The organism is Pseudoalteromonas sp. CO342X (assembly GCF_004208915.1).
Lineage (GTDB): Bacteria > Pseudomonadota > Gammaproteobacteria > Enterobacterales > Alteromonadaceae > Pseudoalteromonas > Pseudoalteromonas maricaloris.
Genome location: NZ_SGPH01000023.1, coordinates 1 through 115343 on the forward strand (window position 1 = coordinate 1; position 115343 = coordinate 115343).

Sequence of the window (115343 nt, forward strand, 5' to 3'; positions counted from 1 at the left end):
GCATTATAGGGCGATCCGATTTTAGTGCAACCCTTTTTTTAAAGAAAATTGCGAAAAAACGTTTGTTCGAGCAAAAAACACACAAAACCACTTAAAAACCACATTAATGAAATATTTTCTTCATAAAACTGTCACCAGTTTTCGCGAAAGGATCATAAGTATTGATCAAATTTGGGAGGATGCAAGATACAGTTGAAGAAATTTTCACCTGTATCTTGGTATTCAACTATCTATTCTTTTAGTAAAGAAGACTATATAGCTTTCGTCGATATGCTGAAGCAACACTATCGCCATCAGGAAGCGAAGCGATAATATCTAAAAAGCCCTTTTTGGCTTCACCGTAGTTCATATCTTTCTTAAGCACCATAAGTAGACTTGCCAATGCTTCTTCTTTTTTACCCACATCTAACTGAGCTTGAGCTAGCTGACAACGTAAGTCTAATGAATCAGGCTCAGCTTCCACCGCTTGCTCTAGACGCTTTACCTCTGGTGAATCTTGTGCAGCCGCAGCTTGCGCCAATTTAGCGACTAAATTGTGGTAATACGGGTCTCGCTGTTCTTCATTTATAGAATCTAATAACGCTTGAGCTTCATCAAATTTTTGAATTTGCATACAGATATCCGCAAACACCAACTTAACCCGAGTGTTACTACTGTCAATGTCGTATGCCTTCTTCGCATAACCAAAAGCATTATTTAGGTCGCCGCTTGCGAGGAATTGCTTCGCTTGATCAAGTAAAATAACTTCAGGTGATGGCAAATGCTCAGACAAAGCTTCTTTAATTTCTTCTTCTGTTTTTGCCCCTGCCAGCATATCTACTGGCGCACCACCTTTTAAAATCACAATCGTTGGCAAAGCTTGTAAACTAATTTGCTGAGCGAGTTGAGATGCAAGAGCTTGTTGGACATCACAATCAATAACGCCTACGGTTATATGCTCACTATAAGCTGCCGCTATCCTCTCCAATATTTGGTCTTGCTGAACACATTCAGGATTTTGATTGCTATAAAAGGTCAGCAATAACACTTTCTCTGGATTTGGATCGGTTATTACTTGCTGAATGTTTTCAGGGGTTAGTTGGATTTTATTGCTCATCTTCTATTTTCTGTCTGAGTAATTAATATGGTTGATATAGTGACACTATCTGAATTTACAACCAAGCCAAGAAAACAATTATGCAGAGCTTGGCTTTCTCTTTCGGGTAAATTTCCCCTTTCTTGCCCCACGTTTTTTAAATGCAGGTACAGGAACACCTTTCAGTGCATTCGTATTGATAGACTGAGCGCTGTCAATAAATCCACCTAACTCATCACAAAGCGGTTGCATAAATTGATTATACGACGTTTCCTTATTGGCGATCTTTCCGAGCAATGACTCCCAGAGCGCAGTTCTGTCTGGTAATGAAAGTGACTCAGGTAGGGTTTGAATAAATGCTTTTCCCAGCGCCGTAGAATATATCGTCTTTCCTTCTCGTCTAAGAAACTGCCGTCTAAACAAAAGCTCAATAATTCCAGCCCGCGTCGCCTCAGTGCCAAGCCCGTCAGTGTCTTTCAATACCTTTTTGATAGATTGATCGGAAACAAACCGTGCAATACCTGTCATCGCACCTAATAAGGTGGCTTCAGTGTAATGCTTTGGCGGCTGAGTTTGTTTTTCTTTAACTTCACCTTTCTCGCATAAAAGCTGCTCTCCTACCTGTAACTCCGGCAATAGGCTTTCTTTTTCTATCTCATGGCCTTTAAACAGTATCTTGAACCCTTGATCTGTTATTTGCTTCGCTTGTGCTTTGAATTGACCACCACTAATCTCCAACTCCACTTTAGTTTCGTTGTAGCGGTAGGGGTGAAAGAATTGTGCAAGGTATTGTACAGAGATAAGTTGATAGACCTGCAACTCTCTATGCCCAAGCTGAGCACTGCGGAGCTTTTTAGTGGTTGGAATGATAGCGTGATGCGCTTCTACCTTTTTATCATTCCAACACGCTCCTTTTAGATTCATGTCAGCTAACTTAATAAACTTACTTTCTATTCCCTGATTGTGCTCGGCAGCCGCAATGACTTGCTCTCTTTCAACAAAATGTTCTTGTGGTAGATAACGGTTATCTGATCTAGGGTAAGTGATCAATTTATGTTTCTCATAAAGTGCCTGACAAATATCCAACACTTGCTGAGCCGATAAACCGTAGCGCTTATTTGCGTCAATCTGCAAAGAAGAAAGGTTATAGGGTAACGGCGGGTTTATCTTTTTTGGTTTTGTTTCAACCTTATTTATTGTTGCTTGCTTTTGACTGATCCGATCCGCAACGTTTTCGGCTAAGGCCTTAACCAGAACACGCCCATCTTCGTCCATATAGGGCTTACATGCTTCACTTGGTACCCACTTAGCTTCAAAAACACCCCAATTTGGTTTATTGATGTGTGCAATCACCTCATAAAATGGTTTAGATACAAAGTTCTCTATTTCTAGATCTCTTCTAACAACCAAACCAAGTACCGGAGTTTGCACTCTGCCAACCGACAAAACAGTATTCACTCCCGCTTTTTGCCCGGCCAACGTAAATGCTCTGGTTAAATTCATCCCAAATAGCCAATCCGCTCTAGCTCTTGCAAGTGCAGATACACTTAAAGGAACAAATTCTTGATTAGAACGTGTCGAAGCCAATGCCTTTTTCACAGCTTGTGGGTTTAAATCACTGATCAACAAGCGTCGGATCGTTGCTCTTTTCCGTTCAGGCAAGTTTACAAATTGAAATACTTCGTCCACGAGCAATTGCCCTTCTCGATCAGGATCTCCAGCATGGTAGATTTCATCGGCTTTTGTGAGTAACTTTTTTAAAGTGCTAAGCTGCTTTTTTGTTTTTGGCTTTGCTTTGAACTGCCATTGAGTCGGCACGATTGGTAGATCATGAAACTGCCATTTTTTGTATTTGACGTCGTAGTCTTCAGGTTCTGCTTGTTCCAACAGGTGACCTATACACCAAGAAACCACATCACCATTCGCGACTTCTATATAACCATCTTGTTTTTTATGTGGTTTTGGTAAGACATCGGCGATTGCTCGGCCTAAAGAGGGTTTTTCTGCGATATAGAGTTTCATGATTAGCTTAACTGTATATAGATACAGTTATCATAGTGAATTTTGACGAAAAACACCATAGCTGCAAAGAGACTGTCTCCAGTCTCTTTGCAAACCAACAAACTTACGTTCTTAATAAATTAAGTTGCTTGTGTTTTTGTTCGACTATCAGCGTCATTGAACTGGCTGCTTGCTCTACTTCATCTGCGAACTTCGAAAGCTCAGCAGCGGCATCTGAAATGCCCGTCGTATTCGTATTAATTTCTTCGGTAACCATACTTTGCTCTTCCGCAGCCGTAGCAATTTGTGTTACTTCGTTAGAAATGCTTGTCAGCTCAGCAACTAGCGTACTCATTAACCTAGCCGATTCTTGGCAATAACTCACTGCGTCTTCACCTAGCTGCACAGAACTCTCAATGATCCGGCCTGAGTTCGCGACTTCACTCTGTAGGTTATCTATTAGTTTACTAATGTCGTCCGTCGATGCTTGTGTTTTTGACGCCAAAGCTCGAACTTCATCTGCAACAACCGCAAAACCACGCCCTTGCTCCCCTGCCCTTGCCGCTTCAATTGCCGCGTTTAAGGCCAGTAAATTAGTTTGCTCTGCAATAGCTCTGATCACTTCTAGTATTTTAGAAATATCATCACTGCGCTCAGATACCTTCACGACCGCTTGTTTTGCATCAATGACTTGATCCGCCATTGATTGCACCGTTTCGGTCGTTTTAATGATGCTTTGTTCGCTTTGCTGAACTTGATCTGCGGCCTGATTCGTACTTGCAGCCGCTTTTTCCGATGCCCGAGCCACCTCTGAAGCAGTTGCACTGAGTTCGTTAATTGCAGTAACTACGCTATCTATTTCTAAGTGCTGATTAGCGACTTTGTTTTTGATGTTTATCGCGGCTTCTGTTGTTCGATGCGACTGCTCGTAGGAAGATTCAGCAAGACCTTTGAGGTCATCAATCATCTTTCGTAGTTTATCAGTAAAGCGGTTAAAGCCATGTGCCAAGGCAATCAACTCAGCATGATGACTCACTTCTAGTTCATGCGTTAAATCGCCTTCGCTAGAAGCTAAGTTCTCTACCCGCTCCTGAATATGCGTAAGCGGACCAATAATTGTGTTCACTAATACCACCGCAATGGCAATGCCAATAACAGCAATAACGATACCGATAATGAGCATCCAGCGACCAACGGAGTTTGTCGACTCCTCCAGCTGGCTTTGCAGCGTTGTAGCAGAACTCAGTGCAATTGCCTTAGGCAGTTCGATTACCAGAGACCAAGTGGTGTTTGGCAACGCAATGTTGATAGGTACTGCTACGACTAAATCTTCACCAAGCTCTTTAATCCCTGAACCTGTGTGCAGCGATTTTAACACCTCAGCCCTATCTGACTTTGTCGACTCAGCAAGTGGGCGGGCTAAATTTTTGTAGTGACTAGAACCCACAACAAGACCCAGCTCACTTAACAAGGTTACCTTAGCGGCTCCTGAGTAAAGCGAGTTTGAGAGCTCGTCGACCATAGTTTGAAAAATCGGCAAATTTACATCTACGCCCACTAAGCCTCTAAATTGACGATTGACCACGACTGGCGTGGTCAATGAGGTCATCAGCATTTTGTTGCCCGGAGAAATTTCATATAAATAGGGCTCCATGATACACGGCGCTACTTTATCTTTTGCGCACAGATACCACTCGGCTTCTCGTAGGCCAAACTCATTGATTGCATCGGCATATTTTTCTTCTGCCGACTCAACTTTTTGTTGCATCGGACCATTGGCTTCTTGAGTAAAGTAGAGCTCTAAGGTACCAGCACCCGGCACAGAGTGACTCGAACCACCTTGATTACTGGCATCATTGCCATCGTAACCATTCGGTTCAAACTGTGCATACATAGAAGACACAAAGCGATTTTGCTTTAGCGCACCATTGACAATTTCTTGCACTTGTTCACGGCTCAGAGGATCCTGCTCGGCGGTATGAGATAGTACACCCGCCAAAGTATAAGGAACACGATAGGCTTCATTGATAAAGCCAGCCACACGTTGCCCATATTGATTGCCTTTAGCGATAAGACCTTGGGATATTTCATCATAAATCGCTTGTTGGACCCCTTCACTTTGCTTGGTATTTTCTGCTGCAAGGTGAAACCACATTGTTGTCACTAATATAACAACCAAACTCGTTACTAATGCTGTTACAAAGAATAAGAGTTTGTTTTTAATCGAAGCTTGTTTCATAACATTCCCAGTTTTTAGACTTAGTATGCAAACAAATTGCACTGCACGTTCATCATCAACTTGATAAAACGAGTGACCCCTATTTTTATCGGCGACTATGAAGTCTTTTTTAACTGTAGCAAAAAATTTAATAACGTACTGAAATTTATGATGCTTGAGTGGGATTATTTAGGGAATAAATTATAAAGTGATGGGTAAAAAAAATAGCGCCGAAGCACTATTTTTTTATCTTGTCTTTGCCTGTCGTCTTTTCATTACTCGGCAAGCGGTGATGTATTGCTGACTTAATCAGCATATATCCAGAAATAGGGGCTGTGAGCAGCAAAAATATTGAAATCAAGATTTCCTTTACACTCACACCATCAGTCGTGGTACTAAAATACACCATTGCCGAGGTCAATAAGCACGCCATTCCAAGCGTTGTGGCCTTTGTAGGACCGTGGAGACGCATAAAAAAGTCAGGCATTTTCACAAGACCAATAGAGCCTATCAATACAAACGCACCACCTAACAGTAATAAAATGGAAATTATCCATTCCGACATATCGCTCTCCTATTCTATGATGTCGCCGCGTAGCAAATACTTACATACCGCAACCGTACTTACAAAACCAAGCATTGCTATTAGTAATGCGGCTTCAAAGTACAATGCAGTCCCCATACTCATTCCATAAAGAATAATAAGCGCAATGGTATTTATATACATGGTATCGAGCGCTAAAATTCTATCTGGAATTGAAGGTCCAACAACCAAACGCCAAAGATTTAGCAAAAGTGATACACCTATCATCGCAAAGACGATCAGAATTACAGTTTCTAGCATTCAAAAATCTCCTTCAATGGCGCTTCATAACGAGATTTAATAGTATCAATCAACGCCTGCTCATCCGTAAGATCTAACACGTGGATCAATAAGTATTTACGTTCTGGTTTTTCGCCACTTTTTACAGACTCAGGCCAAGGGTATACCTCAGCACTGACGGTGCCAGGAGTTAAAGATACCGTGCTGGCTAAAATAGTGATTGGCATAGCTTGATCTATATCGAGCGGCACCAACACGAAACCGGGGCGTAATTTCTTCGTTGGTCCTAAGATCTTTATCGCAACCTCAACGTTGGCGGTAATGATATCGTAAAGCACCAACAACAAATGAGTAAACGCACGCCATGGCTTAATGATCAATGGCTGCTTAGTTCTAAACCGATAGGTAATCAGCGGGATCACAATCGCTAGAATAGTCGCGAGAATAATATGCCCAGCTGACACACTATTATTCAGCAATAACCATACGGTAAATAGCAGTAAGCTGCGAAATGGAGTTGGTAGCCATTTAAATCTTGCTTCTAAACGCATCTATTTCGCTCCTTTTAACACAGCATTCGTCATGCTAGAAAAGTCGTGCAAAGAGTCGGCTGCCGACAATGCGTAATCAGTCAATGGACCGGCAAAAATCACCATTAACGGCGCACAAGTTATCAAAGTAAGAATTGCGATAATTTGGGCAGGATGCGCTTTTTCTGCCGATTGTGTATCGACTTTACCCGTATGATGCCAAAACACAGTGCTACCTGCTTTTGAGACACTGACTAATACCGCCAAGCTTACTAATAAATACACCGCCCAAAACCAGTATGTGTGGCTCGACTCGATGGTCGACTTTAAGATCCATACTTTGCCAATAAAGCCTGATAACGGCGGCATACCAATCACAGTGATTGCCGCAATCGCAAACATGATGCCAAGTAACATAGGTTGAACTACTGGGCGACCCGCGGTGATCCTGTCAGCAACTTTACCCCTTTGTTTCCCCACTAAGTCAGCGAGTAAGAACAAAGCAGCAGACACTAACGTCGAGTGCACTAAGTAGTAAATGGCTGCAGCGCTGCTATTTACCGTTTGTACGGCGACTAATGCCACTAAGGTACCAACTGACACCACCACTAAATTTGCAGACAGCTTACGCAAATCTTGACTAGCAAGTACACCGATCCCACCCATGACGATAGTCGCCAGAGCGAGCCACCATAGCCACTCTTGTGCCATATGACTTAATTCACCAGCTTGATCGCCAAAAATCAGTGTATACACACGCATCATGGAATACACACCCACTTTAGTCATGATTGCGAATAAAGCAGCTACTACAGGTAACGCGGTTGCATAGGTGTTTGGCAGCCATAGATGAAGCGGTAACAAGGCGCCTTTTAGCGCAAATACAACCAATAATAACAAGCCGCCAATCTTAGCAAGATAAACATCATCTCCTTGTAAGAAGGTGATCTTATATGCCATATCCGCCATGTTCAGAGTACCAAGTACACCGTACAAGATACCTAATGCAATCAAAAATACCGAAGAACCCACAAGATTTAGGATCACGTATTGCAATGAAGCACGGGTATTATGCTTGTCACCACCATGCATTAACAACGCATAAGACGCTATCAACAAAATCTCAAAGAATACAAATAAGTTGAAGGCGTCACCAGTTAAGAAGGCGCCGTTTACCCCCATCACCAAAAAGTGCAGTAACGGATGGAAGAAACTTCCTCTTTCGTCATCTCCAGCACAGCTATACAGCGAACACACAAAACACAACAACGCGGTTAAGCTGACTAACAGAGTAGAAAGTTGATCAGCAACTAACACAATACCAAATGGCGCTTGCCAGTTACCAATCGCATAAACCTGAATGCCAGACTGCTGAACATGTAGTAAAAGTGAGGCACAAACTGCAAACGTAATTAGCGACATAAGTACTGAAACTTTACGCCTAATCGCTAAGTTTTTACCACACGGTGGCATCAGCAGGATCACCCCTGCCAACATAGGTAATAAAATAGGTAAAGAAGTCAAATGTTGGATCATGCTTTACCCTTTTTGTCAGGAACAATGCCATTTACATGGTCATTACCCAAATCAGAACGACCGCGAATAGCTAAGATCACGACAAATGCCGTCATCGCGAACCCGATAACAATTGCCGTCAATACCAAAGCTTGAGGCAGTGGATCTGCATACTCACTGCTATAACCAAGCACTGCTGCTTTGTTTAAGGTCAATCTACCCGATGCGAACAAAAACAAGTTGACCGCATAAGACAACATAGTTAAACCAAGAACAACAGGGAATGTTCTTGCTCGTAGAATCAAAAATACGCCACAGGCTACTAGCAAGCCCACGCACGATGCATAAAGCAATTCCATTAAATATTCACCTCTTCTTTGGGCGCATTTGCCGTTACTTTACCTAGGCTCGCCAAAATCATCAGCGTTGCACCTACCACGGTGATATAAACACCAAGGTCGAATGCGATGGCACTTGCCAACTCAGTTTTACCTACCAATGGGATATCAAAATAATCAAACCATGAGGTTAAGAATGGTTTGCCAAAGAACCAACTTCCCACACCGGTTGCTAGAGAAATAGCGATACCCGTTGCGATAATCTTGCGGTAATTGACATCAAAGCGCTCTGCAATCCAATTCGAGCCATGAGCAATATATTGTAAAATAAAGGCTATCGCCGTGATTAGGCCCGCGATAAATCCACCACCCGGTAGATTGTGGCCGCGCAAGAAAATATAAACCGAAACCAGCAATGCCAAAGGCAATAAGCTTTGTGAAATACTTGCCAGCAGTAACGGATATCTCTCTTTTGCCCAAGGTCTGCCTTCACTGTCACTACCTGGCATAAATAGTGGTAAGTTGATCAGCAACTTATAAATCCCCAGCGCCGCAATTCCCAGCACGGTAATTTCACCTAGCGTATCAAAACCACGGAAATCCACTAAGATAACGTTAACGACATTCGTCCCACCACCGCCAACTTTGGCGTTTGCAATAAAGAACTCAGAAATACTATCCAATGGCCTTGTGATCAAGGCGTAACTGATACTTCCGATGATCACACCAATTGCTGAAGCAATACCCATATCACGTAGTACGCGAATAGAACTAGACTCCTTCGGCGTTCTTTGCGGTAAGAAGAATAACGCAAGCATCAACAGAATAATGGTTACTACTTCTACCGTTAACTGAGTAAGCGCCAGATCTGGTGCTGAGAAGCGCGTAAAGGCAACCGACACCATGAGACCAACAACCGAAATCATCAGCAGTGCAACCATACGAGTACGATGCCAGATAACCGTGCCAATCGCTCCAATCATTAATAAACCAGCACCAATACCGTTATGTACGTCAATTGGCGTCGGCTCTAAATTACCCACTAACTGTGACATTTCAAACAATGGCCAGCCTGCACTCACCAGCACAACGATAAACATCAACATCAGATAACGCTGTAACGAGCCATTTTCTATTGCGTTTACGCGCGCGCGACTCCAAGACACTATGTTGTACATAGTGCGTTCAAACGTTTTCTTAGCGTTCATTGGCGGTAATGAAGCTTGGAATTGGAATAGGTATTTGCGCTGAGTATAAATTAATAAACCACCACATACCGCAAGGCCACTCATAAGCAGTGGTAAGTTAAAGCCATGCCAAATAGCAACCTCAAAGGTTGGCGCAGCCTCTCCTAATACCGCACTTGATGCTGTTTTTAACATGCCATCAACGATAAAGTTAGGGAACATGCCGACTATCAAACATAAAGCGACCAAGATTTCGATTGGAAAACGCATATAGCGTGGCGCTTCATGTGGCTCCTTGGGTAAATCAATTGGATCTCCGTTGAAGAATACGTCATGAATAAATCGCGCCGAATACGCAACAGAGAATGCACCGGCGATTGTCGCCAAAATTGGAATCAACCACGACATAGAGCCCAGAAGTTGCTGGTGTAGCGTCTCGGCAAAGAACATTTCTTTAGACAAGAAACCATTAAGTAGCGGCACCCCAGCCATCGCAGAAGCGGCAACCATCGCAAGCGTTGCGGTATAGGGCATAAAACGCCACATACCGTTAAGTTTACGCATATCACGAGTGCCCGTTTCATGGTCGATGATCCCCGTCGCCATGAATAAAGAGGCCTTAAACGTTGCGTGGTTAATAATATGGAAAACCGCCGCAACAGTCGCAAGCTCAGTATCCAGACCAAGTAATAAAGTAATAAGGCCTAGATGACTGATCGTTGAAAACGCCAGCAGACCTTTTAGATCATGTTTAAATAACGCGATATAGGCGCCAACGAGCAGCGTCGCTAAGCCAGTTAGGCCAACGAGAATAAACCACAGCTCTGTACCCGCCAGCGCAGGATAAAAGCGCGCCAGTAAGAATATTCCAGCTTTCACCATAGTCGCAGAGTGTAAGTACGCACTTACAGGCGTTGGTGCAGCCATCGCGTGCGGTAACCAGAAATGGAATGGAAATTGCGCGGACTTGGTAAATGCGCCCAGTAGCACAAGGATTAACGCCACTTCATATAATGCATGGGATTGAATAAGCTCACGACTCGATAAAATCACATCAAGATTATAACTGCCTACAATATCTCCTATCAACATCAAGCCAGCGAGCAGTGCTAAGCCGCCACCGCCAGTGATAGCAAGTGCCATTTTCGCCCCTTTGCGGGCCTCTGACTTATGCCACCAATAGCTAATAAGTAAAAATGAACTAATACTGGTAAGCTCCCAGAATAACCACAGCTGTAATACGTTATTAGACATAACAATACCAAGCATAGCGGTCATAAAGAGCATTAAGTAAGCATAAAGTTTAGGCATGGAATCATTGCTGCTAAGGTAGTATCTGGCATAGAAGATAACCAGCATACCAATGCCCAAGATCATGAAAACGAACAGCAACGCAAGACCATCCAGTCTAAACGCGATGTTAATATCTAGAAGCGGGACCCATTCAAATGTGTACCGAATAGTCTCTCCTGCGAAAACGGCAGGGGCGAGATCAACAGCAAGTAAAATTGCCACTGCTGGCGCTACTAAGGTTATAGCAGTCGACTGATTACGAGAAAGCTTTCCCGTAAATGCAGAGATAAAACTGCCAATTAAGGATAGCAAGGGTATCCAAAATAAAGTCATAGATGAAACCTTTTATTTGCGTCGTTATGGCTCGTTTAGATTAATGTGACAATCCCCCTTCCAAGTTGGAGCGATCGGTACACATTAACCACACGTACATGAACCCTGTTATACTTGATTAGTGTTTGAGTTGTCTAGAGTTTCACTTTCTAGCTGGTGCTATTTTAGCCAACCTTAACAAACTATTCAGAATAAGTTCAAAACTATTCAGCCGAATTAACTGCTATTTTATCTTCTAAACGTCTTGAATTCAGTACTGCTAACCACCTTTTACGGTAATTTTCATCTAACTTAATTGATTGATATTCCAGCAAAGAGTGACTATTCGAGGGTTTATATGAGGAAAGTTTACCTAACTCGCAAGTGCGACTCGGTACCCAATTGCTCGGTGCTTGGTCACCAACGTAAAGATTTGGTGCCTTTTGCCCTGAAGTCGCACAAAGCCATTTTGCTTTTTGGGCTGGTATTGGGTATTCATCTTCAAAGCCGCTAAAGTGCATAAGCTCATGTATCAGCGTATTGTAGGTGCTGGTGGCGGTTAAAGTCATGTGCTTGCCACTGACATTAGCAAGTCCTTCCGTTGCCATTAACACCAGATGATCGTATTCCGACAAGCCCTGCTCGTGTCGTAAGTCACACATTGCAAATCCCCTTCGCCTCTTACAACTGAGCTTATTCGCCGCATATATCGGTTTAGATAAACAATATACGCCTTTGGCTGGCTCTGGTTGTTGCTCATAAGCATGTTTAAGCACTTGTAAACGCTGCAAACCATCTAAATCACTGGCGATTAATGCAAGATTAAACTGACAAGACGCACTTGAATGCTGACGCTCTGAGAGAGTGTGAAACTGTCTTAAGTAGGGGTTATTCAAAAATGTCGTGACAGACTTTCCTTGCCACACCGCGAGCAACGAAGTGAGTTCTGGGTTTAACGCGTAACGCTTTGAAAGCGCATAAAGCAAGTGATATCGGCCAAGTGATATTAACTGCTCGGACACTTGCTGACGCTGCTGACGATTTAAACGGGACCAAGTATCGAGTAAAAGCAGCTTAGTGCTATTTTTCTCTTGAGCACTCAAATCGCGCAGTAACCGTTCAAACTCCCAACTTGGTTGCTTTAGGTCTGCAATAACTCGTACTAATTGTGTACTTGCTTGGGAGGGTGACATCTCAAGCACCGGTGCAATGGCAAAATAGCTATTTGGATTGGCGACGACAAGTGCTGATTTTTGCGCGATAGAGAGGTGTGCATAATTAGGGCTGCTTGAAAACAGCAGCCCTATAAGCACGAAAATAAAAAGGTGTTTAACTCGCGTCTTGTTCGTCATTCAACTGGGCAAGTAAATCAAGCTCAAGACGGGCGTATTTATGTTCTACAAACTCATATACATTCGTTGCCAGCGCGAGCTTAAAATAGCTAATCGCAGAGGCTAAATCCCCTTGGGTCTGATATCGCTTAGCCAGATAAAAATAGGCTTCACAGAGACGCTGCGCATACTCTTCTTGGGTGCTCACGCCCTCAGAGATCTGCGCAAGAAATGCTTCTTCAGATAAAGTACCCAAATACAGTGCAACTAACTGAGACGACCACTCGTCAGGGTCTAATGCTTGGCTATTTGCTGCCAATGTCTGCTTAGCAAGTGCATCGTCTACTTGCTGCTGAGCAATATACAGCCACATAGCACGATACGCATCTTTTGGAGCACGCGCCAAAAAGGCTTCAAAATCTTTTACTGCTAAATCAGCTCTTTCACCGTAATACAATGCGATACCACGATTTAAATAGGCATATTCATGTTGCTCGTCAAGCTCTAGCACAGCATCAAACATTTCATATGCGCGGCCATAGTTTTGCTCTAACGTTTGATGAATACCAAGAAAGTTATACACTTCCGCGAGATCTGGTTTAATTTTTACGGCACGATTGAAGTCAATACGAGCAAGCGTTTGTAAGCCAATGCTATCGTACAGCATACCGCGATTGTATAGCAGCTGCGCGCGTTGCTCATTTACCATATCCGGCTGCAAGAGTAACTCGTTAAATCGAGCAATGGCAATCTCATTACGGAAATTGGCTTGAAGTGGTACTGCAAGCGGAACATTTACAATGTTTTTAGTGGCCTCTGGCTGCGTGCTTTTACATCCTACCAGCCCCATTAGCACTAATGGCACAACTATTTTCGCTAACTTCATTTCCTTCCTCATTAAATGGCATTTGCCCGTTTAGAGTCTTTGCACAGATATACCAACAATCTGATTATGTAACCTGAGGTTTGGATAAGGAATGTTCCAACTCATTGTTGCTAAAGCACAACTTAGTTTTCTCCTTGTCTAGCCAGAGAGTTTTAGGGAAAACAAGGCGAATTTACGCACCAATAGCTGGCTATTGGAAGTGAATTCAACGCAGTTAGCGCTAAAACTTTCTGCTAGAAAGGCATTAATTATCCGCAGCTCAGGTTATGTACTATAACTTTGCCTAGTTCTCTATTGACCAGATAAACTCAGTTTTGTTTCATCATTTTGAGTCAAACAGCATTAAAGCATAAAAAAAGGGGCTATTCAGCCCCTTTACACTTCTATTCTATGCAAAGCATTGCAAAGATTACTCAGCGCCTTCTTCTTTAGGCTGCTCAGCTTTTTTCTCTTGTGCTTCTTTGATACTTAAGCGAACACGGCCTTGGCGGTCAACTTCAAGTACTTTAACTTTCACTTCTTGACCAACAGTTAAGTGATCTGAAACGTTATTTACGCGCTCTTCACTGATTTGTGAGATGTGCACTAGACCATCTTTACCAGGAAGTACGTTTACAAACGCACCGAAGTCTACGATACGGATAACTTTACCAGTGTAAAGCGTACCAACTTCAAGCTCTGCTGTAAGCGCTTCGATACGTGAAATAGCAGCTTGTGCGCTATTACCATTCGTTGCAGCGATCTTGATAGTACCGTCGTCTTCAATTTCAATCGTTGTATCTGTTTCTTCAGTAAGCTGGCGAATTGTTGCACCACCTTTACCGATAACTTCAGCAATCTTCTTCGCAGGGATCTTCATCGTGTAGATACGTGGAGCGAACTCAGATAGCTCTTCAGAAGGTGCAGAAATCGCTTGGTCCATCACACCTAGGATGTGTAGACGCGCTGCTTTCGCTTGGCGAAGCGCGATCTGCATGATTTCTTTGGTGATACCTTCAATCTTGATATCCATTTGTAGTGCAGTTACACCGTTTGCTGTACCCGCTACTTTGAAGTCCATATCACCTAAGTGATCTTCGTCACCAAGAATGTCAGAAAGTACAACGAAATCTTCGCCTTCTTTCACTAGACCCATCGCGATACCAGCAACTGACGCTTTAACTGGAACACCAGCGTTCATTAGCGCAAGTGAAGTACCACATACTGATGCCATTGAAGATGAACCGTTTGATTCAGTGATTTCAGATACTACACGTACTGAATATGGGAATTCAGCCAGTGTTGGCATTACTGCCGCAATACCACGCTTAGCTAGGTTACCGTGGCCGATTTCACGACGCTTAGGAGACCCTACAAAACCCGTTTCACCTACACAGAATGGAGGGAAGTTATAGTGAAGCATAAAGTGATGCTTGTGAGTACCAGTTAGGTCGTCTAGCATCTGCGCGTCACGCTCAGTACCAAGGGTTGCTGTTACAAGTGCCTGAGTTTCACCACGAGTAAAGATTGCAGAACCGTGAGTACGTGGCAGTACACCCGTCATCACGTCTAGCGCACGAACCATATCTGGTTCACGACCGTCGATACGTTTTTCGCCAGCAATGATACGGCTACGTACAATTTTCTTCTCAAGTGAGCTGAATGTTTTACCTACCACTTGCTCGTCTAGTGACTCGCCTTCAGCAACTTCAGCGCCTAGCTTTTCAATGACTTCTGCTTTTGCTTCAGAAAGTGCTTCTTTACGTGCAACTTTGTCAGTAATACGGTAAGCATCACCTACTTTTTGCTCTGCAATTGCAGCGACTTTTTCAGCTAGTGTTAAATCTTTTTCAGGTGCTGTCCAATCCCATGCAGCTTTACCAGCTTCAGCACGGAATTCTTCGATTGCTTTGATGATAGCTTGTGATTGCTCGTGACCATATACAACAGCTCCAAGCATTTCTTCTTCAGTTAACACTTCAGCTTCTGATTCAACCATTAGTACTGCGTTTTCAGTACCCGCAACAACTAGGTCAAGCTTACTTGTCTCTAGCTCTTTTAACGTAGGGTTAAGTACGTATTGACCGTCGATGAAACCAACGCGTGCTGCACCTAGCGGGCCATTGAATGGAATGCCTGAGATAGCTAGTGCTGCTGAAGTACCAATCAAAGCAACGATATCAGGTTGGATCTCAGGGTTTACAGAAACCACTGTCGCGATAACCTGAACTTCGTTTACAAAGCCGTCTGGGAAAAGAGGACGAATTGGACGGTCGATTAGACGAGCTGTTAGTGTTTCACCGTCTGAAGGACGACCTTCACGCTTCAAGAAACCACCAGGGATACGACCCGCAGCGTACATTTTTTCTTGGTAGTTAACCGTTAGTGGGAAAAAGTCTTGGCCAGGAGCCGCTTCTCTTCTTCCTACAACAGTAACAAGTACCGAAGTATCACCAATACTAGCAAGTACTGCGCCGTCAGCTTGACGTGCGATAGCACCTGTTTCTAGAGTCACCGTGTGTTGACCTAGTTGAAATTCTTTAATAATTGCTTGCACAATATTTTCCTTACTAAATGGTTTTCAACGTCAACGGGGACCAATCACAGTCTTAAATAAACTCACCATAATTTACTTAAGCACTACAATTGGAAATCCGATTGACGCTTGTTTAAAAGTATTTTTAAACGGCTGTAAGTATACTGATAGAACAGCCACAAAAAAAGGGGCTAATTAGCCCCTTTTTTACTGTTGGATAAATTTCCAACAAGAAATCAAAAATATTAGCGACGTAGGCCAAGCTCTTTGATTAGTGCAGCATAACGGTCAACGCTCTTGCCTTTTAGGTAGTCAAGAAGGTTACGACGTTGGCTAACTTTACGTAGAAGACCACGACGTGAGTGGAAATCTTGCTTGTGGTTAGCGAAGTGACCTTGTAGCTTGTTGATGTCAGCAGTTAGAAGTGCAACTTGTACTTCTGGTGAACCCGTATCACCTTCTGCGCGTGCGAACTTTGCTACGATTTCTGCTTTTTCTTGATTGCTTAGTGACATAATAACTCCAAAATAAGTTTAGTAATGCTTCAGCCGATCACTAATTCAGCCAAAGCGGAAGCTGGCGGATTATACCAGCATAAACTTCCCTTGCATAGGAAGATTTTATTGTGATTCCGGCTGAGCGGAAGATAGCGCGCGTTTTGCTTTCAATAACCCTTGAGGATTACGCTCGCCAATCCCAACAAACTTGCCATCAGCAACCACTTTAACAATACCGTCTGGTAAATTTTCGACAACAACGGTCTGCCCATGACCAAAAGCAACACCTTGCTCAGCGCTAATATCAACAACGCTCAAGTCGACCAAAGCGGTATCCATCGGCAACAATAATTCATCGAGATAAGTCGAAGGCGCAACTTCTTCCGCTTTTGCTTTCTCAAGTAAAGCTTCTAGCTCGACTAAGGTAATCATTTTGTCGCTAGGGTAATGACCAACTTCACTACGGTGTAACATAATGACATGCGCACCACAGCCAAGCTTTTCCCCCAAATCATCGACTATCGTACGAATATAAGTGCCCTTAGACACATGCACCGTCATTTGAATTTGTTGAGTTTGCTCGTCATACTCGTCTAACGTAATACGATAAACATTAATTTTGCGGCATTTTCGCGGTACTTCGATGCCTTCACGGGCATATTTGTATAGCGGTTGGCCCTGATATTTGAGCGCCGAATACATCGAAGGGTACTGATCAGATTCCCCCAAGAAGCTGGCAATTTCTTGCTCTAGCTGCTCAAGTGTTACATTTACTGGTCGCGTTTCAACAATTTCACCATCAGAATCTGATGTCGTCGTGCGCTCACCCAGCTGCGCTCTCACCACGTAGGTTTTATCGGTATCAAGCAAAAACTGGGTAAACTTAGTCGCTTCACCAAAGCAAATTGGCAACATACCTGTTGCCAGCGGATCCAAAGCACCGGTGTGGCCCGCTTTTTGAGCGAAATAAATGCCCTTTGCTTGCTGCAGTGCTTTGTTAGAAGAAATACCTTGCGGTTTATTTAATAACAGAATGCCGTCGATCGCACGGCCTTTGGTGCGACGCGCCATTACTCTTCCTCTTGGTCTTTATCTCCAGACTCAGGACCACGCTTTGCGTTGTCTTCTCTGATCACAGAGTCAACCAAGTTAGAAATACGCATACCTTCCATTAGGGAGTTATCAATAACAAATTTAAGCTCAGGCATGATACGCGCACGGATACGCTTGCCAAGAAGCGAGCGAATATAACCGGTTGCTTCATTCAGAATAGCCGCACTTTGCTTAGTTTTGTCTTCATCACTGGTATTCAGCACTGTAATGAATACTTTTGCATAAGAAAGATCACGTGATACCTCAACAGCTGACACTGTTACCATACCCAATCTTGGATCTTTAATTTCGCGCTGTAGGATCACCGCAATTTCTTTTTGAATTTGCTGTGCTACGCGATCTGTACGAGAAAATTCTCTCATTTTCACCACTTAAAATTTCAAAATCTATGAGATCACAAATGGGGGCTAGTGCCCCCATCTCAAGTATTTTAATAACTTACAATTAAAGCGTACGCTCTACCTGTACAGTTTCAAATACTTCGATTTGGTCACCGACTTTAACGTCGTTGTAGTTCTTAACGCCGATACCACATTCCATACCGTTACGAACTTCAGCAACGTCATCTTTAAAGCGACGAAGTGACTCAAGTTCACCTTCGTAGATAACCACGTTATCACGAAGTACACGGATTGGCGCGCTACGTTTAACCACACCTTCAGTTACCATACAACCTGCAACAGCGCCGATCTTAGGCGACTTGAACACGTCACGAACTTCAGCAAGACCAATGATCTCTTGCTTAAATTCTGGTGCAAGCATACCTGTCATTGCTTGTTTCACTTCTTCGATTAGGTCGTAGATAACGCTGTAGTAGCGTAAGTCTAGGTTCTCAGCTTCAATAACTTTACGAGCAGAAGCATCCGCACGTACGTTAAAGCCAACGATGATAGCGTTAGAAGCCGCTGCAAGCGTTGCATCCGTTTCAGTGATACCACCAACACCTGAACCTACTATCTTCACTTTTACTTCATCTGTAGATAGTTTAGTCAATGAATCAGCGATTGCTTCGATAGAACCTTGAACGTCTGCTTTTAGAACGATGTTCACTTCAGATACGTCGCCTTCAGTCATGTTAGAGAACATGTTCTCAAGCTTCGCTTTCTGCTGACGAGCAAGCTTCACTTCGCGGAACTTACCTTGACGGTATAGTGCCACTTCACGTGCTTTACGCTCATCACGAACTACTGTCGCTTCGTCACCAGCTGCTGGTACGCCAGAAAGACCTAAGATCTCTACTGGAATTGAAGGACCTGCGGTTTTGATGTCTTTACCGTTTTCGTCTTTCATCGCACGAACACGGCCATATTCAAGACCACAAAGTACGATATCACCTTGGTTTAAGGTACCTGATTGAACAAGTACAGAAGCAATCGGACCGCGACCTTTATCAAGGCGAGATTCGATTACCACACCTGATGCCATACCTTCTTCAGAAGCTCGTAGCTCTAATAGCTCAGACTGCATTAGGATTGCTTCTAGTAGCTCATCAATACCAAGACCAGTCTTAGCTGAAATATGAACAAACTGCGTTTCACCGCCCCAGTCCTCTGGGATTACGTCTAGTTGAGCAAGCTCATTCTTAACGCGGTCAGGGTCAATGCCCTCTTTATCCATTTTGTTCACAGCAACGATAAGTGGTACTTCTGCCGCTTTCGCGTGTTGTACCGCTTCTTTCGTCTGAGGCATTACACCATCGTCCGCTGCAACAACAAGTACAACGATATCGGTTGCTTTCGCACCACGAGCACGCATTGACGTAAACGCCGCGTGTCCAGGAGTATCTAGGAAAGTGATCATGCCACCTTCAGTCTCAACATGGTATGCACCGATATGCTGAGTAATACCGCCGGCCTCGCCGTCTGCAACTTTCGCTTTACGAATGTAGTCAAGTGTTGACGTTTTACCGTGGTCAACGTGACCCATTACTGTTACTACTGGTGCACGAGGCTCAAGAGAACCATCTTCGCTGCGGTCATTTAGTACTTTTTCTTCTAGCTCGTTTTCTTTCACTAGAATGACTTTGTGACCCATTTCTTCAGCAACTAGCTGTGCAGTTTCTTGATCGATAACTTGGTTAATCGTAACCATGTCACCCATCTTCATCATTGTCTTAACAACTTCAGCGCCTTTAACAGCCATACGAGAAGCAAGCTCTGCAACAGTGATTGTTTCACTGATACGTACTTCTTGTTTCACTTCTGCCGCTGGCTTTTGGAAACCATGCTGTAACGAAGTTGGCGCTTTTAAGCGACCTTTTTTGCCTTTCAGCTTCTTCGCATTCGCTTCTGCAGCTTCTTCTTTCGCACTTGGCTTTCTCTTCTTCTTACGACGTGCGCTTTTCTCTTCACGTGCATCAGATTCATCTTCCGCTTCACGAGCGTAAGTAGAAGTTGTTAGGTGGTGATCAGCACTTTCTTCACGACGAAGACGCTCTTCTTCTTCCGCCTTCCAACGTGCTTCATTTTCTTCAGCTAGACGACGAGCTTCTTCCGCTTGACGTTTTGCTTCTTCTTCTGCCTTTTTCAGGGCTGCCGCTTCTGCTTCTTGACGCAGACGCTCAGCTTCTTGACGTTCTTTAATTTGTTGCGCGCTATCCACTTCTTTACTCTGCTTATCTTTGGCTTGACGTTCAGCATCCGCTTGTCGCTTCGCCTCTTCTTTAGCTTTGCGCTCGGCTTCCTCATCGGCCTTGCGTTCCGCTTCTTCGCGCGCGTTGCGCTCAGCTTCAACTTTGGCCTGTTGCTCTGCTTGTTGCTGAGCCATTAACTCTGCTTCTTTGCGCGCAGCTTCCTCTGCAGCTAAGCGTTCTTGCTCTTTCTGCTGCTCGATTGCGCTCTTTTTAACGTAAGTGCGCTTCTTACGGACTTCTACAGATACAGACTTCGCTTTACCAGATGAGTTAACACTTAACGTGCTTTTACTCTTACGCTGTAGAGTCATACGCTCAGGGCCGGTTGAACCAGTGCCACCGTGTTGCTTGCTTAGGTGATCAAGCAACGTCGCCTTTTCGGATTCAGTAACTTGGTCGCCCTCGGCTTTGGTGATCCCTGCATCTTTTAACTGTTGTAGTAATTTATCAACAGTTGTACCAATACTCTCGGCTAGTTTGTTAATGCTCACTTCTGCCATACGTGATGTTACCTCCGTTAATAAATTACTCTTCGCTGAACCAGCAAATGTTACGTGCAGCCATGATTAACTCACCAGCTTGCTCTTCTGATAACTCAGAAATTTCAACTAAGTCATCAATACCTTGCTCTGCAAGGTCTTCAAGTGTAACGATACCTTTGCTAGCAAAAACAAAAGCGGTATGACGCTCAAGTCCTTCAAGTGCTAGTAGGTCTTCTGCAGGTTCTGCATTTTCTAGACTTTCTTCATCGCGAAGTGCTTTCGTAGTCAGCGCATCTTTTGCACGGTTACGTAACTCTTCAACGGTTTCTTCGTCTAGACCGTCGATTTCTAAAAATTCAGCTACTGGCACATAAGCCACTTCTTCAAGTGAAGAGAAGCCTTCGTTAATCAGTAATGTTGCAAAATCATCGTCGATGTCTAGATTTTCAGTGAATAGATTAACCAATTTATCTGATTCTTCCGAGCTCTTACGCTCCATCTCTTCCACTGTCATTACGTTTAGTTCCCAACCAGTAAGTTGGCTAGCTAAACGCACGTTTTGACCATTACGACCAATCGCTTGCGCTAGGTTGTCAGCTTCAACTGCAATTTCCATCGTGCGTGTATCTTCATCCATTACGATTGAAGCTACTTCAGCCGGTGCCATTGCGTTGATCACGAACTGTGCAGGGTTATCATCGTAAAGTACGATGTCAACACGCTCACCACCAAGCTCTGAAGACACAGCTTGTACACGTGCGCCACGCATACCAACACACGCACCTACAGGGTCAATACGCTTGTCGTTTGATTTTACAGCGATTTTAGCACGAGAACCAGGGTCACGTGCCGCGCCTCTAAGCTCAATCATTTCTTCGCCAATTTCCGGAACTTCAATACGGAATAGTTCCATCAACATTTCAGGCTTAGAACGCGTAACAAATAGCTGTGCACCACGCGCTTCAGGCTTCACTTCATAAAGTAGGCCACGTACACGGTCACCCGGACGGAAGCTTTCGCGTGGTAGCATGTCTTCACGGTAAATTACCGCTTCAGCATTGTTACCAAGGTCGATAACGATAGCGTCACGCGTTGCTTTTTTAACAACACCTGTCACTAGCTCGCCTTTTTGATCTTTATATGCATCAACAACTAATGCGCGCTCAGCTTCACGTACTTTTTGTACGATTACCTGTTTCGCCATCTGTGTGGTGATACGGTCAAATTTAATTGATTCGATCTGCTCTTCAACGTAATCACCTAATTGAATGTCAGGCTCATCAACTTGCGCCGCTTCAAACGTGATTTCCGCATATGGATTCTCTAGTGAACCGTCTTCTTGTGGTTCAACCGCTTTCCAACGACGAAAAGTATCGTACTCGCCCGTTTTACGGTCGATAGTAACGCGTACTTCGATTTCACCGCCGTGCTTCTTTTTTGTTGCTGTCGCTAGTGCGAACTCTAATGCTTCAAAAATCTTTTCTCTTGGGACCGCTTTTTCATTGGAAACAGCTTCTGCCACCAACAATATTTCTTTTGCCATAGGTAATGCCTCGCTTGCCCTTGTCCTTCGCACTCAAAGTTAGAATTTTGCGATGATATTGGCACGCTCAATGTTGCTCAACATCAAGATGAAATCCTGAGCGTCAACTTTTAACGTGATCATATCGCCATTAACTGCTACTAAGTCGCCTTTAAAATTACGGCGACCTTCTTGCGGAAGTTTAGTACGCAAACGTACTTCCTCTCCCACTGCTGCCTCATAGTGAGCTTGTTTGAATAATGGTCTGTCAACACCAGGAGAAGATACTTCCAAACTATATTCGTTCGTAATCGGGTCTTCGACATCTAAAATTGCACTAACTTGACGACTCACTTCCGCACAGTCATCTACATTAATGCCGTTTTCATGATCGATATATACACGAAGTGTAGAATGACGACCAGCTTGCACAAACTCAAGACCGAGTAATTCAAAGCCACACGCAGCAACTGCAGGCTCCAACATTTCAGTCAAATCTTGCTCGAGTTTTGACACAGAACTCCTCCATACAAACAAAAAAAGGGCCTAAAGCCCCAAATCATAGCTGCTTGATCTTGGGCTCAGAATACACCTTGCGCCAGATACAACAACGCCCCGAACCAAGCGGGGCGTCACACGAATAACAAACTGTGTGGCCAAAGGCCGTGCTTGGTTTGCGAGCTATCTCAGCCAAATTAATCATCAACTTAAACAAAAAAGCCGATGCTTAAACGCAAAACGCGCATTACAAGGAATGCGCGAAATCAAAGAACTCAATCTTTAACTTGGTTGCGGGAGCCGGATTTGAACCGACGACCTTCGGGTTATGAGCCCGACGAGCTACCAGGCTGCTCCATCCCGCGCCAACACATAAAATTGTTTTACTTCTACTTTTCAAAGAAGTGGTAACCGGATTTGAACCGACGACCTTCGGCACTTTACCAAATCAAGCGCCCGACCATCTATCGAGCAACTCCATTCTACACCGAAACATAAAATTGTTTTACTTCTACTTTTCAAAGAAGTGGCAATCGGATTTGAACCGACGACCTTCGGCACTTTACCAAATCAAGCACCCGACCATCTATCGAGCAACTCCATTCTACACCGAAACATAAAATTGTTTTACTTCTACTTTTCAAAGAAGTGACATCTCAAAAATGCCATTTGAATGGGCGATGTATTGCCCATGCTTAAAGCCAATTATACTGAAAAACGAAAGTTTCAGTCCGATTGACTAAATATGCTGCGTATTATAAAGACAGTATGCCTAGATAGCAACCTTGATTTAGAACTATCTTTTGACGTTTCAGCTCGTTGCTGAGATGTAATCAGGTATTTTACTTTTCACATACAACACCGTGACACCAAGCTCATCGGTCCAGTTTCGTCTCCTTCCATTTTTTGTAACAAAAAAGAAATATTTGATCCATAATTGGGGACAGAAAAATCACGAAAGAAAGGAAAACCAAATGAGAACGGTTATAAAATCAAGCAAATTGACAGCGCTGTCTATATTTAGCTTTGAAGCGTTTGCAGCGCAATGTGAATCAGCAGGACCACAAACACCGAGAGATATTGATAGTTTGCAGGGTCACAACAAACGGGTTTTTGCTATGGCTCCACCAAAAGAAAAACTCAACCTATGTAACATCCACTTTCATAAAAATGCGGAACATAAAGCCAAAGACTTCTCTGTCGTTTCCAATGACCCGAAGTATGGTGGATTCCAATGTAATGCAACTGCAAGCCTCACCCCTGCGGAACTTGCTCCTGTAGAAGATAAAGTATGTAACAACGTAAAGCCCGGCGATACAATTGAAGTACACTGGGTTCATAGCTCTTGTGATGTAAAACCAGGCCCGACACTCGGTGCTTGCTTAAATGACAGCTGCGCCAACCCTGATCTACGCGTCGAAACTCAGGTGTTTTTAGTGGTTAATGATGAAAATGCGCAAGACTTCACTGAGCTCGATTATCAAGGCCAAGTTGGCGGCTACCATCAAGCCGGTGCTCTACCAAGCAATACCGGCACACCAGTTGAGTTTTTAGGTTCAACCACAGGACCTAGCTATAACAACCAACAGTGCTCACCTTTACAGGTAAGCTGGAGTGTACGCCCAAGCTGTGCCAAAGTTGATATAAATAGTCTCGCGCGTTGGTGTAAAGACAATGATTTTGAAGAGGACCATGCGCATGGCATTCGTAAACTCGTGACAGATCCACAGTTACTTTCACCAATTAAGCACTAATATTTTTAAATCAATGTGGGCCGTTGCTCAATATCGGCCTACTTTAGCTAGGTCCAGCATATTGAAATTCAATTAATTATTGCAATGTAAGAAAAATCTCACAAAAAAATATTAAAAAGTCTCGCATTTAAAAAAAACAGCTATACTCAGACTTAGGCTATTTGTTTTTGAGCAAAGGATCCGCTCTTCATCAGTTTGAAGAGGCGTCTATGAGCATTACTCCCTATCAATATCAACTTTTAACTCAAACGCTTGCGAGTATTCGTCCGAATTTCCATGGCTTTTGCACTTCTTGGTACAACCAAATTCAACATTACGATTTGCGCATGCAAATTCCAACAAATGTGGGACAACTCATAATCTGGGAGCATCAAATATTTGATTTTGTGCAAAATTGTGTGATGCGTATCCCACAGCAGTCAAACTTATTACATTATCTGCAAAAAAAACGCGGTACGCTGTTATTTATGGGAACGTCAGAAAAAGATATCAGTGTCTTGTTGTTTACCTTTACAGCAACGCTAAAAAGTCATCTTGGCAGGCATTTTACCACAGCAGCAAAAAACGCTTGGAACAAAGCACTGTTACTCATCGAAAATATGCTGCGCTTTGAATTATTCAAGAAAACGAATATCGTTGGTCTACAGGAGTTCAAAAGAGCGCAGCAACAAGCAAACTAACTTGAGCAGCTAAACGAAGAGACAACGGCAGCCACTAAACATTACTCTAAGATCAAAGTCATGCAGAGCTTACAAAACCAAACTCTGCGTGACTTCTGGCCCTTAGCTATTTAGACTTTCACAAAATCTTTATATAGGAAGTGATAAAATGCTAAGAGCGATTGCCTTTGCGTCTACTATGGTCGTTTCACTTACCGCATGCGATATGCTGGAAGACTCTAAAGCCCAAATCGAGGCACAATATTTATCTGAACATCAAGAGCTACAACAAGTGGTTGAGCAGATCCGTGATAAAGGAATTGAGTCAGTACAAGCATCAGCAGAAGTTGGCAGTGTTGCAGCTTGCGTTGCAAATAATCTAGATGCCGATCCGATGGGCGCGCTTATTGCGGTTGAAGGCGCATTGCAAGACAGTGCAAATTTAAGCGACCTACTCAACTCTATTTCTCGCCTAAGCCAACAGGAAATTTCCATCGAACAATTTCCTGATTTGCTTCAGCAAGGTGCTGATACAGTTAGATATTTAAGAACTTTGCTCGAGCAGTATGATTTGGCGGAGCTAAAACAGCAAGCGAGCAACTTACTTGAGCGAGGCCAAACCAAAACACAAGACGTTGGTGCTCACTTGCGTACACTTATAGAATCTTGCCAAACTAACTGAGCAGTTTAGCTGATTGTTACGTATAGAGTCTTATTCGTTCATGACTGTTAAGAATAAACGTGAAAGTAGGACTCTATTTATTTGAAAACGACTGCCGCCTTAGTGATAATCCCGCACTTACAACGCTGGCGTCTCAAGTCGACACACTCATCTGCATTTATCTACCTACTGTAAACCTATGGACGGCTCGCAAAGCGCAGTGCTCACCTTCTTTTGCTGCCGAATGTTATCGCAATCAGACGCTCAATGCCTTACATCAATCACTAGTTTCACAACAACAGAAGCTGTATCTGTTGCGTGACACAGCTCAGCTCAAAGCACTGACTGAGATTATTCATACACAGCAGGTAACTCATATCGGTCGCACTGTTCATCCAGGATTCGATGAACAAAAGCTTTGGTTAAAATTACAAGATAATTTCCCACACATTCAATACATTAGTGCTTATTCAAACACCCTTTTTGAGCCAAACTCACTACCAATCAGCGCCAGTGAACTACCACCGAGCTTTACACCATTTCGCAAAGCTGTAGAGGAAGTTGAACCTAATTCACCTATTGCAACCGCGCAGCTTCCACCAAAACCGAATCGGATACCAGAGTTAGCTGAATTTAAAGCAAACTCTTCATACAGTATCAAAGTAGCCGCCGGTGAAGCGCAAGCTCAGCAGCAGCTACAACAATACTTCCAAACGGACGCGGCTCTCACATACAAAGAAACCCGAAACGCCTTGTTCGGTGAGCATTTTTCCACTCGGTTTAGTCCAATACTTGCCTATGGCGCTATCAGTCCTAGACAGATCAAGCAAGCACTTACTCAATTTGAGCAGCAAAGAGGCGCAAATGAATCAACCTATTGGATTTGGTTTGAACTGTTGTGGCGTGAGTACTTTCATTGGTATGCCCTCAAACATCAACACAGGCTATTTTGCTTTTCAGGCGTCAAAACCAAAACACCAAAAACCAGTTTCTATCCAGAGCGCTTTTTAAAGTGGTGCCAAGGCCGCACGCCCAGCGCACTGGTCAATGCCATTATGCATGAATTGACTAAAACCGGCTGGATTTCCAACAGAGCGAGGCAAATAGCTGCGAGCTACTGTGTTAATGAGTTACAGCTAGATTGGCGTTGTGGTGCCGCTTTTTTCGAGCAACATCTTATCGATTACGACGTCGCGGCAAATTGGGGAAATTGGCAGTATATCGCTGGTGTTGGGGCAGATCCTCGTGGCGGTCGCCATTTCAATATCACAAAGCAACAAGCACTATTCGACCCAGATGGTGAATATATAAAATTATGGCAAGGAGAAGCCACTCCACAACTCGACAGCCAAGATCATGTTGGTTGGCCTTTGGAGGATAACTAATGGCACAACAAAAATCTCAATATAAAGGCCTCAGATTAGTTCTTGGCGACCAACTCAATGCCAAACATAGTTGGTTTGCTGACGATAAAGCCGAGTATCTTTATCTGATAGCAGAACTCAAACAAGAGGCCGACTACACCAAACATCACATACAAAAAGTGTGTGCTTTCTTCAAAGCCATGGAGAATTTTGCCGTTGCGCTGGATAAAGCTGGATTCCATGTGCTACATCTCACCCTCGATGAGACGCAGGACTATTCGGATCTCCCCGCTTTAATTGCGCATTTATGTGATAAATATCAGGTGTCTAGTTTTGACTATCAAAGACCGGATGAATATCGCTTACTGAAGCAAATGATGGAATTAACACTCGACCAGTTACAGGTTCGCTGCTTTGACACTGAGCATTTTTTAGTCCCTTATGAAGAGCTGGATGACTACTTAACGCCAGGAAAACACACTACAATGGAGTTTTTCTATCGCAAGCTCAGACGCCGTTTTAATGTATTAATGGATGACAGTGAGCCGCTTGGCAAGCAATGGAATTTCGATAGTCAAAACCGTAACAAGCTCAAGCAAAAAGACATCGACGCTATCCCACAATCGCTTTGTTTTGCCAACGATGTTAGTGACATTTTAAAGCGGATTAAGCGGCATAAAGTAAAGACCATTGGCAACAGCGAAGAATCATTGCGATGGCCGACTACCCGTGCGCAAGCTCAAGATCTTTTGGCCTTTTTCTGTGAACACCTATTGCCTTCGTTCGGTCAATTTCAAGATGCAATGACCTGTAAAAGTGACGATAAATGGACACTGTATCACTCACGACTCTCTTTTGCCCTCAACGCAAAAATGCTTCACCCCAAACACGTTATCGACAGTGCTATCGCAGCATACCAAGACAACTCACAAATTGATATTGCACAGATTGAGGGGTTTGTAAGGCAAATATTAGGCTGGCGAGAGTATATCCGAGCTGTTTACTGGCTCAATATGCCAGACTACCGCCATAAAAATTACTTGCTTGCCCAGCGCAATCTACCAAGCTATTTTTGGCATGGAAAAACGAAGATGCGCTGCCTCAGTGAAGCCATCAACCAAAGCCTGGATTACGCCTACGCTCACCATATTCAACGATTAATGGTCACGGGAAATTTTTGCCTGTTGACCGGAATTCACCCAGATCAAGTAGATGAATGGTATTTAGGTATATATATCGACGCCATTGAATGGGTAGAAATGCCGAACACCAGAGGCATGACACAATTTGCTGATCACGGCATAGTAGCAACCAAACCCTACGCTGCAAGCGGTAACTACATGCAAAAAATGAGTGATTATTGTCAGCATTGTCACTACGACGTCAAGCAAAAATCTAGTGATGATGCCTGCCCACTAAACAGCCTCTATTGGCATTTTATGCACCGCCATGAGGATAAGTTTGCCAACAACCACCGGATTGGCATGATCTATCGAAATTGGCAAAAACAAGATGAGAAAACACGGCAGGAAGTGCTCACAAGGGCACAATGGTGCTTAGATAACATTGAGCAACTTTAGGCTACGCTCGGACGTAGCCTAAACATTAAAAGAGGCGCCAACGCCTTTTTTTGGTTTTTACTTTGTGAACCCAGTTCACCTCAATAGTGGTCACTGCTAGCACATCTCGAGACTGCTTTGAGATAAGCTCATAGCTCAAACTCTCATCAGAGCTAAAGTCTAACTCATATTTAAAAGTATCCGCTTTGGCCCAACACTGGAGGATCTTTTTCGACAAACTCTCTCGAATGCAATAGTCACCTTCAGTTGGTGCATTTACCGTTACTTTGACGTCAGCATAGCAAGTCCTCCCCTGGTTCAGGGCAACACACTTGCTCGGTACAGCATGAAGTATTCCCACTGAGTTAGTTTCTTCGGCGCGGAGCTGGTGGCTCCACAAGACCCCTAGAAACAACACTGTCCATGTGATTAATTTAGAATACATATTTCACCCCAGTAAAGAATACTCTGGCGTGGCGAGAGCGAACTAAGGGGCTATCTAACGTATCTTGAGAACCAACTAACCATGATGCGCCTGCGCTAAACACCCAATCTTCTGCAATTGGATAATTTAGTTGCATTTGTACGAACGCCGAGGCCGAAGCTCCGGGTTTATAGGGAGTCAAATAGTCATTGACTTCATCCTCTGAAACACCATAGAAGTAATTATGAAAATTACTAGAATAATAGTTAGCGCCAAAGTTAAGCCATAAATCCCAGTTCCTCAATTCAAAGTTACGTGTCGCTTCGAGGTGAAAAACCCAACCGTTTGTGTCACCAAAAACATCGTAGACTATTTCAGCAACGGCAAGAAATTCACCGACATGGCGATAATAGGAAAAGCCTAAAGAATTATCTTGATCGCGTTTACGAATGCCTCTTAGCTCAGGTACCACATCGTCGGTATCGTAGTAACCACGTTCAGAAAAAGGCAACATATAACTGCCATAAATGGCATCAATTCCCCATTCACCATTGTTGATAATTTGGTAACCAACATCCGAGCCACCAAAGAAATCTCCTGAGTGGGTATTCAAGTAAAAACTTTTATATTCTATTTTTGCATCGACTAGAAAAGTACCATGTTTGAATGTCGAGTCCGTGCCAATCAAAGCTGGCATTGTCATATCAACGTAAAAGGCACCAACACTCAGCTGCCAAGCAAACTCGTCATCAAGCTCGTCACTTTGTTCTTCGCAAATTCCATAAAACGGTAACAATAAACTGATTATTATAAGTAGTTTTTTCATAGTTCCATTCGTTTAGCGCAGGTGTGCCTAAATTCTCCCCGAGATCATACCTGACCCATTTGTGACCAACAAGCATCTTCTCTAATTTTTAACCCATACATAATTTAACTTTATTTTAATAAATATTTCACATAAATTATTTTAAATAGCGCACTTTGCTTTAAGCAGAAAAATTCGCGTTCACATAAATTAAAATCAATAGAGGCAATTCATGAAAAAATATTTACTCCCTTTGGCGCTAATAGTCGCTGCAGGTCAAAGCCACGCATTTAGTCAAGAAACACATAAGCGTATCGTAATCGACGCTGTGAACTACATGGCGCAAAACCCGACAACAACACAATATGCAAAGCTACAAGCCTACGCACAAGCTAACGGTATGTCTGTATCTGCGCTTGCCAACTTACTAGGCCAAGCGGCTTATGACGTCGATGATTTTGAAGATACGTTTTTTTGTGGTGCCATTACGGGTGACTGTGTACAGGCACCTCTTTGGGGTGCTGCTGAAAGCATCGTGAAATACACCAGTTACTGGCACTTCCAAAACCATACTCAAGGAGCTGATACTCACGGCAATGACTTCGGTGGTTATAACTATCAAAAGTTAACCGTGTGGGGCTCTGTTGATACGATGGCGGCGACTTGGCTAAAAGGCGATTATTTAGACGATGGTCATGGCGGCGAAACTGGATGGTTTAGTGCTGATGACACTGAATACGATAGTTATGGGATAACAGAAAAGCACTATCGTATTGATAGTCACTCAACTTACAGCATGTATGATGACTTTGAAGAAATGCCTTTTCAACCGATTGACAACTTAGGTCAGTATTGGTACCAAAGTTATGTGCAAAGCGGGAACCCACAAGTACTCGGTTTTGTATTTCACACCACGGATTTACTTCAACCACACCATACTTGGACAACATCAGATCTAAATCATGCTGGCTGGGAGTCTTGGGTGAAAGACTATTATGATCAAGAATCATTAAATGACTTTACTTTGGTCAAGCAAGCAATGAATAGTTTTAGTGCAGTTGATACTAACTCAACAGACATCCGCCCACTACTAACGCAAGGTGGCGCTTTCTCCTACTCACAAGGTGGTATCGTATTGAACTCTGAGGATCATTACGATCGCGTAAATACAGGAAAACAAGTGATCCCACATGCGATAGCTATGGTGGTTCACTTACTTAATCACGCGATGGACGTGAGATAATGCGATTTGTTTTACTTTTCTTGGTAAGCAGTTTTTGCTTACCAAGCTTTGCCTCACCAAGTATACCTAAAGCCCTGACGCCTTTGGTTCACCAACTCTACCTTGAGCAAGGCCGAACACTATCTAAAAAGCAAACTACAGCGCAGTTACTTGAAAACCAGTTCTTACTATTCCAAGCGAAGCACCTTAACCCAAGTATTTTGGAGCGCCAATCTAACGTTGGTTTCAGCACCCAATATCACGTCGATAAGTTTCTCGCAAGCTCACTCTTACATTGGTTCCCGGCACTTTCTCAGCTTGAAAAAAAACACTACCCTTTGGTATTTGATAAGGATCAGATGCTGTCTTTACTAGGACAGTACCCCGCTGATGGGCAATACCCTGCTGAGCAATTACTCAAATGGCAACAGCTGCAACTAACAAAATCAGCGCCACTGACACTTGCTCAAGTATTACATAGCCAATCAATGCAAAACCGCTTTAAACTTCACCAGGGAGAACTCGCGTTACTGCAAGCTATTGTCAATCAACATCTCAATCAACAGGCGCTATTTACCGCCGCAAAACCTTATGTTGCTAAGCAAGGCCTGACAATAGAACAGTTACGACAAGTGGTAACCGCAGAACTATTGAGGCCGAGCATGTTGGCATTTCTTGGTGTTAAGGAAGAGATGCATGGTGCAACGAGCCAGTATGTTGATACCCTAAGAAGTGAAATTCCAGAAAGTGCTATCGCGAAGTATTATGAGCGTCATAAGAAGCGGTTTAAATACATCAAGCAAGTCAGTGCGAGCGCAGCGAAATTTCCCGAACAAAAAGCCGCACAGCAATTTAATGATTATGCAAATGCACACTCATGGCAACAAGCCGTCGCTAAATATACCCCGATATTAATATGGCAGGCTCAACTCACTCCGCTGACCCGCCAAAGCACGCCGAAATGGGAAACACAGCTGGCGTTTAGTAATCAACAAGGCAAGATAACGCCTAGTATTCGCACGCCAAGTGGCGAATGGCTGGTATTGTATAGCCAGTCACCGATATATGATTATTACGATGTGAAAAGTGAAACAGTACGCTACCAAGCACTGCGGGCACTGACCCAAGAGTTTGCTCAGCACAAATTCGAGCAAGATTATATGGCTTGGAAAACGGCAAACAGCGGAGCGGTAATATGAAGTATTGGCAAGCATTGATTGTCATATTCCTTGGGGCTGTGATAGCTGGATTCACACTGCGTTTTGCCAACATAGGTTGGCAAAACCCCACATATAATCCCCCTTCACAGACAAAGCCTGAGCAGCAGAAAAGAACTGAAACGTTAATCACGCCAATCAATACTTATGCTCCTATCAAACCAAATGCCGAGACCTCACCCAAAGCCGTTAAGCCAATCACGGAGCCTGAATATCTGCCGCCAATAAACCAAGCTGAAAAGCAAATGGATGATTTTCAGGGCGATTTGTCGGATACCGAAGCTTACCAAGCGTATTTGGATCAAAAAGACGCCAAGCTAAAACAACAGTATATTGCGGCCGTCGATGGTAAAGTAGCGCAAATAGAAGCACTGCTAGCACGTGGGGTTAAAGAGGGATTACCACAACAACAGTTACAAGAGGCAAGAGACAAAATCACGGCACTTAAAGACATGCAAAGTAAACTACGTACTGAATTGAGCGAACGTGATAGCAAATAAAATTAGGCCGCGGCTCCTCTTGCGTCTCCCATGCGCTCAGTCACAGAACAAAACCATTAACGTACCTGCAGCTGAACCTTGCCGCTAGCCACATTAGGGTTTTTCATCACCGCATTGAGGACGACATCTTGTTGTCCTCCGTGATAATAGCTAATAATTTCTTCTAGCACTGTTTTGGGAGTACTTGGATTCATCGCAAGTGCTAAGTGCGTAGCAAAGTCTCGTTTTAGACTCAAATAAGTTAGCGTGTTTGGTGCCGTCGCGGGGTTTTGTGCAACCGCAAGATCTATCACATCGCCACTTTCAGGCAGATAAGAAACCAACGCTTCGAGTTGCTGAGCTGAAGTGTGGCTGTCTTTGGCTTGTTTTAACACTAAAATATGTTGATTCATGTGTAATAAGATATAAATCGCAATGCTGACAACACCTCCCCAAAGCACTAAGTGTGTATATTTGATGCTTAGAACTAAGCCATCGACATGTAAATCATGACGGACAGCATGCATTTTCAAAAAGAAATAGCTAAAAATGATACTGAATAGAAAAACCAACAAGCTATAAATTAGCATCGCGTTTACGCCAGTATCTTGCGAAAAGGGAGAAAATTGCACTTGGTGATGAAATTGCGCAGACATGTGAAACAACAAAGTATAAAACCCACCTGCGATAAGTAACGATAACCCTCCTGATTTCAATAACAATATCAGCTTATCTTTTAGTTCCATTCTTCATCTCAACGCAATATTTTTCTTCTACCATACAAGTAACTCGCTAAAAAAACTACTTAGATAAAAACTAAATACAATGATCGAGCCGTTAAACAAAGATGCAATGAGAAAGTGCTGATTCGGATAACAATATCCCGTCACTTTAAATCCAAGCGCAACAACCCCGAGTACAGCAAAGAATGGGGTAAATGTAAAAATAGCTTCTCCCACTACTAATCCAACAATAACGTCATGCAATGCGCCGCTCACGATAAAAGTAAACCAATAACCAAGTTTTTCCCCCACTTTCGCTGCACATGGACGAAATACGAAGCGCGCCAAGTAATAACTCCAGATAGGATTCCAATAAACCCAGAAGCCATCGAAAGACTGAGCGCCGAAAGCGCGCCGTAGCATATTTCCTAGTGACTGACTATGACCCAGTGGTACACCATTTCGTCTTTTTACGTATTGTCTTAGTCCTAGTTTCATTTTCTGGGGGATAACAAGTGAGGCATAACTTTACTAATAACAAATGCTTTGTATTTAGGCAAAAAAAGCCGCCTGACGGCGGCGAGTTGGAAATCAATAAATTAGATTGATATTACTTGCTTTCAAGCAAGTTGCCCGAGCCAATCTCTATTTTTCTTGGCTTCAGTGCTTCTGGGATCTCACGCTCGAGGTCAATAACCAGTAAGCCGTGCGCTAAGTCTGCGCCTAATACTTTGACGTGATCACCAAGTTGGAATTTGCGCTCGAATCCGCGTTCGGCGATCCCTTGATGAATAAATTTACGCTCGTTGGCTTCTTCAGTCGCTTGCTTTTGCCCCTTTACGGTCAACGTATTGTTTTCTGATTCCAGTGTTAGCTCTTGCTCGGTAAACCCTGCAACAGCCATGGTAATTTGGTACTTGTCTTTACCTAGCGCTTCGATGTTGTATGGTGGATAGCTAGGTTGTTTATCTGTTCTTGCAGCAGCATCCATCATAGAAGCTAAATGATCAAAGCCGATAAATGAACGATATAATGGTGATAAATCTACTGTACGCATAATTTTGTATCCTCTTAAAGCTATACATAGGTGCTCACTCTTCAAAAAGAACCAATAAGCACTTTTAAAACAAATAGTTATTTAATTTATGAGGCCCTGTCGGCGTCCTCATAAAGCTATTTATGGTCAGCAAATTTATTTTCAAGAAAATTCTTTTAAAAATTTTCAACTTTTTTAAAAAACCTATTTAAAACAGATAAGTATATTCTTTCTATGGCATGTAGATCGCTGAGGGATACATGTTCATTCACTTGATGAATTGAATCATTCTTTACCCCGCATTCGATCACTTGCGTTTTTCCGGTCGCAAAGAAGCGACCATCGGAGGTGCCGCCTGCAGTACTTAAACTCGGATATTGCCCCGTTGTTTCCTGGATTGCTTGTTCTACCAACGTTAAGAAACAGTTTTCTTGCTTCGCGCCGGTATAAAACGACTCACAAGGCCGCTCCCAACTGATCGCTAACATAGCACCGGATTTAGTCAGCGACTCTTGAATATAGTGTACAACTTCTTGGCTCTTATAGGCATGGCTGTAACGAATATTAAAGGTGATTTCACACTCTGCTGGTACTAAATTATCCACGATATTTGGTACTGTGATCCCAGTGACTTGCAGCGTGGTTTGCGATCCCGCTTCGTCTTTCCACCAAGGTAAAAGCGCGAGCTGGCTAACCAACTGACCAGCGATATGAGCTGCATTTACCGTTTGTTCTGGATAAGCCACATGCCCCGCTCTTCCTTTAACCTGAATACGCCCAGAAATCGCCCCACGACGACCATTTTTAACCGTATCTCCCACCACTTGGTGTGAAGTCGGTTCACCAACCAAACAAGCGTCTAGCTCGATGCCATTTTCAGCTAATCGCTCTGCAATCAATTTAGAACCGAACTCCGCTTCACCTTCCTCGTCAGAAGTAAGTAACCAGTAAAAGCTTCCTCGTAATTTTTCAGGATGCTGTAGTAATGTTTTGGTTGCAGCAAGCATTGCCGCAACGCCACCTTTCATATCTGCAGCACCGCGTCCATACATCACGCCATCAATAATCTGCGCACTAAATGGTGGCACAATCCAGCCTTTATTATTTGCAGGCACGACATCCACATGACCAGAAAAAGCAAAAGTTGGTCCCTGAGAGAAACGATAACTTGCAATCAAGTTTTTTACTCCCTGCACCTCAAACCGCTCAATAGTAAAGCCCAGCGCGGCGAGTTGCTCTGACATAAACGCGATAGTGCCTGCATCACAAGGCGTAACCGAAGGCGCTTGGATCAAACGCGTTAAGATCTCTGTGACGTAGGAAGTACTGAGGTTTTGATACTGTGTTGCTAGTGACATAACTAAGAATGATTTGTAGGTGAAATCTAGCAATTATTTAAAGATGAAACTTTGACCACAGCATTGCAATTTTAATGCAAATTAATGACATCGAGAAAACTTAATCTAAATCAAACTTTCAAAAATTTCTGAAATCTTACAATTTAAAAATTGATCTAGAACAGTTTTTCATTTTTTGAACCCTTTTAAGATGGCTTCATTGAAAACACACACTGTTTCACAGTTTAAAAAATGTCCTCACATAGGGTTAGGAGAAGAAAATGAAAACTTTAAGCGCTGCACTTTTATCTACTCTGCTAGTTGCTGCTCCCTTCGCACACGCAAATTTCAGTGTTAATGTTGGTGCTATTAACGTAAACCCTGACAATTCGGCTTCTGCAATTGATCAAGATAACTCTCTTGGTCTAGTTGCTGACTCAAATACTCAGCTAGGTATCACGCTTGACTACCACTACAGCGATAACATCGTATTTGAACTGGTTGCGGCAACACCATTTTCTCACACAGTTGACGGTGCTGGTGGCTTAGCAGGAGCTGAAATCGCAGACATTAAACACTTGCCACCAACACTACTTGCACAGTATCACTTCTTTGATGCAAGCGCTAAGTTTCGCCCATTTATCGGCGCGGGTCTAAACTACACAGTATTCTTCGATGAAGAGCCAAGTGCTGCACTAAAAGCAACACTAAAGACTAACGACGTAGAAGTTGATTTGGATAGCTCTTTTGGTATTGCATTACAAATCGGCTTTAACTACGACTTAAATGAAAAATGGGGCCTGCACGGCATGATCTCTAAAATTGACATCAATACCGATGCAACAGTTTACGCTAACGGTGTAAAGGCACTGACATCTGACGTTGAGCTAGACCCTGTTGTGGCCATGTTCGGTGTGAAATATAAGTTCTAATACCTAAATGGTTTAAATCACAGATTTACTGTTACTTTCTCAATCCCCAAGGCCACAGATGTGGCCTTTATAGTTTATAGATTACTGTTTTTCTTTGCCTCTAACATGGCTTTCCAATGCATAATCTCAGGAGATAAAATAGGTACTTCATCGTTAAACCCAGCTACTTCGAGCATTTCTTCGACCGTAACCACCCCACCCTTACGCTTGAATACCCCACGTACATAAGCAATTGCATGCAGTCCACGTTTAGAATGAAAGCGCTGTTCAATGTAAAAGTATTTGTGATCCCATCCCACCACCTTAGTGGTAATGGTAAATTTTTGCAGCGGCTTGATATCGCGAATATAGGTAATCGCTGTTGCGTTAACAATTGGGAACCAGCGGCGTTTCATCACAGCTGCAAATAACCCAACTCGCTCTGTCATCCAAGTACGCGCCAAATCCATAAATGCCAGGTATCGTGAATTGGTCAAGTGCATATTGATATCGCAATCGCTTGGCAGGGCGCGGTACTCAATATCTATCGGAGACAAAATGGAATCTGCCGTTTGTTTATTCTGTCTTATTCTCCAAAACAGCAGCAGTAAACGAAAATATAAATTCATAACAATGGTCTTACCAGTTAATAATTTTTCGATTCTAGCATAGCAATTCATATTCTAAAGTGATTATTTTGCTACGCTTGCGTCTATAACTGATACATTACTTTGACCCTTGGTTGCGGTAATGCTGTCAGTAAACTAGATTAATAACCTGAGCTTCAAAAAATGAACGCCTTTCTAGCATGACCAGAAATGACCATAAAATGAGCTTAAAAACAATGAGTTCGGTTACTACATACGCGAACCTCAAATTAAGTAAAATAGCCGAAGTGAAGTCAATGAAAAAATTATCCCTTGTTACCTGTTCCACCTTATTTGTCTTTTCCAGTATGTGCTACGCAGACTTTGACTTTAAAGGGGAAGGCACACTAACCTACCCAACCGGTGTAGAGAAAGCGTTTGAGTTTGGTTTTGCTTGGAATAAACAAACTGAACAGTTTCGCATCGGTGCAAATCATTATGACATGTCTGAACTACCAGAGTCTTACTCAGTTGCCATTACACTGAGTAAAGACGATACCCGCGTGTGGATCCAAGAATTCAATCAAGGTTTTATTTCTGAATTTAAGTGGCAAATTGCAGATCATCACATCTCTCTTGTGAAAAAAGAGTTTAGCGACTCTGTAAAGGGTAATTACGTCTTGACGGTAAATGGGATAGATTACTTCTTTGCGCGAGATAACGTGAGTATCACACTCTCTTTTGAAGAAGATGGCATTAAGAATATTAAGGTAGATGGCGTGACAAAAGACATGGGAACTAAATCATAAAGGCCACATTGCGTGGCCTTTCGATCATACTTTGACTGTTTTTCTATTTATCCCATACTCACGCAGCTTGTTGGCAACGGCTGTGTGGCTTAATCCCAAACGTTTAGCCAGTTGCCTTGAGCTCGGATAAGCGGGGTAAAGCTTGCGCAACAAGGTTGCTTCAAATCGCTTCACCGCTTGGTCTAACGTCCCTTCAAAATCAGACTCTAAATAACCTAAGTCATGGGTAAAGGTCGGTAAGTTTAGATGCTCAGTACGAAGTTCTTTATCATCAAGCAACGAGACCGCACGATAAATGGCGTTTTCTAGCTGCCTCACATTACCAGGCCAAGGGTAATTCTCTAAAAACTCAATACATTCTCTAGCAAGTGTTGGCGCTGGATGACCATTTTGCTGGGCATATTTTTGTACAAAATGCTCAGCCAAAGGCCCGATATCTGCTTTTCTATCTCTCAGCGGAGAAATTTCAAGTGTTAGCACGTTAATGCGATAGTAGAGGTCTTCTCTAAATACGCCCTCTTGCACCATTGCTGGCAAATCTTTTTGCGTTGCAGCTATGATGCGAACATTAACCTTAACTTCATTCTCGTCACCGACTTTGCGGAATGTACCGTCTTGTAAAAAACGCAGTAACTTAGTCTGTAACTGGGTTGACATTTCACCCACTTCGTCAAGGAATACCGTGCCACCATCAGCCTGTTCTAATACACCACGTTTTGGCGCTGCATTTTCTTCATAGCCTGCATAACCAAACAGCTCTGACTCGGCAACATCATCTGGCAGCGAAGCGCAAGAAAGCGCGATAAACGGCTTTAACGAACGGTTAGACGCATAATGACATGCTCTAGCCAATAGCTCTTTACCCGTACCAGTTTCACCTGTGATCAGAATTGGCGCTTCTAGCTGTGCCATTTTTCTGGCTTCACGCACGACTCTACGCATGGCTGTGCTGTGGTTATGAATCGTCGCAAAACTTTCTTGACCGTAACGACGAAACGCACTGACTTGCTGCCCTAATCGCGACTGCGATTTAATGTTAATCACCGCACCGGCTAATACATCGCCTTCGCTACCTTGGGGCACCGAAATTGGCAAAATATCAGCAATAAAATCTTCCCCGCCCACTTCGACACGGGTTGTCTGACCTAACACCTCTTTACCTTCTAACCAACGGGTAAAGTTAAACCCTTTCAAAAGGTTGTTAATGTTGGCACCGATCACTTCCTTTTCAACCATGTTAAGGTCGCGACAAGCTGCGTCATTGCAATGACGTACCCAGCCTTTAGCGTCGATAGAAATTACACCATCAGGCAACGCACTGAGCAAAGTATTCAGCTCATTATGTTCACGTTCTGACGGTAAAAACGCTGTAGTACGAACATCTTCAACGCCATCGATTAAGCGGATCTCAGGCATAATCTTCTGAAACTGTTCAAATTCGATGGGTGGAAAGCTCACGTACATTCGACAATTTACTGAATCGACTTCTATACCTTTCAAATCGACACGGTAACTCACCAAGATATTGAGAATTTCTTGGGCAATACCAATACGGTCAGCGCAATGTATCTCTAGACGCATTTGTTCCTCAAAGCGGGTTTTCACAATTGACGAGATCATACTCTAAGAATAGCTGGCCGACTAGAAAAACGTAAAGAATATTGAACAGAATTTTAGCTATCCTCGCAAATTCTTGTCCTATACTAATGAAGAACTGAAAAAAGTTGTTTTTTAAGACATTTTTCAGCGCTTGTTAAGTTTTTGATTTGGAAACTTACATTCCATTTCAAAGGATTGCAACGCATAAAGAGTTACAGATATAATACTAAAGAATTGGATAATGTATCTTTTTTGAAAGCAGGCTGGCCACAATGAAAAAAATCTTAAATTTAGTATTACTATTTGCGCTCACGGCCTGCTCAGTAGAGGACCCAAATGAAACAGGTCCTTCACAAATAGATAAGGATGAAGATAAAAGCCAACAAGATAGGGATAACGAGACGCCCAACTTAAGCGTGTTGCTGCAAAACACAAAAGCGATGCCCATCGCCAATGCCAGCCTCACGATAAATGATCTGTCATTTACCTCAAGTAGCGATGGTGTATTTGACCTGTCGGCTCTAGCATACGGCGCTTATGTTGCAGAAATATCTCACCCCGATTATTTACCCTTGGTTTTTACCTTTGCGAATCAAAATAACAATGAACAGCAGCTCACGCTTGAACTAAAAGCTAAGTCGAGCACGCTAAAAACCGTACTTTTCGCGGGTGATACCATGTTTGGGCGTCGTTATTTCAACCCTGACCTCATTACCATGGGGAATTCATTGCCCAGCACCCCTGACGGACTTATCCAGCCCCAAAGCGCAGGACCTGATGCCCAAGCGCTGGTGCAGTTTATGCATCCTTTATTTAAACATATCGATTTTGCTTCGGTTAACTTGGAGTCTCCAATCCTAAAAAACCCAACCACGGTCCATCCAAGTAAAGAGTTTGCATTTTTTAGTCTGCCAGAGTCATTAATTGCCCTCAATGATTTGGGTATTGACTATGTCGCACTTGGCAATAACCACGTTTATGACTATCGAGCATCTGGACTGAACGACACCTTGAAGTACGTCGAGCAAGCGGGACTTAAACACAGTGGCGCGGGCACAAGCGCGGCAGAGGCATTTAAGCCCTATAGCCTAAGCCTTGGTGAAGCAACCATAGACTTTGTGTCTGCGACTTCCATTACAGGCGATCAACATACCGTCACTTATGTGGCATCGGATGCTAAAGGGGGAGCTGCCGATCTAACAGATACCAATGGCATGAAAGAAACGGTGATGCAAGCCAGTAACAACGGCCACTTTGTTGTGGCTCAGCTTCACGGCGGTGATGAGTATTCATACGCACCAACGGCGTATATTTCAAACCGCTTTGATTTACTTTCCAAAAATGGCGCTAACTTGATGATTGCGCATCATCCTCACGTTGCGCAAGGGTTTGGCTTATACAATGGCGTACCAAGCATACTTGGACTAGGCAACTTTGTGTTTGAGCAAAATCGTCTTGAAACCTTTTTGGGACTGATAGCTGTGGTAGAGTTAGAAACTGCAGGCACACCTAAAATCAGTGCACTAAAAGCCTATCCCGTTTATCTAGAAGACTATGTTCCTAAGTTTGTAAGTGGCGATCTTGCCAATGCCCTACTAAAACGTATCGCTGAATTTTCTTCACCCGAAGTTGGTATCTCATTGCGCCCGGGATTTGCAGAAGTCACCTTTGATAAACCGGTTCAAGCAAAAGCAACCGAGCAACAAGTTATTACCTTAGAAGCCGGTGAGCATATTGTCGATTTACGCCAATATTCAAGCAGTGCTGAGTTCCTTAGCAAACTCACCGCTAGTGATGCTCAAGCAGAGATTGTGCTTGGTCGGGACTTATTGTTCTTTGGAGATTTTGAAGACTGGGACAGCGATAACGAAAAAGGGGAAGTCTCTCGTTGGTTAATTGAGGCCGACGATATCGCGCCATGTTTAGTCGGCAAATATCGTGGCGTACAAGGACTTTGTCTACAACGAACGCAATTTAACGAAACACCAACGCGTGTGCCGTTCAAACACACAATTCGTACCATGCCTATTACGCCAGCGCCGAGCACGGCACAGGCTTACCATGAGCTCTCGCTCTTTGGTTATGCAAAAGGAGAGAACGCTGGTGAGTTTAAGGCTGATATTCGTATCTTAACATCAGAAGATAGCCTTATCTTTTCTGAGTCAACGCCCCAATTAAAGCCTGCGGGTAGTTATGAGTGGCAAACGTTTAGACAAGATATTACCTTACCTGACGATTCCGTTGTGCTTGGCGATGAAGGGCTGCCTGCTCGTGGCGTCCAGTTTGGCCTCTCCATGGCGCCACCAAGTAGCGGTGAAAGTGCCTTATTTTTAGATGATATTGCGATGATTTCGTGGCAGCGCCCTGTGCAGCTTCAAAACGGTCAGTGGCAAAGCGCACAAATTCATGGCCTGGAATTTATTAAAGTAAAAGTAGCGAAGACGACTGAGTTGACTCTCACTTTTAGCCAGCAATAAGAGAGTGAAAAGGCATGTCGGTTTTTAGTCAATTAAACTTTATAAAACGCCAACGTGAGTTTTGGCTATTTATGAGCTTATTCGCTATTTTGTTGATCGCTTCAGCATCAGGCTTATATAAGCAGGTAAACCTAATTGGATTACAATGGTTTTCTAAGCTCAACACCACACAAGCAACGCAAGTAGTCGTGATTGAAGCAGAAAACTTACAGCAACAACATCAGCAGTTGGCAAAAATACTCTCTGACTATCAACCAAAAGCCGTTGTGTTTTTTGCAAATACCGAACTTACGCCACAACAAAACGATGGCTCGATTTACTATCCATTCAATACGCAATCGGTTTGTCTGTTGGAAACAGAAAATTGGTATGGCAGCGCAATCAGCCTTGCACCACCAGCAAGCACATGTGACATACTGTGGGATAAAATATTCCCGCAGCATGGTGAATACCTCAACAAAATCATAGACTACTCGCTGCCTTATTATTCACTACCCAAATTCAGTGCGCAGAGAGTACTTGATGGTGACCTATTCACAGCACAACTCCGCGAAAAGGTCATCTTAGTTGCTCAGCATTCAAAGTTTTCACGCTTAAATAGTAATGCTTATTTTGGTGCACAAGAACTTCCGCCTGTTTACCTACAAGCATTTATCGCCAATAGCTTTGCATCCGACAGCTTTATTCAGCCTTTAAATAAAGTGACGATAGTCGCACTCATGGTACTAGCATCAATATTTTTCTTAGTGTGGTACCAAAGAAATGCAACCAAGACCAATGTCATCATTGCGGTATCCACCAGCGTGTTACTGATCATAAGCGGCCTTGCTGCGCATCATTGGTACTCCGTGTTATTGCCGCTTGGTGAGCTGCTATCTTTGATATGGCTGACGCTAATTTGGGTATTTATCTCTTTGAAATGGTCAGAAGAAGAAAACTTAAAGTCTCTCATCGCCCTGATCCAACAACGTATGATGGGTCGATATCTACCACGGCACTTTCTTGAGCATAATGAACCTTGGGATGCAATCATCCAACTGGTTAATCAGCAGCTTAATCTGAGAAGAAGTATCTTTCTCACTCGCTTAGAGGGTGACCACAGAGTAACTGAAATACGCGCAATACACTGTCAGCTCAGTGATATCTTAGAGATGCGACGAGATTACCAGCGAGTACCTTATTCCGATGCAATCAAAGCGTTTGGTGCTATCAAAATTACCCGCCCTTTCTTCCAACATCTAGCGGAAGATGAGCAGCAGTATATCGCGCCCTTGATGTACGCAGGTGATGTTCGGGGTTTTTGGGCGCTAACCGTCACTCCTCAAGACAACTTTGATGAGCAAGCATTTATTAAAAATGTAAATCTCTTTGCACATCAAATTGGTGAATTATTATTCCACTATAAAGTGTTTTCTGCTGAGCAAAAAAACCTCAAGAGCACACTGACTCGGGCGCTGACCTTTTCTCTGAAAGAGCCACTAAGTCATAAAATCAAAAATGCAATTAATGAGATGGATCAAAAACTCACCTCACTGGAGCATGTCTTCAACCAGCTTCACAGTGCCAGTATTTTATATAACTTATTTGGCCAAATTGTGCAGGTAAATGAATCTCTTGAACGCTTTGCGAGAGAGCATAAGCTGTCTATTTTCGACATGTCCGCCTTAGACTTACTTTGTCGCTGTACCGAGATGGATAGTGAACAAGCTAAAGGAAAGCTGCGCTATTTAACCTTAAAACGTGGCAAAATCGTATTACCCGTATATTTAGACAATCGAACTTATTTATTAAGCATTCGCGCCTTACTCAAACAATCAACCAGCCTTAACGCCAGCACACCATTTGAAACCAGTGGGGTGTTGTTTGAATTTATTGACCTTGGCGAGCAGTTATCTCAGCTAGATGATAAAGAAGCCTTTTTAACACACTTGTCAGAGCAGCTTGCGGTTAACGAGCAACTTTTGCCTGAAGAGTGGGATGAGGAATAGATGGACTGGACGCTGATGCTATTCCCAAGTGCGGGCGGACTTGGGCAGTCCGTTATCACGTGTGTTTGGATAGGCATCGCGGTTGTCGCATTTTTCAATCTTAGGTTTGGCTTCCCGTTAACTGGTTTAGTGGTTCCAGGTTACCTAGTCCCTTTATTTATCGTGAGCCCAACATCGGCTTGGGTGATCATTGTTGAGGCCATTGTTGTTTATAGCTTAATGCGGTTTTTTGCCAAAACACTTGTTGAGCGACTGGGCTATGCAGAAATGTTTGGCCGTGACCGATTTTTTGCCATCGTTTTGTTAAGCATTATTGTTCGAGTTACCATGGATGTGCTGTTTTGGCCGCTGGTCGCCGCGTACTTAACACAATGGGACATCACTTTTGATTACGCCGCACAGCTGTATAGCCTCGGGCTGATTATCATCGCCTTGACCGCCAATGTAATGTGGAATGGTGGCTTTAAATATGGCATAAAAGTCACCGCTATTCAGTTGATTGTTACCTATATCATCATTCGTTTTGGATTGATGACGTTTACCAACTTTAGCATTGCCAATCTTGCCGTCATGTACGAAGCTGTTGCGGCCTCCATTATTGCAGCCCCTAAAGCTTATATTATCTTGGTGATCACCGCTTTTATCGCATCAAGGGCTAATTTAAAGTACGGCTGGGAATTTAATGGCATTATGCTGCCTGCGCTGCTAGCTCTGCAACTGATGCAACCCACTAAGCTGCTCACATCATTCGTAGAAACAGCAATTATTTTAGTCTTTGGATATGTAGTCTTAAACTTTACTCGTTTAAAACACGCCAATATCGAAGGCGCACGACTCATGCTGCTGTTTTTTAATATTGGCTTTGTCTACAAACTGATTTTAAACTACGTCGTCGTCGGTTACTTCCCAACCTTAAAAGTGACCGATACCTTTGCTTTTGGCTACATGCTATCGACCTTACTCGCCCTTAAAATTTACCAAAAAAATGCGCTAGGCCTTGTGATCCGTGCAACTTTTCAAACTTCAATTGTTGGTGGCTTTATCGCCATCTGTATCGGTTTTGCAATTATGGTTATTCCAAGCCTATTCGTACAAAGTAATACATTAGCGATAAATGAAACAGCCAGCGATTTAACGCTCGGCCAAGTGATCAGTAATTACAAGAGCCAGCTGTATACTCAAAATGCGGCTAACGTTAATGTCAGCCAATATGTGACCGAGCAGCAACGTAGCCACTTTAAACAAGCAATTAGGTTGCTTAAGCAGGATAGTGAGTCACACTATGTCGAGGCCGCCACCTTACTGCGTCAAGCCGACTTTTCTTTGCAACGTACAACACAATTTTTAGTAATAAAAGACAATCAACAAGAGCATAAGCGCGGCCTGTTTATCATTAATTTAGCTGCTCAAAAAGCCCATATCATCAGCGTCCCCTACCCCACTGCAGAGCGGCTTGCCAGCGAGGCCGGTGGGATATTGTTTTCCTACTGGCAAAGCCAAGCTATAGCATTTGGCAATGCGCGACCTAACCATAATGGCGATAAGAACGGCAAACAAAGCGAGTTCTACAGTGACTTTTTTATGGCGATGGATATTCCAGAAGTAGTCCAACTCAGAGAAATTAATCGGCAAGTAAGCCAGTTGATGCACCAACACAGTTTAAAAGAAGACGCACAGATGTGGATATTTAACAGTGTGCCAAGCTCAGTACAACAATCTGAACTTGCTACCTTGTTTAACATCAACGATGCACACTTTGGTCTCGCGGCAAATGCACCTTTACCTTACAGCCAGTTCCATGGCCAAATGATTGAGGCGTATTTAAGCTCGGATAGCTATTCGTCGTTGCTAAGCGCATATGGCCTGCAACGTATCGACAAAGACATAGATAAAATAAGCACAAGCGATGAGAGCATACAGGCACTTATTGAAGCATTTTCCAGTCACATTAGCGCCAAAGGCAGCGGTGCATTTAGCGCACTGAGCGATACCAGTGCTGCACTGTGGGAATATGAAGTGTTAAGGCCGTTATTTGCTATCACCCAAAATCTTGAGATAGTGACAACGCCGGAAACGCTTGAGGTAAGACTGAGTCAGATAAATCGCGTAGCAAACCTATTACAGTACCAATTAACTTTAGTTGAAAATAATCAAGGGCAATTCGTTGCGCTTTCTCCTTTAGATACCAAATCTGCCTATGATTTGGGTCAAGGGGTGTACTTTATTGCCTTGCTGGCTAAACCATCCCTCACCATTGCGGTGCCTAGACCACTCTTTGAAAGTAACACCTTGGAGTTCTCTGGGCAGTTGTTTACGGCCACCCACGCAAAGTTACTGGCAATCGCTGGTGCTCACCCGTATACCAGCATCGATGCAAATGTCATGGCAGCCGACAACGTGCGGTCATTATTTAATGTGGTGTATCAAAGTGCACAGCGCTACTTTTACGACAACCCCTTACTTAATTTACAGATCCGCAGTCATAGCGCGCCTGCAAGCATCAGACCTTCAGCGCTTGCGTACCAATTTACAACGCCTAACCCTATTCATAATGACACCATTGCTACACTACAAAGGGTGCTAGCTGATCTTGGTGTTAATACTCAAACCGTATTAGGACAACAAGCAACAAGAGGCTTAGAACTCGGTACCACACCACAGTCGGGATATCAGCTGTTCGCACCAAAAAGTGAGTTAGCGGCATTGTGGTTGGCATCGGATTTTAAATCGCACTTTGCCATTACCAACGATGCTTTATTGCAACGCCTTTTAGCCGTTGCACACACACCTAAGCTCAAAGTAATCGATTTGCTTGCCCTCTCTCCAAATGATTGGCATGAGGCGAGTGCGCAATTTATTGACGCACTTAATGTGGCCACAGGGCGTTATGCCACCACCCAACATTTACCTGTGCTCCAAGCACTTTGTCAATTTGAAAGTCAATGTAAAATAAGCGCCTTCAGCACGCATAGAAATGGTGAGCTGGGATTAATGTTTACCCGAGATAACGCGCTGCTCGCGCTATACTTACCAAGAAGAAATCGCGTTATTGATTTAGCCACTTATGCAAAAGCGGTTCATGAGGGGCGTTATGTACTGGATTAAGCAGATATTACGATTTGCTATTTTTACAGCTTTGCTGCTACTTTTTGTTTGGTTCGCCGTCACTTTATTTGTGTGGGTAAAATCTGCGGAGCCTTCAAATACCTCGACCCTGTTTAATATTCGCTCCAATGTGCATTGGCTAAAAACCGACAGTGCACTGAAGTTTTCCTTTTCTGCGTCTCGGACCATGTCTGTTCGGGTGTTGTCCAATGGGATATTCGAATCTCAGCCGCTGGATGATCAGCCTGTCAACTATGCTATTGAATATCAGTTACTTGATGCAAAAGGAGCGATTATTTATCGCGGTACTTATCATCATGCAGCTAAAGCTGCCTCGAACGACTTTCAGCAACAGGTAAAACAGATCATTGAAAACCGTGAAGCGTTGGCCGTGGCGTCTGGACAATCCTTTTATTTAAATCGTGAAGAGTTACAACAGGCTGCAACCATCACGTTAAAGCTAATACCAGAAAATGCTCAGCTTAAAGGCGTGGTGGTACGTGTCCATGCTCAAACCAGTAACAGTATTGTCGACCCCGCCAAAGCATGGCTGAAAAGGCCAACCGAATGGCGTGAACGCATGACGAATTACCACACCATAGGTGAAAACGCCTTAACCAACGAAGAAAAATACAATTCGGTCATGTTAGATTGGCAAAAGCTAGCACCACAGGGCGTGCCTAACATCGACTTTCGTGCTGACTTGTTATACGAGTCACTGCCTTACAATGTGCTTAATCATGATTTCTCGACCCAGCTAGACTTAGATAGTTTGTTTATTTCTGAGCAGCTGAGCGCAAGTTTTCGCGTCTATGAACACACGGAATATTTATTAAGCCATTCCGAGAATGCAAATCTTACTTTTGTTTGGCACGATTTACGCCAACTCGACGCGCCAAAGCCACTAACGCCTGAGATGCTATCCACTACCCAAGCTAGACTAAGCAACCTACCAGCAGGCCTTGTTACCATAAGCGCAAGCGCCCCCACCAGCATTCGGGTATTTAGCAATGGCGTCGACCCTATAGTCCCGTTGCATAGTTATTATTATATGCTCAACGCGCAAACGCCGGTTTACTATCAAGTCTCTCCTAAAAGCGATATCGCTTTAGAATGGCGCGCGCCCATTGGCAGCACTCTCTCTGTGAGCCTCTATAGCAACAATGAGCGGATCAAGGACTATGTTTTTACCGCAACGGCGGAGCAAGCTTTGTTTGATAGACTGATAACTGAAACCACGGAGCGACAAACCTTACCAACCGCAGAGAAGCGTTATTTGGCAATACCAGATAACGTTAATCAAATCAAAATTGAAGCCGAAGACGCGATGGTGAAGCTGCAAGCCCGCAGCCCAACATTTAATTATCTGGATCATCGCTGTGACCCAGTGTGCGACCCTGAAAGCCCAATTTATCAGGGGATTGACGCATGGTTTAGCCAAAAGGCCGACAACCATTACCTCTTTCACACTCAAAAGCAGATAGCATCGGTGCGCTTATTTGAAACGCCACCTGAAGTACCTGAGTTGCTGCCTCAATACCGCTCCAAAGACTTAGATCAGCTTTTAGCTGTATCGGATATCGCGTTGGTGCCCATTGAGCAAGCTTACTTTGATAACTCAGTACCGCAAATGGAGTTTGAATATCGTCAGGTAACTAAATCTGCGCTCTTTAAGCTCGGTAAAGCAACAAGCTACCCAAGCAGTGTGATTGTGAAGCAAAAGCGCAAACCTACATTATTTGAAGTTCCGTTAAACAGCTTACAAATAGAGGAGTTAGCGAACACCCAAGCACTTTTCATCAATCAAGGGCTTCCAAGAACCGTGCGGAAGATCCGCCTGTACAAAGTGGCAAAAACAACGCCACTTACCGTTGCTGTTAGTGAGAATAACTTGCAACCTAACGCTTTGGTCGTCAAAGTGTTTAGTGCCGAACCTCAAGCTGAAATCACGGTAGCAACCGCTCTGGATAGCACTAAGGTAATCACCCCAAGCGATGAATACACGATTTTAGCTAAACACTTTGTCTTACACCTAAACCCTGCACAAACGAGGATGTTTTTTAACCCTAATCACGCAGAGCTGTACGAGTATCCAAGTATTACTTTGCCGCTATTTCAAGACTTAACATCGCCTAAAACCATGACGCTCAGCTTTTCACATGATGTTTGGATAAGTGTATTAGAGGAACATGAACAACCTGATGCAACATTAAACTGGTGGCAAGATGAAACGCCTTAGTCGCTACGCACTTTACATTGCATTGTGCTTGTCATTGAATGTTAACGCTGCGATTCCAGACAGCAGCAAAATGACGCACTGGTTTAAACAACCCGTAGCGCTCGATGGCTGGCAATTTACGCACCAAGCAGAGCAGTTTACATTGACGCCAAAGCCTCAAAGTGAAGCGCACGGCGAAGTCACGTATGCGCCAAAGCATCGGCCTTGCGTGGTGTCTGTTCCACATCGCTTTCATGATAAACATACGCTGACCATTGGTGCGCACATTTTCCAGCACAGTTGCCAAGTGTTACTGAGCAATACAAAACACAGATACGATAACAACGACACCGGTAAAACCTATGATTACGCCAAACAACCTCACAATATTCACGCGTCAGCTATCGTAGCTTTTACATCTTTACACCCAACAGCAAAAGTGTTCCAAATACATGGGTTTAGTCAGAAGAAGCGAAAAACCCACGGCGGTAAACTAAGCGAAATAATTTTGAGCCAAGGTAAGGCGAATGACGACGCACTATGGAAGTTGAAGTCTTGTCTTGTTAAGCAAGGTTATCGGGCGCTGATTTACCCTCAAGAAGTGCAAGAACTTGGCGGGACGCAAAATATCATGCATCAGCTTGCGCTTCCTGAATATAGCTTTATCCATATTGAGCTAAGCTATCAAACAAGAAAGCAATTAATTAATAACAATCAACAACTAGAGCTGTTTACTAAATGCGTGCAATCACTTTTATAATGACACTACTGCTGTTTGCAACGATATCCCGAGCCAATGAGGTAGGGATACAAACGGCTGCCCAATGGGTTGATCTGTCACGTATGCAATTTATCCAAGCCAATGCTAACAAGCACTTTGCACCTCGGCAAAAAGCGTGGCTGTTTTTGCCAAGTCACGCATGGTTAGTCACAACACCAAGTGCCCTCGATACATTCGAATTTTTTGCAGGGGAAACTCCAAAGCTACAACGTGTCATTCCAACGTCCGATTGGTTATGTATTCAATCCAGATGCCAACTGAGTGCAACTGCACAAAACCGCTTAATTCAGGTTGCTTACACCGGTGATAACGCTCAATCTCTTGCGCTTTGGCAAGGCAGCATGCACAGCCACAGAGATCCGTATCGAAGAGCGCTCAGACTGCCAGGGCTTGACGACCAAACACTGCAATTAGCGCAAGATACAGAGCGCTGGTTTTATCTACAACCTACACAAGTGACAAGCGTATTCTTTGAACACGCCAAAAAGCTCAAACTAGAGGTTCGAAAAGATCTACACGCGATTGCGCAAAACGGTACTGTCACAATTAAAGTCAACGGTGAGGTTATCAGCACCATTGCAATACCAGATATCCAAGCGGATGAGTACCTTGAGCCTAAAGTCGGCTTGTCTAACCAAGATTATATCGCCATCCCGCAAGGTAGTTATCTCACAATCACAACATCGGTGCCTACCTACCTTAACTTACTACAAATGCACCGTGGTATTTACGACGATAATGCGGGAATAAAGCAGCAAGAGTCGCTATTTAATCCGTATTGGAATAAACAGCTGAACGAGCAGCTTAGCGCCCTTTACATAAATGGTGATACTTCTCCACTTACTTTTAACGCTTCTGACACGGCGCTGGCGGTCAAACGTAAGCAAATGCTTAACGATATTGCCTCTACGGTGTATTTTTTAACGCCAAGTTCCCCTCAACCGCTCACTCATCATATTGCGATAAGTGGAGTGACACTGGGCAGCCGCAGCGCCGCTGGGCAAGTGCTGCTCACTTCAAGCGCTCAGCGAGTCAATTACATTACCTCGTCTCAACCACTGAAGTATCATCTTGAGAATATAGTGAGAGTTGATAATGCAATTACCTTGTATGTTCGAGCAAGAACGCAAGAGCGCTTAACCATCTCCAGCGAGTATGGCCAACATACGCTGCTTGTTGCGCCTAGCAGTCATTTTCAAAGACTTACCCTACACATAAATCCAGCATCCAAAGTTGTGATGATTGAAGGGGCTAAGCAAGCGCTTGATATCGCTGTAGCAGTAAACCGCTTACAACCATTTCCCGACTTCTTGACCATGACGCAAGAAGCACTAGGCCAAGGGCCACTCGTTCAAGGTCTACTTGCAAGAAGCAAACAAAATCGAGCGGACACTTACTATTTATCTCTTAGCGGGCTGAGTGCGCCGGAACTAAGTGTTAAGACAGACAACCACGACCAGTTTACTGCCACTAAAGTACTTGCGGAACTGCAAATGGTAGCAAAGACCAAACCACTCATGGCACTTGCGAAACTGAAGCCGTATTTGAGTGGGCATAGTGAGCAAATTACGTTAATGGCTTGGCAACTTAATATCGCTATTTTGACTCAGCTAGAACGCAGTGGAAACGCCGAGGTGTTACTAAAATCACTGCTTAAAAGTACAGCTCAATCTTTAAGAGAGTACGCCGCCAATGAACTACTCACGAGATATTTAGCGCTGAATGAGTATATCCAAGCTAGTCTATTGTGTGCTGCCCACGAAACCGATATCACGCAATATCAATGCGATGATATCCTGTTGACGTACCTACTTGACTCCGGACTTCAGCAAGAAGCGCTGTGGACAAGCCAGCAAATGGAGTTAACACCAAAACAGGCCGAACAAGTCGCGGCAATTCAAACAAACGAACTGACCCAGCCTCAATACAGCCTTAATCACTATGGTTTACAAGTCGTGGAGTCAATGGATGATCAAACTGAGCTGTACCCGCTAGGTTCGGGTAAACCCATCAAACTGGTTGCTAAAACGCCTTTGATGGTCAAGCTAAGTGCACGTGCAGCATACCAAGGACAAGAATACAAAAATACTCAATGGCTGCTATATGAACACAACGCCAAAACCCGGATTTTACCCATATTTAGTGATATTGCAGCAAACTTGCAATTGCAGCCACAAACGACTCGATTATCTATTGCATCGCAGCAATATATTCAATTAGCGGCAAATGAAAGCCTCACCCTTTTCAGTAGTAATGAGTTGTTTGTAGAGATCCGGGTGCAACCAGAAATCGCTGATACTCCGGCTTTTGTAGATAAGTCTGCACACTTGGTTAGTCGCGCTGATGCGCGCATAGCAGATGAGCTAAACGCCCGAGAAATCACGATAAATGCCTTGTATCAATTGAGCCAGCAAACATTGTCTAATGAAAGCTACCACAGGGTCCTTCAACGTCTGCACCCAAGCTTGTCGGGTGATGCCGTTTTAACCGATTTATATGCCCGCTTGATGCGCTATGGTCAATGGCTTGCCGCGGAGCAATACACAAGTTATGTGGGTACACAAAAGGTTAAGGTCGATACGCTTGCGGCGCAAAGCGTTGGTGACCAGATCACCGCACACCTCACAGAAAATCCGCCGTCAGGCCTGCCACTCAGAGCAAACGAATTACTGACTATTGATTTTTCTGAGTATCAACAAGTTCAAGTAAGAGTAAAGTTTGCCTACTCTTCTGCCAAGCAAATCATGGCACCGCCTGCTAATGTAGAGCTGGTGGGGCCAAATCAAGGTGATGTGATTTCGCTGCAGCCAACGCAACCGCTCTATTACGGCATTAAACAAGTTGAGACGCGACAAGGACTATTGCAATTGCGTTGGCTCAACCCTTTATCGGGGCAAAGCGTTAGCGTACGTCCGCAATACTTCGACCAAGGTCAATGGCATGATATCCCATTGGATACGAGGCAGATCTTTTATCGCTCTGATGAAACTACCCCAATCACGGCGAAATTAACTCGAGATAGTCTGATTAAAATTGAAACCTTTGCCGATGGTATTAGAAATGAAGCCACCTATTTTCACCCGGCAGGACAAGTCTCACTGACCGGCCAACAACAGCAAACGTTAGCACGCATGTCTATCTGGACGTTAAGTCCAACATTGCACCGCGTTAACCTAGTACCTGAAGTGCCAATGTTCTTAAAAACCAAGCAACAGTTAACACCAACAAGTGCTGAACCCGTATTTCAGCAGGCTCGCATTGAAACTGATGAGAGTCGCACTGGCATCGAAGGCTTTTTGAATATTGATAGCGACGACATTGTACAGACAACGGAGCCTAGCCCTAGCCGTACTACACTCGATTTAGGTTTATCACTGAGAATGAAGGATGAAAATAACTGGTACCGCATCGATACTTTCTACACGATGGATAATCATCACCAAGACACTTTCTCCATCAATGGTCAATATGATTGGCTCTCGAAACAGTCGAACTGGTTTGCAGAAGCAAGAATGCGTAATCGCTGGCAGGATGCAACGGCTATCAGTGAAACCCATTTAAGCTCTAGTATTTCGGCAAAATTTGGCCAAATTCACCGTTATAACAGCGGTTTTAGAAGCATTTGGTGGTGGCAGCCTTTTTACACGTACACCAGTATCAGCAAGGACGAATTTATTGCAGACGAGCAAATTGGCCCTGATATGTACACCTTTTACCGTAATAATCACAAGCACGGCTGGCAAGCGCATGCTGGGCTGCGCTATCAGCCTTGGGTTGATAGTTACTTCAGCTCCGGCGTTACACTGACGTCAAATCAAGATTGGCAAACGCTCGACAATGCACTGTTTTCATTTGATTGGTATCAGTTTTATCAAGGCCATATTTTCCATGCCGGATTAACATCAAGCTATGTATTTGCCGATCAGAACCGCCCCAATCCAACGTGGCAATACTTAACTCAATTGGGTTGGCAAACGGGCTTTGACTTTAGTCATAACACCGCAGGTTGGTTAGGTGTAACTTGGACTCAAGACTGGTTTAACAATACCCATCAGGTTGGGCTACAAGTACGTTTAGGCAATTTACAGCAAACTGCTTTTGCCCCCTATGCGCACGATGAAATTATTTTTGAATCGTTACAGCTAAGTCATTTATTAGAGCAAGATTTACATGAGCGTTGAAGCCTTAAAGAGTCAATTAGAAGCCCTATTTTTTGCCGAAACTGAAAAGTTTTGGCTGAACTTGTATCAACATAAATACAGTGCGTTAATCGACGAATTGTGTACATGGGAACTCATTTACAATCGCCCTGAAAACGAGGATGAAACCGACTGGCTGGTACTTCAATCTATCGCCTTTTTACGCCATAAAATTGAGACTCTACATGAGCAAATTTTGCTGCTTGAGGTATCCCACACCGGATTTGTACAGCGTATCGCTAAGTCTGAATTTGCCAGTGAAAAAGAGCTTCATATTATTGCTTATGCTCAAGAACTTGGCACCACTAAAGCCGCATTAGAACAAGATAAAAAAGCTTTTTCACGATGGTTTGACGAAGGCGCTGTAGTTGCTCGATATCAACATCAAGTTGCCGCTATTGAACAACAGGTTAAATTTTTAATCGCCAAACTTGGGGCGCTAACGAATCGATATTTACGTGCTCACCACGATACCCTAGAAAATGCCTGGCAACGCTTGGATTTACAGCCATTTTGCTTAAATTTACTCGCCCATAGTCAAAATCAACATATTCGTCATGGCTTGATCCGCGCACTGGTCAATATGGTCGCAACCTTGAACAACTATGAGGTTGACTCGGAATTAGACGCAGATCTTATCGCCAAACTTATTGAGTTGCTTGAGTCTGACAATATGCCCTATCAGGCAACCGTCGATATTTTAGAGATCTTAATACATCAACGCCCCACTTTTATTCGTGCCTACATGTGGGCTTTGCTTGAAGAAGCGAACGACATTGAAACTAGTCAGCTAGTTGATGCCGAAGTACTCTATATTTTGAGTATCTTTCCCAAAATTATTGTCAGCCAGCCAAAGCTTACAGAAAAAGATCTCAATATGCTTTGTGCACTCAGCGAGCACACCTTACCTAGGGTGCGCCAGGTTACGCTAGAGTTTGTCGAGTTTTATCCCACATCGTTTGCACAAGAGTTAATCGCCAAGCGGTTTGAGCAAGAGAATGAGAATGCCGTACTTTTTACCTTGATAAAACAGTTATCCGCCGACCGCTTTTGCCAACAGGACTTTGCATTTTTACTGTGGCAACGTGTGCTAACAGGCGACTTTAGTATGCAGCTCAAGCGCTTAGCGCTTGAGCAAAGCGCGCGTATTATGCTGAATATGCAACTTGAATCAAATCAAGCCGATCTCTGCTTCAAACGGTTTATTGATACCTTAAATAAATGTTTATCGAACGAAACAAACATCGCCGTTTGCCGTTATATCACCAGAGCCAGAGAGCAGTTAGGTAGCTTCTATCATCAAGCCATCATCGCGCAGCTCAACGCTTCTCTTGAAGCCAACGAACAAAGTGACGCACTGGCAACTTGGTCTCGTGATGAACTGGGCCGCTCACTTTCTTATATTGCACAGCGCGGTCAAAGTCTTAATGCCTCAAAAACAAAAGCTGGCTGGCGTATCCAACAAGGCTATCGTCAAGCAAGAAGGTTGTGGCGAGTAATACACGAAATAAGACAACCAAGTACCGATAAACGTCAAAGCTATTCCCATACCAAAGCGAAAAAGCCCAGCGTATCAATCCACGTCCCTAGCTGCACTACCGCGGAAATTAGCGAAACAAAAGTGCCAGGGGAGTTGCTCTTTAATATCGCCGAACAAACGAGTCGACCACATTTACCATTACTCGACTTTTTGCTAAGTGTACTGACTAATGACCACAGTAAAGAAGACGCCAAAACCTATACGCCGGATGGTATTTTAGCCGTTACTCCGCCATCAACTTTGTGGCGACGCCTTAAGGCGTACTGGACCATAACATGGCAGTTTGCAGAGCTAGACCGCTTACGAAAAGGCAACGAACTTGAGCAAGGTAAGTATTTGGATGCACTTAACACGCTGGGGTTTTCGCTACGCTTTAGTGCCTATGGCGACATCGCAAAAACGCCCTTTCCTGTCGCGAAAGACATTCAGCAACTTTATACTCGCTCTGGTGTCACCTCAGCGCTACTCACCATTTGGAGCAGTTTTAAAGAATACGTCGATGCCATTTATCAAAATAGTATTTCGCAGCTGGTTTTCTTTGTGCTTGCATTTATTAGCTACTTTTGGACTCGGCATATTTATGTCAGTAAAAGAATAAAGCAAAATCGAAAACACATTCCGGTGTCCATTGGCGGCTGGGGAACACGAGGAAAATCAGGAACCGAGAGGCTGAAGTCAGCTTTATTTAGCAGCTTGGCGCTGAGAGTCGTGAGCAAGACCACGGGCTGTGAAGCAATGCTTATCTATTCAAAAATTTCCGGTGAGCAATATGAGATCCCGCTATTTCGGCCTTTCGACAAAGCGAGTATTTGGGAGCAAGCTGATGTGCTACATTTTGCAAAACAGGTAAAAGCGGACGTTTTCCTGTGGGAATGTATGGGCCTGACTCCGAGATATGTGAAAATTCTAGTGCGCTGGATGAAAGACAATTTTGCTACCATTACTAATGCCTACCCAGATCATGAAGATATTTTGGGCCCAACAGGTTTGGATGTAGCAAAAGAAATGTCCGCCTTTTTGGGCTACAACACCCAAGTGTTCACCGCCGAGCAGAATATGGCCTCCGTGCTCAACTTGGCGGCAGAGCAAAAAAACACGTCGCTCATTCAAATTCATTGGGGTGATGGGTATCAAATCACGCCTGACATTCTCGCAAAGTACCCCTATGTTGAGCATCCGGATAACATCGCCTTAGTCTGCAAAATGGCGCAATATATTGGCATCAATAAAGACTATGTGTTCAAAGAAACGGCTTCTAGGGTTATTCCCGATGTTGGCGTGCTTCAGCAGTTTACGACCGCAAAGATTGGTGCAATCAGTCAAAGCTTTATCAACAGCATGTCTGCCAACGAACGCCTAGCAACGATAGAAAATTGGAAACGCTTAAACATTGTCGAACAGGGAAAGCAGGGGCAAATTGTTGCACTAATTAATAATCGTAACGACCGTGTAGCACGCTCGCAAGTATTTGCGAACATTCTGGCCAATGATCTGCATTTTGATGCCATTGTGGTGATCGGCACCAATATCGATGGCTTCTTTAAGTACTTTATGGTTGCACTGGAAAATCTCTTACACAGTATTTTCAGCAATAACGACCACAATGCACTGTGCGATTTACTCACGCGTTTTAGGCTCACATTATCGCGAGATGCGCTTATTGCATCATTAAATACTACGGCAGACAAGCTGCCTGAATCTGCATTTTCAAGTATCGACTCACTACAATCACACCTTAACAGTGAAGATGAAACACATCAGCTAATTCTAAAACGTTTTGAAGCGTGGACAATTGCCTATACGATTTTTGAAGTTGAAGACCTGAACACTAGGCTTTCGCAGACAGCAGCGCTTGCAGAGCAACTTGCCACTCTAAAATGTACGTTAGTGCATGATAGCGACATCAAGCCTGACGCCTTAAACCAAATCATTGCCAAACAAGCACTGCCAAATGAGCACCAAATTATCGTCGGCATGCAAAATATCAAAGGTGCGGGACTGGGCTATGTTTACATGTGGCAAAAGTGGCAGTTGTTTAATCAGCATTGCGAGCGTCTAAGCCGCCGCAGCGTGACACAAACTGAGTTTAGAAATGGCTTAAGTAGAATTTTACAGCAAGAGGAGCTCAGCGCGATTGAATGCCAATACTTAGCTGACAAGCTCGACTTGTTCAAAATGTTGCCCAATGCCCAAAGCGAATTTAGCCAAGCCGAATTAACACAAATAAAGCGCAAACTAGAGCAACAAACGCAACGCTTAGAAAGTAAAGATAATACTCGGGCTCGCTCGCCGCTAACACGCTTTTTGAATAAATTGGTCGAGTCATTTTTAGATGCCGGCGCGGCGGTAAAAAGAAAGAAAATAGCAGTTCAGGTATACAAAGATATCGCCGACTTTAGGATCACAATAGAAAAGGCAACCCTTATTTTAAGTGAATTAAATCGCTCGCAAAAACCTGGATGGTTGAAGTTACAAAATGGTAAGCGCCGCAAAAAATAGCTCGGCGCTTGTTACCCAACCACCAAAACGTAGATAAGTTTAATGATCAGCGTCACCATTAATAAAGGCAGTACATATTTGGCATATTTTTGCATTTTATCTAGCCCTAAACGCTGCTGATACTTTTCCAATAATGGTATCAAGACGACCAACGCGATGACTAAACTCACTAATAATATAACTACGTTCATCTTAGTTCCTCTTTCTAAACAGGTATCTTACAACCAGTATTCACTTCAAGCAAAATTCCAGCTATGCTCATAAACACATCTGACCAGTAGAATAACAATGATGAAAACTGCTATCACCGAATTATTCGGCATCGAAAAACCCATTATATTACCCGGCATGAGCTGGATTTCTGTCCCTGAGCTTGTTGCGGCAGTGAGCAATGCTGGTGGCTTAGGTATTTTAGCCACGGGCCCGCTCAGTCAAAACGAGACACGTCAAGCAATACGAAAAATTCGTGAACTCACCGATAAGCCTTTTGGTATTGGCGTGACGTTAATGATGCCAGGCGCCAAAGAAAATGCCAAAGTCGCATTAGAAGAGCAAGTGCCTGTTATCAATTTTTCTTTAGGAAAAGGCGATTGGCTAGTGCAGGCGGCTAAAGCCTACGGCGGACAAGTCATTGCCACTGTGGTGACGCAAAAGCATGCATTAGCAGCACAAAAATCTGGCGTTGATGCGCTATTAGTTACAGGTCATGAGGCCACAGCCCATGGTGGTGAAGTAACTTCACTGTGTTTAGTCCCGAGCATAGTCGATATTGTCGATATACCTGTAATTGCCGCTGGGGGATTTGCCGATGGTCGAGGACTTATCGCCGCGCTAGCACTTGGCGCAGAGGGCGTTGCGATGGGCTCTCGTTTTGCAACATCTAAAGAAAGCCCTTTGCATCAGCATGTCAAAGATACCGTTGTGGAAAAAGACGTTGAACAGACGATTTATTCCAAAAACTTCGATGGTCTTTATGCTCGAGTAATGAAAACCCCCATGGCTGAAAAGGCAACGCGCCGCCCGATGAACTTTTTCATGGCCACCATAAAATCATTCAAGGCCGCCAAAATGGTCGACATGCCCTTATGGAAGCTACTACTAGGACTGTTATCTCAATTCGATAAAATTAAGATGCTGTCACTCTTTGGAGCCGCCACCGAAAAGCTTGAAGCCGCCACAATCCACGGAGATTTAGACCATGGCGTGCAGTTTATTGGTCAATCTCAAGGCTTAATTCGAGAAATAGAATCCGTACAAACCTTAATGGATAACATGATGGCTCAAGCCACTGAGGTGCATTCACGTATCGGCAACAACACAGCCGAGTAACGGATGTTTGGTATTGATGCGGTAAAAGCGGTATTATCTTGCCTAATATCGCTCTGGCCCTAGTTGCGCCACTCAAGTACTGACCATAAACTCTGATTTTATAAGTGACTTTCAATGCCTAAACATTATCTTTTCTACATTGAGCAGCCATATAGCTTTGCCATTCTGAGACCCCTCCAAAATGCTATCCGTGCAAACGGTGATGTGGTGAAATGGTTTTTAAAAGGTAAAGATGTAAACTCAAGTTCACTTGCACCAGACGAAGCGGAGTTACTGAGCGTAGAGGACGTCAAGGCGTTTAATCCCAGAGCTGTATTTGTACCTGGAAACGTTGTTCCTGACTTTTTTCCAGGCGCCAAAGTGCAAGTATTTCACGGATTAGAATATAAAAAGAAAGGTCACTTTGGGATCCGTGGTTTCTTCGATTTGTATTGTACTCACGGCCCAATTACCACTGCGCCATTTAACCAACTCGCACAAAAACATGATTATTTCTCGGTGATTGAAACTGGCTGGCCAAAACTCGACCCCTACTTTGATTACACTAAGCAAGAAAATGAAAAGCCAGTCATACTGTACGCTCCCACTTTTTCACCGAACCTTACATCGCTTGAAGCATTACATGCACAAATCAAACAGCTCGCAGAGTCAGGAAAATACAAAGTCCAACTTAAGTTTCATCCTAAGACAAAACAGCAGTGGCAACAGATGTACATGGAACTTGAAACCATCAGCGACTTTGAAATCGCCGGAAATGACAATCTCATTCCCCTCATTCAGCAAGCCGATGTGGTGATTTCTGATACCTCTAGCGCCGTTGATGAGTCGCTATTAATTGGTAAACCGGTTATCACTTTTAATAATCACCAACCTCAAGATGCCTTACTCAATATTACCGATGCAAGCCAATTATCTGAAGCGGTTGAACAAGCACTCAACCTGTCCGACGCACAAAGTGAACGTATTGAGCAATACATTCAGCAAGTGCATCCTTACCGTGATGGTAAAAGCGCCGAGCGCATACTCGCAGCAACAGAGGCTGTAATTGCTGCTGGATTAAAGCGTAAACCGCTTAATTTATTGAGACGTTATAAAATACGTAAAGCTTTGAATTATATGAAGATAAATTAAAAACAGGTTGTTTTTCGGAAATAAAAAAGCTCACTTTACTGTGAGCTTATGCAAGTTAATTTATCACTAACCTTAACAATCGCACTGCCAGTATTGGTTACCAGTTTCCGTCAAAGGCGGACGACAAGGAATACGGCTATTTGCACCACCAGCGATGTTTGGTGTTTGCTCTTGAGGCAAGTTCTGTTGTTTATCTAATTGTTTTAACGCTGTTTTTTTAAATTTTAATTTCATTTTCTTGTCCTTGATTTATTTTAATTAATTTATAAGTAGTATTGTTGAAGGTTGATAGTCCTGCGAATAGATTCTCCACATCACCACACTCACCTAAAACGCGGTCAAATTAGCACCGACAGTGCCCATAATCCGTACCGGTTAACGTTTCGGTTAAACGGCAAGGAATTCTAGTATTTGGCTCAGCACCGCCTGCTACTTGAGGCGTTTGCTGTAAAGGTAGGCTTTGGTTTTTATCTAGTTGCTTCAGCGCTGATTTTTTTAATTTTAATTTCATTATCATTTCCTTGAAATAGTCGTTTAATGATAAAAATTTATCACTAATTCTTAAGCTGCCATGAAAAAATAAAAAATTCAACATTATTAACAATAAAATTAACTTTAAAATTCACCTCACCACTAAGACAACCCTTAATCATATGTTAAATAATGCCTTTTAACCAAAAACTCCAAAAAGCACACCATTAAAAACAAACAAAAAATTAATAAATCTGCAATCTAATAAGATAAACTTACCTCAACTAGGCATCTTGTTGTTTATCCATAAAATCAGCCATACGCGCGAGCAACTCGGTTTCTGTGAGATCTTCTTTATGCGTGCCAATCGTCCAGATATGACCAAATGGGTCTCGTAGCGTTCCAGCCCTATCACCATAAAACTGATCACAAACGGGCGTGACTTGCTGTGCCCCCAATTCAATTGCCCCCGTAAACACAGTGTCCACATCGTCAACATACAACATCAAGCTAACGGGCGTGCCACCAAGCTCATTGGGATCTTTAAAGTGCATATCAGGGCACATATCTGAAAGCATCACATAAGAATTTCCAACCAGCAGCTCCGCATGTGCTATTCCGCCATCTGGCATAGGTAACTGAAGCTTTACACTAGCGCCAAAAGCAGCTCGGTAAAACTCAATAGCTTTTGCTGCACCAGCCACAATAAGGTAAGGCGTGAGTGAATGATAACCGGAAGGAATTGAAGAAGTCGCCATTATATGGATCCTATAAAGTCCGTTAAATTCCCTCTAAACCTAGTCGATTATTTGAAATATGCGAATTAAAATTGCGATGAGATTTACTCATAACTCGAGTGTTGATTAACGAATTATTTACCTATATGCTAATTTGGTTTTGTTCATAAAACACACAACAACATGTAAGGGATCAGTATGAAACCAACTTCTATATTACGATTGGCTTGGACGAGCGGTGCTCTCATCCTCGCGGGCCAAGCAAACGCCTACGACTGTAGTAATTTAACCCTGTGGTCTGAACAACAAGTCTACAGACAAGGGGATATTACACAGTCCCAAAACCAAGCATATGAAGCTAAGTGGTACAGTCAAAACGACAATCCAGCTGGCCACTCCGGTCCTTATGATGTCTGGCGGTCACTTGGAGCTTGTGCAACGGGGTCTGGTCAAGCGCCGAGTGTCGTACTCACCAGCCCAAATAATGGCGCTGTGCTGGGCGAAAATGACAGCGCTGTTTTTTCCGCTAATGCCAATGATGTCGATGGTGATCTGGCTTATGTCGAATTCTTAGTAAATGGGCAAGTCATCGCAACGGACACTACCGCACCATTTCAAACCACTTGGAACGCAGTACTTGGCGAATACAACATCAGTGCAATTGCCACCGATGCCCAAGGGCTAACCGGAAGTTCGCAATCAGCACAGATCACAGTAAAACCGGGCGGAGAAAATTTACCACCGAACGTATCCATTGTAGCGCCAGCCAGCGGTCAGCAGTTCTATCAAGGCGATATGGTAGGGATCAGCATCACAGCTGAAGATAGCGACGGTACTATTGCGAGAGTGGAAATTAGCGTGAACAATCAGCTTGTCGCGAACCTAACAACCTCTCCTTTTGAGTTCCAATTCCAAGCGGAGCAAGTTGGCGTAAACCAACTAAATGTAAAAGCGATGGACAATCAAGGCTTGGTAAGTGAGGCAAACCTTGCCATCGATGTGCTAACAAAAGTGGGAGGTGGCTGCCTAGGCCTTAGAGCATATAGCGCTGGACAAAATTACCAGGCTGGTGAACTCGTCGCTCATAATAATCATAAATATCGCTGTGATATTGCAGGTTGGTGTAGCTCAAACGCGCAGTGGGCATATGAGCCGGGTGCAGGCCAGTATTGGAGCGATGCATGGAGCGATTTAGGGATCTGTGCAATCGCGCCAACCGTAACGTTCGAAAGCCCGTCCAATAATGGTACTGTTTTGATCAATGCGCCCACCACTATCTCTGTCAGTGCTCAAGATACAGACGGCAGTATTGCTACACTGTCACTCTATGCCGGCAACACACTCCTTGCCACAGCCAATCAAGGAACGCTTAGTCACAGCTGGACACCGACAGCCCTCAATACGGTGAGTTTAAAAGCCATTGCCGTGGATAACGAAAGTAATCAAAGCGAGCAAACAATTACAGTGAATGTGACAGATAAACCGATTGCCGTTGATTTACTCGCCCCCACTAGCGGCAGCCAAATTACCTTGGGTAATTCCACTCAATTGATTGCACAAGCATCCTCTTTTGTTGGACAAATCTCTCAAGTACAGTTTTATGCTGATGGCGTGTTACTCAATACAGACACAACGCCCCCCTACGAATATAGTTATGCACCGGCCTCAATCGGCACAAAAACACTTTATGCCACGGCCACCAACGACAATAATGATCAGGTGTCCAGTAGCGGCGTGACTGTTCAAGTCATCGACAAACCCATCGGTAAAAGGCACAAACTGATTGGCTATTGGCATAACTTTGTCAATCCAGCTGGTTGCCCTATTCCACTTGATCAGATGTCTACTGCTTGGGATATCATCGATATTGCCTTTGCTGAAAATGATAGAAATTCGAATGGTACAGTGCACTTCACACCATTTGAAAAAGACATTCGCTCTAACTGCCCGCCTATCGACCCAGTAAAATTCAAATCCGACATGCAGGCACTACAAGCGCAAGGTAAAGTTTTTGTGCTAAGTCTTGGTGGTGCAGAAGGCACAATTACCCTTAATACGGATGCCGATGAAGCGGCATTTGTCACTAGCCTCACCGATATTATTCAACAATGGGGATTTGACGGGCTCGATATCGACTTAGAGAGTGGCTCGAACCTTGTGCATGGTTCTCAGATCCAAGCTCGGCTGCCAAGAGCATTAAAGCAAATTGAACAAAATATTGGTGGCAATATGGTACTTACCATGGCCCCTGAGCATCCCTATGTGCATGGTGGCATGATTGCCTATTCAGGTATTTGGGGCGCTTATATTCCACTTATAAATGAGCTACGCGATACATTAGATTTACTTCACGTACAGCTATACAACAATGGCGGCCTGCCTAATCCATATGAACCGGGAAGTGCTCCAGAGGGCTCAGTGAACATGATGGTTGCCCATGCAAAAATGTTGATTGAGGGATTTGATCTTGCTGATGGCACCCGCTTTGCGCCACTTAGGGATGACCAAGTAGCCATCGGTCTACCTTCTGGTCCACAGTCGGCAAATTCAGGCCAAGCGCCTATCGGTAATATCATCAATGCCTTAGATTGTTTAACCAAAGGTACAGGATGTGGCACTATCCAACCTAGCAAGACTTATCCGAACTTTGGTGGCGTGATGACATGGTCGATTAACTGGGACAAGTACGATGGCTATAACTTCTCTCAACCCATTGGCGATAAATTAATGCAGATGAATCAAGGAAATTAAAACTACATTGGCCTGAGCTTGGTATGTACGTCAAACGTTATGCTGAGCTCAGGTTGATTAATCAATAAAATACAAAAAATAAAGGCAGGTACAGCCCAGCTCCTGCTTACTTGATTGCTAACAATTTTCAGTCGTGTAGTTGTCACATCTAGCGCTTGTACAAAGTGCCGTGGTGATTAGATCACACTCTCTAGTCGTGGTTTCACAACCAATCGTGCCAGGCCTCGTTGTATAACCACCTGCCACATTAGGCGTCGCAGCATAATCAAGTGTTTGGCTGTTTTTAGATAAAGACTTTAATTTTTTAACCGTTAATTTCATTGGTAATCCTTTTTTGTTTTATTGATAAATTCAGGAACTAGCTCGTAATAATTTAGTCCTGAACTTAAGTTGTATCACCTGAATAAAAAGCACTCAACCCAATTAAAGCAACAATTCAATCATTCGCGTGTTATCACTGTATTTTTGCCAGAACCACACTGAATAACCCTATAACTTAGGCTATGTAGCAATCAGCCAACGACACAAGCAAACAAGGCAGATAAACAGCCAACAGCTTTTTGCTTGGAAATAAACTATTTCTCCCCTACTATTAGAGCGTTACACACAAATTCATAATGAATCCCAAGGTCGATATGAAATCTTTTCCATCGCTTTATTTAACAAATCTATTCTTAGTCGGTGGGACAGGCCTGCTGACCACTTACTTAGCGCTTTATTTAGGCCAACACGGCGTCAGCACGTTTTGGATTGGCTTGCTTACCTCGTTTTATTACTTGGGTTTGTTGCTCGGTGCTAAATTAGGCTACCACCTGATCAAGTCAGTTGGACATATTCGCGCGTTTGCGGCAAGCACAGCTGCAGTGACGGCCTGCGTAGCGATACATGGGGTGAGTGACAATATCTATCTTTGGCTTGGACTACGACTAGTGGTGGGTCTTGGCATGATGTGTAACTTTATGGTGCTCGAAAGCTGGCTGAATGAACAAGCGGCACCTGAGCAGCGCGGACGGGTATTTTCTTTTTACATGCTCACCTCCTACCTCGGTATGGTAACTGGGCAGTTTGCGCTTTCTAATTTTCCTGAGCTTGGCTATGCGCCGCTGTTTTTAATTGTTGTTGCCTTATCCTTTGGAATTATCCCCATTTCAACGACGAGGCGGATCCACCCCAAGCCACTTAAGCCTATTCAAGTCAGTCTGTTTACCTACTTCAAAAAAGTGCCTCAATCTCTTACGGCGGTTTGTTTTGCTGGTGTAATTAATGGCAGCTTTTATGGCCTTGCCCCGACTTTTGCAAGCCAGTCAGGATTTAATGCCGAAGAAATTGCTATGTATATGTCGGTAACGATTTTTGCAGGTTTGCTTGCACAGTGGCCAATGGGCATTATCTCCGACCGAGTTCGCAGAAGTATCTTACTGCGCAGTAACGCTGTTTTTATCGGTTTGATTTCTCTTTGTATATTTTTGCTTCCGCTGAGCCCAAGCTACAGTCTTTGGCTGACTTTTGGCTTTGGGTTATTTGCATTTACCATGTATCCACTTTCTTCAGCACTAGCAAACTCCCGTGTTGATGATGAAGACCGTGTTGGCGTTTCTTCTGCGCTGCTGGTGGCGTTTGGGGGAGGTGCCTGTGTTGGCTCGGCCGCTATTGCACAGATCATGTCCCATTTTGGTCATCAAGCCCTATACGCTTCGTTAAGCGCACTAACCGTTGTTATGTTCTTACTCCTCCACTTTATCAACGCTAGACAAAAAGCCGAGCAGCCAGAGCCTAGCGACTATGTGGCTGCGACTTCTGATATTACCAGCTCACCGCTCGCTGCCACCATGGACCCGCGTATCGAGGAAAAAACAGCACATGAACAGCTACTTGTCGTTGACGAAGACGAAGACGCGCCTCGCGATAACGACGATGAACCCGACGACAATGAGCAAAATAGTGAGCCAACCGAGGAGCTGGACGAAACGACTAACAAACCTCAGCCATAGTCCGGCTAATAAATGCTCGTAACCAACGGAGTGCAGGATATTGATGCTGCACTTCGTGCCACACCATAGCGACGTCAAAAGCACAGTCAGGTATCGGATTTTCAACGAGGGTAAAATCTGCTCCAAGTTTTGACGCCTGACGAGCCGGAATAAGTGCAACCAACTCAGTATTTCTCACCAGTTCCGGCACCAATAAAAATGAGGGAACTGACGTCATCACCTGCCTCGATACACCATATTGCTGCAAGATTGAATCAACGAATGTTGAGGTGCTATTTCCTTCAAAAGACACCACAATATGCTCAAGCTTCACATAATCTGCGATTGTCATTTCTGACGTTAGCTGTGGATGGTGTTTTCTGCCAATCAAGACATACTTCTCTTGATATAAGGTTTTAAATCTTAACGAATCAGGCCCACATTCCGGCGACATTAATGCCAAATCGAGTTCTGAGTGTTGTAGCTGGGCTGCAAGCGTTGCTATTTTTAAGTGACAAAGCACCACCTTGATATTGGGCGCAGCAATTTTTAAACGCCGTATCACCTCTGTCATCACCACTAACTGTAAATAGTCGGTACATGCCACTTTAAAGGTTAAATTGGCCGTTTCTGGGATAAAGTCTTGATGCTCTACTAACACGTTACTTACTAGCTTCATCGCAGCGCGAAGCTCCGGCAGCAAAGCAAGCGCTTTGGCAGTTGGTAGCATGCCTTTATGAATAGGGACTAATAACTGATCATCAAATAGTCCACGCAGCCGACTTAGCTGAGTGCTTACTGCTGGCTGGCTGAGGTTCAGCCTATCTGCTGCTTTGGTCACATTGCACTCTTCTAGTAACACCACCAAAGTCTGAAGCAGGTTTAAGTCCACCTTTTTACTATCCATTTAATTTATACCTAGGGAAAAAATATTCAATTTTATTTATAGCAAGATTACAGAGATAGTAACAACTTCTTTTCGTTACAGAGCACTTATCATGACCAAATCCGCACTAGTGATATCGGCACATCCAGAGCCGACTTCCTTAACCCAGACACTCGCCAAAACAAGTGTCGAAGCCTTAACGCGTATGGGCTTGCAAGTTCAAACTTCAGATCTATACCAAATGGACTGGAAGGCTGTGGTTGACGCAACCGACTTCCCGCAAGATGACTCACAAGCACCACTTGCGATTATTGCAGCGTCTGGCAAGGCATATCACTCAAACACCCTAACCGAAGACGTTATTCAAGAGCAGCAAAAATTGCTGGCTGCCGATTTGGTTATTTTTCATTTTCCGCTTTGGTGGTACAGCGTGCCTGCCATACTTAAAGGCTGGTTCGATAGAGTCTATGCCTATGGCTTTGCTTACGGCTATCAAAACAAAGGGAATCAATTGCGCTACGGCGAGGGAGTTTTACAGGGAAAACGAGCGTTAATTTGTGTAACCACAGGTGGTGGATACGAGGATTACTCTCCTTTAGGGATAAACGGCACAATGGACGAATTACTATTTCCGATCACGCACGGGACTTTGTTTTTCCCAGGTATGGACGTTCTACAAAACCATGTTATTTTCGACGCAAAAGGCGAGCCTAATCAACGTATAACTGATGAAATTGCCAATTGGTCAGAGCGCTTAACACACGTATTTAGTGAACAGCCAATCCCCTACCGAAAGCAAAATAGTGGCGATTACATCAACGGCCAAGTACTAAAAGCCGAAGTCGCTATGGGAAAATCGGGTATTGCTGCACATATTGCTTAATCAAGGTGTTATCAGCTATGTTTATAGGATGTAGCTGATGATTGATGAGTATTGTGATTTGCAAAACACTTGGATTGCCTTTGGTGGCGTTATGGTGCTCACGGCTTGTACCATAGCCAATAGCTGTGAGCTTGCTGTACTTGATGGTAGTGTCGTGCTCAGTTCCTCAAAGATACAGCCTAAATGTCGTTTTAAACAAGATCAAACCGGCCTGTTGTCTGCTGCGGCTAAGTTCACCTCAGCGCTAACCCATCAAACGCCAAATTCTAAAATAAAGCGGTTATCACAGGAGCAAGTTCAGCAATCATGCAACATCGACGCTACACAAGGCAGTTTGACTTGTACATTTAATGGTAAAAGCGACCACTTCACGCTGACTAACACCGTTAAACAGGGGAAAATAGCATCAACAAACTGGCAAGATGATGAATATGTTTACCTTGGCTGGGTGACCAATACTGAGGTATTAATGGGCTATATTGCGTTTGGCGCCCTTTACAAGCATACCGCACCCTTTTTCATTCCCGCCTCCCAGTTTTGCCAATATGGTCTAAGCCCGCATATTATCGACCTTGGTAAGGGCAACTTATTGTGCCAAAACCACGAGGGGCTTTGGTCTCATAGCCGTTTACTGCCCCTACCACAGCCCTGCCAACAACCACAACAAATGATCCAAGATAAAGGTGGGATTTGGGCGCTGGAATTTATCGAAAGTAGCTATCAATGGCGGATCTGCAGATACAACGATAACGCAGGTAGCCTGTTAGCTGCATACGAATACAGCATAGACTTAAAAGCAACGCTGGCTCGGTATGACTTACAGCCCAGTGATTACACCCAACTTACTTTTTTATCCAATGGCGATACTAACGCTATCGCGAATGCGGTGGAAATTGATAACGTCTTTCCGGTCAGTGATATTACGCCAGAGCTTGACCCACAGACGATAGAGCTACCTATTCAGCAGCTACAATACAAACTGACTAAGCTAGATTAATCGCCACTTACTCTTGTGCTTCACGTAGCACTTGCGTTTGGCTATTTTGCTTTCTAAATTGGTTTGGTGTGGTTCCCGTAGCGATTTTAAATGCTCTAGTAAATGGTCCAACCGACGCAAAACCACTTTCCAGGCCAACGACAAGTACTGGCCAATGCTGTTTAGCGGGGTCTTGTAACAGCACTTTGGCATGCTCAACCCTCAACTCATTGACCAATTGGCTGAAATTTCGCGCTTGCAGGTTTTGTCGTATCACTCGGCTTATTTTGTATTCAGGTTCATTAAATTGCTGAGCCAAGTCAGCAACTTTTAACCCTTCTTTGAGGAAGCCTTTTTGCTTGATAAGAAAGTGTTCCACCTGTTGCTGGAGCGCAATATCATCCTCGGTTTGTGTTGGCTCATTTGATTCAACGCACCTAACGGATGTAATTGTATGTTGAGATGAAAATCGCCAATACAGTAACACTTGCGCCGTCAATATAATGAGGATAGCTGCGCTTGTCACTACCCATTCTTGAACCTCACGATTATCGGCAAAGCGATTTTCGATTAGTTTAGTGCCTGCGACGCAAATAAAATAAGCAGACAAGAATAACACCCTTTGTGCTTTTTCTTGCCCTTGAGACTGTGAGAACCCTCGGCACCCTTCCCAAAATGCCAGCATGAGTACACTAGATGACAACAACAAGGTAAGCTCATACGCCGCAATGTTAAGCCACTCAACAAATCCGCGAGCGTTCATGTGTAATTGACTATCGATAAACAAATAACCTTGTCGCCATATGACCAAGGCAGCAATGGCGATTGCAAACACAACATGCCTTTTTAAAATGGCATGTTTTTCTCTAAATAGTGCCCTAGCAAGCAACCAAAACCCATTACAGGTCACACAAGCGCCCATGCCAATTAAATACTGATATCCATTTAAGGAGTCCTGAGTCAGCTTTTTGGTCGTGGCCAATGCTATCGAGCCGCACACTAAAGCAAAGAGTAAATGTGCTGCTTTTTTCTCTTTTACAAAAAGCTGAGCAACAACCAAAGTGCAACATAGGCTAAGCAAAAGTAGGTAATAGTTTTCAATAGTCATGGTGATTGAAGGAATATTGGTAGACACAGAAACTCTAACAGCCACACCAAAAGCATTCAAATTAACTTTGTAAGTAAACTTAACACCAGCATTTTTAAAATTCGGCCTACTTTCTTTGCTTTGATTTTCAAAATCAAAGCGACGAGATAGCAAAACCTTGTCATTTTATATATCAAGTTCATTGATTTATAAGGATAAGTATTTTGTCTTCCCTCAATTTAACCAAAACAACTGGGCTTTTCTTTAGTCCCTTTAGCGTATTGAATGGTGCCGTAAAGAGCTGGATATGTGTCGCACTGCTCGGGCAATGGATGTTTGCTGTTTATATCTTAGGCCTATATGCCATCCCGCTTATCGTGGGACTCACAGAGCAAAGTGCAGCGGTTTCACCGGCGAGTGGACACACAAAAGATGCCAAGGTGTTTTTTAGCCATGTTTTACCCGCTGTGATTTTGGCCACCAGCGGTTTATTACAGCTTATTCCTGCGGTGCGAAAACGCTTTCCACGCTTTCCACGCTTTCACCGCTACAACGGACGCGTATTTTTTATTCTCGGTATTTCGGGCGCGCTCACTGGGTTATATCTCACTTGGGTAACCGGTCTTAGGCTAAGCGATGTTGGTGCCATTGGGATAACACTCAACGGTATATTAATTCCCATTGCGATATTTTTTGCTTGGCGCGCTGCCATACAAAAAAATATCGCCGCACATCAACGTTATGCCGTACATAGTTTTTTCTTGGTTAATGGGGTGTGGACGTTTCGTCTTTATTTGTTTGGTTGGTACATGGTCAACCAAGGCTTCAATGGCAATACCGCAACCTTAGATGGCCCTGTCGATATATTTATTTCGTTTGCCTGCTATCTGCTACCAATGGCACTCGCAGAACTCTACTTTTGGGCAAAACGCCAAACCAAAGCCAGCGCACCGGTGTGGATAATCGCGGTGATGATGAGCTTAGGTTTTGTGATCACCGCGATTGGCGTTTGCGCGGCCGCTATCATGATGTGGTGGCCACGCATTTCAGCCGTCTTTTTTAGTTAAATTACAGTTTAATCAGCTAGGAGTAGAAACATGCTTTCAGTCACAGCGAACAAAATCAACAAAGGCCTAATTACATCGGCAATCTTACTCGTGATATTAACGCTGATGTGGCAACATTTAAACGGCGGCATAGTCAGTCACCACTTACTTCACAGAGCAGATTTTCCGGCAGTATCTAACGCATGGGGCATTATCATAATTCCCGTATTAGCTTGGCTTACTGCACTGCGGCTCCATGAAGCAAGTGGCACAGAGGGCATTAAAAAAACAGCACCCGTGGTTATTCCTACTGAGTTTTTGGTCGCATTCTTTGTGATGTTACTCTTTAGCTTGTTGCAATCAGCCCTTTGGGAGTTCGGTTATCAAAACCTCACCATGTATACAGCCCTAGGACTTTTGATAGCTGGACTATTTTATCCAATCTACCGCGCTGAATGTATATTGGGACACGTGGTCGGTGCTAGTTTTACCTTTGGTTATGTTATTCCTCTAATTGGCATTTTAGTGATGGCAATCGTTTCAGTGTTTTCTCTTTTTTGCTTAAAACCTATCTTTTCTAAACTACTTAATAAGGCACAAACACCAATAAGAATGGAGTGATAGTGACCTTAGAAGGCTCAAGACAAAACAAATAATTCCTAAGCGCTTCTATATAACTCGTTCCTTGTCGTTTTGACTCGTGTTAAATTAGCGATGATTTTTAAGCAAGGAACGAGCGGTTATGCAAACTAGGTTAGTTACTCACATTGTTATCGTGGCTATTTTTACATTACTGTCAATTGGTAGCGCTGTTGCTAATAAATCAGTAAATTCGAACTCGACACAGCAGCTTTCATCCGCTTATTTTTCGCAAAAAAGAACGGTTCATATCGTCCTGCCACCCAGCTATGAACAAGGCAATACAAGCTATCCAGTGTTATATCTGACTGATGGTCAGAGCAATCTTGAACATACCGCTTCAGCGGCTCGCTTCTTGGCACAACAACATAAAATACCTGAACTTATCATTGTTGCCATCGAAACCAACGAACACCGCACTCGAGATCTGACTCCACCTTATCGCAAAGGCAGCCTTGCGGTACTGGGACATTTTGCAGGTCCAACACGGCAGCAAAATCCAGGCGGTGCAGAAATGCTACTGCAATTTATCGACAAAGAACTCATCCCTTACGTAGACAAGCATTATCGAACATCAGGCTATCGCGCGTTAGCAGGACACTCATTCGGTGGGCTGTTTGCAACCTATGCGCTACTTGAAAAACCCGATTTATTTAATGGTGTGATGTTGGCAAGTCCAAGCCTTTGGTGGGATAAAGAGCGATTATTAAATGACTTACTGGCAAAAGCGTTAATCAACAAGTGTATCTACATCAGCATGGCAGACGAAAACGCAATCATAACGCAGCCTTTTCAACGTCTTAATGATGCTTGGCGAAAGCCAAATGGAATTGACTTCAAAGCACAGCATTTTGGTGGCGAAACCCATATGAGTGTCGTCTACCCGAGCTATTATCATGGTCTGCAGCACCTCTTTAACCATTATCAGCCATCCTTGAAGGTAGCGGCCGCCGGTGTCACTCAGCTGGAAAATCATGTCGCCATCGCTAAGTCACTATATGGACTTAAGGCTTACCCCTACAGCGCGCTGACTTCGCTCGGGAATGCCGCCCTATTCGAACGTAACTTCACTGCGGCCATCAACCTATTTAGCTTTGTGAGCCAGCACAACTCAGAATCCCTCAATGCACTGCAGCAATTGGCCACGGCTTATCAGCAAAAAGGAGATAAGCCATCACTATTAAAGACCTACCAAGCCATGCTTAAGTTTGAAGGGCTAAGTGAAAGCGAACAAAAACATTTGCTCTCTGAAATCAACGCATTGCAACACTTACATTAACTGATTTTTTCTAAAGTGATGATATTCACTCAACGCAAGTGGCACGGAAACCTAAGAGAGAAAGTAGATATCGCTTCATAAAACTTCCTGTCATTGTTTTTATTATTTCATACTTTTGAATACTGTTTACTTCATCCTACTGTATATTTTTTAGAAACTAAATCGCAATCGCTATTGTATCAGGCAGCTAAACATAACATCATGAAAATACTAAAATTTACGTCAAACCTAAATGCAAGATTATGTTTTAAAAAATGAATTATCACTGTAATGTGGTGTAATGGATAAAATTAGAATCTACCCTACCCTTACGTTGCGCAACAAATTTGCAACCAATTAAGTTCATTTTTTTTACTTGCGCAAATCATGTATCTGCATCAGCAGTACAGCCAGATACTTCTTACACCATTTGAACAATATCTTGTCGCAGCCGTAAGGTTTCCCGATTAGATAATGCAAATGGTATCTTTTGACATGGAGTTCACGATGATGAAAATCTTAGTATCTGCCGTTGTATTGGCAACCACAATGTCGAGTTTCAATTCGCTCGCTGCGCCTGAATCTTATGGCGTGCTTTTTTTAGATCGCAGTAGTTCAATGAACACGTTGCGCCCAGATGGACAAAGCCGATGTTCATTCTCAAAGCAACAGGCAGTGCAAAAAGTATCAAAGTTCTTTTTAGATGCCACAATTAATGGCCAACAGCTAAATGTGAAAACGTTTGCTAGTGGCGGTCAAATTCAATCCCTAACTAACGGGTTTGTCGGTTTCAATGCGGCAATGATGGCACTCTATCAACTAGATCCAGAAGGGTGCTCGGGGCTAACTGCACTTGCACAAGCTATGTGTGATGGCGCTGATGAGTTAAGAGCAAATTACTCAACGGAAGCCGCTAATGGCGCACTGCTAAGAGTGTATGGTTCTACTGATGGCGGCGAAAATGACAGTCCAGTCTCTAGCTGTGGCGGCTCAAATTGGCAAACGAGCGTAACCTCTAAATACCTGTTTGAGCTACCACCAGTACAATTCAATGCCACAATCTATACAGGCACAGTGCAAAATATTCTGGCTAATAAAGATAAGATGTATGTACTAGATGTTTCATCTGCATCTCAGTCGGTATCTAGTACCCCTACATTTCAGTTTCTTAAACAGCTGAGTATTGACACTGGCGGTACTTACGAGGAGATCAGCGACTCAGATGGCGGCGACCCAGGCGACTGGTAACTCACCAAATACAAAAATATATAAAGGCCGATAAGGCCTTTTTTCTATTCGTCGTTGATAAAATACAGAATGTTGTTTTTACACATTATTTAAAATAAAAAAACAATTAAATTACACAAAGCGCAAATACCTAAGGATCTTCAACTACACTCTTCGTGGGCATTTGCCCTGTGCAAGTTAAAAGGAGATTGTAATGAAGATTAATGGCAAACAACCGAATTTTCTAATCATTACCACCGATGAAGAGCGTTTCCCTCCGCCTTACGAAAATTCACAAGCAAAAGAGTATCGACTCAAACACAGTGCGTACATGGCAGAAATGCGCCGCTGTGGTATGGAATTTATGAATCATAATGCAGCAGCGACGGCATGCGCACCAAGTAGAACATCCATTTACACGGGACAATATCCATCACTACACGGTGTGAGCCAAACACCTGGAATTGGCAAGTCGTCATTTGATCAAAACATGTTCTGGCTGGCTCCCAATACCGTGCCAACCATGGGCTCTTGGTTTCGCGAAGCAGGTTATCAAACCTATTATCGTGGTAAGTGGCACCTCTCCGATGAGGATATTATCGTGCCGGGGAGTCAGCAAGCGCTGTATAGTAACTCTGCAACCGGAGAGCCTTACCCAGCAAAACAAGCTCTCTATGAGCGCGCAGAGCGTCTAGATAAGTTTGGTTTTAGTCAATGGATAGGTCCTGAACCTCATGGCGCAGCAGAGAACAATTCAGGTACATCTCGAGATCCGGGATTTGCCAATCAAGTTTGTGAAACCCTTAAACAACTTGAAGAAAAGGCACAAAACGGCGACCAAACACCATTTTTACTGGTTTCTTCATTCGTAAACCCTCATGACATTGTATTAATGGGACAAAAAGATTGGTTTTCCAACTTTTATGCCGAAAAAGAAGCCGGTAACCTTCCAAATGTTGCGCCAGCCCCAAGCCAAACTGAAAGCTTAATGGACAAGCCTAGATGCCAAAAAGACTATCAGCTTATGTACCCGCATATGTATCTACCGCAGCCACCAGATGAAACCTATCGGCAGTTTTATTACTACTTAATCGCAGAAGTGAATAAGCATATAGAACAGGTAGTTAACGCATTAAAGCAGTCATCTTTTTATGAAAATACTATTGTCGTTTTTACCTCAGATCATGGTGAGCTATTGGGTGCTCACGGCGGTCTACATCAAAAATGGTACACCGCGTATCAAGAAGTATTAAACGTGCCGTTTATTATTTCTAATCCTGTGCTTTTCAATCAACCTAAGCAGCTTGATATCACCACATCGCACATCGACTTACTGCCTACCCTGCTTGGTCTAGCGGATATAGATATTGAGCAAACTCGTACTCAGCTTGCTAAAGATCACAGTGAGGCACAGCCACTCGTTGGTAGAAACCTAGCCAACGTTATTTTAGGTGAAGCGTTGCCCAAAGAAGAAGCCATTTACTTTATGACCGATGACAACATCGAAGTTGGCAGTGATATGACGAATATGCTTACCGGTAAAGCTTACAATAGTATTATCCAACCGAACCATATTGAAGCCGTAATAACGCAACTACCGGATATCAGCGGTGACACGAAATGGAAGTTTGTGCGTTATTTTGATAACGCTAGATTCTATGAGCAAGACCCGAACCAAGTTAATCTTGGTGGTAACGATGAGCCTACCACGCAAGCGTCTGTGAGTAATGTCGTTGGCGTCGGCAACCTAGACGGAATAACAACCACTCAGTTCATTCCCAGTGAATACGAGTGTTATAACTTGAGTGAAGATCCGACGGAAGAGAACAACCTGTTAAGCCCGTTTTGCGAAACGCCATTGGATGCGCGGATTTTAAAAGCGCTACAATTCACGCTACGAGAGCAGCGTAAAGCCAAACGTTTATTACCACAAAACCTCAATGAAGCACCGCAAAAGCCAGTCAACCAGCAAGTGCCGATTAGAAGGTAATCGAAAAGCTCTGCAAGTAGCCCTGAAATCTACGGGCTACTTGCGATTATTTATGCTTTTTTAAACACTGCCAGCAACTGACTCAGCACCGCCGCAATAATGACACCAATCACCGCCCCCAATCCAAGCTTGGCGATAATACTCAAAAACCAGCTCATTGCAGGGATCAGCTTTTCAATAGCGTGAACAATTTCTTCGAGTAAGTGGAACTGGTGAGCCAAAATATCAACGCCAACTAAAAGCATTGCCAGCACACCAGCGACTGACAAAAACTTCATCAGACCGTTAGCAAAATAAAGCAGCCCCTTACCCACCCCACGTTTTATCGCCGCAAGTGTAGTCTTACCTACGTCCTTAATCATGGCTAAACCAATATCATCAAGCTTAACAATCAGGGCCACAATTCCGTAAACCCCGATTGTCAGCGCAAGCCCAATTAACGAAAGGACTATTGCTTGCTTTTCAAAAGGCTGATCAGCAATCGCCCCCAGCGCAATAATGATAATTTCCGCCGACAGAACAAAGTCGGTAACGATAGCGCCCTTGATTTTGTCTTTTTCAAACTCGACTAAGTCAACACGCTCATCCTCAAGCGCTTTGACAAACTCATCGGTTTCTTGCTGTTGCTCCTGACGGTGAAAAATAGCGTGGAGAATTTTTTCGCCGCCCTCAAACAGCAAGTACAGCGCCCCTAAAATTAGCATAATGGGGATCATAAACGGCGCAAAGTAACTGCAAGCCAAAGCAACAGGCACTAAAATAAACTTGTTCAGCAAGGAGCCTTTAAACACTTTCCATACGACTGCAAGTTCCCGATCTGGTTTGATCCCGCCCGATAGTTGCTCTGCGTTGACGGCAAGATCGTCTCCTAACACCGGAGCGGTTTTCGTTGCGGCTAATTTTGTTAACGCAGCGACATCATCGAGCAAGGCAAGTAAGTTTGCGGATGGCATAGCACACTCCTTTCGTTTAAGTTATTCATCAGGTGCGGTTGTCAAATAACTGTTTATGTAACGCGCATATAGTGCTTGCAAAAATGCCAACGCTCAACAAAAACAAAGTTGAAAAATCAATCGCCCTAAGTGTATGGCAGTCTATCATACAGCGAACATGATATTGCAGGCATGACCGCTTCAAGACAACTTAAATGTTGTTTTAATTCTCTCGGCTCGGTAATTTTTTTATACCGGATCCAAGGGATCAAAGGCGTAGTGTCGTCCTGCTTTGCAGCTAGATAAGCCTCATACCCTTTTATCCATTCATTCAACAAACCAAATGCATATGCATAAGGTAACAATGCTTCGTACTCCGCTTTTTCGACTCCTTCAGCGAAGCAGTGCTGACTCTTAAGTTTAATGTATTGATAAAATTGCTGAGACTGCAATACCCAAGCTTTAAATTGCTTGGAAGGCCCGATAAATGAAAAGAAAGCCGCAATAAAACCTAGGTAAAAGAAGTGAAAAACCACACTGGTACCATTCACCAGCTCATCATCACCATCAACACACATCCATAATAAGAATAAATAGGTAGGAATATAAATTAACGCTCGTACAAGCCACATTTCTCGGCTCTTTTTATCTTCGCTGCGATGTTCTATGAACATCTCTACAATAAGCACCGCAATTAATAATATAGAAGTGCACAATAAAACGACAATTAAACTACCCGCAAACACTTGCCATCCATTGCCAGCACCAACTCCAATCACAACAAATGAAGCACTTAACCAAAGTAAAATAGGCGCTATAAAAGCAAGAAAGTTTACATTATGCTGAGCTTTCCCCACTTCGGCATTATTCACATAATGACATATTATTTCTGTGAAAGACGTTCTCCCCTCGTTTCCTTTGTTAATAACAAAGCGGTTTTTTATCACTCGTTTTCGCTTGCGTTTTCCACTCGGGTTTTGCACGTCTTGCTGTTGATAAAAGTAACGTTGCAGTTTACCGCTTAACCCAACCGCCTCTGGCTGGCTCGGCGCTTCAGGATTTAACTGAATTTGATGCAGCTTTTTTGGGTCAACATTACTAAATTCATCGTTGTTTTTACCCCGTTCGCTAATCGTTAACTGTTTCGCCACTGCAAGCTTTAACACCTCAGCTAACGCGTCTTTTGCTGTTAGCATGCGTTCGATATTTGCAGCAACCAGTTCTCTTACCAAGCAAATCGGTAAGTCTGGTGGTTGAGCTGAACAAGGAAGCGCATCGGCAAGTTTTGGCAATGCATGGAGGCGCTTACGCGTTTGCCACACAGCCAATGCAAATAGCATTAAAAACGGCAAAGCAATAAATAACACTCTAAACGGATACCATACTTTGCGGTAAAGATAGTTATCCTTAAACACACCTTTTTCAAACGCGAGGGCGATTTCTCCCTGTGCTTTATCTGCTATCTCAGATTGACTCTCGAATAGGAGCTGATTACGTCCATCAACCATCCCATCATGTATCACAAACGCATCATTGTTTAGATGATCGACAAACAATTGGTGCTCCTTGAGCGTTGCAGTTTGAGGATAGAGAATCGAGACGGTAAGCTTGTTTATTTTCAGATTTACATTCGGAAAGAGTGAATAAGTCAATTCGTCCAATGCCGGATAAAACCGCATACGGTTTTTTGATTGATATCGCACTTCAAATTGCTGAGCCTGCCCTTGCTTTGGGAGCTGCTCTTTGCTTATTACGAGCGTTACTGCACTTCTATCGTAGTTATACTTCAGTGCATAACGCACTTCTTGCTCGTCGATTTTTACTGAGTCAATGCTGATATCGCTCAGATAGTGTGTACCATCTGGATACCTCACATCCAGCTCAATTGTTTGCGCGAGCCCCTGCCAATCGAAGTTTCCCCCTTGCAATATGCCTTGCTGAGTAACTTGCAGTGCACCCGTTTTATTAATATCGAGATTAACTTGTAGCTGAGAGAAGTGAGGATCCGCTACCGACGCATCTTTAAATCTCAAATAAGCCAGAGAAGGCGCGCTCACAACCAATAAAATGATTGCCAGCAATAAACCATAAAGCGTGGTAAACCAAAAGCGTTTAGTCATTGTTCAAATCCTTTGAATGCGCAGCGCTAAGTCTATGTAACTCAGCTCAATTTGCGCAGCAGACTAAAGCAAATAAGGTCTAATTTCAACACTAAAGTTACCGTTAAAGACGCCGCTTTTGGCGACTAGACCTTGATAATATTTGCACATCACCGGTTGACTTTTTGGCTATATGCGCTCCCTTTTGGTGCAACGAACAACCGCCTTAACGCATGCTAATTAACACTGAAATAGCACAGTGATCGCTGAGCATTTTCTCCTCAGACATATCCGCAAAGAAATGTACGCTGGGGTCGAATTTTACCGTGTTTGCAAGTTTGTTGCTTAGTAATATATGGTCAATCGGCACAGGATAGCGTGGGTGACAACCTGTCAGTGTTTCAGTTGCGTTTACCAAAGGTGCAGAGGCGCTATTTTGGTGCTTGGTTAGCTGCTGCCAAAATTGATTGTCACCATGGCTTAAACGATGATTGAAGTCGCCCAACACAATGGTGTTGCTATTTGCGTGTTTCTCCAACCAAGACTTAAGTACTGGTAACTGCTCTGCCAGCAGTCGACAAGCCTTTTTATCCGAAGTTGAATAGTTATCAACAAAACAGCCGCTTTTAAGATGGACATTAAGCACTGAAAGCTCACCAAACTGAGTATTTAAGGTCACAACTAGACCATGTCTTAGCCCTTCAACATCCACGCTAAGTTCGCTCACGTTATCCACTTTGCTTGGGACCAGATTATTTCTAATCGCAAACGCGGTTTTCTGCTGTGTAGATAGATTGCCACTTCCTCTACAGTCGTACGTCGCGCTATTAGCTCGACTTGAAATCAGTAATTGCCATTCACTACTTGGAAAGACCTGCTCTAATGCCTTAACCGATGCAACTTCCTGTAGCGCAATAACGTCTGCATTAAGCCCTTTTGCATAATCGCGCAGCGCGCTTATCTCCTGCTCATCACGAGGCCTACATCCTGCACTCGATGGATATGCTAAATGCTCCATGTTCCAAGTCGCGATTTTAAGCGGAGCGACGTTTGCTTGGCCGCTTACCGCGGAGGAACCGATATTTAAAGGCTCCGACTGGCATCCCAATAGCGAGAGGCTAAAAATAGTGCTAAATACAAATGCAGTTAATTTTGTTGTCATAATGAATCCAATCTAGGCGATAAAATCTAACGTCAGTAGTAATCGCTTTTCCCCTGTTACTACTGCTGGTGAGCGATGCACTAAGCCACGGCCTTCATTTCCGTCCCAACGCTCACCTTTTAATAATGCCACATCCCCACAGGCAAGCTGTATTGCGTCAGCTTCAGGAGAAATAGTCAGTTTGTTGCCATCTCTTGATACATGCTGGTTTCTAAGCCACTCACTGCCCGCGCCTGCGAGTGTAGTCACCAGTCGTACTGGTACTTTATCAACATGAAATTTCGGGCACATTGCAGTCTCGAGCATTTTTAACCGTAAACCAACGACGCGAAGTTCAAATAAGCAGCTAAACATATCTACTATTTCAATAATATGCGCCACCATCGCATCACTAAAATTCAAACGCTTTAACGACTCACTGACTTCGCAAGTGATATTGCTAGTCGCAATTTGTAGCGCTAACTCTAGCTCTTTTGCTGTTTCTAAGTAGCGGCCAAACTCTGCTTTCAAAGCAGATGATACTGCATGTTGCCAAATCACAATATTGGTGTTGGGCTCATAAATTTTGGTTAACACGGTGGCATGTTCTGACTGCTGATGATGCACTGAGTCCACGTCAAGCAACGGCTCTATAGGCATAAGGCTATTCATAGTAACTCCAAATAGGGTTTTATTTAGTGAAAATTGCGACGCAGCGCATAGTTTCGAAGATGAGCGTAGGAGATGAGCATAGAGCCAAGCACTGTGAACAAGGTTTCTCCGCGTTGTTCACCTAAAAGAGTTGCTAGCACCAAGAGTGTGCAGCCCATTAACCCCAAGCCCACGACAAGACCTGACTTATGCCGCACATAGCCAAATCCAAGGGCCAATACGCTAATGGGTAGCACGGCTATGAGTAACCATTCGTGAAAAGCTTCATCAGAGAGCGCGAGTAACCCCGCAAAGGGAGGAAGTACAATTAATAAAAAAGGTAATATTAAACAATGGACTAAGCACAACATAGATAACCCAATTGCTGCTTTGTCTCCAAACGAATGTACTTTTGCGTTCACGCTTTCTCCTTCGTCATGCCTGCATTAATTTGATACAATATAACATAACCACAAAAAAAGAGTAAAACGTTAAAAGCCATACGACAAAAAGAGTGTTCGATACAAAGCCCAACATAAAAAAGTGGCGTGTATTTAAAGCACCTAGAGAGTCAATCTCTGCTTGTCGTGATTTTTACGGTGTTGTAGCAAATAAACGCAAAGGTACTTTGGAAGGTGTTTGATCAAATAGGAATGTAATGAATTACAATTCACAGGTTTGAGATCCAGAAAAAACCTATGAATTGATGAGTAATCGCTGGCTACGGAAAAAGGTTACGCGTTACACCCCATCGTTTCGCACTCCGGATACGCAGATGGACAATGCGTTGTTCCACAAAAATAAAAGTCTGTATAACCTCGATTATAACCACCAGCAATTTGCGCTGTGGCATTTTTAACAATTTGGCTGTTGTCTTTATTGAGTACTTTCATATTCCTTTTCTTAAGGCTCAGTTTCATTTTATTTCCTTAATGATCATTGTTTAAAGTTTCCAAATCGGAAACTAACTAATGGCTATACTGACAGCAGAGAAACAAGTAATCAACATGCAAAACATTTATTAAACACCTTGTTGAATGACCTCTAAACCTAAACTAGCATCGCCTTATTCGGTATTGCATCCGTCAACCATGGTAACTTCGGCTTCAAAGCGTGAGCAAAATACATGTTGGTCTTGATCTGAGTGGGGCTACGCTGTATGTAGCGATGATGTCAAACCCTGTTTTTAAAAAATCAATCTCAGCAGTTAGTGGCTGCCGAAAAACCGAAAAAAGTAGCTATCATTGCCAGTATTAGAAAGATGGTTGTGATATTAAACTCGATGCTACAAGATGGTGTAATATGGTAAGCGCCAACAGCTTAAAAATAGCTAGTGACGCTGTAATCTCTTGCTAGCCCGAAATCAACGCTGCAGTAGAACTCAGAGCAATATTGGGATGCTTAGACAGAGTAAAATTATGGTGTGAAATAATCGAAGGTGCATCCAAATGAGGCTTACCGTGTGTTGTATGAGCATCCTCTATCAAAGTAACTTTATAGCCTTTATTGGCTGCACTAAATGCGGTTCTATCTATACAAAACTCTGTTGAATAGCCACATATAAGCACATGCTCAACTCCATTTTCATTTAGATACCCTCTTAAGTCTGTATCTTGGAACGAGTCTGGAGTTCTTTTGCGAACCTTATAGCTAGAATCATTAATTGTTAAATCTGAAAACAGTTGCCAAGCATCACTTTCTGGCTCTAGCACCCCCGGGATTTCATGTTGTATAAATACAATTTCAATTTCAGATGAGCTAGCGTAACCCAATAATTGTTTAATATTGCTTATTACATTTTCAGATAAATATGGAGGATTGGTGGAACCAAAAACTCCATTTTGAACATCTACGACTAAAAGTGCCGATTTCATATTACTTCCTCCTAGGGTTCGCCTTTGTTACAAAGACAAAATTTGCTTGGCTATAATCATTGAAAAATGTACGCACGCCAAGTGTTTTGTGCCTGCTCTTTTAGCACTTTGTTAAGTTACTAATACTTTGGGCAATATACGCCAGCTTCACTAGCCCACTTTTTTATTTCAGCTATTAGCTTAAATCGCTAAATCGCTGATGCGCTAAATCGCTGACACCCACCACTAATTTGCACCTTCCTAAGATACCGCCTACGCTTTAATTCTGCACTCAAAGGATTGAGGAAAACAAACTATGGCTACAGCCCGTAAAAAGCAAATCAGTTTAACCGACACCAAATACTACCATTGTATCTCCCGTTGCGTAAGGCGCGCGTTTCTGTGCGGTGAAGATAGATTTACCGGAAAATCATACGAACACCGCCGGGATTGGGTTGAAGAAAAGCTCCTGATGTTGGGTTCCGTGTTTTGTATTGATATTTGTGCTTATGCCGTGATGAGTAATCACACTCATATTGTTTTATATGTTGATGATACAAAGGCTAAGCGCCTGTCGGATAAAGCGATTTTGATACGGTGGCACAAGTTGTTTAAAGGTAATTGGATAAGCCAAAAGTTTATTGAAGATGAGCCACTGAATGATTCGGAGCAATTGATACTCGATGAGCTGGTTGATAAGTACAGAGAAAGACTCGCAGATATTAGCTGGTTTATGCGAGTGCTTAACGAAGACATCGCCCGGCGAGCAAATAAAGAAGATAATTGTACAGGCCGGTTTTGGGAAGGACGATTCAAATCCCAAGCATTACTGGACGAGGCGGCGTTGGTCGCTTGTCTCGCTTACGTAGACTTAAACCCCATTAGAGCCAAAATCGCCGCAACGCCTGAAACCTCAGACTACACCAGCATCAAAAAGCGCATCGACCATGCAAAGCTGGGAAAACAACCAAAAAGTCTATTACGCTTTGCTGGCAGCCCACGAAAACATATGCCAAAAGGACTACCTTTTGAACTCAAATCCTATATTGAATTAGTTGAACTCACAGGCCAATGTATCCGCGCCGACAAACAAGGCTATATCTTTGAGTCTCAACCCATTCTTACTCGATTAAATATAGAGCCTGAGAACTGGATAAAACTCACTACGCAGTTTTCTCGGGTATTTCACGGTGCCGTTGGTCGAGAGAGAACAATAACCGCTTACTGCGAAACACTACAAAAACGACGACGTACGAACCTAACAAACTGTGAGCGCTTGTTGGCTTAGCCAGACACACACTATCAACTCTAGAATTTCTTACTGTTGTATTTACAGCGTGTTGTCGTGCGCGATAACACGGTTTTGGTGTAGAGATATGCTTAGGCGACAAGAATTGGCCTATCGAAAAACGTATTTGTACCCAGTGATTGAAGTATTTTTATACTTTTTAACCTGTATTTTCCAGCGTTGGTGCAAATAGTAGTGGATGTCATCTATTCGATCCTTCATCTATTCGATCCTTTCATCTATTCGATCATCTATTCGATCTATCATGTGGCAAGCGCCAAAAGCCCCTTGTATGAGCACTTTTGACTACCAATGATTAAAATGTATTCACAGCTTTAAACGACTCTTACAATTTCGTTGACGCTATAATCTCTGATTAGATTACCAATGTTCCAGACAATGTAAGCCAACTTTCTCGGCACATGACTCAATAATGGGTCTAACACTGGGATCTTGTAAATAAATCACATTTGTGTCGTCATAACCTTCAAAGTAAACCGCATTTAATTCAGGGAGAACAACTTGATACATCCCTATATCAGTTTGTCTCAAATACGAAGATTGCACTTGCTGTGATAGGAATGATTTAAACTTAGGTTTGTCGCCTCTTAGTCCACGAAACCGAAAAGTTAAAATTTCTGTTTGTTCTGATAATAACTGATTGAAGGTTTCAAACTTAGAAGCTCTTCTTATGATCTCGTTTGTATCAAGACCACCCCATAACTCTATTGATTCATCTCGCGTTAGCCAATGGTCAAAAATAGAGATAGCTAAGTAAGTGTACCCTTTCATTTCGTTAACTTGAGCTAAATCTATAAGATTTGGAAATTGTTTCTCTAACGCCTTTTGGTGTTGTTTACTCACATTTAAAAACTTACGCATAACTTCCTAACCAATGCCTTGCTCAAAGGCACACTTTTAACCATGATGCCTTCGTATACGCTTAATTAAACCGGATTTATCGAATTCCAATGAGACAATGTTAGTTTTATTATATTCAATGATTTTGTCTAGACGCGCTGGCTTGACTTTACCAGACTCCGTCATTTTGATAAAAATGACATTTGAGCCAGTCATAACCTCATTGATAGTGATGCTGCTACTAATAACTTCGTCTTTGAGCTTTCCGACCATATCTTGCCGGAGTTTAGATTTATCGGTATAAGTGAAATTGTATTTAACGTGTTCATCAATAAAGCTGTCTGACAACAAAGATAAATCGTTTTCAATATCCTCAATCTTACTACTCGGTTGCTGGCGCGCATTTTTAGCTTGGACAAACGCCTTACCTTTTTCAATTAATTGTTCAGGTGTAAATTCGTTCCCAGCTACACTTGAAAACGATACAGCTATCAACATTAATGCAAAGCTTAGTTTTTGCATATCATTCTCTTTTGTGTGCCTAACGCGTCAAGCCGCGGCAGCGAAGCAGTCCGGCAGCCTTGACTTATTATGCGAGATGCAAGTAATTGTTTAGCTCCTCGACTAATTCAAGTGCTTCATTTTTTGTCAGATAAGGGACCTTTATAGTTCTAGCCCAAAAGAAACTTTTACCTGTTTTTGAGCTAACTGCTGAAAAAGGCATAGCCAACAATTTGTTATCTTTCCGGTTCGGAATAGGAGTCAAAAACTCTACATCTCGATACAAAGTTTCACTGTCAGGAGCTTTAACTTCACCTTTTACTTTTGCGGCAGCGATTAAGCCGCACCATTTGTGCGAAAAGAAAACAATATCTCCTACATGAACATAGTGAACAAACCTCTTTGCATCGCCATATGCCTCAAGACGACTATTATCCATCATCGACCAAATAGAATTCTCATCCCAACTACGATTTGTATCAAATAATACACCTTTTACATCACTTGGATTCTTGTGCTTATCATATGGAAGCGCAAAGAATTCAAAGTACTTTTCTCCAGCGATTTCGTAAACTCGATATGGTAGGAAATCAATAGATATACCATTTTTCTTCCAGTAATCGACGGAAGATACTAATGATTCATCAGCTGCACTACCGATAACTAATAGGTGTTGTTTATTATTTATTTCTTTTGGATCTAATTCATGCTCAAGACTAAAAGCCTCTCTGTGAGCTTCAACTAGTGACATTTCGCTTTTGCTATATTCTTTGAACTTTTGTTCTAACTTTTGGTAGCTCCATTGACCAGCATCTTGCGCATATCTTAGTGCTTGATGGACGGCATCTTTCCCAACTGATGCACGCTTTAATTCAAATATAACTAATTCACCATTTTCATTAAGTGCATATATATCAGCTTCCGCTTGCCATTGTCTTTCCTGAAACACAGGCATCAATCTAGCATCTTCAAACAACACATCTAAGATGCTATTTGCAATTAAGTTTTCTAGATCTTTCTCAAGTTTTCCAAAACTAGAAAAGTCTTTGAACTCTACAGGCTCTAACTTTTCAAAAGCTTCGGCTTGTTCTTCTATTTTGTAGAGCATCTCTGCATTCCTTTGAGTACCTAACAGCTCATTAGCGTGAATTCTTGAATATCTCACTTATCCACAAGTCAAAAACAACAACATTCAAGCTAATTTTATTTAGTATTTTTAATAACTTACCAGTCAAACATTGTCATTTCAACATGCAAATCGCCTGCAACTAGCGAGCAGTGAATTATCCAAGCCATCAATTGGCTCGCTAAGAACAAATCACACCTAGCTAACGTATTAAAAACACACAATTTTAAATGGCACATACGAGATATTCGAGAGTTTTTACATCTCGTTATTTATTTTGTGCTTCTAGACTTTGGCGTAACTCGTTTGGTTAGCAGTATCATAAGAAGCGATTATAAAAACTTGCTAAGGGCTGCGATGGAGCAAAGCTATCCCGCCATTAAACAAGCCGAGTGCAACATAGGCTATTTCGACACCAATATGACACTAGAGTGTTAGGGCGCGGTAATTTAACTGTTTTTACTTACAATGACTCTTTGTTGATTACAACATGCTTTTTAGCACGCCATCTTTTCTTATAAAGTGATGGTAAAGCGCCGCTCCAATATGAACTGCAAGTACTGTAATCAGTAGCAATATAGCTAAACTGTGCCCTTCGCGAAATACAGCAAAATACTCGATGTGAGGCACCATAGCGGCTGGAATGGTGAAAAAGTCGAACACCACAATTGGTCGCGCTGCATAATACTGCATCAACAGGCCGCTAGTCGGTATGATTAACATCAATGCGTAAAGCAGCCAGTGGCTGAATTTGGCCAGTTTGACTTGTATTGTCGACATCCCAGATGGCAAGCTAGGTGTCGATGACTTTATTCTAATAAGAAAGCGCAATAAAAATAGCAAAAGTGCCAGCACACCAAATGATTTATGTAGCCCAAGTAAGGTAAGCTGCCAAGGCTCAAGCGCACGTACCATCGCAAGTCCTGCAAAAATCATGGCAAAGATAAGTAATGCCATAGACCAGTGAAGCACTCTCATCGCGAGATTAAATCGTGTTGTTTGATCAATCATTCGCTGTCTCCTCAAGTGCGCCCATCAATTGCTCCTTAGCCCTACGGCGATAAGACTCTGCATAGGCAGCAGAGCGCGCTCTTAGAATTGGATCTTCGGTTGCTTTAACACCGCTAGGTAATATCAAGGGGTCAAAATTGAGCGCATGGCAGTTCCCCGATAATTGCGGTTGCCAATGCGTTATGAAGATCTCTCCTGCATCTACCTTCGCGCGGTTACTGGGCCAAAGTTTGGCTGGATTATTTTCATCATCTTCTTGCTTGGCAAATATAAACTGCCAATTGAAGCGTACAGCTCCTTTCTCTAATCGAGTTGCAAATTCTTGCTGTAGCGCGTCTTTGCCTGTGTAAGGATTTTTACTTTCTTCATTTAATGGCAGCATTTTCCAGCGAATAGCCTGACGCTGCGCTTTTTCATCAACCAAATAAAATGCATTAATACTATGATAAGTCTCAAGGGCAAAACTCGAGCTTGGCGTGTAACTCGCTTTCCATGCCAAAAAATCCGCACTCTCAGGGTGCCCAGCAAAAAAGTCTTTTACTGCCTCTTTGCCCTGCTTCAGAGCAACAATTTGCTGATAAAAATCATGCGGATTCGTTACCGCCATCACTGGAGGCGTATTCATCGCAATATTCCAACGCTGAGCACCTGTTACGAAGCTCAGCGCGAAGCTCCTTACTGGTGCCGTCAACTCAGCAGCGTGCGGATTATTTCCAGCAATGGACAATCGACCAATAAATGGATGCGTGCCGGCTTTAAAAACGGTTGCGTTTGAGTACTGAGATAGCCGTCCATTCGATTTAAATTCTCCTGACACACAAATCCCTTTTGCGTGTGCCCTACGAAACCCCGGGAAGTGGTTTTGTCCTTGTTGCAAATCGACAAATTGCTGGGCGGTGACTTGCTCGGTTTGCGCTTGTGTTAATGGTGAAAGTAACAACGCAACAGCAAGGCTCGCAACATAAAACCCCTTTTCTAACAAGGATACAGATGTGTATTTCACAAAACGGCTCCTAAGTTAACCCAGTTTGTCGAATTAGTGACTTATATACAGCGCAAACTGGTCGTGAATAACTAATGCCATCAATAGACCTGCAGTACGAACGTTTCCTTTCACTTATTTTGTTTGTAATCCTGATGTTTACGCTATGCTTTGTTATCTACCCGCCTATCGTTATTTAACTTGAGGCTATTTAACAACACGGCGAAATTGCTTAAGCGGAGTAAATACTGTACTCTTGCCCGCCGCCCAATACAGAGTACAAAATCATGAGCTTTAGCCACCTAGGTTTAGCCCCAGAAATAAATCAAGCCGTTGTCGAACAAGGTTACGACAAACCAACTCCTATTCAAGAGCAAGCCATTCCTGCTATTTTAGAAGGCAGAGACGTGATGGCTGCGGCGCAAACGGGGACAGGTAAAACAGCGGGCTTTACATTACCTTTGTTGCAAAAGCTGATTGCCGGTACTAAGCCACGTGCGAACAATGTACGCGCGTTAATTCTAACGCCAACCAGAGAGCTTGCTGACCAAGTATGGCAAAGTGTTTCGCTGTACAGTAAACACCTGCCTATCAGCTCTGAAGTTGTTTACGGCGGTGTGAAGATCAATCCGCAAATGATGAAGCTGCGTAAAGGCATTGATGTTTTAGTGGCAACACCTGGGCGATTACTCGACCTTTACCAGCAAAATGCTGTCAAATTTGATGACCTTGAAGTACTGGTATTGGATGAAGCCGACCGTATGCTAGACATGGGCTTTATTCACGATATCAAGCGCATCATCAAAGTATTGCCAAGCCGCAGACAAAACTTGATGTTCTCTGCCACTTTCTCTGAAGAGATTAGAGCATTGGCAAAAGGGCTAATTCATGATCCAGTAGAGATTTCTGTGGCACCAGCAAACAGCACAGCAAAAAGCGTGACTCAATGGGTATACCCGGTAGACAAAAGTAAACGTACGAGCTTACTCAAGCATTTAGTGCAAACGCATGATTGGCAACAAGTGTTGGTATTCACCCGCACAAAACACGGTGCCAACCGCTTGGTTAAGGATCTAGAAAAAGACAAGATCAATGCCGCAGCAATCCATGGTAATAAAAGCCAAAGCGCTCGCATGAAAGCCCTTGCTGGCTTTAAAAATGGTGAAGTACGTGTACTTGTTGCCACTGATATTGTGGCACGGGGCTTGGATATTCAAGAGTTGCCTCATGTCGTGAACTTTGACCTGCCAAATGTTTACGAAGATTATGTTCACCGTATCGGTAGAACAGGCCGCGCTGGTGCGACAGGTGAAGCTATCTCGTTTGTTACCCAAGAGACCGCAAGCGACTTATTTGGCATTGAACGATTAATTCAACAGCTGGTGCCACGTAAAGTGGAGCCTGGGTTTGAACCGCAACTTGCCGTACCTGAGTCAAAATTAGATACGCGCCCAATCAAGCCGAAAAAGCCCAAGAAACCGAAAAAACCAAAGGTGACAGACGCTGAGCAAGCACCTTCTGCTCAGCCGAAAAACAAACCTAAGCAAAGTTCAGGTTCTCGCAACAATAAACCGAGTAGCAACGGTAAACCTGCAGGTAATAACAATGGCAACCGCAGACGTCGCCCATCATCGTCTGCAAACAAGCCAAAGAGCCAACACGCTGGAGAAAAACGTACACCACGTCAGAAGCCCACTTCTGGCAATTAATAATTAATGGTGTAAGCAGGTGTAATAGCATTTGCAACACCTTCTCCTAAGCTAAAAAGGCTGTTAATCGTAACAGCCTTTTTTCGTCAAAGGAGCTAGACAATGAATATCTTGAAATTGATACTGTTCACATTGTTTGGTAGTACATTTTTAGCGCACGCTGGCACGCAATATGTGACCCAAGCTGCGAGCAATATCACAGAAACCTCCGCTCAATTAAACGGCTACTCCGCCTCTACTATTGGTTTAAGTGGAGAAACGTTTGATTATGGCCCAACCACTAACTACGGCTACAGCGTACTCGCAACACCGGCTGGTGTGAATGGCCCGGTTAGCGCACAAATAGCGAACCTAGAGTGCGGCAGCGAATATCATTTCCGTTTTCGAGGAGATCCAAAGCCACCTCGCACCACCATTCAAGGGGAAGACTTAACCTTCACTACAGCCCCATGTGGCCCGACGATTTTTACTAATGTGTCGTTTGAAACGGGCGGACAATATTACTTCGTTGCAGAAAATAATGGCGGTAATACAGTAAACGCCAATCGTATTGCGATTGGCCCTTGGGAACGGTTTAATCTTATCGATGTCAACGGCGGTAACCTGTTTGATGGCGACACTATCCACATTCAAACAGCCACTGGCTATTACTTTGTTGCAGAGCAAGGTGGGGGCGCTGAGTTAAATGCCAACCGAACGGTGGCTTCTATTTGGGAAATCTTCACGATTGAGTTGCCGAATAACCCCGGCGCCTTGATCCAAAATGGCGATAAAGTGGCGCTTAAGTCAATCAATGGTCACTATATCCAAGCCGCAGGTAATGGTGGCGCGGGAGCCAATGTGCATCCTACCGTCATAGGCTGTAATGCCACTTACCCCTGTTCATGGGAAATGTTTAAGATTATTTTTTAACGCACTTGGCCGTGGTAAAAAATTTTATCACGGCCTTACACGCGCTATCCGTTCGAGCCATGTTATAATTGCGGTTTTAGAACTACAGAGACAGCGACTTTGACTCAGCCACTTTTTTCAAGTACCTCACTTTCCAGCGCCTTACTCGATAACCTCGCGTCATTGGGGTATCACACCATGACTGACATTCAAGCACAAACCTTACCGCTTATCTTGGCGGGTAAAGATGTCATTGGCCAAGGTAAAACAGGCTCAGGTAAAACCGCCGCTTTCTCTTTAGGACTATTACATAATTTAAACGTGAAACGCTTTCGCGTGCAGGCGCTTGTGGTATGCCCAACTCGAGAGCTTGCCGATCAGGTTGCGGTTGAAATTCGCAAACTTGCCCGTGCGGTCCATAACATCAAAGTGTTAGCGCTGTGCGGTGGTGCACCTATGGGTCCACAAATTGGCTCTCTTGAACATGGTGCGCACATCATTGTGGGTACACCAGGGCGTATTGAAGAGCACCTGCGCAAAGGCCGTTTGTCGCTAGATGAAGTGAATACCTTTGTACTGGATGAAGCGGATCGCATGTTGGAGATGGGTTTTGAAGAGTCACTACAGTGCATCATAGATCACTGCCCTACAGCACGACAAAATCTTTTATTTAGTGCAACTTACCCACCAAAAATAGAGCAGCTCGCGCAGCACATCATGAAAGATGCAGCCAAAGTCACGGTTGAAGCAACACATGACGATAGCTCAATTGAACAGTACTTTTATGAAGTCGACAATAACGATGCGAGATTGCCTGCGGTACAAAAGCTATTAATGCAATTTCAACCAAACTCAGCGGTGATCTTCTGCAACACCAAGGCAGAATGCCAGAACGTATGCGACAGCCTATATAGCCTAGGTTTTGATGCGGCTGCACTTCACGGTGACTTAGAGCAAAAAGACCGTGACCGCACATTAGTTCGTTTTGCGAATAAGAGCGTGACCATTTTATTGGCAACGGATGTCGCAGCCCGGGGTATCGACGTCGATCATGTAGATATGGTGATCAACTACCATATCGCCCATGACCCAGAAGTACATGTTCACCGCGTTGGCAGAACTGGACGTGCAGGCAATAAAGGCGTGGCGTGCTCTTTGATGAGTTATAAAGAATCGCATAAAGTAAATGCCCTCGAAGACTATTTAGGCAAGACCATTGAACCCAATACCTTGCCAAGCGATCAAGTATTAAATAACAAAATTAACCGAGCGCCGATGGTAACCATTCAAATCGATGGCGGTAAGAAAGCGAAATTAAGACCGGGTGATATCTTAGGTGCACTGACCTCAAATCAAGCGTTAAAAGGTGATCAAATCGGCAAAATCAAAGTCACTGCGATGTCATCATACGTTGCGGTTGAGCGCAGTATTGCCAACGTGGCACTTAAAACAATCTCAGAAGGAAAAATGAAAGGCCGTAACTTTAGAGCTCGCAAAGTAACAAAGTAACAGGTCACTCTTCCCTCGCCCTAAGGTGGTCAACTTTTCCCTGACCACCACGTCTTTAGATTATCCCAGCAATTACTCTCCTATTAATAACCTATTTATAACCTATTTCCACCACAGGGGTTTAAATCTACACCATGACCCCAAGGTCTTAGTTAAGCAAACACTTTAAAGGAGTTTATCTATGAAGACCTTAATCATTGGTGCCAGTGGTCAAATTGGAAAAATGACGACAAAGAAAATGCTGGAACAAGGCCATGACGTCGTGGCGTTAGTGCGCAATAAAAGCAAGCTAGCTGATATTCAGTCTGAGCAACTCACTATCACTGAGCAAGACCTTGAAGGCGATTTTAGCTCTGCTTTTGACAACGTCGAGCAGGTAATATTTAGCGCAGGCTCTGGTGGGGAAACAGGTGCGTTACAAAATGAGCCTGCAACTGGGGGATTCTCCACTTCACGCCCTACAAATAGAGAAGATGCAGTGATAAGTCGAGAGAATGTCGCAGACGCGCTAGTTTACCTTGCCACTCAACATCCTCAGAACCTCACATTTGAGCTATTTAATGGCAAGCAGTCAGTCGAACAAACGCTGCGCTAATAGGGCAGCTATGTCTCGGGGTTTAACGCCTCGGGGCAAACTTAGGTGCTTTAATTTGGCTAAGTGTTGAAAATATTTATCGCTCCGCTGACATAAAAAGCTTGCTTTAAAAATGCAATTCTATATTATTCCTCTCTTGCTTTAACTTCCTCTCAAAATAAAGCAAACCTCAAGTAATGCCTCCTTGCCTTGATCCAGTAAGTCCGCATAAAAAATACAAGTAGAGCTTAATATAGTCAGGCGAAATCAAGCCAATTAAGAAAATTGGTATAAGCTGTCATACCCATATCGGGTCGTTGCGAGGACAGTGTCTTCTGTTCGCTAAACTGTAATGAAGCTCATCTACTATCAAAAGCATCAGCTAATTTGCTGTGCATTATAAAAGTGAGTTTTATTATGTCATATACATATAACGGAACAGAGATCCGTGTTGAGCAACCAATTCGCTCAATTTCGGTGAACAAATCTAAAGTGATCTTTGCTGACGGCACGGGCCGTAAGATCACACAATTCGCCAATGGCGGCGAAGCACGTCAATTTCTGAGCTGGTTAACTTCAGCACATTAATTGAGTGGTAATATAATTGATGTAAAAAAATGCCGGATAAAGTCCGGCATTTTTGTATCTTTGTTTGTTAAGCTTAGCAGTAGTAAGCTTCAACAGTCCCTTTTGACTTCAGTAGCAAAGGCTGACCACGACGGTCTAATGCCTTTGGTGATGCTACCTTAATCCAGCCTTCGCTGATGCAGTACTCTTCAACATCCGTGCGCTCTTTTCCGTTAAAACGGATGCCAATATGATGTTCTAGCACTTCTTTAGCATAATGTGGGCTGCGAGGGTTGATAGAAAGCCTATCTGGTAGTGCTGGTTTTTCGATTGAATCTGTCATCGTTTTTCTTCAATTATTTAAGCATGCTGTATTGTAGGTAATCCCACGCGTGCGCTCAATAGCTGAGCGTCTTATAATCGCAATTGAATTAAAAACTGTATCGATTTAAGAGCACTATGAGGTCTCTGAAGTTTAGCTAACATCATTACTTAAAAATGCCTTGGCACATTCACCCACGTATCGGCGGCCAAGATTATCCCCACTCAACCACTCTTCCACAGAAAAAAGCTCAAATAGACCAATTTTACACAGTGTTGGGATTGCAAGCTTGAGCTCATCCTCTACCTGTCCTCGCTCGCCGGCGTTGTAAAGCTCGATATTATGCAACATGGTTGCTACTGTACCAGTCTGTACTCTGCTACCATCTTTTAATTGTACCGATGGTAAGCACTCACCTTCTCTTACTACCTTTTGATTTACCGCAGCCAACTGCTCTGTGTTTTCTACATTTTTCATCAATATATGCTTCCTATAAATAAAATACCCATCCCCCTTGCACTCTCCACTTTTCTCGATAAGATAAACAGTGAAGTTAACACAAGGACACAAGTATGAAACTTAAATTAAACAAAAAGGCGATTAAGTCCCTTTCAAAAGATTTACAAGACTTACCAATGGCGCAAACCCCAAATATTGCAGGTGCTGGCAATCCACCTTTATACCCAGAAAGCAAGTTCGATCAAGGCTGTCCTTGGTTTACACACTTTCAGGTTCGAACCTGTCCAAATCCGTATTAATCCGCCATTGTGGGTAAGTACTCTTACCCACTAAACTTGTTATAACACCTTTACCATAAAATACTTACAGCCATCTTTAGGGTAATGCTCTTGGATCCATTGAGTCTCGTAGCCATACTTTTCATAAAACGGCATTGCCTGAAAATTTAAGGTATCGAGTAAGCATTTCACGCACCCTCTTTGTTTGGCCGCCGCTTCAAGACTTTTTAGTATCTGTGAGCCGATATTTTGACCTCTAAGTGTCTCAGAAACCCACAAAGTATCGAGCAACAACCAGTTACCAAAAGTACGCGCGGCTGCACCAGCAACAACCTCTCCAGACTCATCCTTTACTTCAACCGCCAATGGTAGGCGCTCCGTGACCTCCCAGTTCGCCCAGTTAAACTCGCTAATTTTACTACTTAAAAAATCGACAAATTGTTGCTCGGGATTTTCTACTACGGATATTTTCACAGCTACGCTCCGGTTGATGTCGTTGAACTAAGGTAATTGTTGCTAACTATGGTATTTTGCTATTTCATAATAAAGAAAAAGTATAAAAGAAGAATCAAACATAACGCACGATAACAATAGCGAGAAGGCCAGTTATTACTTTCAACCTGGGTTATTGAGTAAACTCTTTTTCTGTTGCATTTACCAGCTGTTGAAATGCGCGAGTACTGCCAAGGAGCTCTCGCTTTACCTTATTCCACTGTGCATTGTGATGACCAAACCTTAATTGCCATTCGCGCTTTTCATCCACACTTAAAGGATGTAGCTTTGCGCCCAAGGCCATGAGCTCGCGCTCACAGTGCTCTTGCAGTTGCTCTATCTGCGCAATATGAGTATGAAATGTTTGCTTACCCGCGTCCTCGATTTCCCCTTTTAAGCGCAGCGGCAAACCATCTAACCAATGCTGATTTGCGACGGTCACCCAAGCATCCGGGACACTTTCGAGTAAAGCTATCTGCCCTACCTCGTTTTTTAGCAGATCAGGACCTGCAAACAAGCCAACAACGCTAGGGTCAATAACCTCTATATGTTTTGTTCTTGCCATTTTGGCCACTTGTGCCCAAGGCACATCAATAACATTTGCCGACGTCATACTGTAAAAATGACTCAAAACCCTAGAAGCTGGTACTCTTAGTACCACTCCTTTAAGTTTTTCAGGCAAATTAATCAAGCGGTTGAACTGTTTTGTGCTTGTTAGGGTGCGACCTCCAACGAGATGATGCATTAAGATATTCAGTTTTCCTTGTTCACTAATAGGCTTAATAACAAGTGACTGCCACTGTGGCGAACAAATTAGATTGAGAAACGCGCGATTTGAGCTCGCCCAAAATGGGATATTAAGGATATCGAGTACAGGTAACGCCCGAGACAGATTTGACACAGAGATAAGTGCGGCCTCCACATGTCCACGAGTCACTGCTGCCATTAACTCGCGGCCACTTCCAAGCGCGCCGCTATGGTAAACATCAACATAGATTTTACCGCGAGTCATAGACTCAATATTCTCCTTAAGCACTTGATGCATGTGCGGGATAAAGTCACTTTGATCCGCAGGGTAAGGGGAAGCTAATCTTAAAATATGGAGGGCAGCACTGCGCTTAGCCATTTCTTGTTCTCGTTCATCTTCTGAGAATAAATTTAGTGCAAGTACTTGGCTAACCGGAAATGAAGCACTCAAACATGCCGCTAGTGAAGCTTCAAGAAATTGACGTCTACTCTTGGACATGGGAGTACAACCTAAATTCCATACCTCAATTAAAGATAGCTGAGTCGATCACTATTTCAATAAGCTTGGATGTACACCCAAATCAAAAACACAAAAAGCTCACTTGTATTTAACAAAATTTATACTAGTCTATCTTGGATTCACCACAAGGAGTGTAGTGCTAGTTTATTCATCAAAAGCGATAGCTTTACTATCATTACTTTTGTCTCGCTGGGTGTTTTCTTAAAACAAAGCAAATTTAACGCAGTAATCACGTTCATATCGATTAATAAAAGGAGATTAACGATGAACAGAAGAAATGCACTAATCTGTGTTGCCTTGGGATTTTGTGCCCACTTATCCGCCAAGACACCTCAACCAACCCTTTCGATCAACACTAACCTTGATTATGACGGCCTCATTACAACACCGAATGGAAAGGCTTATTTTGGTCAGCAGTGGCTTGAAAATGCCAGTGAAGTCACTTTATACCCAAAAAATGGCAACAGCGCGCTTTGGACATTAACATTAACCTATTCTGATGGCAGACCGGCCGTTGGTAAAGCCATTACTATAAATTCAACTTATAACACGCTCACCACATCAAGTTGGCGAGATAAAAATACCATGGCAAATCGTTTTCCGAGTGGTTCAAGAGCAACGGTAATTCAAAGAATAGACCAAGGGCTGTTCCGATTACGTGCTCCTTACGAAGCTTCAAGTCTAGTGACCGATGCTAATGGCCAAGTGAAAGTTACCGTAAATAACTTCCATAGCTGCGGTAATGAACAACAGCCAGGCTCTGATAAGTTAACAGCCTCAACTGGTAACTTGCAGGCTCAGCTAATCGTAAAATGCGCAGTAACAGGCTTAGTCAACATTCCAGACCGCGCAAGTGAGGGGCTTACTACAGCAGGTCTAGTTGGCCGCCACTTACACCCAGACTTGCTAAGTGCGTTACAAAATTTAGGACAAGCTTGGAAAAACGTACAAAACAAACCTGTCGGGATGCCAAATTATCTCACAATAACGGGAGCAACCATGCGCTGGGGTGGAATAAATCCTCCTCACTTTACGCACAAGTTTGGTGGTACAGTAGATATTCGTCCGATAGGAACATCATCAGGCCCGGTTAGCGTTGGTGACGCACACTACCATCGCCAAGCCACACAGACTATAGTTGACGCTTTGGTACAGTTAGGCGCAACTAAAATTATCTTTGCCGATAATTTGAAAGGCGTTACAGATGTTAAATCAAATCATAGGAATCACCTACATGTCAGCTTCTTAACTGAACCTTTAGAACCTTGGCTTGCTCCTAATGATAACGAGCTTGATAGCGAAGGTGAAGCTTGGCATGACTACAGCAATATCTACGATACTAGCTATTTCGTGCCTCAAGTTAAATCGTTACAGGTTACCGACTTTCATTTTGAATTAGGAAAATAATGACGAATATCGCTTGGCTAATTTATCTCGCTATCTTTAGCATTTCGGCAAGCTTTGATTTATTAAGCTGCGAGCTCGCTATGTCTAGCGATAAAGTAGCCTTAGCACCCTCTACTGAGCGGCCAGAGTGCCGCTTTGAACAATCAGACAATAATGAGTTAAGACCAACATCGTTGCCGCACACGCGCTTTATTCCACCAAACTATCCAGATGCTGCAATACCTCTCAATTTCGATAGGGTTCAGTCAGCCTGTAAACTTAAGAGTGACACCATCCATTGCCAGTTTGCTGACCGACAAGGCGCTTTGCCTTTAGCTACTAAATACCAACGAGGTCGGTTAAGCTACGATCAGTGGCGCGTAGACAACCACTATTTTATTGGATGGACCTCGCACGACCCAGAAAGACCTGCTGGATTTATGGTACTTTCCACCACCAAACCCGCCTATTGGTTACCTGTGGAAGATGCTTGTAAAGCAAGACTCAGCACACGAGTCGTGACGCTTAATAGCAAAGAGAATCTCTGTTTGAATCACCAGGGTGCTTGGCAGCGCAGTAACACACAGTCACTACCTGCGCCTTGTGAAAACCCATACTCTGTCGCTACCGATAAAAATGGGGTGTGGGCTTTGCAGCTAAACAATGAAAATCAAAGCTGGAATATTTGCCACTTTGATCACGCATTACAACTGGTGAAAGCATATCAATATCAACTTGATATACCGCAATCGCTAGCGCCATACAAGCTTGTACCTACGTCTTTTTCTCAGGTTACCGCCTTATTCGGCGAATATGACAATGCGCCAGCATACGCATTTGATATTAGCGCTGTTGAGCCTATGTTTCTATCAGCCTTCCCAAGCTCAATACGTCGCATACAAATCCCACTTACACGAGCTAAATATCAATTAAGTGAATGACTCAATAAAATACGTGGTGAGACTTCTTTAGCTTTAATTAGGAAATATGAACAAGCCCAAAATAAACAAATTATATTCATTTCATTTACATATGTAAACAAGTGTGAAATGATACCAAACTTCTTTGTTCATATTTTAATTAAAGGACTTATACTATGAAAAATAAACATATCTTGCCGGTCGCGGCTTTATTACTCTCACCGTTAGTACAAGCAAATAACTCGGGTTACTATATTACTGATGTCGATGTATATAAGTATGGTGAACGTGCAACTATGGTTCCTGAGCAAAACCCAATCCCAATGTTAATTCCTGATCACGTTTTAGTTGGTATTGGTGCTCGAGCTGGAAACACAACGGTAACTACCGTCACCTTGTGGTATCGTCAAATATTAGGCAATGGTGAATTTAGTCAGATTTACAGCAAAAACTACGGCAGCAAACCAAGTCACGAGCTTGAATGTCAGTACGTAAATACATCCGACAATATCGCAATTACAGGTATGGAGTGGCGCATCAATGGTTCAGATGATATTGCAGCGCTGCGGGTGAGTTACCGAAAATTTGATAGTCAAGGAAATCTAGGCTCTGAGATATTCTACGGTACGGGAGTTAAATCAACGAACCAATCAAAAACTTGCTATGACCCTGGAAGTGGCGGTATTGAAGTTTCATATTTCCCACCAGCATCAGATAATAGTTCAGTTGTTACAGGTGTTGGTCTTGTTAATCACAATGAAAACATGGATTCAATGTGGCTATATCGCGGAAACTATGTAAACAGATAATAAAGTGTATTCTTTTCTGATTGAATAAGATCTTTACGCCACGAGCAAATTAATCATCATAAAGCGTTCGTGGCTTATGCTAACACAATGTTTGAACTAAAATTAAAACAACTAAAATACACATCAATTCTAAATATTTTACGTTCGATAACCCTTCATCCAAAACAAAAACTTCCATTTTCACATTCTCTGCACTTTTGCCTGCCAATTTTAAAACTCGAATCACAATAAGGTTTGGAATAACGATGAACAACGCGAACTTTCTACGTGCAATGGCACTTGTTACCGCGGTGGCAAGTTTACCAATAGCAGCACAACATAAGCCTCTACCACCTCCGCCTCCAGGCCAGCCACAACCAAACTCGGCGCTGGATGATGAACTCTCACAAATTATGCGTGCTCGCGGTATTACTGGCAGAGTTGCAGGTGCGCAACAACTGCCGAGGATCTCAGATCCCATTGCTCAGCTCGGCATGCAGTTATTTTTTAGCAAAGCCCTTGGGGGAGAAAAATCAGTCGCCTGTGCGAGCTGTCACGATCCAAGGCTCGGTGGTGCCGATGGCCTTTCGTTGCCAATAGGTACAAACGCAGTAGAAAGTGATGTGATAGGCCCTGGTCGCCAAGCAGTCGACGATGACATCAATATTCCACGTAACTCTCCCACCATTTTTAATACCGGATTTGCCAACAACGCTTTATTTTGGGACGGCCGTGTTCAACGTGTGACGATCACTGACGACCAAGGCAATGAAAGCAGTTTTATCAGTACGCCTGATTCAGGTTTTAACCAACCAGATGTAAACGCGGCAGATTCACTAGTTGCAACCCTGTCTCGCTTTCCTGTCACCTCTCGTGAAGAAATGCGTGGAGAGGCATTCGAAAGTGCCGAAACCAATGAACAAGTCCGCTCACATTTAGCCCAGCGCATTGGCGATTACGGTGATGAAGCCGGAGGCTTGGCCACCAATGATTGGCTTCAGGCCTTTAGAGAAGCATTCAACTCGCAAGCTGACGCGCAAACCTTAATTACCTTTGATAGTATTGCCTTTGCGCTCGGCCAGTATCAAGCGTCATTTGTGATGGTGGATACCGATTGGCATCGCTATGCCCGTGGTGACCGTGGCGCACTTAGTGTTCAACAAAAACGTGGTGCTAAACTCTTTTTTACTCCAGTAGCTGAAGGCGGTGCAGGATGTGTTGGGTGCCACAGTGGTGAACGTTTCACTAACGATGGTTTCTTTAACCTCGCCTTTCCACAGTATGGTATTGGCACACAAGATAATCAGGCCGATATCGGACGCGCTGCAATTGACCCCTCGCCTCGCAATCAATTTGCGTTTAGAGTCCCGAGCTTAATCAATGTTGCCCTGACTGCGCCATATGGTCACGCAGGAGCCTACGAGTCGTTAGAACAAGTGGTCAATCATTACTCAAATCCTGAGCTAACCGTCGAGCAATTTTTTCAACGTGGTGGTGCTTGTGGATTAAAGCAGTTTTCCTTAACCGCTCAGTGTGACACACTAAACCTACAAGCGAGAGAAAATAGTGAAGCGGCGTTAGCATTACTGCGCCAGTCACCCTTTGTTGCCGCCAATTTAGCGCCACAACAAAAGCAGGATCTCGTTGCGTTTTTACATGCCTTGACAGACAAGTGTGCAAAAGACCAACAGTGCGTAAGAAGATGGGTGCCAAACCGTCGCACACCAGACCCTGATAATTTACGCTTGCATGCACAACGTTAACCGGTGGAATAACAACAACCATGAAAATGACCATTCGCGTCAAACTATTGCTGATAATTTTGATAGCCAACACCACATTGGTGCTGGCTATCTATATCGCCAATAAATTAGCGTTTGAAAAAAGCTTTACTGCCTATCTTGAAAATACCTCTCGGGCACAACTCAAAAATGTGGTAACGCAAGTTGCCGAAACTTACGCACGCCATGGTTCTTTGGACTGGGTGTATCGAGGCTCAGAGGATTGGGACAGCATAGTACGTAGCTTCTATGGTCTTTCTGAGGATGAGCGCCCACGAGACAGGCAACATTCTCGTCCACCACCAAGGCATCGTGAAAGAGGCGACGGAGGGCCAAGAAGACGTGACGGCCCCCCACCGCGTTTTGACAATAAAAAACGCCTGCTGATCAAAGACGCACAAGGCAATATTATTATGGGCACACCGAAAAGTAAGCAGACTTCGCTGTGGTTCCCAGTCTATCAAAGCGACCATTTGGCGCAGCCTAAACGCGAACAAATTATCGCCTACTTAGGTGTCGAGCAAAGTGGCTTGATACGCAATGACTTCGACCAATTGTTTGCAGAGCAACAACGTAAACAGTTCATGATCATTGCGCTTGTCGCCCTGTTGGTTACTTTAGTGATTGCCGTGCCTTTTAGTAAATATATGGTCAACCCAATCGTTTTGTTGCGCCGCAATGCAAAAACACTGACACAAGGAAATTACGATGCTCGCGTCGATATCGCGAGTAAAGACGAACTCGGTTTGCTTGCCAGAGATATGAACCGTCTGGCAGACACATTAGCGCAAAACCAAATAGCTAGGCAGCAATGGATAGCGGATATTTCGCACGAACTACGCACGCCGATTGCCGTGATCCGCGCGGAACTTGAGGGAATGATTGATGGCATTATAGCAAGCGATCCTGAACAACTGATGTCGCTTAACGAAGAGATCCAACGATTGACTCGGCTGGTGGACGATTTACATCAACTATCGCTGTCAGACCGCGGTGCACTTACTTACAACATGGATAAAGAAAACCTTTACGACCTGCTCTCACGCACGTTTGCGAAAAGTAATCACCAAATTGAAAAGCACCATCTTGCTTATTCCTTGCAATGCGATGAGCATATTACCTTAGAATGTGACGAGCAGCGCCTTGGGCAGCTATTCGATAACTTGTTGCAAAACACCTTGCGTTACACAGACTCCTCAGCTGAACAACCGGGAAATCTCGATGTAAAAGTCATACAACGACAAGATAAAACGATAATTTACTGGCAGGACAGCGCACCTTCTGTGCCACAAGAACAGCTAAACAAACTATTTGATAGACTCTATCGAGTAGAGGAAGCGCGGAGTAGAAAAACGGGTGGCTCTGGCCTTGGTTTAGCCATTTGCCAAAGTATTGTTGCTGCCCACAACGGAAAAATCACTGCGGACTTGAGCGAACTGGGTGGTCTCGCTATTATTATTGAACTGAAAAGATAATGAGTTTCCCCCGTGCCAAACAAACATATTTTAATCGTCGAAGATGAACCAAAACTTGCCGATATTTTAAGTAAGTATTTGGCTCAAGCCGAGTATACCAGCCATTGTGTTCACGATGGCGCTTTGGCTGAAGAGGCTTTTAAACAACAGCAACCTGCCCTTATCTTACTCGACCTCATGCTGCCTAATCTTGACGGTATCGAAATTTGCAAGCGGATCAGAGCTTATTCAAACGTGCCAATTGTCATGATCACTGCCAAAGTAGAAGAAATCGATCGTCTTCTTGGTCTTGAAGTGGGTGCTGATGATTACGTGTGCAAACCCTATAGTCCAAAAGAAGTCGTCGCAAGAGTGAAGGCGATTTTAAGACGCGTGACGCTAAACGAGCGCGGCACAGTGTCAGAAACAGAGAGCAAACTTAAACTAGACGAAGAGAGCTTGTTTGTCTCCTTCCTCGACGCGAGAGCGACGTTCACTTATGTCGAGTTTATGCTCTTAAAGGCAATGTACGGACACCCGTGCCGAATTTATAGCCGCGACTTATTGATGGATCACATCTACGATGACAGCCACATTGTTAGCGACAGAACCATAGATAGCCATATTAAAAATATTCGTAAAAAGCTGCAAAGCATCGCGCCTAAATACGACTTTATCCACTCTATTTACGGAGCGGGATATAAGTTTGAGGCGCAGGAACGTAATTCCTAGTCTCTAACCTACAATGAGAGTTGGGTTACACACTAATCCAACTCTCACCTAAGGCTTAATTCACCGCTACACCCCATTCCCTTTTATTGGTAAACTCCAAAAAATAACTAATAATTATAAAAAGGAATGGGCATGAAAAGGCTTACTTTGGCAGTCATAATCACATTAACAGGCTGCAGTAATAGTAATGTTGTAGAGCGAATAAAATCTGAGTCTTCCGTGGTAAAACATAGCTCTGTAGAAGGGTATGAAGATAGATATTCCAACATCTACAATAAGTTTAAAGATTATCCCGTGACCTGCGAAGAAAACTGCTATCCAGTCACCCAACAAATTCAATGTCAGTCCGAAATGCAAGATTGCACGTACGTTGGCAACAACCCCACTCTCTCGCTCAATACCGGCTTTGCTATCCAGTGGCTCGGACATGCGAGTTTTAAAGTCAACACCAAAGATGGGCAACAGTTTTTGTTTGACCCCGTCACGGCTCAATTTGACTGGCCTGTAAACTGGGCATTTCGCCTCTCAGAAGGGTTTAATCGCAAGCAACCTGCACAGCTCAGTCAAACAGAGTTACAACAAACCAATGCCGTAATGTACTCCCATATTCATTACGATCATTTTAACAAGAACGATATCGAAGCGATTGGTACTGGGCCTAATTATCTTACTCCACTAGGATTTGCTGAGCACTTTCCTGAAGATGGATACAAGGTTTCTGAAATGGAGTGGTATTCAAGCAAACAACTTGGTGAAGTAACCGCACACTTTGTGCCTGCAAATCACTTTAGCAGCCGTATTTGGGTGCCGTTTTTATACGAAGATCATGGCGCTGCACTATGGGGAGGCTGGATATTAGAACACCAAGGCAAGACTCTATTTTTTGCTGGAGATACTGGATATTCACCGCACTTTAAAGACATTCAAGAAAAATACGGTGATATTGATGTGTGCCTACTTCCAATTGCTTCATACTACAGCGAAGAACATCCTGATTGGTATCGTAAAGTACACACCACACCAGAAGATGCACTGACTGCCGCAAAAGATCTGGGCTGCAAGGTTATGATGCCTTGGGGCTATGGCAATGCTAGTTGGAAAATGGGAGATAAAACCTCACATTCAGCGCTTTTCCGCTTACTGCATATGCAACAAGTGCTAAAAGCCAAAACGCCACTGTACATTTTAAATGAAGGCGAAAAAATCCATCTCTAATCCAAAAAGGCACCATAGTCAGATTACATAAAAATAACATTAAACTATAATTCTAAGTTGTCGATAAAAGATCGTTACCTATACGTAGATAAGGAAATATATGAAGATTATAAATCAACCAAGAGAAACGTTGGTAAACAGTCTATCAACTGTAAGCTCAGATACAGTTGCTCAGACTAAAGTCGAGAGATCCGGAGACGCACTGAAAAATGATACATTTTCTCAAACAGCTAAGCATGTGACCCCACCAGTTTATGAGCGACCAATAACGATAGGTGTATCAAAAGAGGTCGAGCAAACGATAAAAAGTGCAAGCGTTATGACTGGTGAAGCAATCGCCGAGCTTTATCTGGGTGGCAGCATGTTTAAATCGGCGGACAGCATGTCTAAAGAATATGACAAAACACTCTCGGATATTGCCACTGAACGACCTGAACTGACTGAAAATGAGTGGGGGTTTTCAGTCAACGAACAGGGCGAATTGAAGGTGACAGGTAATATCTCGGCTGAAGATATTACTTATTTAGAAGGAAAGCTCAATAGCAATAAGGCACTAGTCAACCTTGCAAATGAAGTAAAAGCCAACTTCTTACAATATACGCAGATGGAACGAGACGATAATGGCGGCACCAGTAAACTCTGGGGAAAGTATGATGTTACTAGCGAAAATTTCGCAGATATAATCGACTTCAAAGCACTGATGGATGGTCCTAGAGAAACACAACAAACGACTCTAGCACTAGGAAGACAATTGACTGGGCATGGGTTTATTCAAAATATTGCTGAGCAGCTGGGACAAAATGCAACGGTTAGGTATTCTTAATCTTTAATCAAGAGGCTCTAATATCCGTTAAAGCCTCTAATATACCTTTGGTCTATGAAGGCGTACTGGAAACTAACCTTTGGTAACATATATGTGCGAAATGTACCCATGGAAAGTTATCACCGCCAACACCTATCAAATCCACTTCTTCATCATCATTTAAGTCAACATTGGTAGGTATCTCGATTCGCCATGCACCTCGTTCAAATTGCGACTCCCAAGTATTTTTATAGCCCATACTATAGTCGACATGCCTAACTCGCGCTTCGTTTTCATCGCAGAGATTCAGATCAACTAGCCCGGAAATTATACCATCCGAATTAGAGGTTTGCTGATAACCTACCATACTGTCAACTGGGTTGTACCAATCCTTTACAAACTTCAATGTAGCCGTAGCTCCCTGAACCGGTGCTCCTGTAGAATCTTGTAGCACTAATGACCAATTCAGTTTGTGATAAGCTTGAGTTGTGAGGTATGGGTTACTAAATGCGGAATAAGGGATGCGAATTACACCATTTTCCCCAGAAACAACGTGATTGCTAAATGAGGTGATGATAGAAGCAACTTGCAAACTGTAGGTGTTACTCGGGTTAGCCGAAATAGCTGTGTTAGCCCTAACCCTGATGTTGATTGGTTGATTTTCCTGCAGACCTGTAACTGGGATATATTTACCTTTATCTATTGGCATCCACCCATTATTGTAAATCTCGAAAATATATTCATTAATGTTTGTACTTTCAAGCTTCAAAGAAAGATCTTGTCCTCGAACAGCTGTAAACTGAAAATAATCTATGTCCGTAATACTATCCATGTTCCCGACAATATTATTTTGTCTATCAGGTAAAATCGTTGATGAAGCGACTGTATCATTGAATTCATTTGCATCAAGCTCAGTCGCAACTGCAGCACCGAAGTTAAATGGTGTACCATCTGATTCCACAACTTCGATATACCAGTAATAATGCCCAGGTTCCGTCAATATAACAACTGATTCATCCTGATTTCCGGGATTTTTCGAAGAACCCAGTAACGTATATGTATCGTCATTGTTATGGCGTAGAATAGAAAGATCTACATTAGTAGCACCAACTTGATCCACTAAAATAGCAGTGGTCTTACTTCGTTCCGTAATTTCAAAATGGTAGCAATTTATATTCCCAGCCTGAGAATTTGTTAACGTATATAGGTTTCCAGTATGTAATGTTGGACATGCTGGTGTTATTTGCGCCACACTCTCTTTAATCGCAAATGATACTTTCTGAAGCGGCTTAACGTTTGATGGATTTGTAAATAGAGTTCGCATTCTTTCATCTACATTAAACTGTCCAATCTCTCCCATTGATGGGAGTTCATGCGCAGCAGCGACACAATTAAAACCCACACCAAAAGCCAAGAGACCAACTAGATGATATGATAATTTCATTTAACTTTCCTTTTAAATATAAGATTACATAAAATAAACAAAAGAACAGGTAATTACAATTTAATTACACTCATTTTATCTAATATTTTATGGTAATATTTAAGCGCACAATATCAGGAGGCACCATACCCGAGTGAGCAGAGCCAAACTAAGTCAAGACGAAAGCTTATCTTTTAAAATCAACTATCAACTCCTTCCCAAAGAGACAAACCAACTCGACCTGTATTTTTCAATCCCAACCGATATGGGGATTAATACCAACACATTGAACGAAGTAGACTACTTTAATGCCAATATAAAAAGTCACAGTGCATATTACTCGGAGCAGCTTCATCTCCCCTTGGTACGTAGCCGCTTTATCAGCCAAAGCAAAGGTCAAAAAACCGATTACCGCGTTAATCTAAACCTATTTTGCTACCAGATCCGCATTGCGCTAGATGCCGATGTAAAACAGACATTGAAGCTAAAAGAGGCTGATGAGTTTTATCCAGCCGCACAATTATTAGTGGAAGAAACCGAACGCCTATTGAAAAAACTCAGGCGTTACACGCCACCAGACAATAAGCTTAAGCCTTACTATCAAAACGCAGATAACTACCTCAGTTGGCATACTGAGCAAGCGTTTTTGAAACTCATCGCTAGCGGGCCTAAGTCAAGCGACTTTAGTCATGAGCGAAGCTGTATTGTTAGTTTCTGTCAACGAGAGAGCCAATACCGCGAGGAGCAGAGCTACAACTCGCAAGTCACGTTGGATGATCCAAACCGCATTACCAATAAAATGAAGTTGCTTGAAAGACTCATTGAATATGGTGTTGTTTTTAACAAACAAACCATCGACTTAAGTACCAACCTAAAGCGTTTAGTTCGCGGAGTGGTTACTGGTATTATCATGGCCTTTGTGATGTTTATTGTGCTCAACGCCCGCTCTAACTTTCAAGAAGTCACCGTCGCCCTTATTGCTTTGCTTGGCGTAATTTATGGCCTTAGAGAAACGTTCAAAGAAGACTTAACCCAGTGGGCATGGCGTCATATTCAACGCGGCCGGCCAAAGTGGCGCAACAAGTTTAAAAATTCAGTAACGGACGCCATCGTTTGTACACAAACGATATGGCTGGAACATATTCGCAAAAAAGACCTACCAGAAGACGTTGATAAGCTGCTAAAAAAACGTCGACAGCAAAATAAACAAGCTGCGCATCTACTGCATTTTTGCTGTAAAAACCAAGTACATATTGATGAGTTTTTACCCGGTTACGAAGAAGTACAGCAACGTATCACCTTTAACATGAGTTCGTTTGTACGCTATCTAAAAAAAGGCGCAGGAAAGCTTTATAGCCTTGAAGGGAAAAAGGTCTCGAAAAAGTCAGTTGAACGTCGCTATCAAATCAACTTGGTAATGCGGTTTAAATCTTCTCAAGGAATACAGTTAGAAAGGTATAAACTCACCATGAACCGCTCTGAAATCGTCGCCATAGAGCTTATGGCAAGCGATTCCGTCTATATTGAAAACGACGCTTAAGCACTGACGCAGCTTCGTATAACCACCGACAAAACGGATTGGAAGCAGGTTTATCCTGCACTCCAATCCCAAATCCAGTGATGCGGCTACTCAAAAGATATTAATGTGCTTTCTTTGGTCCGTAACGAACCATGTCTTTGCCGTTTTCGAACACGTCTTGAGATACCCAACGACCCAACAACAATTGGTGTTTATCATCCAAAATCGCAATAAATGGTCTGCCATCGCTGTTGTTCGTTGCCAGTGCCACACCAGCCACGTTTTGCAACCCTAAGCCACCGTTATCAATTAGCAACAAAAAAGCTTCCAGCTCGTCCAAAGTTTCAATGATATCTTTATCGTTGATCATCTCTTTACTCTCACTTACTCAGTATGCAGCGTAGAATAGCAGTTATGTTGAAGTGATTGAACCTGACGCCACAATTACATCCTATTCAAACTATGGCTTAATGCTTCCCACACACACTGTACGGCTTTACTGCGGCCTTGTTTACCTAAACACACTAAATGAATTGGTTGGCGGTCAGGATGTGCGTATTCGGTTAAAATAGGTACCAACTGACCTTGGTTTAATTCCTGTTGAACGTAGTAAGGGTCTCCCATCACAACCCCCTGTCCAAGCACCGCCAGTTGCACCATTGCACGGGCATCATCGCAATACGCTACGGCATGGGGCTTGATGTTGAACACCTGACCGTTTTGATGGACAAATGGCCATTTATCCATGGTGGTGCCTTTATTTTTAAATACCAAGCAACGATGACTCAATAAAGCGTCGGGAGAGTCAGGCGTGCCAGCTACAGCCAAATACTCCGGACTGGCAAACCAAGCAAAAGATTTTTCACCGATTTTCTTAGCAAGTAATGAAGAATCAGGTAAATGCCCTATTCGGATAGCAATATCTATCTGATTATCGATTAAATCAACAATATCGTCCGTCAAGTTCAGCTCGAAGCGTATATCAGGAAACTGTTTAGAAATATCATGTAGTTTAGCCAGCAAATAGCGCTCAGCCATCAAGGTCGAGCAGCTGATCTTTACCTTACCGCTTGGCGTTGAACGTTGCTGCTCACTTAACTGCTCAGTCTGGCTTAATACTTCCTGTAACTTTTCGGTACTTTTGAGTAATTGGCTGCCGCTTTGAGTCAGTGCCAATTTACGCGTACTGCGCTCTAATAAACGCACATTGAGCTGCTGCTCTAGCTGCGATATGCGCTTACTGACCGACGAGCGTGGTAACTGCACTTTATCGGCAGCGCCCTGAAAACTACCTATAGAGGCCACTAGCCTAAATAAATACAAATTTTCTAATTGCTTGTGTAATTCCATTTCGTTGTTTCTCTAAGAGAACTTATCAATTCGTTTTTTATCATCTTATCAGCACGAATTGCAATCACTACAATGTCATTTATACCATCGTATAACGCATAAGGATTTACCATGTCATTACCAACCATCTTGATCACTGGCGCAACTGCTGGAATTGGACTTGCAGCTGCCAAGCATTACCTCACCCAAGGCTGGAAAGTCATTTTTACGGGACGAAACGAAGACAAAATTGCAACGGTCGAAAACCAACTGCGAGCATGCGCAAACCATCCTTCACAAGTGCTTGGGCTGCTCTGTGACAGCAGCGTTCCAACCCACTTTGAAAGCTTACCAAAGAAGCTACAAGCACAAGATATTAAGCTTGACGCGGTGATTTTAAATGCGGGTGTATTCTATCCAAAACCTTTTGCTGACAATGAGCTAAGCGATTTAAATACGACCATGCTTATTAACTTCACAGGCCCTGCAATGCTATTACAACACTTGTTACCTGTAATGAATAATCCATGTAGTGTTGTTTATGTATCAAGTATTGCGGTACAGCGTGCTTTTGCTGGAGCGGCAAGTTATGCCGCTAGCAAAGCCGCATTTGAGGCGCTAGCAGCAACGCTCAATTTAGAATGGAGTGACCGTGGAGTACGTATTAACCACCTGCGTCCTGGGGTGACCCATACTGAAATCCAAAATAAAGCAGGAATGAGCGAGCAACAAATAGCCGAGCTAAATGCAGGGTTGGCGTCGATTCCATTAGGGCGCATGTTACAAGCCACAGAAATGCTAGCAAGCTTAGACTTTTTAACTGGCGAAGGGTCAGCAGCAATGCGCGGCGCGCACATCACTGTTGACGGTGGTTACTGCTTGTAAAAATGTAAGGATCAGTCCGCCGTTGGTTTTGCCTCTCGGGGCTGATCCTGCATTTTTTGAAACAGCCAACCAATTCCCACCAGACATAAGCCTAAACCGATAAAAGACAAGGCACGCAGCAAGCCTTCGAGGTTTGCCATATCGACCACAAAGGCTTTTAAGATAACAATGGCTAGCCCTGCAAAACCGGCGTTAATCAACACCTTATGCTCTATCCGCTTGGCAACAAAAATCAATACGGTTGAAATCAATAGCCAAACAATCGAATAAGTATATAACTCAGATTGCTCCATCGGCATCGACAGCACAAGGAAACCCTCATGAAATAACGCCCGAATTTCACCGTTGATAAACAAGAGCCCTAGCAAGGCTATCAGTCCATATACCAACCGCTTAAATTGCGGTGATATTAACTTAAACTGGAGCATAACAGCGAATACGCATGCTGGTGCCAACCACTGCAAAAGTAGCCAATTAAACACACCGTCTCCAATATATTGCCTGTCAAAAAACGGATTATTGGCAAACGAAATATCTGTGTGGAGCAACGCGCTTCCAAGTAATAGCAAGCTCGCGGCAAGCGGATAAAGTCTGTTGCCCTTGTCGCTGAGCTGCCCTCGCCACAGATATATAGCGCCAAGCACCAGCCAATTCAAAGCAAGCAACACGGATTCTTGGAAACCGAGATTAGTAAAATCAGGGTAATCTCCAATCAAGAGATAGCTTGTTTCGGTCGTGACCAGAAGCGCCACAATATGCATTGCGACACCCATAAACCAAGTGTTCAGGGTCTTTGAAGGGTTGTATTTGGTAGCAAACCAAATAATGCCCAGCACCAGCGGATAGACCACAAGTGTCCAATGCATGGTTAAAATCGTTTCGTGCTTGTAATCTGCGAGCCAAGGCGCAAAAGTAAGACGGGTAACAACGGCAATAAGTGCAGCCTTATACAACCAATCAGGTAAACGCACTTTGTACTTCCAGCTCAAATAACTCATAGACGCTACTTGTGCCGCAATCGCTAAAGTCAACGAGCTTGCCGAGAGTAACATCGTAAAACACAAACTCAGCATGGCGTTCGCCAAAATAAGGTAAGTGACCTGCTGAATATTGGTATCCGTTTTCATCGCACAATACAAAGCGAAGAGCCCGATGGCCAACATCTCAACCGCCCATACAGGATATAAAATTGCTTCTGCGACTCTAGGAGAAATAGCGTAGCTTACACCGTAAAGCGCAAGTGGTGCCACGTTCAACAGCATCAAATAAGCGAGTCTTGATGGATATCGCTTAATCATCATCATGCTAAATAACATCGTGATGACCACTGCCACTTGGATAAACAAATACTTACCCGTAAAAGGAAAAAGGACGTCGTCGTAAGTGCCCACTTTGGGCATCAAGTAGAATGAGAGAAGTACAAACAATAGTAAATAAAATGGCCAACTATCCAATGCACTATGTCTATAAGCCGCGTACAAAACCACGCTAGCAAATAAGACATTAGCCCAAATAAGCGTATCGATATGGGTTTTTATTATTAGCGCACATGCGATAAGTAACAGTGGGAGTAAAATTCCCAATTGCTCTTTTCTTGGCATTAATAGATCTTTGACCGGCAACGGACTTATCATTGAATTCGTCAGGCGCCAGCCCAGTACGTCTACCAACACATATAAGTACATAGAGATAAGCGCAAAAATCAGCAGCACCCAAAAGTCACCGCTTCCACCAACCGCAACCGCGGTGCAAAACCATAAGAAATGCCCAACAAAGCTTTGCCACCACAACCATTTTTGCTTCACATAATCCGCAACCCATATCGCAGAGAGTGAAACAAAGCTGATATACAGCAGTAACGCACCGATATTATTAGAACCTGTCGATACCAAAGCAGGCACGACATACGCACCAACGATGCCAATACCTGCGAGCACAGGGCCAAATCTCAGTGCCAAAGAGGTCGCAACCAAGGAAATAATGGCGAGTAAAACAAAGGCCATATTAGCCGGTATAAAATGATAGAAATCAAAAGCAACCAATATCATGGCAAAGCAAGTGATCACGCCACCACTGGCAAGCGCTGCAGAAATGTACGGAGTATTAATTTTTAGCTTTTCTTTGTAGCGATTTACAACTTCAGCGGCAGTAACCAAACTGATTCCAAAAAGAGCGCCCAGTATCACTCGCACACTTGGGGGAAGAAGTCCGGCTTCAATAGAGTACTTAGCTAGAAAAACGCCGCCAAGGGCTAGCACTACGGCACCTATCCAAAAAAGTCCATTTCCTTTTAATAACGCATCTAAAGTAAAGTCAAATTCAAAAGCAGGTTTACTCTTACTAGGCTTAGCTCTTGCGATAGTGACCGTGCTTTCAGGCTGCTGAGGTTGTGTATGATTGGCTGTTGCCGTGGATTCGCCCAATGCAGTCCGTGCTGTTAATGATGTACTATCAGCTGTTTCGCCATTCTTTTGTCCACACTCAGAAAGCTCATTCTCTGAATGTGTTTGCTCTGAGCATGCTTGATCTGAGAATTCACGACCTTCAAGTGTCGAGATCCGGCGACTTTGCTGCTCTATCGTATTTTGTAATTGATGTACTTTTTTAACGAGTTGCTTAAGCCTTTGTCTATCTTGTAGGGCAAAAACAGCGCCAATAAATACAAAAAGATAAAATATAAAAGAGATAAACTCCGTTTCCATACGACTCCTTATTTGTTTGCTAGGCCCTAGCTCACCTGCATTAGAAACAGTATGAGATCAACCACACCAATAAATCAATCTCTCATGATCGGCGCCATAACTTTAGCAAGTCACATAGAAGTATGATGACTTGAAATTTTCTAACATTGGCCAAAAATGCACATGCGCCCCGTTGTCATATTACCTCCATGTAAATAAACTAAAAAATTATATTTTAGGGACGTTGTTCTAAGGATTTTTCTGTGCGTTTTTTATCACTTTTACTTTTTGTAGCGGTTTCTGGCTGTAGCTATACTCAGCCAAACTTAAAGCCAAAACAGTGGCGTTTTGCGACCGATCCGCATGGCAGCCAAGCAATACTGAACGGCCCGCTTGTTAATGAAGAGCAAGTTGCTATTCAGTTTAAACGCGTGCCGCGAGTCGATAAACAAAACAACTCTTGGGTAGAGCTTATTTACGACTTACCCGCAAAACAGCTTCCCTCTCAATTCAATATCGCACTGACGTATAAAAGTGATAACGCTTTGATCGTTAAGTTATCGCAACAGGAGTATGGCGGCTCAGGTGATAAAAGCTATGCGCACTACCAAACTAAATTACCAGCATCAAACACTTGGCAAACAATCAACGTAGCTCTGAATGATTTTGCCAGACCCAATTGGACACCAGCTTGGTCAAAAGACAAAGGGATCATACTCAAGCATGTTTCAGCACTTTACTTCGTACCAGATTTAACGGATGTGGAAGGTGGTGAAGCAAGCCTTGCAATAAAAAGTCTTCGAATTGAGTAATT

At 43.3% G+C, this 115343-nt stretch carries 99 protein-coding genes, 1 tRNA gene and 1 pseudogene; 47 read left to right on the forward strand and 54 right to left on the reverse strand.

Annotated features, from left to right (window positions below; all coding sequences use genetic code 11):
• Positions 1-238: 238 nt before the first annotated feature.
• From EXT47_RS12150 to EXT47_RS12240, 19 genes are all read right to left on the reverse strand, one after another.
• On the reverse strand, positions 239-1096 hold the full coding sequence (locus EXT47_RS12150) for a tetratricopeptide repeat protein (RefSeq protein ID WP_130126691.1): 858 nt from the start codon (positions 1094-1096) through the stop codon (positions 239-241).
• A 78-nt stretch (positions 1097-1174) separates the two neighbouring features.
• A complete protein-coding gene (locus EXT47_RS12155) occupies positions 1175-3097 on the reverse strand; it encodes a DNA topoisomerase III (protein WP_130126692.1) in 1923 nt (640 codons plus the stop codon).
• A 103-nt stretch (positions 3098-3200) separates the two neighbouring features.
• A complete protein-coding gene (locus EXT47_RS12160) occupies positions 3201-5315 on the reverse strand; it encodes a methyl-accepting chemotaxis protein (RefSeq protein WP_039492214.1) in 2115 nt (704 codons plus the stop codon).
• Positions 5316-5532: 217 nt separating this feature from the next.
• Positions 5533-5859, reverse strand: a complete 327-nt coding sequence (locus EXT47_RS12165) for a Na+/H+ antiporter subunit G (protein WP_010370840.1) — start codon at positions 5857-5859, stop codon at positions 5533-5535.
• Between the two features lie 9 nt (positions 5860-5868).
• On the reverse strand, positions 5869-6138 hold the full coding sequence (locus EXT47_RS12170) for a K+/H+ antiporter subunit F (protein ID WP_010370838.1): 270 nt from the start codon (positions 6136-6138) through the stop codon (positions 5869-5871).
• Positions 6132-6668 carry a Na+/H+ antiporter subunit E gene (locus EXT47_RS12175; RefSeq protein WP_039492212.1) on the reverse strand — a complete coding sequence of 179 codons (537 nt, stop codon included), beginning with the start codon at positions 6666-6668 and terminating at the stop codon, positions 6132-6134. The genes EXT47_RS12170 and EXT47_RS12175 overlap by 7 nt, the downstream gene beginning before the upstream one ends.
• Positions 6669-8183: a monovalent cation/H+ antiporter subunit D gene (locus tag EXT47_RS12180; protein ID WP_010370834.1), complete on the reverse strand. Its 1515-nt coding sequence runs from the start codon at positions 8181-8183 to the stop codon at positions 6669-6671.
• Positions 8180-8521 carry a Na+/H+ antiporter subunit C gene (locus EXT47_RS12185; RefSeq protein WP_010370832.1) on the reverse strand — a complete coding sequence of 114 codons (342 nt, stop codon included), beginning with the start codon at positions 8519-8521 and terminating at the stop codon, positions 8180-8182. The genes EXT47_RS12180 and EXT47_RS12185 overlap by 4 nt, the downstream gene beginning before the upstream one ends.
• Positions 8521-11313 carry a monovalent cation/H+ antiporter subunit A gene (locus EXT47_RS12190; RefSeq protein ID WP_017217780.1) on the reverse strand — a complete coding sequence of 931 codons (2793 nt, stop codon included), beginning with the start codon at positions 11311-11313 and terminating at the stop codon, positions 8521-8523. The genes EXT47_RS12185 and EXT47_RS12190 overlap by 1 nt, the downstream gene beginning before the upstream one ends.
• A 203-nt stretch (positions 11314-11516) precedes the next feature.
• The gene (locus EXT47_RS12195) at positions 11517-12644 is read right to left on the reverse strand and encodes a hypothetical protein (protein WP_130126693.1); all 1128 of its coding nucleotides are present in this window, start codon (positions 12642-12644) and stop codon (positions 11517-11519) included.
• On the reverse strand, positions 12622-13509 hold the full coding sequence (gene nlpI, locus EXT47_RS12200; protein WP_130126694.1) for a lipoprotein NlpI: 888 nt from the start codon (positions 13507-13509) through the stop codon (positions 12622-12624). The genes EXT47_RS12195 and nlpI overlap by 23 nt, the downstream gene beginning before the upstream one ends.
• A 409-nt stretch (positions 13510-13918) precedes the next feature.
• Positions 13919-16045, reverse strand: a complete 2127-nt coding sequence (gene pnp / locus EXT47_RS12205; protein WP_010370826.1) for a polyribonucleotide nucleotidyltransferase — start codon at positions 16043-16045, stop codon at positions 13919-13921.
• 224 nt (positions 16046-16269) lie between these two features.
• Positions 16270-16539 carry a 30S ribosomal protein S15 gene (gene rpsO / locus EXT47_RS12210; RefSeq protein WP_010370825.1) on the reverse strand — a complete coding sequence of 90 codons (270 nt, stop codon included), beginning with the start codon at positions 16537-16539 and terminating at the stop codon, positions 16270-16272.
• Between the two features lie 105 nt (positions 16540-16644).
• Positions 16645-17592, reverse strand: coding sequence for a tRNA pseudouridine(55) synthase TruB (gene truB / locus EXT47_RS12215; RefSeq protein ID WP_045961878.1), 948 nt, complete (start codon positions 17590-17592; stop codon positions 16645-16647).
• Positions 17592-17996: a 30S ribosome-binding factor RbfA gene (gene rbfA, locus EXT47_RS12220; RefSeq protein ID WP_010370823.1), complete on the reverse strand. Its 405-nt coding sequence runs from the start codon at positions 17994-17996 to the stop codon at positions 17592-17594. The genes truB and rbfA overlap by 1 nt, the downstream gene beginning before the upstream one ends.
• Positions 17997-18078: 82 nt before the next feature.
• Positions 18079-20766 (reverse strand): translation initiation factor IF-2, encoded by a 2688-nt coding sequence (infB, locus tag EXT47_RS12225; RefSeq protein WP_099030892.1) that lies wholly within the window; start codon positions 20764-20766, stop codon positions 18079-18081.
• A gap of 25 nt (positions 20767-20791) precedes the next feature.
• On the reverse strand, positions 20792-22291 hold the full coding sequence (gene nusA, locus EXT47_RS12230) for a transcription termination factor NusA (protein WP_010370820.1): 1500 nt from the start codon (positions 22289-22291) through the stop codon (positions 20792-20794).
• A 39-nt stretch (positions 22292-22330) separates the two neighbouring features.
• Positions 22331-22786 carry a ribosome maturation factor RimP gene (gene rimP, locus EXT47_RS12235; protein ID WP_010370818.1) on the reverse strand — a complete coding sequence of 152 codons (456 nt, stop codon included), beginning with the start codon at positions 22784-22786 and terminating at the stop codon, positions 22331-22333.
• A gap of 270 nt (positions 22787-23056) precedes the next feature.
• Positions 23057-23133 (reverse strand) — tRNA-Met (locus tag EXT47_RS12240).
• A 609-nt stretch (positions 23134-23742) separates the two neighbouring features.
• On the opposite strand from EXT47_RS12240, the gene EXT47_RS12245 reads away from it, so the two are divergent.
• From EXT47_RS12245 to EXT47_RS12265, 5 genes are all read left to right on the forward strand, one after another.
• The gene (locus tag EXT47_RS12245) at positions 23743-24522 is read left to right on the forward strand and encodes a delta-class carbonic anhydrase (RefSeq protein ID WP_069020963.1); all 780 of its coding nucleotides are present in this window, start codon (positions 23743-23745) and stop codon (positions 24520-24522) included.
• A 209-nt stretch (positions 24523-24731) separates the two neighbouring features.
• Complete coding sequence (locus tag EXT47_RS12250) at positions 24732-25202, forward strand: hypothetical protein (protein ID WP_130126695.1); 471 nt, start codon at positions 24732-24734, stop codon at positions 25200-25202.
• A gap of 148 nt (positions 25203-25350) precedes the next feature.
• Positions 25351-25863, forward strand: a complete 513-nt coding sequence (locus EXT47_RS12255; RefSeq protein ID WP_039492194.1) for a hypothetical protein — start codon at positions 25351-25353, stop codon at positions 25861-25863.
• Between the two features lie 59 nt (positions 25864-25922).
• Complete coding sequence (locus EXT47_RS12260; protein WP_130126696.1) at positions 25923-27227, forward strand: DASH family cryptochrome; 1305 nt, start codon at positions 25923-25925, stop codon at positions 27225-27227.
• Complete coding sequence (locus tag EXT47_RS12265) at positions 27227-28786, forward strand: cryptochrome/photolyase family protein (protein ID WP_130126697.1); 1560 nt, start codon at positions 27227-27229, stop codon at positions 28784-28786. The genes EXT47_RS12260 and EXT47_RS12265 overlap by 1 nt, the downstream gene beginning before the upstream one ends.
• A 25-nt stretch (positions 28787-28811) precedes the next feature.
• Here EXT47_RS12265 and EXT47_RS12270 read toward each other — a convergent pair whose 3' ends face one another.
• Both EXT47_RS12270 and EXT47_RS12275 read right to left on the reverse strand, forming a co-directional pair.
• The gene (locus EXT47_RS12270) at positions 28812-29210 is read right to left on the reverse strand and encodes a DUF3019 domain-containing protein (RefSeq protein WP_039492187.1); all 399 of its coding nucleotides are present in this window, start codon (positions 29208-29210) and stop codon (positions 28812-28814) included.
• A complete protein-coding gene (locus tag EXT47_RS12275; RefSeq protein ID WP_010370798.1) occupies positions 29200-30015 on the reverse strand; it encodes a MipA/OmpV family protein in 816 nt (271 codons plus the stop codon). Before EXT47_RS12275 ends, EXT47_RS12270 begins: the two co-directional genes overlap by 11 nt.
• A gap of 211 nt (positions 30016-30226) precedes the next feature.
• Between EXT47_RS12275 and EXT47_RS12280 the strand changes: the two genes are divergently transcribed.
• Genes EXT47_RS12280 through EXT47_RS12290 form a run of 3 tightly spaced genes read left to right on the forward strand, consistent with a single transcriptional unit; the run spans position 30227 to position 32933 of the window.
• Positions 30227-31237: a phospholipase gene (locus tag EXT47_RS12280; RefSeq protein ID WP_130126698.1), complete on the forward strand. Its 1011-nt coding sequence runs from the start codon at positions 30227-30229 to the stop codon at positions 31235-31237.
• Positions 31237-32415: a peptidyl-prolyl cis-trans isomerase gene (locus tag EXT47_RS12285; RefSeq protein WP_130126699.1), complete on the forward strand. Its 1179-nt coding sequence runs from the start codon at positions 31237-31239 to the stop codon at positions 32413-32415. Before EXT47_RS12280 ends, EXT47_RS12285 begins: the two co-directional genes overlap by 1 nt.
• On the forward strand, positions 32412-32933 hold the full coding sequence (locus EXT47_RS12290; RefSeq protein WP_039492181.1) for a hypothetical protein: 522 nt from the start codon (positions 32412-32414) through the stop codon (positions 32931-32933). The genes EXT47_RS12285 and EXT47_RS12290 overlap by 4 nt, the downstream gene beginning before the upstream one ends.
• Positions 32934-32989: 56 nt before the next feature.
• Here EXT47_RS12290 and EXT47_RS12295 read toward each other — a convergent pair whose 3' ends face one another.
• The 4 genes from EXT47_RS12295 to dapE form a co-directional block, all read right to left on the reverse strand.
• Positions 32990-33658 (reverse strand): hypothetical protein, encoded by a 669-nt coding sequence (locus tag EXT47_RS12295; RefSeq protein WP_130126700.1) that lies wholly within the window; start codon positions 33656-33658, stop codon positions 32990-32992.
• Positions 33659-33685: 27 nt separating this feature from the next.
• Entirely contained in the window at positions 33686-34057 is a 372-nt protein-coding gene (locus EXT47_RS12300; protein ID WP_130126701.1) for an acyltransferase, read from the reverse strand.
• 187 nt (positions 34058-34244) lie between these two features.
• A complete protein-coding gene (locus tag EXT47_RS12305; RefSeq protein ID WP_010607857.1) occupies positions 34245-34691 on the reverse strand; it encodes an Hsp20 family protein in 447 nt (148 codons plus the stop codon).
• A 155-nt stretch (positions 34692-34846) separates the two neighbouring features.
• Positions 34847-36028, reverse strand: a complete 1182-nt coding sequence (gene dapE / locus EXT47_RS12310) for a succinyl-diaminopimelate desuccinylase (protein WP_130126702.1) — start codon at positions 36026-36028, stop codon at positions 34847-34849.
• 260 nt (positions 36029-36288) lie between these two features.
• On the opposite strand from dapE, the gene EXT47_RS12315 reads away from it, so the two are divergent.
• Positions 36289-36939 carry an OmpW family protein gene (locus EXT47_RS12315; protein WP_039492172.1) on the forward strand — a complete coding sequence of 217 codons (651 nt, stop codon included), beginning with the start codon at positions 36289-36291 and terminating at the stop codon, positions 36937-36939.
• Positions 36940-37013: 74 nt separating this feature from the next.
• On the opposite strand, the gene EXT47_RS12320 is transcribed toward EXT47_RS12315, so the two are convergent.
• Positions 37014-37547 carry an acyl-CoA thioesterase gene (locus tag EXT47_RS12320; RefSeq protein WP_130126703.1) on the reverse strand — a complete coding sequence of 178 codons (534 nt, stop codon included), beginning with the start codon at positions 37545-37547 and terminating at the stop codon, positions 37014-37016.
• Positions 37548-37747: 200 nt separating this feature from the next.
• On the opposite strand from EXT47_RS12320, the gene EXT47_RS12325 reads away from it, so the two are divergent.
• On the forward strand, positions 37748-38314 hold the full coding sequence (locus EXT47_RS12325; RefSeq protein ID WP_130126704.1) for a hypothetical protein: 567 nt from the start codon (positions 37748-37750) through the stop codon (positions 38312-38314).
• A 24-nt stretch (positions 38315-38338) separates the two neighbouring features.
• Here EXT47_RS12325 and tyrR read toward each other — a convergent pair whose 3' ends face one another.
• Positions 38339-39895: a transcriptional regulator TyrR gene (tyrR, locus tag EXT47_RS12330; RefSeq protein WP_130126705.1), complete on the reverse strand. Its 1557-nt coding sequence runs from the start codon at positions 39893-39895 to the stop codon at positions 38339-38341.
• Between the two features lie 290 nt (positions 39896-40185).
• On the opposite strand from tyrR, the gene EXT47_RS12335 reads away from it, so the two are divergent.
• The 7 genes from EXT47_RS12335 to EXT47_RS12365 are packed head-to-tail and all read left to right on the forward strand — an operon-like array spanning position 40186 to position 58720.
• Entirely contained in the window at positions 40186-42390 is a 2205-nt protein-coding gene (locus EXT47_RS12335; protein WP_226899424.1) for a CapA family protein, read from the forward strand.
• 14 nt (positions 42391-42404) lie between these two features.
• Positions 42405-44378, forward strand: coding sequence for a hypothetical protein (locus EXT47_RS12340; protein ID WP_130126706.1), 1974 nt, complete (start codon positions 42405-42407; stop codon positions 44376-44378).
• On the forward strand, positions 44379-47483 hold the full coding sequence (locus EXT47_RS12345) for a poly-gamma-glutamate biosynthesis protein PgsC/CapC (protein WP_130126707.1): 3105 nt from the start codon (positions 44379-44381) through the stop codon (positions 47481-47483).
• Positions 47470-49722: a hypothetical protein gene (locus tag EXT47_RS12350; protein WP_130126708.1), complete on the forward strand. Its 2253-nt coding sequence runs from the start codon at positions 47470-47472 to the stop codon at positions 49720-49722. Before EXT47_RS12345 ends, EXT47_RS12350 begins: the two co-directional genes overlap by 14 nt.
• Entirely contained in the window at positions 49709-50461 is a 753-nt protein-coding gene (locus tag EXT47_RS12355; RefSeq protein WP_130126709.1) for a hypothetical protein, read from the forward strand. Before EXT47_RS12350 ends, EXT47_RS12355 begins: the two co-directional genes overlap by 14 nt.
• The gene (locus tag EXT47_RS12360) at positions 50440-54663 is read left to right on the forward strand and encodes a hypothetical protein (protein ID WP_130126710.1); all 4224 of its coding nucleotides are present in this window, start codon (positions 50440-50442) and stop codon (positions 54661-54663) included. Before EXT47_RS12355 ends, EXT47_RS12360 begins: the two co-directional genes overlap by 22 nt.
• Positions 54653-58720 carry a poly-gamma-glutamate synthase PgsB gene (locus tag EXT47_RS12365; RefSeq protein ID WP_130126711.1) on the forward strand — a complete coding sequence of 1356 codons (4068 nt, stop codon included), beginning with the start codon at positions 54653-54655 and terminating at the stop codon, positions 58718-58720. Before EXT47_RS12360 ends, EXT47_RS12365 begins: the two co-directional genes overlap by 11 nt.
• 11 nt (positions 58721-58731) lie before the next feature.
• Here the strand turns inward: EXT47_RS12365 and EXT47_RS12370 are convergent, their stop codons facing one another.
• Positions 58732-58911, reverse strand: coding sequence for a hypothetical protein (locus tag EXT47_RS12370; protein ID WP_010370747.1), 180 nt, complete (start codon positions 58909-58911; stop codon positions 58732-58734).
• A gap of 91 nt (positions 58912-59002) precedes the next feature.
• Here EXT47_RS12370 and EXT47_RS12375 point away from each other — a divergent pair, with 91 nt between their 5' ends.
• Positions 59003-60049, forward strand: a complete 1047-nt coding sequence (locus EXT47_RS12375; RefSeq protein WP_306419067.1) for a nitronate monooxygenase family protein — start codon at positions 59003-59005, stop codon at positions 60047-60049.
• Between the two features lie 114 nt (positions 60050-60163).
• A complete protein-coding gene (locus EXT47_RS12380) occupies positions 60164-61180 on the forward strand; it encodes a CDP-glycerol glycerophosphotransferase family protein (protein WP_130126713.1) in 1017 nt (338 codons plus the stop codon).
• A 72-nt stretch (positions 61181-61252) separates the two neighbouring features.
• Here EXT47_RS12380 and EXT47_RS23835 read toward each other — a convergent pair whose 3' ends face one another.
• The 3 genes from EXT47_RS23835 to EXT47_RS12385 form a co-directional block, all read right to left on the reverse strand.
• The gene (locus tag EXT47_RS23835; RefSeq protein WP_162847777.1) at positions 61253-61414 is read right to left on the reverse strand and encodes a hypothetical protein; all 162 of its coding nucleotides are present in this window, start codon (positions 61412-61414) and stop codon (positions 61253-61255) included.
• A 109-nt stretch (positions 61415-61523) separates the two neighbouring features.
• A complete protein-coding gene (locus EXT47_RS23840; protein ID WP_165383812.1) occupies positions 61524-61691 on the reverse strand; it encodes a hypothetical protein in 168 nt (55 codons plus the stop codon).
• Positions 61692-61935: 244 nt separating this feature from the next.
• Positions 61936-62409, reverse strand: coding sequence for a VOC family protein (locus tag EXT47_RS12385; RefSeq protein ID WP_130126714.1), 474 nt, complete (start codon positions 62407-62409; stop codon positions 61936-61938).
• A gap of 177 nt (positions 62410-62586) precedes the next feature.
• Here EXT47_RS12385 and EXT47_RS12390 point away from each other — a divergent pair, with 177 nt between their 5' ends.
• Positions 62587-65139, forward strand: coding sequence for an Ig-like domain-containing protein (locus tag EXT47_RS12390; protein ID WP_130126715.1), 2553 nt, complete (start codon positions 62587-62589; stop codon positions 65137-65139).
• Positions 65140-65256: 117 nt separating this feature from the next.
• Here the strand turns inward: EXT47_RS12390 and EXT47_RS12395 are convergent, their stop codons facing one another.
• Positions 65257-65460: a hypothetical protein gene (locus EXT47_RS12395; protein ID WP_039492149.1), complete on the reverse strand. Its 204-nt coding sequence runs from the start codon at positions 65458-65460 to the stop codon at positions 65257-65259.
• Between the two features lie 314 nt (positions 65461-65774).
• On the opposite strand from EXT47_RS12395, the gene EXT47_RS12400 reads away from it, so the two are divergent.
• Positions 65775-67130 carry an MFS transporter gene (locus tag EXT47_RS12400; RefSeq protein WP_130126716.1) on the forward strand — a complete coding sequence of 452 codons (1356 nt, stop codon included), beginning with the start codon at positions 65775-65777 and terminating at the stop codon, positions 67128-67130.
• On the opposite strand, the gene EXT47_RS12405 is transcribed toward EXT47_RS12400, so the two are convergent.
• A complete protein-coding gene (locus EXT47_RS12405) occupies positions 67111-68016 on the reverse strand; it encodes a LysR family transcriptional regulator (protein ID WP_130126717.1) in 906 nt (301 codons plus the stop codon). The genes EXT47_RS12400 and EXT47_RS12405 overlap by 20 nt on opposite strands.
• Before the next feature lie 91 nt (positions 68017-68107).
• Between EXT47_RS12405 and EXT47_RS12410 the strand changes: the two genes are divergently transcribed.
• Together EXT47_RS12410 and EXT47_RS12415 are read left to right on the forward strand one after the other, a co-directional pair.
• Entirely contained in the window at positions 68108-68878 is a 771-nt protein-coding gene (locus EXT47_RS12410) for an NAD(P)H-dependent oxidoreductase (protein WP_130126718.1), read from the forward strand.
• Positions 68879-68915: 37 nt separating this feature from the next.
• Positions 68916-69875 carry a hypothetical protein gene (locus tag EXT47_RS12415; RefSeq protein WP_130126719.1) on the forward strand — a complete coding sequence of 320 codons (960 nt, stop codon included), beginning with the start codon at positions 68916-68918 and terminating at the stop codon, positions 69873-69875.
• A 7-nt stretch (positions 69876-69882) separates the two neighbouring features.
• Here the strand turns inward: EXT47_RS12415 and EXT47_RS12420 are convergent, their stop codons facing one another.
• Positions 69883-70989, reverse strand: coding sequence for an AraC family transcriptional regulator (locus EXT47_RS12420; protein WP_240701614.1), 1107 nt, complete (start codon positions 70987-70989; stop codon positions 69883-69885).
• 176 nt (positions 70990-71165) lie between these two features.
• On the opposite strand from EXT47_RS12420, the gene EXT47_RS12425 reads away from it, so the two are divergent.
• The 5 genes from EXT47_RS12425 to EXT47_RS12445 all read left to right on the forward strand — a co-directional run bounded on the left by EXT47_RS12425 (position 71166) and on the right by EXT47_RS12445 (position 77101).
• Positions 71166-72008: a DUF2306 domain-containing protein gene (locus EXT47_RS12425; protein WP_039492143.1), complete on the forward strand. Its 843-nt coding sequence runs from the start codon at positions 71166-71168 to the stop codon at positions 72006-72008.
• 30 nt (positions 72009-72038) lie between these two features.
• Positions 72039-72608 carry a hypothetical protein gene (locus EXT47_RS12430; RefSeq protein WP_039492141.1) on the forward strand — a complete coding sequence of 190 codons (570 nt, stop codon included), beginning with the start codon at positions 72039-72041 and terminating at the stop codon, positions 72606-72608.
• Between the two features lie 121 nt (positions 72609-72729).
• Positions 72730-73905, forward strand: a complete 1176-nt coding sequence (locus EXT47_RS12435) for an alpha/beta hydrolase-fold protein (RefSeq protein ID WP_039492139.1) — start codon at positions 72730-72732, stop codon at positions 73903-73905.
• A 486-nt stretch (positions 73906-74391) separates the two neighbouring features.
• Entirely contained in the window at positions 74392-75132 is a 741-nt protein-coding gene (locus tag EXT47_RS12440; protein WP_130126720.1) for a VWA domain-containing protein, read from the forward strand.
• Positions 75133-75325: 193 nt separating this feature from the next.
• A complete protein-coding gene (locus EXT47_RS12445; RefSeq protein ID WP_130126721.1) occupies positions 75326-77101 on the forward strand; it encodes a sulfatase-like hydrolase/transferase in 1776 nt (591 codons plus the stop codon).
• Positions 77102-77151: 50 nt separating this feature from the next.
• Here EXT47_RS12445 and EXT47_RS12450 read toward each other — a convergent pair whose 3' ends face one another.
• From EXT47_RS12450 to EXT47_RS12475, 6 genes are all read right to left on the reverse strand, one after another.
• Entirely contained in the window at positions 77152-78054 is a 903-nt protein-coding gene (locus EXT47_RS12450; protein WP_039492132.1) for a DUF808 domain-containing protein, read from the reverse strand.
• A 125-nt stretch (positions 78055-78179) separates the two neighbouring features.
• Positions 78180-80153, reverse strand: coding sequence for a DUF2207 domain-containing protein (locus EXT47_RS12455; RefSeq protein ID WP_130126722.1), 1974 nt, complete (start codon positions 80151-80153; stop codon positions 78180-78182).
• A 205-nt stretch (positions 80154-80358) separates the two neighbouring features.
• Positions 80359-81294, reverse strand: a complete 936-nt coding sequence (locus EXT47_RS12460) for an endonuclease/exonuclease/phosphatase family protein (RefSeq protein ID WP_130126723.1) — start codon at positions 81292-81294, stop codon at positions 80359-80361.
• A gap of 12 nt (positions 81295-81306) precedes the next feature.
• Positions 81307-81945 carry a DUF1826 domain-containing protein gene (locus tag EXT47_RS12465; protein WP_039492124.1) on the reverse strand — a complete coding sequence of 213 codons (639 nt, stop codon included), beginning with the start codon at positions 81943-81945 and terminating at the stop codon, positions 81307-81309.
• 23 nt (positions 81946-81968) lie between these two features.
• Positions 81969-82346, reverse strand: coding sequence for a MerC domain-containing protein (locus tag EXT47_RS12470; protein ID WP_039492122.1), 378 nt, complete (start codon positions 82344-82346; stop codon positions 81969-81971).
• A gap of 312 nt (positions 82347-82658) precedes the next feature.
• On the reverse strand, positions 82659-82844 hold the full coding sequence (locus tag EXT47_RS12475; protein WP_039492121.1) for a hypothetical protein: 186 nt from the start codon (positions 82842-82844) through the stop codon (positions 82659-82661).
• Positions 82845-83079: 235 nt separating this feature from the next.
• On the opposite strand from EXT47_RS12475, the pseudogene EXT47_RS12480 reads away from it, so the two are divergent.
• A pseudogene (locus tag EXT47_RS12480) lies at positions 83080-83233 on the forward strand (IS110 family transposase); the annotation flags it as partial.
• Positions 83234-83276: 43 nt separating this feature from the next.
• On the opposite strand, the gene EXT47_RS12485 reads toward EXT47_RS12480, so the two are convergent.
• Positions 83277-83798, reverse strand: coding sequence for a cysteine hydrolase family protein (locus EXT47_RS12485; RefSeq protein WP_130126724.1), 522 nt, complete (start codon positions 83796-83798; stop codon positions 83277-83279).
• A 295-nt stretch (positions 83799-84093) separates the two neighbouring features.
• On the opposite strand from EXT47_RS12485, the gene EXT47_RS12490 reads away from it, so the two are divergent.
• Positions 84094-85065 carry a transposase gene (locus tag EXT47_RS12490; RefSeq protein WP_130126725.1) on the forward strand — a complete coding sequence of 324 codons (972 nt, stop codon included), beginning with the start codon at positions 84094-84096 and terminating at the stop codon, positions 85063-85065.
• A gap of 381 nt (positions 85066-85446) precedes the next feature.
• On the opposite strand, the gene EXT47_RS12495 is transcribed toward EXT47_RS12490, so the two are convergent.
• The 5 genes from EXT47_RS12495 to EXT47_RS12515 form a co-directional block, all read right to left on the reverse strand.
• Positions 85447-85947 (reverse strand): hypothetical protein, encoded by a 501-nt coding sequence (locus tag EXT47_RS12495; protein WP_130126726.1) that lies wholly within the window; start codon positions 85945-85947, stop codon positions 85447-85449.
• 36 nt (positions 85948-85983) lie between these two features.
• The gene (locus EXT47_RS12500; protein WP_069023358.1) at positions 85984-86448 is read right to left on the reverse strand and encodes a hypothetical protein; all 465 of its coding nucleotides are present in this window, start codon (positions 86446-86448) and stop codon (positions 85984-85986) included.
• Positions 86449-86515: 67 nt separating this feature from the next.
• Positions 86516-87535, reverse strand: coding sequence for a hypothetical protein (locus EXT47_RS12505; RefSeq protein WP_130126727.1), 1020 nt, complete (start codon positions 87533-87535; stop codon positions 86516-86518).
• A gap of 501 nt (positions 87536-88036) precedes the next feature.
• On the reverse strand, positions 88037-88564 hold the full coding sequence (locus tag EXT47_RS12510; protein ID WP_130126728.1) for a cytochrome b: 528 nt from the start codon (positions 88562-88564) through the stop codon (positions 88037-88039).
• Positions 88557-89567, reverse strand: a complete 1011-nt coding sequence (locus EXT47_RS12515; protein ID WP_130126729.1) for a catalase family peroxidase — start codon at positions 89565-89567, stop codon at positions 88557-88559. Before EXT47_RS12515 ends, EXT47_RS12510 begins: the two co-directional genes overlap by 8 nt.
• 266 nt (positions 89568-89833) lie before the next feature.
• Between EXT47_RS12515 and EXT47_RS12520 the strand changes: the two genes are divergently transcribed.
• The 5 genes from EXT47_RS12520 to EXT47_RS23845 all read left to right on the forward strand — a co-directional run bounded on the left by EXT47_RS12520 (position 89834) and on the right by EXT47_RS23845 (position 94817).
• Positions 89834-91255 carry a DEAD/DEAH box helicase gene (locus EXT47_RS12520; protein WP_039492112.1) on the forward strand — a complete coding sequence of 474 codons (1422 nt, stop codon included), beginning with the start codon at positions 89834-89836 and terminating at the stop codon, positions 91253-91255.
• A 102-nt stretch (positions 91256-91357) separates the two neighbouring features.
• The gene (locus EXT47_RS12525) at positions 91358-92167 is read left to right on the forward strand and encodes a peptidase S8 (RefSeq protein WP_130126730.1); all 810 of its coding nucleotides are present in this window, start codon (positions 91358-91360) and stop codon (positions 92165-92167) included.
• 99 nt (positions 92168-92266) lie between these two features.
• Positions 92267-93655 (forward strand): ATP-dependent RNA helicase DbpA, encoded by a 1389-nt coding sequence (gene dbpA / locus EXT47_RS12530; RefSeq protein ID WP_130126731.1) that lies wholly within the window; start codon positions 92267-92269, stop codon positions 93653-93655.
• A gap of 181 nt (positions 93656-93836) precedes the next feature.
• Entirely contained in the window at positions 93837-94250 is a 414-nt protein-coding gene (locus tag EXT47_RS12535; RefSeq protein ID WP_130126732.1) for an NAD(P)-binding oxidoreductase, read from the forward strand.
• Positions 94251-94646: 396 nt separating this feature from the next.
• Positions 94647-94817: a hypothetical protein gene (locus tag EXT47_RS23845; protein WP_010370673.1), complete on the forward strand. Its 171-nt coding sequence runs from the start codon at positions 94647-94649 to the stop codon at positions 94815-94817.
• Positions 94818-94890: 73 nt separating this feature from the next.
• On the opposite strand, the gene EXT47_RS12540 is transcribed toward EXT47_RS23845, so the two are convergent.
• Both EXT47_RS12540 and EXT47_RS12545 read right to left on the reverse strand, forming a co-directional pair.
• Positions 94891-95139 (reverse strand): DUF3297 family protein, encoded by a 249-nt coding sequence (locus EXT47_RS12540; RefSeq protein WP_039492107.1) that lies wholly within the window; start codon positions 95137-95139, stop codon positions 94891-94893.
• Positions 95140-95271: 132 nt separating this feature from the next.
• On the reverse strand, positions 95272-95595 hold the full coding sequence (locus EXT47_RS12545) for a hypothetical protein (protein ID WP_130126733.1): 324 nt from the start codon (positions 95593-95595) through the stop codon (positions 95272-95274).
• A gap of 95 nt (positions 95596-95690) precedes the next feature.
• Here EXT47_RS12545 and EXT47_RS12550 point away from each other — a divergent pair, with 95 nt between their 5' ends.
• Positions 95691-95876 carry a hypothetical protein gene (locus EXT47_RS12550; protein ID WP_010607259.1) on the forward strand — a complete coding sequence of 62 codons (186 nt, stop codon included), beginning with the start codon at positions 95691-95693 and terminating at the stop codon, positions 95874-95876.
• A gap of 39 nt (positions 95877-95915) precedes the next feature.
• Here the strand turns inward: EXT47_RS12550 and EXT47_RS12555 are convergent, their stop codons facing one another.
• Positions 95916-96329, reverse strand: coding sequence for a GNAT family N-acetyltransferase (locus EXT47_RS12555; protein ID WP_130126734.1), 414 nt, complete (start codon positions 96327-96329; stop codon positions 95916-95918).
• A 151-nt stretch (positions 96330-96480) separates the two neighbouring features.
• The gene (locus tag EXT47_RS12560) at positions 96481-97593 is read right to left on the reverse strand and encodes a TRAP transporter substrate-binding protein (protein WP_130126735.1); all 1113 of its coding nucleotides are present in this window, start codon (positions 97591-97593) and stop codon (positions 96481-96483) included.
• A 285-nt stretch (positions 97594-97878) separates the two neighbouring features.
• Here EXT47_RS12560 and EXT47_RS12565 point away from each other — a divergent pair, with 285 nt between their 5' ends.
• The 8 genes from EXT47_RS12565 (at position 97879) to EXT47_RS12600 (ending at position 106713) form a co-directional block, all read left to right on the forward strand.
• Positions 97879-99021 (forward strand): hypothetical protein, encoded by a 1143-nt coding sequence (locus EXT47_RS12565; RefSeq protein WP_130126736.1) that lies wholly within the window; start codon positions 97879-97881, stop codon positions 99019-99021.
• Positions 99021-99941 (forward strand): hypothetical protein, encoded by a 921-nt coding sequence (locus EXT47_RS12570; RefSeq protein WP_130126737.1) that lies wholly within the window; start codon positions 99021-99023, stop codon positions 99939-99941. The genes EXT47_RS12565 and EXT47_RS12570 overlap by 1 nt, the downstream gene beginning before the upstream one ends.
• Positions 99942-100096: 155 nt before the next feature.
• Positions 100097-100729, forward strand: a complete 633-nt coding sequence (locus tag EXT47_RS12575; RefSeq protein ID WP_130126738.1) for a hypothetical protein — start codon at positions 100097-100099, stop codon at positions 100727-100729.
• 245 nt (positions 100730-100974) lie between these two features.
• Positions 100975-102471 carry a cytochrome-c peroxidase gene (locus EXT47_RS12580; protein ID WP_130126739.1) on the forward strand — a complete coding sequence of 499 codons (1497 nt, stop codon included), beginning with the start codon at positions 100975-100977 and terminating at the stop codon, positions 102469-102471.
• A 20-nt stretch (positions 102472-102491) separates the two neighbouring features.
• Positions 102492-103964: an ATP-binding protein gene (locus tag EXT47_RS12585; protein WP_130126740.1), complete on the forward strand. Its 1473-nt coding sequence runs from the start codon at positions 102492-102494 to the stop codon at positions 103962-103964.
• Between the two features lie 12 nt (positions 103965-103976).
• Positions 103977-104675: a response regulator gene (locus tag EXT47_RS12590; protein ID WP_010607267.1), complete on the forward strand. Its 699-nt coding sequence runs from the start codon at positions 103977-103979 to the stop codon at positions 104673-104675.
• A 132-nt stretch (positions 104676-104807) separates the two neighbouring features.
• Positions 104808-105890, forward strand: a complete 1083-nt coding sequence (locus tag EXT47_RS12595) for an MBL fold metallo-hydrolase (protein WP_130126741.1) — start codon at positions 104808-104810, stop codon at positions 105888-105890.
• A gap of 100 nt (positions 105891-105990) precedes the next feature.
• On the forward strand, positions 105991-106713 hold the full coding sequence (locus EXT47_RS12600) for a hypothetical protein (protein ID WP_102056310.1): 723 nt from the start codon (positions 105991-105993) through the stop codon (positions 106711-106713).
• 52 nt (positions 106714-106765) lie between these two features.
• On the opposite strand, the gene EXT47_RS12605 is transcribed toward EXT47_RS12600, so the two are convergent.
• Positions 106766-108136: a hypothetical protein gene (locus tag EXT47_RS12605; RefSeq protein WP_130126742.1), complete on the reverse strand. Its 1371-nt coding sequence runs from the start codon at positions 108134-108136 to the stop codon at positions 106766-106768.
• A 133-nt stretch (positions 108137-108269) separates the two neighbouring features.
• Between EXT47_RS12605 and EXT47_RS12610 the strand changes: the two genes are divergently transcribed.
• Positions 108270-109655, forward strand: coding sequence for a hypothetical protein (locus tag EXT47_RS12610; protein ID WP_102056308.1), 1386 nt, complete (start codon positions 108270-108272; stop codon positions 109653-109655).
• A gap of 100 nt (positions 109656-109755) precedes the next feature.
• Here the strand turns inward: EXT47_RS12610 and EXT47_RS12615 are convergent, their stop codons facing one another.
• Both EXT47_RS12615 and EXT47_RS12620 read right to left on the reverse strand, forming a co-directional pair.
• Positions 109756-110004 (reverse strand): hypothetical protein, encoded by a 249-nt coding sequence (locus EXT47_RS12615; protein WP_130126743.1) that lies wholly within the window; start codon positions 110002-110004, stop codon positions 109756-109758.
• A 74-nt stretch (positions 110005-110078) separates the two neighbouring features.
• Positions 110079-110984, reverse strand: a complete 906-nt coding sequence (locus EXT47_RS12620; RefSeq protein WP_130126744.1) for a LysR family transcriptional regulator — start codon at positions 110982-110984, stop codon at positions 110079-110081.
• Positions 110985-111095: 111 nt separating this feature from the next.
• Between EXT47_RS12620 and EXT47_RS12625 the strand changes: the two genes are divergently transcribed.
• Complete coding sequence (locus tag EXT47_RS12625; protein ID WP_193522121.1) at positions 111096-111848, forward strand: SDR family oxidoreductase; 753 nt, start codon at positions 111096-111098, stop codon at positions 111846-111848.
• Positions 111849-111859: 11 nt separating this feature from the next.
• Here the strand turns inward: EXT47_RS12625 and EXT47_RS12630 are convergent, their stop codons facing one another.
• A complete protein-coding gene (locus EXT47_RS12630) occupies positions 111860-114550 on the reverse strand; it encodes a DUF2339 domain-containing protein (protein WP_130126745.1) in 2691 nt (896 codons plus the stop codon).
• A gap of 242 nt (positions 114551-114792) precedes the next feature.
• On the opposite strand from EXT47_RS12630, the gene EXT47_RS12635 reads away from it, so the two are divergent.
• Positions 114793-115341, forward strand: coding sequence for a carbohydrate binding domain-containing protein (locus EXT47_RS12635; protein ID WP_130126746.1), 549 nt, complete (start codon positions 114793-114795; stop codon positions 115339-115341).
• Positions 115342-115343: the final 2 nt, after the last annotated feature.

Excerpts from the sequence above, each read along its gene's own strand:
- EXT47_RS23840 (WP_165383812.1), bottom strand. The coding sequence starts at position 61,691 with ATGAAATTAAAATTAAAAAAATCAGCGCTGAAGCAACTAGATAAAAAC.
- EXT47_RS12400 (WP_130126716.1), top strand. The coding sequence starts at position 65,775 with ATGAAATCTTTTCCATCGCTTTATTTAACAAATCTATTCTTAGTCGGT.
- EXT47_RS12285 (WP_130126699.1), top strand. The coding sequence starts at position 31,237 with ATGCGATTTGTTTTACTTTTCTTGGTAAGCAGTTTTTGCTTACCAAGC.
- EXT47_RS12440 (WP_130126720.1), top strand. The coding sequence starts at position 74,392 with ATGATGAAAATCTTAGTATCTGCCGTTGTATTGGCAACCACAATGTCG.
- EXT47_RS12630 (WP_130126745.1), bottom strand. The coding sequence starts at position 114,550 with ATGGAAACGGAGTTTATCTCTTTTATATTTTATCTTTTTGTATTTATT.
- EXT47_RS12395 (WP_039492149.1), bottom strand. The coding sequence starts at position 65,460 with ATGAAATTAACGGTTAAAAAATTAAAGTCTTTATCTAAAAACAGCCAA.
- EXT47_RS12570 (WP_130126737.1), top strand. The coding sequence starts at position 99,021 with ATGACGAATATCGCTTGGCTAATTTATCTCGCTATCTTTAGCATTTCG.
- EXT47_RS12495 (WP_130126726.1), bottom strand. The coding sequence starts at position 85,947 with ATGCGTAAGTTTTTAAATGTGAGTAAACAACACCAAAAGGCGTTAGAG.
- EXT47_RS12175 (WP_039492212.1), bottom strand. The coding sequence starts at position 6,668 with ATGCGTTTAGAAGCAAGATTTAAATGGCTACCAACTCCATTTCGCAGC.
- EXT47_RS12355 (WP_130126709.1), top strand. The coding sequence starts at position 49,709 with ATGAAACGCCTTAGTCGCTACGCACTTTACATTGCATTGTGCTTGTCA.
- EXT47_RS12365 (WP_130126711.1), top strand. The coding sequence starts at position 54,653 with ATGAGCGTTGAAGCCTTAAAGAGTCAATTAGAAGCCCTATTTTTTGCC.
- EXT47_RS12315 (WP_039492172.1), top strand. The coding sequence starts at position 36,289 with ATGAAAACTTTAAGCGCTGCACTTTTATCTACTCTGCTAGTTGCTGCT.
- EXT47_RS12490 (WP_130126725.1), top strand. The coding sequence starts at position 84,094 with ATGGCTACAGCCCGTAAAAAGCAAATCAGTTTAACCGACACCAAATAC.
- EXT47_RS12270 (WP_039492187.1), bottom strand. The coding sequence starts at position 29,210 with ATGTATTCTAAATTAATCACATGGACAGTGTTGTTTCTAGGGGTCTTG.
- EXT47_RS12415 (WP_130126719.1), top strand. The coding sequence starts at position 68,916 with ATGATTGATGAGTATTGTGATTTGCAAAACACTTGGATTGCCTTTGGT.
- EXT47_RS12390 (WP_130126715.1), top strand. The coding sequence starts at position 62,587 with ATGAAACCAACTTCTATATTACGATTGGCTTGGACGAGCGGTGCTCTC.
- dapE (WP_130126702.1), bottom strand. The coding sequence starts at position 36,028 with ATGTCACTAGCAACACAGTATCAAAACCTCAGTACTTCCTACGTCACA.
- EXT47_RS12505 (WP_130126727.1), bottom strand. The coding sequence starts at position 87,535 with ATGCTCTACAAAATAGAAGAACAAGCCGAAGCTTTTGAAAAGTTAGAG.
- EXT47_RS12295 (WP_130126700.1), bottom strand. The coding sequence starts at position 33,658 with ATGGAACTAAAAGATAAGCTGATATTGTTATTGAAATCAGGAGGGTTA.
- EXT47_RS12450 (WP_039492132.1), bottom strand. The coding sequence starts at position 78,054 with ATGCCATCCGCAAACTTACTTGCCTTGCTCGATGATGTCGCTGCGTTA.
- EXT47_RS12575 (WP_130126738.1), top strand. The coding sequence starts at position 100,097 with ATGAAAAATAAACATATCTTGCCGGTCGCGGCTTTATTACTCTCACCG.
- EXT47_RS12585 (WP_130126740.1), top strand. The coding sequence starts at position 102,492 with ATGAAAATGACCATTCGCGTCAAACTATTGCTGATAATTTTGATAGCC.
- EXT47_RS12265 (WP_130126697.1), top strand. The coding sequence starts at position 27,227 with ATGGCACAACAAAAATCTCAATATAAAGGCCTCAGATTAGTTCTTGGC.
- EXT47_RS12525 (WP_130126730.1), top strand. The coding sequence starts at position 91,358 with ATGAATATCTTGAAATTGATACTGTTCACATTGTTTGGTAGTACATTT.
- EXT47_RS12360 (WP_130126710.1), top strand. The coding sequence starts at position 50,440 with ATGCGTGCAATCACTTTTATAATGACACTACTGCTGTTTGCAACGATA.
- EXT47_RS12385 (WP_130126714.1), bottom strand. The coding sequence starts at position 62,409 with ATGGCGACTTCTTCAATTCCTTCCGGTTATCATTCACTCACGCCTTAC.
- EXT47_RS12160 (WP_039492214.1), bottom strand. The coding sequence starts at position 5,315 with ATGAAACAAGCTTCGATTAAAAACAAACTCTTATTCTTTGTAACAGCA.
- truB (WP_045961878.1), bottom strand. The coding sequence starts at position 17,592 with ATGGCGCGTCGCACCAAAGGCCGTGCGATCGACGGCATTCTGTTATTA.
- EXT47_RS12445 (WP_130126721.1), top strand. The coding sequence starts at position 75,326 with ATGAAGATTAATGGCAAACAACCGAATTTTCTAATCATTACCACCGAT.
- EXT47_RS12405 (WP_130126717.1), bottom strand. The coding sequence starts at position 68,016 with ATGGATAGTAAAAAGGTGGACTTAAACCTGCTTCAGACTTTGGTGGTG.
- EXT47_RS12465 (WP_039492124.1), bottom strand. The coding sequence starts at position 81,945 with ATGAATAGCCTTATGCCTATAGAGCCGTTGCTTGACGTGGACTCAGTG.
- EXT47_RS12560 (WP_130126735.1), bottom strand. The coding sequence starts at position 97,593 with ATGTCCAAGAGTAGACGTCAATTTCTTGAAGCTTCACTAGCGGCATGT.
- EXT47_RS12350 (WP_130126708.1), top strand. The coding sequence starts at position 47,470 with ATGTACTGGATTAAGCAGATATTACGATTTGCTATTTTTACAGCTTTG.
- EXT47_RS12600 (WP_102056310.1), top strand. The coding sequence starts at position 105,991 with ATGAAGATTATAAATCAACCAAGAGAAACGTTGGTAAACAGTCTATCA.
- EXT47_RS12325 (WP_130126704.1), top strand. The coding sequence starts at position 37,748 with ATGAGCTTAAAAACAATGAGTTCGGTTACTACATACGCGAACCTCAAA.
- EXT47_RS12165 (WP_010370840.1), bottom strand. The coding sequence starts at position 5,859 with ATGTCGGAATGGATAATTTCCATTTTATTACTGTTAGGTGGTGCGTTT.
- EXT47_RS12275 (WP_010370798.1), bottom strand. The coding sequence starts at position 30,015 with ATGAAAAAACTACTTATAATAATCAGTTTATTGTTACCGTTTTATGGA.
- EXT47_RS12280 (WP_130126698.1), top strand. The coding sequence starts at position 30,227 with ATGAAAAAATATTTACTCCCTTTGGCGCTAATAGTCGCTGCAGGTCAA.
- EXT47_RS12305 (WP_010607857.1), bottom strand. The coding sequence starts at position 34,691 with ATGCGTACAGTAGATTTATCACCATTATATCGTTCATTTATCGGCTTT.
- EXT47_RS12625 (WP_193522121.1), top strand. The coding sequence starts at position 111,096 with ATGTCATTACCAACCATCTTGATCACTGGCGCAACTGCTGGAATTGGA.
- EXT47_RS12335 (WP_226899424.1), top strand. The coding sequence starts at position 40,186 with ATGAAAAAAATCTTAAATTTAGTATTACTATTTGCGCTCACGGCCTGC.
- EXT47_RS12430 (WP_039492141.1), top strand. The coding sequence starts at position 72,039 with ATGCTTTCAGTCACAGCGAACAAAATCAACAAAGGCCTAATTACATCG.
- EXT47_RS12565 (WP_130126736.1), top strand. The coding sequence starts at position 97,879 with ATGAACAGAAGAAATGCACTAATCTGTGTTGCCTTGGGATTTTGTGCC.
- EXT47_RS12290 (WP_039492181.1), top strand. The coding sequence starts at position 32,412 with ATGAAGTATTGGCAAGCATTGATTGTCATATTCCTTGGGGCTGTGATA.
- rbfA (WP_010370823.1), bottom strand. The coding sequence starts at position 17,996 with ATGAGAGAATTTTCTCGTACAGATCGCGTAGCACAGCAAATTCAAAAA.
- EXT47_RS12455 (WP_130126722.1), bottom strand. The coding sequence starts at position 80,153 with ATGACTAAACGCTTTTGGTTTACCACGCTTTATGGTTTATTGCTGGCA.
- EXT47_RS12595 (WP_130126741.1), top strand. The coding sequence starts at position 104,808 with ATGAAAAGGCTTACTTTGGCAGTCATAATCACATTAACAGGCTGCAGT.
- EXT47_RS12475 (WP_039492121.1), bottom strand. The coding sequence starts at position 82,844 with ATGAAACTGAGCCTTAAGAAAAGGAATATGAAAGTACTCAATAAAGAC.
- EXT47_RS12520 (WP_039492112.1), top strand. The coding sequence starts at position 89,834 with ATGAGCTTTAGCCACCTAGGTTTAGCCCCAGAAATAAATCAAGCCGTT.
- EXT47_RS12620 (WP_130126744.1), bottom strand. The coding sequence starts at position 110,984 with ATGGAATTACACAAGCAATTAGAAAATTTGTATTTATTTAGGCTAGTG.
- EXT47_RS12190 (WP_017217780.1), bottom strand. The coding sequence starts at position 11,313 with ATGACTTTATTTTGGATACCCTTGCTATCCTTAATTGGCAGTTTTATC.
- tyrR (WP_130126705.1), bottom strand. The coding sequence starts at position 39,895 with ATGCGTCTAGAGATACATTGCGCTGACCGTATTGGTATTGCCCAAGAA.
- EXT47_RS12250 (WP_130126695.1), top strand. The coding sequence starts at position 24,732 with ATGAGCATTACTCCCTATCAATATCAACTTTTAACTCAAACGCTTGCG.
- EXT47_RS12195 (WP_130126693.1), bottom strand. The coding sequence starts at position 12,644 with ATGACGAACAAGACGCGAGTTAAACACCTTTTTATTTTCGTGCTTATA.
- EXT47_RS12320 (WP_130126703.1), bottom strand. The coding sequence starts at position 37,547 with ATGAATTTATATTTTCGTTTACTGCTGCTGTTTTGGAGAATAAGACAG.
- EXT47_RS23835 (WP_162847777.1), bottom strand. The coding sequence starts at position 61,414 with ATGAAATTAAAATTTAAAAAAACAGCGTTAAAACAATTAGATAAACAA.
- rpsO (WP_010370825.1), bottom strand. The coding sequence starts at position 16,539 with ATGTCACTAAGCAATCAAGAAAAAGCAGAAATCGTAGCAAAGTTCGCA.
- EXT47_RS12345 (WP_130126707.1), top strand. The coding sequence starts at position 44,379 with ATGGACTGGACGCTGATGCTATTCCCAAGTGCGGGCGGACTTGGGCAG.
- EXT47_RS12340 (WP_130126706.1), top strand. The coding sequence starts at position 42,405 with ATGTCGGTTTTTAGTCAATTAAACTTTATAAAACGCCAACGTGAGTTT.
- EXT47_RS12540 (WP_039492107.1), bottom strand. The coding sequence starts at position 95,139 with ATGACAGATTCAATCGAAAAACCAGCACTACCAGATAGGCTTTCTATC.
- EXT47_RS12460 (WP_130126723.1), bottom strand. The coding sequence starts at position 81,294 with ATGACAACAAAATTAACTGCATTTGTATTTAGCACTATTTTTAGCCTC.
- EXT47_RS12170 (WP_010370838.1), bottom strand. The coding sequence starts at position 6,138 with ATGCTAGAAACTGTAATTCTGATCGTCTTTGCGATGATAGGTGTATCA.
- EXT47_RS12545 (WP_130126733.1), bottom strand. The coding sequence starts at position 95,595 with ATGAAAAATGTAGAAAACACAGAGCAGTTGGCTGCGGTAAATCAAAAG.
- EXT47_RS12485 (WP_130126724.1), bottom strand. The coding sequence starts at position 83,798 with ATGAAATCGGCACTTTTAGTCGTAGATGTTCAAAATGGAGTTTTTGGT.
- EXT47_RS12185 (WP_010370832.1), bottom strand. The coding sequence starts at position 8,521 with ATGGAATTGCTTTATGCATCGTGCGTGGGCTTGCTAGTAGCCTGTGGC.
- EXT47_RS12605 (WP_130126742.1), bottom strand. The coding sequence starts at position 108,136 with ATGAAATTATCATATCATCTAGTTGGTCTCTTGGCTTTTGGTGTGGGT.
- EXT47_RS12180 (WP_010370834.1), bottom strand. The coding sequence starts at position 8,183 with ATGATCCAACATTTGACTTCTTTACCTATTTTATTACCTATGTTGGCA.
- EXT47_RS12410 (WP_130126718.1), top strand. The coding sequence starts at position 68,108 with ATGACCAAATCCGCACTAGTGATATCGGCACATCCAGAGCCGACTTCC.
- EXT47_RS12255 (WP_039492194.1), top strand. The coding sequence starts at position 25,351 with ATGCTAAGAGCGATTGCCTTTGCGTCTACTATGGTCGTTTCACTTACC.
- nlpI (WP_130126694.1), bottom strand. The coding sequence starts at position 13,509 with ATGAAGTTAGCGAAAATAGTTGTGCCATTAGTGCTAATGGGGCTGGTA.
- EXT47_RS12150 (WP_130126691.1), bottom strand. The coding sequence starts at position 1,096 with ATGAGCAATAAAATCCAACTAACCCCTGAAAACATTCAGCAAGTAATA.
- EXT47_RS12510 (WP_130126728.1), bottom strand. The coding sequence starts at position 88,564 with ATGATTGATCAAACAACACGATTTAATCTCGCGATGAGAGTGCTTCAC.
- EXT47_RS12380 (WP_130126713.1), top strand. The coding sequence starts at position 60,164 with ATGCCTAAACATTATCTTTTCTACATTGAGCAGCCATATAGCTTTGCC.
- EXT47_RS12500 (WP_069023358.1), bottom strand. The coding sequence starts at position 86,448 with ATGCAAAAACTAAGCTTTGCATTAATGTTGATAGCTGTATCGTTTTCA.
- EXT47_RS23845 (WP_010370673.1), top strand. The coding sequence starts at position 94,647 with ATGTCATATACATATAACGGAACAGAGATCCGTGTTGAGCAACCAATT.
- EXT47_RS12615 (WP_130126743.1), bottom strand. The coding sequence starts at position 110,004 with ATGATCAACGATAAAGATATCATTGAAACTTTGGACGAGCTGGAAGCT.
- EXT47_RS12550 (WP_010607259.1), top strand. The coding sequence starts at position 95,691 with ATGAAACTTAAATTAAACAAAAAGGCGATTAAGTCCCTTTCAAAAGAT.
- EXT47_RS12245 (WP_069020963.1), top strand. The coding sequence starts at position 23,743 with ATGAGAACGGTTATAAAATCAAGCAAATTGACAGCGCTGTCTATATTT.
- nusA (WP_010370820.1), bottom strand. The coding sequence starts at position 22,291 with ATGGCAAAAGAAATATTGTTGGTGGCAGAAGCTGTTTCCAATGAAAAA.
- EXT47_RS12155 (WP_130126692.1), bottom strand. The coding sequence starts at position 3,097 with ATGAAACTCTATATCGCAGAAAAACCCTCTTTAGGCCGAGCAATCGCC.
- EXT47_RS12580 (WP_130126739.1), top strand. The coding sequence starts at position 100,975 with ATGAACAACGCGAACTTTCTACGTGCAATGGCACTTGTTACCGCGGTG.
- EXT47_RS12300 (WP_130126701.1), bottom strand. The coding sequence starts at position 34,057 with ATGCTACGGCGCGCTTTCGGCGCTCAGTCTTTCGATGGCTTCTGGGTT.
- EXT47_RS12535 (WP_130126732.1), top strand. The coding sequence starts at position 93,837 with ATGAAGACCTTAATCATTGGTGCCAGTGGTCAAATTGGAAAAATGACG.
- infB (WP_099030892.1), bottom strand. The coding sequence starts at position 20,766 with ATGGCAGAAGTGAGCATTAACAAACTAGCCGAGAGTATTGGTACAACT.
- EXT47_RS12370 (WP_010370747.1), bottom strand. The coding sequence starts at position 58,911 with ATGAACGTAGTTATATTATTAGTGAGTTTAGTCATCGCGTTGGTCGTC.
- EXT47_RS12435 (WP_039492139.1), top strand. The coding sequence starts at position 72,730 with ATGCAAACTAGGTTAGTTACTCACATTGTTATCGTGGCTATTTTTACA.